Below are 115,343 nucleotides of genomic sequence, written 5' to 3'. Positions count from 1 at the left end.
AAAATCTTGTTTGATGTCGGTTGTTTTAATTTCAAATTTGTTACTGTTCTTTAAATATTCGATTGTCCAATCGGTAACGGTTTCATTGAATTTTCCGCCTGAATGCGCAAAATTTTGGCTTCCGTTGATGATAAAAATTTTCTTCATTTTACTTTTTGTTCTGATGAATCTGGTTTGCGTGAGGGATAGAGGCGGTATCTCCCGATTTAGAAAAACAAGGCTTTTTAGCCGTAGTTTTTGTTAATCGGGAATTTAGCCGAAAGCCCGACCCGGAGGGGCACGCCCAAATTCTAATTATTTAATTTTTTGAGATTTTTTTGAAACACATAGAAACATAGATTTTTCTTTTCTAAAAAAGGTAGTTGAAAGAAACTAGTTTCTCACACATAGTTTTCAAAGTTTGTCATTTCGAGTAATGACAAGATTGTGTAGCCTATGTTTGTTAATGCAAGTGAAACGCCTTTGCCGACAAAGAAAAATCTATGCTTCTATGTGTTTAAATATTATTTCAGTTTCGAAATCGCCTGATTAATGAAGTCAAGTTCTGAAGCTGATAAATCGAAATCCATTGTTTTTGCGTTTGATATTGCTTGTTCGGCATTTCTTGCTCCGGCTAAAACAATTGTAATTCCTTTTTGTAAAGTTGTCCAGCGCAATACCAATTGCGAAATTGAAATGTGTTTTGCATTTGCCAATGAACTTAATTCTTCGACTAATGTTTTTACTTTTTGAAGATCGAATTGGCCGAAATAACCATTTCTATGATCGTTATCTTTTAATTTACTGTCAGTAAAATATTTTCCGGTTAACAAACCTCTTTCCATCGGACTGTAAGCAATAATTCCGATATTTTCCTGAATCGTAAGTGGAACTAAATCGGTTTGAATTGCCTGATTCAGCATGCTAAACGGAACTTGATTTGAAGCTAACTGAATTGTTTTTTGTGCTTCTTTAATTTGTTCTGCATTGTAATTACTTACTCCGGCAGCTCTGATTTTTCCTTGTTGAATAAGGATTTCTAAAGCTTCCATAGTTTCCTGAATTGGAGTAGTGGAGTCTGGCCAGTGAATTTGCAATAAGTCGATATAATCAGTTTGTAGACGTTTTAAGCTTTCTTCAACTTCTTTTATGATGTTGTTTTTTGAGGCGTATTTGTAAATTGCTAATTTTTTTCCGTTATCGTCGGCATCAAAAAAGAAATCTCCTTTTCCATTGTTACTTCCGTCCCAAACCAAACCAAATTTGGTTAACAATTGTACTTTTGTACGATCTTGAGATTTTAAAGCTTCGCCAATCATTTCTTCACTTAAACCAAATCCGTAAAAAGGAGCGGTGTCGATTGTGGTTACGCCATTCGCAATAGAAGCGTGAATGGAGTCGATTGAATCTTTCTTTTCGTTTCCGCCCCACATGTTTCCGCCAATGGCAAATGCACCGTAAGTTATAGTTGATAATTCAAGTTCTGAGTTGCCTAATTTTCTATATTCCATGATGTTAAAATTGATGTCTTAAAATTATTTGACAAAATTATACCATTTTTTTAACTGTTAAATTGTATATATTTGTCTTTTTTAGGTATATTTGCATCCTGAATTAATTGCTGCAGATTATGAAAAAAGAAAATTTATATGAACCGTTTACAGTATCTTTTGAAACATTGGATGAATATCCGGATGTTGGAGATCGTCATAATTTCTTTGAATTGGTTTATATTTTGGGCGGAACTGGAACGCAGTGTATCAACAAAAATATTTTTGAATATGATGCGGGACACATGTTTTTATTAACGCCTGAGGATTGTCATAATTTTACAATTGAAACCGAAACGAAGTTTTTCTTTTTGAGGTTTAATGATATTTATTTGAAGAATTCCAGTCTTCAAAACGAGAATATTCAGCGTTTAGAATATATTTTGCAAAACGCGAATCATCAGCCTGGTTGTATTTTAAAAAATCATGCTGATAAATGTTTGGTAAAAGTTATGGTTGAAGCTATTATTCGTGAACATCAGGATAAAGATGTTTATAATAAAGAGTTGATTCAGCAATTGGTTAATACGTTGATTATTATTGTAGCAAGAAATATTGCGAAGTATTTGCCGGAGCAGGTAAGTATTAATTCTGAAGCCAGAGCAATGGATATTTTACAATATATTCAAACTAATATTTATTATCCTGAGAAGATTAAAGCGGAATCTATTAGTGATTATTTCGGAATTTCGAATACGTATTTAGGGCGTTATTTTAAGAAACATGCCAGCGAAACCATGCAGCAATATATCAGTAATTATAAAACGAAATTGATTGAACATCGTTTACAATTTAGCGATAAGCGTATTAATGAAATTGCGTATGAATTTGGTTTTACGGATGAAAGCCACTTTAATAAATTCTTTAAAAAACAAAGAGGGAATAGTCCTTCAGAGTTTAGAAAGACGATTCGTATTAGTGCGTGATGAATTGGCACACGGATGACGAGGATTCGCAAGCGAAAACACGGATTATTGCGGATTTTTTTATTTGTAGATTTTTCACTCTAAATGTATTGAACTGATTATCTAATTACTGTAGTCTCTGTAAATTTTATGTCTTCTAATTGCGCATTTTTATTATCAAGAAATAGCTGGTTCATTGCGTGAAATTCTGCACTTCTTCCTGCGATTTTTATAATAGTTTCTTTGGATGGATTTTGAAAATATTTTTCAGAAATTTTTAGAATGATTTGATAAGATTTTGTGGTTGCAAATTCTTTTTTGGTTTGTTTTTTATTTGAGTACACTTCATTGTATGTTTCAAGCCAGTTTATTTTAGGATACGCTAATCTAACAAATGCTATAGGAAGAAAAACATATATTTCCTGTGCTTCAAAGTCATTTTTACATATTTCACATAGTTTTTCAAACAAAGTATCTTCATTAAGATCTGTATCTGAAGATTCAATAAAAGAGATTGCTTTTTCAATTGAAATTTCAAAATCAGGACTTATAAAATCTCTTGATTTTTTATCCTTTGTTTTTAATAAAAAATCAAAAAATTTCATGCTTAGTGAGTTGATAAAATTAAATTATTTTCTTAATCACACGAAGATTATGTGTGTGTTTATTAAGTTCAGCATTATAAATTCCTAGATGGTCTAAGCGGTCGATGCGGACTTTTCCACTTCCGTGAATGATGTAATTATTTTCCATTATAATTCCCACGTGAATGATGTTGCCTTCTTCATTGTCAAAAAAAGCCAAATCTCCGGCTTCACTTTCTTCAATAAAACTTAAAGGTTCGCCTTCAAGCGCTTGTTGTGAGGCATCGCGGTGAATTTTGTATCCGTTTAGTTTGTAAACCATTTGCGTAAAACCAGAACAATCGATTCCGAATGGTGTTTTTCCGCCCCATAAATAAGGTGCGTTCAAATACATAAAAGCAGTATTTATAAGTGCGTTTTTTGGTTTTGTACCGCTGGTTTTGGTTCCTTCAAAATCAAAATTTGAAGTGTTGATTTCGCTGTTGTTCAAGAAAGTTAAAGAAGCACCAAGCGGAATTGGCAGTAATAAATTATCGGGTGCAGTGATATAATCGATTAAATCTGCATTTAAAATAATGGCTTCTTTGCTTAATAGATTATAATTTGCCTCAGAAATTACCTGATATTGTTTAGAATCTACCCAGCCTATATAATCATCAAACTGAATTTTTATTCGAGACCATTGATTTTGGCGTTCTAAAATTTCGATGTGTTCGCCAAACAAAAGTTGTGTAACGATTTCACTTCTGTCACTTGGCTCAGATCGAACGGGTACTATGGCTAGATTGCAAATTCCGAACATTTAAGGTAATTTATAAGTTGAAATCAGGAGTTATCTGTTTTCTAAATAACTCCTGATTTATTGTATTATTAAGCTCTTTCGATAACAATTGCAGATGCTCCGCCGCCGCCATTGCAAATTGCAGCAGCTCCGGTTTTTGCATTGTTTTGTTCTAAAACATTTAGTAAAGTTACGATAATACGCGCTCCTGAACAACCAAGAGGATGTCCTAATGAAACTGCACCACCATTTACGTTTACTTTATTGTTATCAAGATTTAAGATTTTTGAATTGGCAAGACCAACAACTGAGAATGCTTCGTTGAATTCGAAATAATCAACATCTCCAATTGCAATTCCTGCTTTGTCTAAGGCTTTTGGTAAAGCTTTTGCCGGACTTGTTGTAAACCATTTTGGTTCCTGTGCAGCATCTGCATATCCTTTTATGAAAGCTAAAGGTTTTAATCCTAATGAAATTGCTTTTTCTTCAGACATTAAAACTAAAGCTGCAGCACCATCGTTGATTGTTGAAGCATTGGCAGCCGTAACGGTTCCGTCTTTTGTGAAAACAGCACTTAATGAAGGAATTTTATCCAATTTTACATTGGTATATTCTTCATCTTTTGAGAATATAATTGGTTCTCCACGTCTTTGTGGCACTTCAACTGGAACAACTTCATTGTCAAATTTTCCGGCATCCCAGGCTTTTGCGCTTCTTTCATAAGATTGAATGGCGAAATTATCCTGTTCTTCACGGCTGATGTTGTATTCAGTTGCACATAAATCAGCGCAAACTCCCATTGCGTTGTTATCGTAAGCATCTGTCAAACCATCTTTTTGCATTCCGTCGAGCATAGTAGCCGGGCCAAATTTGTTTCCGGCACGCATTTGTACGTAGTGCGGAATTAAGCTCATGCTTTCCATTCCACCGGCAACGACGATTTCAGCATCTCCACAAGCAATTGCCTGTGCGGCAAACATTACAGCTTTCATTCCAGAGGCGCAAACTTTGTTTACGGTTGTAGCGACAACTTCTTCAGATAATCCGGCAAAAAGTGCAGCCTGACGAGCCGGAGCTTGTCCAACGCCTGCCTGGATTACGTTCCCCATGAAAACTTCATCAACTAATTTTGGATCTAGGTTAATTTTTGAAAGGGCTCCTTTTATTGCGGCAGCGCCTAATTTTGGTGCGGGTACGGTAGATAACCCTCCCATGAAACTTCCGATAGGTGTTCTAACGGCAGAAACGATAACAACTCTTTTGTTCATTTTCTGTTAATATTAGTTAATCAAGCAAATTTACTCTTTATTTGAATAAATTCAAATTTTGAACCAATTCGATTGAATTTTAAATTTAATATCAATTTTTTGTTAATTCTATTTGTTTGATTGTTAAGCGGTTTAAAAAAAAGATTGAAAAAAGATAAAAAAAAGCACAGAAATAGTTGTGAGAAATATAATGTTGACTTACATTTGCAACCGCAAAACAGGACACGTTCCTTGAGCTTGGAGAGGTGCCAGAGCGGTAATGGAGCAGATTGCTAATCTGTCGACGGGTAACCGTCGCCAGGGTTCGAGTCCCTGTCTCTCCGCTTAGTTTTTGCCTCGGGGTGTAGCGTAGCCCGGTTATCGCGCCTGCTTTGGGAGCAGGAGGCCGCAGGTTCGAATCCTGCCACCCCGACTTTTTTTTAAAGGGTTTTTATTAAAAAACTTATTTTGGTTCCATAGCTCAGCTGGATAGAGCAACGCACTTCTAATGCGTAGGTCGAAGGTTCGAATCCTTCTGGGATCACATCAAAAGCCACTCAATTGAGTGGCTTTTTTGTTTTAGAAGATCGAAGTTTTCCTATACTATCTTAAAAGAAAAACTTAACGATTTAAAGTACTCATGAATTTTTCAGGATATCTGGTTCCTGAAACACTTCCGAGGGGCATGATAGCCTCAATACTCTGTAAGTCTTCGGTAGTAAGATTTACTTTTTCTGCCGCTATATTTAATTCCAGGTTTTTAATTTGTTTAGTCCCGGGAATAGTAATAATATCTTCGCCTTGGGCAAGTACCCAGGCAATGGCTAATTGAGACGGTGTACAACCTTTTTCATTGGCCAATGATTTAATTTTCTCTACCATTTCCAGATTTTTATAAAAATTTTCACCTTGAAATCTCGGTATAAAGGCACGACTGTCTTTAATGTCTTCGGGTTTTTGGTATTCTCCGGTGAGGAAACCTCTGCTTAAAGGAGCATAAGCTACAAGACCAATGCCAAGTTCTCTTATTGTTGGCAGCACTTTCTCTTCAATATCCCGGCTCCAAAGTGAATATTCAATTTGCAGTGCAGTAATAGGATGAACGGTTGCGGCCTTGCGTATGCTTTCTGCAGATGCTTCAGATAAACCTATATTTAAGATTACTCCTTTTTGCACTAAATCTGCCATTGCGCCTATTGTCTCTTCAATAGGAACATCAGGATCAATGCGGGCTAGGGTATAAAGATCTATGTAATCAGTTTTAAGACGCTGAAGACTATACATAACAGCATTGCGAATGTATTCCGGACGACCCGTTACAGGTCCGGGAGCCGTTCCGCCGTTAGGTCCGGGACCGACCAACTGACCTGTTTTAACAGATAGAAATGCCTTCTCTCGTTTTCCTTTAATAGCCTGGCCAATCAATGTTTCGTTATGTCCCGTAAGGTAATAATCAGCAGTATCTAAAAAGCTGTGTTCTAGTTCCAGAGCCCGTTCGATGGTCGCTATCGATTGTTTATCATCAAATTGACCGTAAGCTCCAGACATTCCCATACATCCTAAACCTATTGGTGCCACTAATGGCCCTTTTTTTCCAAGTTGTCTTTTCATAATTTTAAAAATTAATTTTCAAGACAAAATTCGAGGAAAGCAACAGTTTGGTCACTGGACAAAATCCGTTAACTTCAGGACAAATCCTTAAAGAAAGCAGCGACGGTTTTTCCTGTCACTTTTTTAAACAAGCGGGAGAAATAGTCGGGATCGTTAAAGCCAAGTTCAAAGGCGAGTTCTTTTACAGTTGAACTTTCGCCGTAGGATATTCTTCTTCTAGCCTCAATTATAAGACGGTTTGTTACAAACTCTTTGGGAGAAAGGCCTGAGTATTGTTTAACAATTTGGTATAAACTATCTGTACTCAGTGCAAGCTTCTCAGCAATTTCTGTAATACTCGGATGATCAATCAGATTGTCTTCTACAAATATTTGAAAACCAATATATTTTGAAAGTTTTTCATCACTCGGATTTTTCTCTGTTGCAAAATAGGCTAAATTAATTTCTGTTAGCAGACTATTAAGGTGTGCTAAAATAAGTTCAGCATCGGTATCAGGAGTACTTAAAAGGCCTGACAAGATTTCAAATATAGCTTTAAGTCTGGTTGCTGTTCCCGCTGTAACAGTTATTTTTTGTTGGTTTAATGGGTTTACTAAAAAAGTATATTGCTTTGGCAAACGGGAAAGACAGTTTTCATCAAAACCTAATTTAAAATAATCTTTACCATGTCCTGAAGCAGGTAAATGATGAATTTGGTTAGGAAGAACAAATAATACTTGATTACTTTCAATATCAAATTCTTCCATATCGATACTATGCTTTGTAGTGCCGTTGAGCATAAACAGAATAAAATAATAAGGCATTCGCTGTGTAAGCTCAATTTTATCCGTGTCCTCTTTAGTTAAGTGTCCGAAATTAGGAGAAACTATCCTGATAGGCAGTTTATCATTTTGGCTATGATCATCAAGCAGTGATTTTTTATCTTGCATAGACAATGATAATGAAATTAAGAGATATAAAGTTACATCAAAAAGAGTGTCAAAAAATGTGTGTTTTAAGAATCTGACTTTAAAGTTTACGGTATTAAAGTGTTAATCTTCTGTAATTCAATTAAATAAGTAAATATACTTGCGAGTACCTGATTTAATTATAGTAAATTTATTCTTAATAAAATCAGTGCTTTTATAAGAGAGCAATGCTTTTTTAATACAGCTTGGCAAAAAGGAAGAATCATTACCTGTTTTGAGTTGTGGTACAGTGTTCATTTAATACCGTTCCATCGATAAGAGTTCGAAGACCGGGGTGAATATAACATTGTAAACAACTAATATGTGTAACATTATGAAAAAAGAAACTTATGTACAACAAACAAACCTGGCAGAGATTCCATACGATTATCCTTCGACGTGGCCTGCTGACGGACCGATTGATTTAAATATTCATGATCTTCCGCACGATGGGTCGCTAATTGAATGGTGGTATCAAAATTGTCATCTCACTTCTAAAGATGGAAAACGGTTGTCTTTATTTGCTTCTTTTTTTAGAGTGGCAGTAAAAGAAGAGACTACAGGAAATCTTAACTATACTCATTCTGTAATTTGGTCTTTATCAGATATAGCCGAAAAAAAGTATTATAGTGATTCACTTGTAGATCCAAGCACACCAGTCGAAGTTTTGAAAGCTATTAAAAAGAACGAAGAAAAAAATGAAGGAAGCAGATGGATTCGGCGCGCATTAAAAGAAGTATATGAAAAAGGAAATATGCCGCTGCCTGACAGACTTCTTAGACAACCTGCAAAAGTAGGTTTAATGAATCTTTCACTTGAATATGATGAAAACTCTTTTAAAAAAGATCAACAAGGCAACTATCATTTAAAGCTTGAAAATTCACTGAATGGAATTGTGTGCAAGCTTAATTTTATTCCATTAATAGAACCAATACGACATGGAGATGATGGATTTGTAAGCGGTATAAGGAAAGAGGAAATGTTTTATTATTTTATTCCAAAGTGTGATGTGAGCGGAGAAATTCAGATAGGCAATACAGTTTATGAAGTAGAAGGAAGCGGCTGGTATGACCATGAATTTAGCAAACCGGCAGATGAAACTTCAACATTTGAATTTAAGCATGAAATGGACTGGAACTGGATTGCACTTCAGTTAGGCAATGGTTATCAATTATCGGGTTACGATCTTTTTGATAATACGAGGAATGGCGAACATGCCGGCGGCACTATAATTATAATTGATCCTGATGGTAAAAGAACAAATGTAAAACAGTTTTCATTTTTACCTGAACAGTATTGGACAAGTTCGCGAACTTTTATATCCTATCCCATTTCGTGGAGATTAGAAATACCTCACCTTAATATTTTTCTTTCTATTACAGCTGATTTTCCTGAACAGGAGTTTATTACAATTCTTTCTGCACCTGCATTTTGGGAAGGCTGTGTAGGTGCTGCAGGAATGTTTATGGAAACAGAAGTTTCTGGTCAGGGATATATTGAAAGAAATGGATTTAGTACCAAAACAAGTATTGAAAGTTTCTTAAAATTAGTAGGCGATACTACTCAGAAATCCGTTGAATCTTTGCTTCCTTTAAATCCTAGCGATGAGCAGTTTCACAGGTTGGTTGATAGTGCGTTGGGCGTTACTTTTTTTAGTCAAGCAGATAAAGAACAATATGTTTCTTCTGTTATAAAACCCATCAGAGAAATGGTAGACCGAAGTAAAAAAGCCTGGAGATCTTATGTATTTCTTGCTTGTATAGATGGTGTTGGAGGAAACTCTCAGCCATTTATCGATTGGCTCGCAATGCCGGAATTAATTCATACAGGATCATTAATTGTTGATGATGTTCAGGACAGATCAGAAACCCGCAGAGGAAATACGGCCCTGCATCTTTTGTATGGAGAACCGCTTGCTATAAATGCGGGTAATCTTTGCTATTTTATTGGGGAATTGTTTACGCGATCTCCTCAACTTGCGGAACACATCAGATTGAAGGTATATGAACTGTATTTTGAAATGATGCGTGCGGCACATGCAGGACAGGCGATGGATATTAGTGGACTTCATTTTATGATGCCTGATGCGGTAAAAAGTAGAGATAGTTCAGCGCTTGAAAAAAGAATTTATACCATACATCGATTAAAAACAGCAACGCCCGCCTGTACATTGGCCAAAATGGGAGGATTAATAGGTGGCGGAAGTTCAGAGGAAATAGATGCACTAAGTAACTTTCTGGAAGCGATTGGTGTTGCTTATCAAATCGTAGATGATGTTTTGAATTTGCAGGGATATGAAAATAATCTTAAAGATAAAGGGGAAGATATCACAGCCGGAAAAATTACCATGCCTGTTGCAAAAGCAATGAGTTTATTGATTTTAGAACAACGGGAATATGTGTGGAAAACGATTCAGACTTTGCCAACAGATACAGCGGTAATAGGATCTGTAATTCATTTATTGCAAAATTGTGGCGCCATTGATGCCTGTAAGCAAGAAGCAGAAGAACTTGTAGAAACAGCATGGGAAAAGCTGGATAAGGTGCTGCCGGATTCCTTTTATAAAATAAGATTACGGGCTTTTGGCTGGTATGCATTAAAAAAAGAATAATTGGTATGTTGTATTTTAAAACAAAAAGCCTTCAAAACTATTGATTTTGAAGGTTTTTTGTTTAGGATATATCGTCCTGAAAAAGTTGATTATAATTCTATTTTCTGATAACTTCAATCAAGAAATTTTAGTTTTTTATTTTGAGACAGATTCGGATTTAATTGATTTTATTCTTCTTCTTAAAAAAGGCTTCTTCAATTGCAGGCATTTCTTTTTTGTATTTTTCAACATCCCATTTCATATCCAGTTCTGTTAAGTAATCCTGTAAGCTTGGCAGGCCAGCTTCAGCTCTTCGTTTGTCTACATTATCAGGATCTTCGAGAGGAGCAACAAATTTCTCGTTCGTCTGCATGTTCCAGCTAACCTGACTTCCGTAAATTTGCTTTTTTCCTTGTTTTAAAGCTACTCTGTCCTCAAGCAAGGCAAGCGAACCGGCTTTAGCATTTCCTTCTTTTACAGCTGCTCTCATTATTGGCAGGTATTTTATCTGTGTTGGAAGCTCTGCATGTTGTATAACCATAAACAACGTTGTATTGGCCTGACTGCCAATTTTATCGGCGCCAATCCATCCATATCTGTCGATTATCGTTTCTACTTGTATTAGGTTCAGCGAATCTGCTGTTTTCATATTTTTAAACAGTGCTTTTGATTCCTTCGAATTATTTCCAAAGCGGCTAATTGTTTCGTCTATCTGAATTCGATAGCGTTGATCAAGCTCATCTATTGTTAGTAATTGTTGCGTAACATCGCGAAAAGCCAAGTTGTAATCTTGTCCTGAAACAACTAGGCAGAACATAGAAAAAATGGTGAGAAGCTGTAATTTCATTTTCATTTTTATTTTTTTGACCGTTATATATTTTGATGTATCAGCATGGAAAAATTTGAAATATAAAATATAAAGATGGAAGAGATAAGCAAGCTAACGATAATTGGAATAAAGAAAACAATTAATGTATTATTAAACCTTTTGTTTTTTTATTTATCTAAACCTTAACTAAACTACAAAAAATCAATAATAAATGAAAAAGTTATTTTCGATTATAACCGTTTTAATATTTAGTTCTCACATAATGGCTCAACAAGAAATTAAAGATGTAGATGCTATTATTCTTCGGGAAATGCACGAACGAAATATACCTGGGCTGGAAATTGCCGTTGTTCATCATGGAAAAATTGCCTTAAGTAAAAGTTACGGTATTGCTAATATACAGGATAGTATTAAAGTCACCAACCAATCTGTATTTGCCGTTAATTCAATTACAAAAGTTTTTACCGGCGTGTCAATAATGCAGTTGGTAGAAAAAGGGAAATTAGATCTTTCATTGCCCATATCTCACTATTTGGATATATTTCCAAAAAACTGGGATGCGTCAATTACAATTAAACATTTACTTACGCATACTTCAGGACTTCCGGATTTACTCAAAATTCTTGATCCAAATACAGGCGGAATGGGTATGCTGAAAACAGAAGATGCTGTCTGGGAAAAACTCAAAACGATGCCGATGGATTTTATTCCGGGAGAGAAATTTGCCTATAATCAAACCAATGCTTATTTGTTAGGAAAGTTAATAGATAAATTATCAGAAAGACCATTTACCGAAAATTTTACGGATTTGCAGTTTAAACCGGCAAAAATGAAACATACAATTTTTGGAGATTCCCGTGATGTAATTCCGCATTTTGCACCCACTTATTTTTGGAGAAAAAACATAGACGGACGATCATTAGAAAATGCTCAGTTGATTAATAACTATTACGAATTTCCCTATTTTAGAAGAACAGCAGCAGGTTTAAACAGCACTGCAGAAGATATGGCAAATTGGGTGATTGCATTACAAGGAGGTAAACTTTTGCAGCCTGCATCACTTCAAACAATGTGGTCGCCTTCAGTCTTTAACAATGGTAAGGCTACGCCGTGGTGTTTGGGTTGGGGAATGAATAAATTCAGAAAAAAACATCGTGCCGTTGGAATGTCAGGTGGCGGAAGATCTGCATTTTTAATATATCCTGATGATGATCTGGCTGTTATAATCCTGACTAATTTAGGAGGAAGTTATCCTGAAGATTTTTTAGAAGAAATTGCAGGAGTATATAATTCGAGTATACCTAAAGCTGATTTGGTAACAAATCTTCGTACGACGTTAAGGAAAATTGGTTTTGACAACGCCATTTCATTTTCAGAGAAAGAAATTAAAAATAATCCATTGTTTGTTCCTAATGAGTTTGAGCTTAATGAGTGGGCATATCGTATGATGTCGAAAGAACAAAATAAAGAAGCTTTGGAAATTTTTAAATTAAATGCATATTTATTTCCAGATAGCTGGAATACTTTTGATAGTTATGGTGAGATTCTGTTGAAAATCGGCGATAAAAAGAAAGCCATAGAAATGTACAAAAAGTCAATTGAGTTGAATCCAAACAATGAAAACGGAAAAAGAATAGTTAATAGTTTACAATCGAAATAAGCTTGATTCTTCTACATCTCATTATTTTTTAAAAGCCTTCAAATTCATTGATTTTGAAGGCTTTTTGGCTCGGAAAAAACCGTATTTTTAAATTGATTTTTATTGATAATCTTATATTTTTTAAAATTCGAGATTAAATAAAATATTATTAAACACCTTCTGCAATTTCTTTAAGCGAAGAAATAGAAGGCAGAAGAAAATAAGCTGTTCCGCGGGTAATCACAAATTGTGGTAAAGGCCCTTTAATAACAATATCCGGCATATCTGCCATTGGTATAGTGAAATTAAGATCCATATTACTTATAAGAGAACGATTGGCAATTAAGGGATCTTGTGGCGTATTATTTGCCGGATCAAATACATCGCTGAAATTATTCTTGTTAATCCAGCTGTAAAGGGTTTCAAACTGACTGCTCAGATCGCCACAAAGAAATAAACCTATCAAACCTCTGTCTGCATCAGGATCAACTGACATTGGCGGTCCATAAGGCATTCCTCGTCTTATAATACGCGGTACAACACTTGCCGCAGCGTCTACACCTTCATCTCTTGGATTAGCAACTCTTGTATGTGCTGAAAACGGACATTTAAGTCCTTTCATATCATCATTTGCTTTGTATCCAAAATTAGTGCTTTTAGAGGTTTCATGTTCAGGATTTTCAGGTGAGAGTACTAACGGAGAACCATTTCTCCAACGACCGCACATTTTAGCCGCCAGCCATTCTACCGTATATTCTTTTGATTTATTAATTTTTGGAGCTATTAATTCAGCCTGATCTTCTAAAAAGTCGTTAAATGTTTTAACATCCTGATATAAAATTCGAAACGCATTGTAACAGCCATTTTTAGCAAACTTAGCTTCGGGACCAGTAAGAGGGCCGGGTGTGGCATCTTTAAGCGTACTGTACCCTATTAAAAAATTATTAAGATCTTGTTGGTCTTTACCCGCAGGATTATCATTAAGGTCTGGTTCATCAATAGAATCTCTAAATCTGAAATGAACATAATCTGATGGTACTAACAAGTATTGTTCTAATCTGCCTGTTGGTGAATCTAACGGTTTAAGTTCCGTAACCATTCCATTGCTTTTTTCAGCAGCATCGGTTATAATTCCAACTATTCTTTCCTGCGCCGTAGGATTCATTGCATAAGCGTGTACAACACAATGTACATCTTCATTTGCAAACTTTTTATTCCACCAATTTGAAGGATCTCCCGGACTCGGAATGGGACCTGGAATAGTATCGCCTAATGATTGTTGGGCACTACCTCGATTCCAGGGACCTTTTTTAAAAGTTGAAGGAAAGTTTGATTTTTTGACTTTAAGCTCAGGTTTAACAATTCCGATTCCTGTAGCTGTAAGACCAATATTCAACATAATTTCAGGTTTTAAAGGTCCCCAATCTTCAGCACTTTGCAAGTATGGAAGCAAATCTTTAAAAAAAGCTCTTATGTATTTAAGATTAGCATTTTCTGTATTGAATTTAAAAAGCATATGTACTGAACACGGATGTGTATAACCATTAATTATAAGACCTTGTATGTCATGTAATTCTGGTTTTTCAGTTTGAGAAGTTTGTGTGTAAGTCATGAGATTAAATTTTAATTGTAGAAAAAACAGCCGAGTCAGATAAACTCGGCTGTAGTTGTTGTACTATTCTTATTTCTTACGGTTGAGCAAACTTTGCTACAATTTGCTTTACTGATTGTGGATAAGCACAATAAAGATCATCAGAATTATTAAGATTAAGGTCGTTGATAAAATTTTCAAAGACAGTAAAAGTAATATCATCAGGATTAGTTGGAAAATCGGCAGGTTTATTTGCCCACAATGCCATAATACCTATAAATGTAGCCTTAATACTAGGTAAAGTGTTAAAAAACACCTTCAGATATGTATTCATATTATCGTCAAATTCTGTTATTACTAATACTCCGGCTGTTCCAACTCCGTTAGTATTAGGTACAAGAGCAATTCTCGCATAATGAACGATTCCGATGTCATTTAGAGATTTCACAGTTGCTTCATTAATAAAATTTTTATATCCGAATTCAGCAAGAGCTTGTGCCTCTGGAGTTTGGAGAATAGGAACATACATGGTTAATGGATTGACGTTTGCCATAATAATTTGTTTTTTGGGTTTTTGCTTACTCTTTATTCCCGTTTTCAGCATATCGGGTATTAATTTCGATTGTATTCAGGTTTATTTTAGATCGAAATTACTGGAGACAGAAAAGTAATGATGAAAAAATGACACAGGATGAAGATTATTAGACATAAGAGGCATTATATGCTGAATAAGATTTTTTATTGAGTTAACTCTTCTTTTTATTGAGTCAATTAGGTTTATTGAAATAATGGACATTTATAGAAGTAAAAATTATATCAATCCATCCATATAAATGCATTTCAGATACCTATTGGCCTTTTTCATTTTGTTTTCAATCGAAGCAAATTCACAAATTGTCGAAGAAAAGAAAAATTTTCGTGCGGCAGATTCACTTTTAAAAGAACCGAGTTTTTCTGTTCATAAAGACAATTATTTTTTAACCGGAGTACCCTTAAATACTGATATTACCCGAAATACCGCTGATGTAAAATATCAGGTAAGTTTTAAACTGCGATTAAAATCAAAACCTTTGTGGGGAGGTTTTTTTCCGTATTTAATGTACACTCAAAAATCTTTTTGGGATATTTATGCCAACTCAAAGCCATTTTCAGAAATTAATTTTAACCCCGGCGTTGCTATTGTTCGTCCGTTTTATTTAAAAGGCAGTAGATTGACGTATGGAACCATTTCGTTAGAACATGAATCAAATGGGAGGGATTCTATTTATTCGAGAACCTGGAATATGCTTGCATTTTCATTAAAGTCGCAAATTTCTCCTCGATGGATTGTTGGGTTGCGAGGATGGATTCCGCTTGTTGATAAGGAAGATAATCCCGGGCTTACCAAATATGTAGGTTATGGCGAAGCAAGCGCAACGTATCAAATACAGCCGGGACGATGGAGTGCAGATGTTCTTTTTAGAAAAGGAAGCGGTCTTATTGGTTATGGATCTTTGCAGACACAGGTAAACTGGAGACCGTACAAAAGTGAGAATTATTATCTTACACTTCAATGGTTTGTGGGTTATACTGAAAGTTTAATTGATTATCAGGAACATAAAAGTATGATACGTTTAGGATTTACAATTAAACCTGAAAATATGGGGATTTTTTAAATTTAAAAATTCAGATTAAATAAACGAACCGATCTCAAATAAAACACAACTGTATATTTCTACTTTAAAAGAACTCGCATCATAAGATTGATGCGAGTTTTTTTGTTATTAGCCTAATTATTTTTTAGATCTCATTGCTTTAAAAATGTATTTCATCGGATAAATTAAACATTTAATCGATTTTTTATTTGTGTATTTAAAATATTAATACATATATTCGCAGAAAAATAATGATAAAAGTAATTTACACACTTATCATTATTTAGTTATTTGAATGTTCCGGTTGAGAAATGAGATGATCAAAGAAGTGGGAAGTAAATGAGAAAGAGAATTTGAATTATTCGAACAAAGCCGAATAAAGCTATATATGAAATTGAAGTTGTAAGGGCGTAGTTAATTGAAGTTAAAATTAGATTATGATTGAAATTATGATGAAACCCCCAAATCATTTACATACATATGAAAACACTTTTATTACAAGTCGCCCTTTTTCTTTGCAGCTATTTTGCAATGGGACAAAAAACGCTCTTTACACCTACAGAATGGAGCAACCCCAACAATGAGTTTTATAATAACTTATCCAACGCCAGAAAATATGAATCTACAAATTTTGTCCTTTATTGGGGCGATAAAGTGGGTACAGATCCTTCAACGTATTCTGATGCTTCATTGCGATTTACTCCCAAATCCGTTGCAGATACATTAGAAACAAGCTTTAAACGTTATGTAACAGATCTAAAATTTGTTAGTAACGCTCCCACAACAAATATGGGCAAGTACAAAATCATTATTATGATGATGAACACCTGGAACTCTACAGATGGACGTTTGCAGGCGTTTGCACAAGCCAGCTCTTTTAGTAATACTATTGGCGCCATGTTCGTGCATCCTGAAGCAACCAGAGATGGCGGTGCATTATCTCATGAGTTTGCGCACACACTGCAAATGATGATGCACATTCAGGAAAATCCAGGTAACGGAACTGCTTTTTCAGGTTACGACTGGGCAGGTCCGTTTTTTGAAGGTCATGCTAATTTTATGCGCGCTCAGGCTTATTCGCAGTGGGCAGAAATTGACGGAACTTTAACCCGATGGATACAAACGAGAAACTTTATGTGGTCATCTAATCGTCATCATTACACCAATTTTCATTTGATGTATTATGTTCAGGAAAAAGAAGGTTTTGATTTTACGAGAAGAATGTGGGCCGAATCGAAAAATCAGGAACATCCGCTTGAAACTATAAAAAGACTGAAAGGTTTTACCCAGGATCAACTCGACGATTATCTTTGGGGTTATGCACAAAGACAACCGGCATTTGATTATCCAATTCAATGGACTTCTCAAATCAACAATACCAGCAATTTTGGTAAAAAAATTAGAGAAACCTATACGCTTATTAAAAGCAGAATGCCTCGTTATACAAGCAGGCAGTATACATTTTTAACAAAAGTTGCAGGTACAACAGATCAATATTATACTAATAATGACTGGGCGCCACAGGATTACGGAATGAATATAATTCCGTTATATCCAACTTGTACAGGAACTCAAAAACAGATTTCGATTAAATTTAAAGGACATACGGAAGTTAACCCAACGCAGGCCGGATGGCGATATGGTTTTGTTACTACAAAAGCAGATGGTACAATTTCTCGTTACAGCTCAATGTATAAAACAGATGGAGAAGCATCATTTACACTTGATACAGCAACAGAAGCAAATATTTTTCTGGTTGTATTTTCTGCGCCTAAAGTTCATGTAAATTATAATATGGATGAAGGTTATCCGAAACAAAGAAGATATCCTTATGAATTAAAAATTGCCAATGCGAATCCTGAAGGATTTCAACCGGCAGCAGATTTTAGAAAATTTCTTAAAACAAACGGTCGTATCCATACAAATGGCGGCGGATGGATTTCGAATAGTGCCAACGTTGCAGCATCAGTTTATGTTGGACCTTATGCGATTGTAAGAAGCGGAACTATTTCCGGAAATGCCCGTATAGATGGATACGCAATGGTTGAAGGCGGAAATATTAGCGGAAATGCTATTGTAAGAGATAATGCGTGTGTATACAATGCTACTTTATCTAGTAATGCAATAGTTGAAGGAAATGCCTGGATGGAAGGCGGTTCTGTTGCAAATACAGCCAACATAAAAGGAAATGCGATGTTGTTTGCCGGAAACTTTGGCGGTTCGGTTGTTGTTGGTGGCGATGCAGAAATTGGAAGTTGTTCTACAGCGGGTGTTTATTTACAATTTCCGTATTGGAGAAATGGAAGAACAGAATGTGATGGTAAAGGTGCAACCGATGTTTCTAATGTTGATATAAATACTGCTTTTACTAATTTCTCAGCAGCGAGCATGGCATTTAGTGTTACGCCAACGTGTACTGTAGCGACTTTAGGTACGAACAAATCAATTCTGGAATCTGAAGCTGAGGTTGGTTTGAGCATCTTTCCAAATCCAACGGCAGGAAACCTAACGATTTCATTTTTACAAACCGAACAGGAAAAAGTGAATATTACTTTGTTTGATGTTAACGGACGCAAAGTTGATGTTATTACCAATCAAAGTTATGATGCAGGCAGAATCGAAATTCCTTATAACTCAGGAAAATTAATTAAAGGTGTTTATTTGTTGCGTATACAAACAGGAAAAACCGTTGTAAACAAATCATTCATCAAACAATAAGTTTATTTTTTTTATTTTTTTTTACTTTGAACCCTGTCAATCCTTTAGATCCCACAGGGTTTTGTTTTAAAAATACTTTAGCTTATTTCAAAACGGGAATCTTTATAAAGCTGTCCATATACCATTTTATTTGCAAAGGTTCTTTGGCATCTTTAATTGTTTCTTCACTTACTTCTTTACCAGTTCCGTAGTTTAATTGAGAAAATGCATTTTTATTTACGTTTAACACAATAACAATACGACTTCCTTTGCTCAATTGTTTGCTTACCAGATGCGTATTCGAAAAAGAAATGGTTTCAATTGCATTCGGTTCTAGTAGATTTCTCTTTTCAATATCTTTCACATAACTCGCACGGCCAAGAAAATATGACAAATGAAAATACTCGCCATTAGGCATTACTTCATAAACCGTTACGCCCAAATCGACATCTTTTTTATTGATGCTTATTTTTATTTCTCCCATAAAAGATCCGTTTACGATTAGTGGTTCTTTTAATGGTTCACTTATAAAAGTATAGCCACTTGTAGTATCAATTTCTTTTCGAATTATCGGATCCGGATAATAATCGTTAGTACTATTTTCTCTGTCAGCAAAATCAATTTTTTGCAAGAGATATTCCTTTTTATTCGGCTTCTTAGAACTTGCTGAATAGAAATTTCCGGATTTGTTTTTGGTTAAATAAAAAGTTAGAAAATCATTACTCATTTTATCTATTGATGGCGCACTTTTCCATTCATTAGTGCCCATAACCTGATAGTTTATTTTGTCTTTTAAAACTTCAGGTTTAGCTCCGTTTTTCAAAATATAATCAAACCATTGATAGGTTATTTTTTTAATATCAATCAAGGCATTAGCATCAACTTTATAATCATTTATGATAGCTTCGCCACCAATCTGAGTTCCAAAATGGCTGTAAGGGCCAATAATTAAATAAGCATTCGTTTTTGGACTGTATTTTTGAAGTTCCCTCAAATAATATAAACTGGAGTTTTGCGAATCATTATAATAACCGTCAAAAGCTAAAATGGGAATTTTTATTTGGGAAAAATCAGTTTTATAAGGTGCCATTTTTTGCCAGTAAGTATCAAAAGCGGGATGACTTATCCATTTCTGAAACCATCTGTTTGACGCGCCGTCAATACTGTCTAATTTATTGTAAGCAACTCCGGTTTCCCACCATTTAAACTGCATGTTTCGAAAGCGTTTTCTATCATTTCCGGCAACAGTATCAAGGTATTTGTTGTTTCCAACATAAAAAGCCCATTCATAATTAGGGTTCACAAAAATGTTGTTTTCCATAGGTAAACCCATTCCTGGCCTGTTCGCAACATACGGAACAATTGTTTTCAGTGCAGGATGAGGTTTTTTTAAAGAAGCCCATTGCGTAAATCCGTTGTAGCTTCCGCCAAACATACCAATACTTCCGTTGCACCATTTTTGTTTGCTGATCCAATCGATAGCGTCATAAACATCATTACTGTCATTTTCATACGGATTTATTTCATCGGGACTAAAACGTTTTCCTCTCGAATATACAATTACGCCAACATAACCATGATCTGCGGCTTCTTTTAGGCTTTTTAGATCTCGGCCTTTATCTCTTACATAAATCGTAAATTGAAGAATTACCGGTTTAGGATTTTCATCTTCTTTTTTACAAATAATAATTGCAGATAATATCGCGCCATCGTGTGTTTTAATTAATACGCTGTCCTGAATATTATAAGTACTTTTTTCACTTGCTAATTTTGCCGCTTTTGTTTGTTGGGCAGTAATCGAAAATGTAACCAAAAATAAACCTAGAAATAATAACAATAGTTTCTTATTCATAATAAGTAAGTTTTTAAGTTGAAGTAGTTTAATATTATCTCTATATTTACTTTTATAATAGACTTCAATTATAACTTTATGTTACATCTTAAAAAATCACTATTCTCATTTGTATTTCTTTTTTCGATATTGGCTGCAAACGCTCAAAACGAAATGTATTCAAGTCCTGTAAAACAAGAAATTGCCGATACGACTTTTGTTAATTTAAAAGACTACAGCAAAGATTTTATTTACGATATGAAATATGCGACTGATGATAATTTTTTGAAGGCAAAAGTATATGATTGTGCAGAATGCTTTTTGCGTTTAAAAACAATCAGGGCTTTGGTTGCTGCAAATAATGATTTTATAAAAAAAGGCTATAAAATAAAATTGTACGATTGCTACAGGCCTTTGTCTATTCAGAAAAAAATGTTTGAGATTGTACCAAATCCCGTGTATGTAGCAGATCCAAAAAAAGGCTCCATCCATAATAGAGGAGGAGCCGTTGATATTTCTATAGTTGATGCAGCCGGAAAAGAAGTTGATATGGGAACTCCGTTTGATTTCTTTGGAATTCAGGCCGGTCATAATTATACCAAACTTTCAAATGAAGTTCTATCGAATAGAAAATTTCTTAAAAAAGTAATGATTAAAAATGGTTTCAATTCATTTGATTCAGAGTGGTGGCATTATAATTTAAAAACAGGTTTAAAAGATAAAGTTGCCAATCAAAAATGGAATTGCGAATAATTACTCAACACATCTTATGTTTTCCATAAAATAAGTGTTTGGGTGATACACTTTCTTATTCATTTCAGATGTTAATTCAGCTTTTACAATATAATCTTCAGTATCTGTCAAATATTTAATTCTCATAATCGAAACCGGAGATTTTTTCAATTCTTCAAAATTATCTTTCATAAACATAAAAATCCCTGTATTTACTCTGTTATCAAAACCTTTATCGCGAATAAGCGTTCCGCAGTTTTCCTGATTGATATGCATTAAGGTTACAATTTTTCCGTTTTCTAATTGTAAAAACACCTTAGAGTTTTTGTCAAAACAATTCGCTTTTATAAAAGAGTTGCTTTTTTGAATCAATTGCAAGTTTAGCGTTGGCAAACCATCTGTTTGTGCCAAAGCAAAGAAAACATAACTAAATGTTGCACCAAAGTTTTTCTCGCTAATCAGGTATTCGTTTGTTATTTTATAAGTACCAATAGAATCGGTTACATTAGCGCTATATTCGCATGGTTTTTGGGCAAAAGCAGTAAAAGTTAATAAGAAAAAAGTTAAAGTAATTAGTTGTTTCATTTTTAAGTAATTTTTCTGCAAATTAAAACTATTTTGTTATCATTTTTATCTGTTGTAAAAAAACAATAAACATTTCCTCCATTTTTTATTTTCCACTTTTTCCGAATGTTTTCTACTGTGTCCGGAAAATTTCGAGTTGTAACATTTGCCTGTTGATTTAAAAGCGCTGTTTTCATATCATTTTTGCCGTATGAAAGCAGTTTTTCTATTTCAAAAGTTCTTCCCGGAAAATCAATTAATTCGTCAGAAGTATATAAATGAGAGTGTTTATGCAGTTTATTAATATTGAAAGAAGTACTAACTTCATCAAAACCGCCCGATTTCATAATGGCCGAATTAGGTTCGTATAAATATTTTTGAGGTAAATGATATGATGGATAATCTGATTCGCCCAAAACAAATTCGAATGTTTCTGTTTTATCTTTTAATATATTGGCTGTTTTGATCGTTATTTCGCCGCGATATTGATTGTGAATTTCAAAAAGCAATTCCTTCACTTCATTCTCCAAAGCAATAATATGAATGTTTTTTACGAATTTCAATTCAGATAAACCAGCCGAAATATCTAATAAAGGCGCCGTTTTTATCAAAATAGAATCTGATTTTTCAAAGTAAAAATCTAATGATTCCGGAACATTCGGCAAACAGTCTTTCAGCATAAAAACTTTGCCTTTTGCATCATTTCTGCGCGAAGGATCGATATAAATCCAATCCCATTTTTGGTTAGATTCACTTAATACATTTCCAGAATCATCTGCATAAAAAGTACAATTTTCTACTTGAAGCTGCTCAAAATTATGTTTTACGATTGACGACAAATCTTCGTTGATTTCGCAATGCGCAATTGTTTTAAAATTTTTGGAAAAATAATAATCATCAACACCAAAACCGCCCGTTAAGTCTATTAAACTTTTTCCGGAAATTAAAGAAGCTTTGTAAGCAGCTGTTTTTTCTGATGAGGTTTGTTCTACAGAAATTTTGCTGGGATAAATGATGTTTTCGGTTAAAAACCAAGTTGGTAATTTATCTTTTGCTTTTGCTTTAGCTTCAATCTGATTTAAAATCGAAATCCATTCTACTTCAGGAAAAGGGTTTTTCTGAAGTGCTAATTTTGTAATTGAAACACTGCTATTTTTAGTTATAAAATCCTGAATGCTTTTGTTTAAAATAGAAGTGTTCAATGCTAAATTCTTTCGGTTAATACGGAGACAATTTTATTGTCAGGAAAAAATTCCTTTAAAATTACTTTCACCATCGTAAAAACCGGAATTGCGATAATCATTCCAACAATTCCAAAAGTAATTCCGCTAATTAAAGTAATCAGAAATATTTCTAACGGATGCGAATTTACACTTTTTGATGAAATTATTGGCTGGCTGATATTATTATCAATTGCCTGAACAATTAAGAAACCAATAATTACATAAATAGTTCGGGGTAAAATTTCTGATTGAAAGTCGCTTCCAATCATGCTGATCATCGTTAAAAGTCCGGCTAAAATAGTTCCAATAATTGGTCCTATATAAGGTATAACATTTAGTATAGCGCATAAAAAAGCAATAACGAAAGCATTTTTATTTCCAAAAATCATTAAAACAATCAGGTATAAAATAAATACAACCGTTAATTGAAGCAGCAAACCAACAAAATAGCGCGTTAAAAAGTGATTTATTTTAGTGATTGAGTTTAAAATTTTATCCTCATTGCTATCCGGTAAAATCTTTCTTGCCGTAGCTTTAAAAGAATCCTGATCTTTAATGAAGAAAAAAGTAATAAAAAAAACAGAAACCAATCCCATTCCCATATCAGCCATAAAACCTAATATCGAGTTTATAAAACCGGTAAAATAAGTAAAATCAAGCATTGACGTTATTTTTGAATCTTTCAGCATTTTGTTTAGATCAACATGCTGAATATTAAAATAAGCTTCTATACTTTTTTCTGTTTCCATAAACTGAATTTGCAGTTTATTGGTATCTAATAATGATAAATTGTTTGCTTGTGAAATAATCAACGGCACAAACAAAAAGATAAAACCAACCATCATTAAAATGAAAACAATTATGGTAGTTGTCGCCGCCAATGAATTGCCAAACTTTAATTTATTCTTTAAAAACTGTACCAACGGATTTGCGATTAAACACAATATCAAAGAGATACATAAGTATACAATTACGGTTTGTATTTCGTATAAAAAGTATAAAACAATAGCAATTACCAGGATTGTTACTAAAGCCCTTAATATTCCGTTTGATATAATTTTTGATGTAAGCATGATTTAATTTTAGATTATAAATATAGGAAAAAGCTTTTAAAATTTAGAACTAAACAAAAAAAAGCGAGATATAGACTATCTCGCTTTTAAGTTTATGCAATTATATGTTTTTAGATTCCAAAAGCAGCTCTTGGTCCTCCAGAAAGAAAAATTGCAGCCATTCTGCTTTTTTGCCCATTAGAGAACATGTACATTCCTGCATCATCAGTATAATCCATGTAGTTCATTGTCATTTCTACAGGAGTTCCTGAACAAGTACTGTAATGTGGGTAAGCTGGTACACCGTAATTTGCAGTGTTGTGTGTTGGAGTATCAGATACTAAATCGCTTCCGCAAGTTGCATCTCCCCAAATGTGACGTAAATTCATCCAGTGTCCTACTTCGTGCGTACCTGTTCTTCCTAAGTTGTAAGGTGCAGCTGCAGAACCAGATAAACCAAAATATTTTGAATCAATTACAACTCCGTCAGTAGCAGATGCTCCTCCAGGAAATTGTGCATAACCTAAGATTCCTCCACCAATTGTGCAAGACCATAAGTTAAGTTTTGTTGTTGGAGTAGTTGGTGCAAGACCTCCCTGAGCTACTTTTTTAACAGCATCATTTGTTCCCCAAGATGTTTTTGTAGTCGATTTTCTGATAACCTGATCTAATACAAATGAAATTCCTACATTCGCTTTTACACCAGCGAATAAAGCAGGAACGCTGTTGTAATCAGAGTTCAAAGCATTAAAATCTTTGTTCAAAACATCAATTTGTGTTTGAATTTGGGCATTCGAAATATTCTCTGCAGTTGTTCTGTATAGAACGTTTACTACAACCGGAATTTGAACCTTACCATTTACAAGCTTGTGAGTTAATAAGGCATTACTTGTAAAAGCTTCAATTTGGTTCATTCTGATCGCCAACATTGGATCAGCTTTTAATTGAGCTTCTAAAACATCCTGAGAGGCGCATCCTCTGCGGGCAATTGCATTTACACTTGCATCTGTTGATGCTGAATCTGCTTGGTCATTTTGACATGCAAACAGCACTAACGCTGCAAATGCGGATAAAAGAACTTTTTTCATAATAATAGGGGTTTTTTGTTATAATATTGTTGATTAGTTAAACAATGTAACAATTTTATAACAAAAAGTTTACTTAGCAAAATATTCTAAATAAAAATTTGTCAGAATTTTTGCAATCCCTTACAGCGCCTGATTCCTACAAAAAAATAGTTAAATTAATTACGAAGTAAATTCGTACAAAGCTATACTTGTGGCTTGTACAACATTCATAGAACTGTTCTTTCCAAACATGTTTATGTGTACAATTTGGTTTGAAATTTTTAGAAGTTCATCTGAGATTCCATCAATTTCACTTCCTATGATAAGTGCAATTTTTTGATTGTCAGGAATTACAACTTCTTTTAGAGGTTTACTGTTGTTTGCAATTTCGAGAGAAATAATTTCAAAGTTCTCCTCAATTAAGTAGTCAACGAGATCTTTTGCTTCTTCGATAATTTTGTGAGGTACATGAAGATGTGTACTTCTTGAAGTTTTGTTTATTTTTCGTGGCGTTAACGGAATATCTTTTCCTAAAAAAATGATATTTTGAACACCAAAAGCTTCAGCAATTCTAAAAAGAGAACCAATATTTTGCTGAAAATAAATATGGTCGCATACCAAAGTTATCGGGAACGTTTTTCGCTCAAATTGATTTTCTTCGTGAGTAAGCTGCACTTTTTTAATATTAATTGGTAAAAATATAATTGATAATGTTAGCGCCCATTTTTAAGGCTTTATCTCTTGCGGCTGCTGTATCATTATGTACTTCAGGATCTTCCCAGCCATCGCCCAAATCACATTCGTAAGTGTATAATAAAACCAGTTTATTTTCGATAAAAATTCCAAAAGCCTGAGCACGCGTACCATCGTGTTCGTGAATTTTAGGCAATCCGTTTGGAAAAGGAAACGGTTTTTGAAAAATAGGATGATTCGCCGGAATCTCGACTAAATTATTATTTGGAAATATTTTTTTAATCTCTTTTCGGATATACTGGTCCATTCCATAATTATCGTCGATGTGTAAGAAACCGCCAGCCGTTAAATAATTTCTAAGATTACTAACATCAGCATCGCTAAAAACCACATTTCCGTGGCCTGTCATATGCACAAAAGGATACGAAAGCAAATCAGGATTACTTGGTTCAACCGTTGATGGTTTTGCTTTAATTCGGGTATTAATGTTAGCATTACAAAAACGAATCAGATTTGGCAATGATGTTGGGTTTGCATACCAATCGCCACCGCCACTATATTTTAACAAAGCAATTTCTTGTGAAAATGAAGAAACTGAAAAAAGTAATAATAAGTAAAATATTCGTTTCATATAAGTATAAATTATCTTGTAATTTTTTATTCTAAACGCTTTGTTGTGTCATTTCGACCGAAGGGAGAAATGACACAATTGATTCTTTGAAATGAAAAACTAATTCGTTATTTCATTAAAAAAAACAACACTATGGCAAGCAACAACGGCAGCTGTTTCTGTTCGTAAACGCGTGTTTCCTAATGCAACAGGCTGAAAATTATTTTCTAAAGCCAATGCAATTTCCTTGTCTGAAAAATCACCTTCAGGACCAATTAATAAAGTAACACTTTCATTTGGTTTTAAAACTTCTTTTAATGATTTTTTGTCTGTTTCTTCACAATGTGCGATCAATTGTAAACCATCATTTTTTTGTTTGATGAATTCTTTAAATGAAATGGCATCGTTTAGTTTTGGCAGAAAAGTTTCATTTGATTGTTTCATAGCCGAAAGAATGATTTTTTCAAAACGCTCTTTATTAATGACTTTTCGTTCAGATCGATCACAAATGATTGGAGTAATTTCCTGAATACCAATTTCTGTAGCTTTTTCTAAAAACCATTCAAAACGATCGTTCATTTTGGTTGGTGCCACGGCCAAATGCAAACGGAATTTAGGTTCGTCGGCTTTTTTTATCGAAAGCACTTCAACAATACATTTGTTGTCTGATGCCAGCGTAATTTCAGTTTCAAACAATAATCCTAAACCATTTGTAACGTGTAGAATATCTGAATCTTTTTTTCTTAGGACTTTTATAATGTGACGGCTTTCTTCTTTATCAAAAGAAAAAGTTTCTGTAGTTTCGTTTATATCGGGATTGTAAAATAATTGCATAATTAAAATTGAATTCGCGCTTTCGAAACCACAGCTGAAGTTTCAAAACGACTTGATAAATATTTTTGATATCCTACAATTCCTATCATTGCGGCGTTATCTGTTGTGTATTCAAATTTTGGGACAAAAGTTTTCCAGCCATATTTGCCTTCACTTTCTTTCAATCGGGTTCTGATTCCTGAATTTGCAGAAACTCCGCCGCCAATTGCAATTTGTGTAATTCCGGTTTCTTTTACCGCTAATTTTAATTTGTCCATCAAAATTTCGATAATCGTATATTGAATCGAAGCACAAATATCATTTAGGTTTTCCTCGATGAAATTTGGATTTTCTAATTTTTTCTTCTGAATAAAATATAAAATCGCTGTTTTTAATCCCGAAAAACTAAAATCTAATCCGGGAACTTTTGGCTTCGTAAATGCAAAAGCTTTAGGATTTCCTAATTGTGCATATTTATCGATTAAAGGTCCGCCGGGATAAGGAAGTCCGAGTATTTTGGCACTTTTATCAAAAGCTTCACCAACAGCGTCATCGGTAGTTTCTCCGATAATTTCCATATCAAAAAAGCCATTCACTTTTACGATTTGAGTATGTCCGCCGCTAATCGTTAAAGCTAAAAACGGAAACTCAGGTTTGTCAAATCCTTCTTCATCAATAAAATGCGCTAAAATATGTGCATGCATGTGATTTACAGCAATCAACGGAATTTTTAATGCTAATGATAACGATTTACTAAAAGAACTTCCTACCAATAATGAACCCATTAAACCGGGACCTTGCGTAAATGCAATGGCAGTTAACTGTTCTTTTTGTACATTTGCTTTACGAAGCGCAGCATCAATTACAGGTACAATGTTTTGTTGGTGCGCTCTGGAAGCTAATTCCGGTACAACGCCCCCGTATTGGTTATGAATTAGCTGATTGGCCACAACATTTGAGAGTACTTTATCGTTATGTAAAACTGCAGCAGCAGTATCATCGCAGGAACTTTCGATGGCTAGAATAAAAACCTCTGAATTTTGCATATAAAGGCACGAATTTTGAATTATATTTGACAAATCAAATTTTTAAATTTCTTTGATTGTTAAGCAGACGCCAAAATTAAAGAATTTTTACCAAAAACAGTCGTTCTTTGTCTGTTCAAATAAATTAAAAAGAAAAACTAAAATTAAAGCAGCTATCAAAAAAGTAAAGAAAATAATATCAAGAACCCTAATTGGGTTAATCTTACTTTTGCTGGCATTAGCTATAACATTGTCTTTGCCTATTGTGCAAACCAAAATTGCACAATATATTACCAATTCATTAAACGACGATTTTAAAACTGATATTACGATCGATAAAGTCGCGATTAATATTTTTGGTGGCGTAAAACTTAAAAATGTACTCATTCGCGATCATCATAAAAAAACTTTAATCTATTCTGATATTATTAATACTGATATTTTAAGTATTACAAGATTACTCGATGGCGATTTAATTTTTGGAGATATTCGATTAACAGGTTTAATCTTTAATCTGAAAACCTATAAAGGCGAAGACGAAAATAACATCAATAAATTTATTCGATTATTTGATTCTGATAAACCTTCTAAAACCAACAAACACTTTTTATTAACAGCCAAAAACGCCTATATCTCAAAAGGTACTTTTTCTGTTATTGATGAAAATAAAAAAACACCAAAACTGGTTGATTTTAAAAAGCTTAACGCTTATATCAGCGATTTTAAAATTTACGGCCCGGATGTCAATACAACAATTCACAGATTTTCATTTGAGGATCATAGAGGATTGTATGTTTCTAATCTGGCGGCAAAGTTTAGTTATACCAAAAAGCAGATTAAACTTGAAAATCTGACTATAAAAACCAAAAGATCATCGATTTACGGTAAAGCAATCCTGAATTATAAACCAGGCGATTTTCTGGCTTTTACAGATAAAGTTAAGTTTGATGTTGCGCTTGATTCTGCTTCGATTGCTACCAATGATATTCGTTATTTTTATGACGGATTGGGTAAAAACCAGCATTTTAAACTTAAAACAAAGATAAAAGGAACGCTTAATAATTTAAATTTAAAAAGAATTAGGCTTACAGATACCAACGGTTCCAGAATTGTTGGTAATATTAATTTTCATAATCTCTTAGGAAGCAAAGATCAAAAGTTTGCTATGGAAGGAAAGTTTGACAGGCTTGTTTCCAGTTATGATAATTTAGTGGCTTTATTGCCAAATGTTTTGGGCACAAAACTTCCAAAAGAACTTAAGAGAATTGGTAAATTTAATATTGTTGGAAAAACAAAACTTTCGACAACAGAGTTAGAGGCAAAATTTAAGTTAATTACTGAATTAGGAAATGGTGAGGTCGATTTGCATCTGAATAATATGGATTTTATTGATAAAGCCTCTTATTCGGGAAATATTGTCTTGGATAATTTTAATATCGGAGCATTGCTGCAACGCAAAGATCTTGGAAGAACAACTTTAAATTTAGATGTTGACGGTGTTGGTTTTACAGAGAAATATTTAAATACGATTATAAAAGGTGATATCGAAAAACTAGACTATAATAAGTATACCTATAATAATATTGTAGTAAACGGTAATTTTAAGCTACCTTATTATAAAGGACAAATATCTATAAACGACCCTAATTTAACTTTAACCTTTGACGGATTAGTTGATTTAAGTAAGCGAGAAAGCAAATACGATTTCCACATTAATGTTGAAAATGCAGATTTACGAAAACTGAAATTCGTAAACGATTCAATTTCTCATTTTCAAGGAGATGCTGTTGTAGAACTTACCGGAAATTCTATTGAAAACCTTCAGGGAAATGTTTACATTAAAGATGCTGTTTACCAAAATCCAAAATCGACTTATGCATTTGATGAACTTACAGTCAATTCTAGTTTTGATGCTGATAAACTGCGCACGATAACGGTTAATTCTACAGATATTGTAAATGGTAAAATTGTGGGTAAATTTCAGTTTGCTCAATTAGACAAACTGGTTATGAATTCGATTGGAAGTCTTTATACCAATTATAAACCTTATAAAATTAAAAAAGGACAATTTTTGCGTTTCAATTTTCATGTATATGATAAAGTTGTCGAAATGTTGTATCCGGAAATTAATATCGACTCATCAACTGTAGTTCGTGGAAAAATTGATGCTGATTTAGGCGAGTTTAAATTCCGATTTAAATCTCAAAAAATAACTGCAGCAAAAAATACATTCGATAATATCAGAATTAATGTTGATAATAAAAACCCGCTTTATAATGCTTTTATAGAATTAGATAGTATTAAAACGCCATATTATAAAATTCGCGATTTCAATTTAATTAATGTTACCTCAAAAGATACCTTATATGTTCGTTCAGAATTTAAAGGTGGAGATAAAGGCGAGGATTATTATAATCTGAATTTATTTCATACGATAGACAAAAACAAAAATAACGTCGTTGGTATTAAAAAATCTGAAATGAAATTTAAAGACTATTTATGGTACTTAAACGAAAAAGAAAATTCAGATAATCAAATTGTTTTCGATAAAAGCTTTAAGAATTTTAATATCAATAATATTGTGCTTTCGCACGAAGATCAAAAAATTGATTTAAACGGAGTTTTAAAAGGAAGCGATTATAAAGATATAGTGCTGAATTTTGAAGATGTTGATATTAATAAAATTACGCCATTCAATTCAAAATTTGTATTTAATGGTAATTTGAACGGTAACGTGAATTTCAAACAGAATAAAGATGTTTATCAACCCACGGCATCCATTGTTATCGATCATCTTAATTTGAATAAAATAGATTTAGGGACTTTAAACTTTGATATTTCGGGGGATCAGAGTCTGAAAAAGTTTACTATAAATTCTTCCATTCAAAATGGTTTTACGGAATCCTTTAGTGCTAACGGGAATTTTGCAATCGAAAATAAAGAAACGATTCTGGATTTACGATTAAAATTAGATGGCTTTAATATGGCAACTTTAGGAACTGTTGGTGGAGATGTTTTGTCTAATATTAGAGGAAGTGTTTCCGGAAATGCAGCCGTTGTGGGGAATATTAAAAAACCTGAAATTAACGGACGACTTTATGTTGAAAAAGCCGGAATGACAATTCCGTACCTGAATGTCGATTATGCATTAAGCGATCGAACGGTTATTGATCTTACCGATGAGAAGTTTTTGTTTAGAAATAATCAGTTAACAGATACTAAATACGGTACAAAAGGATTGTTGAACGGTAGTATCGAACATCATAATTTTGGGGATTGGAAACTCGATTTAAACATTACTTCGAAACGATTATTGGCACTTGATACAAAAGATAGTGATGATGCAGCGTATTTTGGTACCGCATTTATTAATGGTACGGCAAGTATTAAAGGGCCAACACAAAGTTTATTTATAAAAGTAGATGCTAAATCTGAGAAAGGTACTGAAGTTAAGATACCTATAAATAATGTTCAAAGTGTAGGAGAGAGCAGCTGGATACATTTTGTAACGCCAAAAGAGAAATATAACCAGGCAAATGGTATTGTAGAAAAAACCAGAAATTATAACGGTCTTGAATTAGAATTTGATTTTGATATTACACCAGACGCCGAAGTCGAAGTAATTCTGGATCGAAATTCAGGTCACGGTATGAAAGGAAAAGGTTACGGATCATTATTATTTAAAATTAATACACTCGGTAAATTTAATATGTGGGGAGATTTCCAGGCATACGAAGGAACCTATAATTTTAAATATGGAGGTTTAATTGATAAAAAATTCGCAGTTAAAAAAGGTGGATCGATAATTTGGGAAGGAAACCCGATGAAAGCCCAGCTGAATCTGGAAGCAGTTTACAGAACATCGGCGAATCCGGCTGTATTATTAAATAACTCATCGTTCAATAAAAAAGTACCGGTTGAAGTTGTGATTGGTTTAAGAGGAGATTTAACAAGTCCTGAGCCTAATTTTGATATTCAGTTTCCATCCGTAAGTAATGTTTTAAAATCAGAGATACAATATAAGTTAGACGATAAAGATGTTCGCCAGACGCAAGCGTTGTATTTACTGTCAACAGGATCGTTTATGAGTCCGGACGGTTTTAACCAAAGTGATTTATCAGGAACGTTTGCCGAGACTGCAGCAAGTTTATTAGGCGGAATTATTAAATCTGATAATGATAAGTTTAATATCGATTTGAATTTTATCTCTGCCGATAAAAGAATTGGTCAGGAAGCCGATGGACAATTTGTAGCTAATATTTCGTCGCAGATTAATGAAAAAATATCCATAAACGGAAAATTAGGAGTTCCGGTAGGAGGCGTTAATGAATCTGCCATTGTTGGAGATATTGAAATTCTTTACAGAGTTAACGAAGATGGTTCTATGAATCTGCGTTTGTTTAATAAAGAAAATGATATTAATTATGTTGGACAGGGAATTGGCTACACACAAGGAGTTGGTATTTCGTATGAAGTCGATTTTGATACTTTTACGGAATTAGTCAATAAGATTTTTAAAAATCATAAATTAGAAAGAACCCTGAAAAGTTCTCCAGATGATTTACCGGATTCATATTTACCGGACGATATTACTTTCTCTAATAAAAAACAGGCTGAAAAAGATAAGAAGGCAGCTGAGAAAAAACAAGAAGAAAAAGAAAAGGAAAAGCCTCAGCCAACAAATAATCAGGGTTACATTCCTGATGACAATGATTTCTAAAGTCAATTTGTTGATAAAACGTTAAGTTTATTAAAACCATTTTTATAATGGTTTTTTTATGCTAAATTTATAGATTGATAAGTTTTTGAAAATGAGAGCTTATCAAGATTTTTATAACACTTCATTAATGTATTGTTAATTTTAAGGATTTAATTAAAATATGTGCCTTTTATTATTTTAAATGAATTTTTTTATATCAAAAAACTTATTAACGAAAACGTTTGCATTTAACAGATTTGATTAAATTATTATAATCATAACCCGAAAAGTGCTGAATGTTTGCTAATTTTACACTTTAATACTTAAATAATGCCAAAAACAATAAAAAAAGTTGGTGTTCTAACTTCAGGAGGAGACTCACCAGGAATGAACGCCGCAATACGATCAGTTGTTCGAACATGTGCTTATCATAATATAGAATGCATAGGAATTTATAGAGGGTATCAAGGAATGATCGAAGGAGATTTCAAAGAAATGGGCCCTCGAAGCGTAAATAACATTGTAAACAAAGGAGGAACGATCTTAAAATCGGCTCGTTCTGTTGAGTTTAGAACGCCGGAAGGTAGAAAAAAAGCGCACGAAAACCTTTTAAAAGCCGGAGTTGATGCTTTGGTTGTTATTGGTGGAGACGGAAGTTTTACCGGAGGTTTGATTTTTAATTCAGAATATGATTTTCCTGTAATGGGAATTCCGGGTACAATTGATAATGATATTTTTGGTACAAGTCATACTTTAGGATATGATACAGCCTTAAATACTGTTGTAGATTGTATTGATAAAATTAGAGATACTGCAAGTTCACACAACCGTCTGTTTTTTGTGGAGGTTATGGGTAGAGATGCAGGACATATTGCTCTTAACGCCGGTATTGGTGCAGGAGCAGAAGAAATCCTTATTCCTGAAGAAGATTTAGGTTTAGACAGATTGCTAGACTCACTACAAAAAAGTAAAGCTTCAGGAAAATCATCAAGTATAGTTGTTATTGCTGAGGGAGATAAAATTGGTAAAAACGTTTTCGAATTAAAAGATTATGTTGAAGCTAATTTACCTGAGTACGACGTAAGAGTTTCTGTTTTAGGACATATGCAGCGCGGTGGTTCTCCATCTTGTTTTGATCGTGTGTTAGCAAGCCGTTTAGGTGTAAAAGCAGTAGAATCTTTAATAGAAGGTAAATCAAACTATATGGTTGGTTTGCGTGAAGATAAAGTAGCTTTAACTCCATTAGAACAAGCAATTAAAGGGAAATCTGAAATTGATAGAGAATTATTGAGAGTGTCTGATATAATGTCAACATAAAAATAAAAGTTTAAAATAGAAGAAGTTTATTGTGAGGAAATTAGACTTTAAATTAGTGTAATAAAAACAAAAGCAAAAATTAAGTAAAATGTCAAAAGTAAAATTAGGAATAAACGGATTTGGACGTATTGGAAGAATCGTTTTCAGAGAATCATTCAATAGAGATAATGTAGAAGTAGTAGCAATCAACGATTTATTAGATGTAGATCATTTAGCTTACTTATTAAAATATGATTCAGTTCACGGTCGTTTCAACGGAACTGTTGAAGTAAAAGAAGGAAAACTTTATGTAAACGGAAGAAATATCCGTATCACTGCAGAAAGAAATCCTGCTGATTTAAAATGGAACGAAGTAGATGTTGATGTAGTTGCTGAATGTACTGGTATTTTCACAACTATCGAAACTGCAAATGAGCACATTAAAGGTGGTGCTAAAAAAGTAATTATTTCTGCTCCATCTGCAGATGCTCCAATGTTTGTAATGGGTGTAAACCACGAAACTGCAAAAGCTTCAGATTTAGTTGTTTCTAATGCTTCTTGTACTACAAACTGTTTAGCTCCTTTAGCTAAAGTTATTCACGATAACTTTGGAATTGAAGAAGCTTTAATGACAACTGTTCACGCAACAACTTCAACTCAAATGACAGCTGACGGTCCTTCTAGAAAAGACTGGAGAGGTGGACGTGCTGCTTCAATCAACATCATTCCTTCATCGACTGGTGCTGCAAAAGCGGTTGGAAAAGTAATTCCTTCTTTAAATGGAAAATTAACTGGAATGTCTTTCCGTGTTCCTACTGCTGACGTTTCTGTAGTAGATTTAACTGTAAAAGTTGCTAAAGAAACTACTTACGAAGAAATTTTAGCTGTATTGAAAACTGCATCTGAAACTACAATGAAAGGTATCTTAGGTTATACTGAAGATGCTGTTGTTTCTCAAGATTTTATTTCTGATAAAAGAACTTCAATCGTTGATGCAACTGCAGGAATTGGTTTAAATTCAACTTTCTTCAAATTCGTATCTTGGTACGATAATGAGTATGGATACTCTAGTAAATTAATTGATTTATCTGTGCACATCGCAGGTTTAAAATAATAATATATAAATTTGGCAAATCCCGTTATCTAAAAGTAACGGGATTTTCTTATTTTGTTTCGACTTTAATTAATGTAAAAAACACACTTTTAAATTAATATGAGAAAAAACTAATCCAAAAACTAAAGAAAATGAAATTAATAGTTGATAGTGGGTCTACTAAAGCAGATTGGATTGCGATCGATGATAACGGAAAAGTATTATTCACCACACAAACCCTGGGATTAAACCCTGAAATTCTTGACGGTCCTGAAATTGTTTCAAGATTAAACGATCGTTTTGATATTCTACAAAATAAAAAAAATGCTACTCATTTGTTCTTTTACGGAGCAGGTTGTGGGACAGAGAGAATGCAAACTGCACTTTCTCAAATATTTCAGGAATATTTTAACAATGCTATTGTTGAAGTTCATGAAGATACCTATGCTGCGGTTTATGCAACAACTCCAAAAGGAGAAGAAGCAATCGTAAGTATTTTAGGAACAGGTTCTAACTGTAGTTATTTTGATGGAAAACTATTGCATCAAAAAGTACAGTCATTAGGCTATATTGCTATGGATGATTGCAGTGGAAATGTTTTTGGAAAAGAATTAATCAGAAAGTATTATTTCAATAAAATGCCTAAAGAACTGGCAGTTGAATTTGAAAAAGAATATAATTTAGATGCTGATTTTATCAAAAACAAATTATATAAAGAACCAAATCCAAATGCTTATTTAGCGACATTTGCTAAATTCTTAATCAAACATAAAGATTCAGAATTTTGTAGAAAAATCATTTTCAAAGGAATGAAATCGTTCGTTAAAAACTATATCAAACAATTCGATAATTGTAAAGAAGTTCCGGTACACTTTGTTGGTTCTATTGCTTTTTATTTAAAAGATGAATTAAAAGAAACTTTTGATAAATACGAGCTTCAATTAGGTAATGTGTTAAGAAGACCAATCGACGGATTAATTGCGTACCATGTTGCTAATCAATAGTTCTGGTTTTATGGAGATTGCTATTATTGCGCATGATGGTAAAAAAGCAGATTTAATTGATTTTTTGATTAAAAATACTGAAGTTTTACATCATGAAAAAATAAGCCTTATTGGTACAGGAACAACTGGAGGAAAAGCTGAAGCAGCGGGTTTTAAAACCCTAAGAATGCTTTCCGGACCTTTAGGCGGAGATGCGCAAATTGCTGGCAGAGTGGCAGAAGGAATTACAAAAATGGTCATCTTTTTTAAAGATCCATTATCAAGTCATCCTCACGAAGCTGATATCAATATGTTGATTCGGGTTTGCGATGTGCATAATGTGCCGCTGGCAACAAACGAAGCAACGGCACAATTATTATTAGATGCTATTGCACAGCAATTATAGATATTTCAACATTTACATTTTTTGGCAAACATGCCACTTGAACCGTTTCACGAGCTGGAGCGGTTTTTTCGTTAAAATAAGATCCGTAAACCGTATTTATTGCACCAAAATTATTCATATCCATAATGAATATAGTTGCTTTAACGACATTTTCAAAAGTCATATCGGCTGCTTCTAAAATAGCAGCAATATTTTGCATTACCTGATGCGTTTCGTCATTGATATTTTCTGTAACAAGTTCTCCGGATGCCGGATTTATTGCAATCTGTCCAGAAGCATAAAGTGTATTTCCTGATAATACCGCCTGATTATAAGGCCCGATTGGAGCTGGTGCTTTTTCTGTAAAAATTATTTTTTTCATAGTAATAGATTGTTAAATGCAAAAATAGACTTATTCAATCATTAAGAATTTAATGATCAAAAAGATTTGTATAGCTAAAAATACGATTTTATTATCGATTAGAAGTGCTTCGTTTGTTCCATTTAATGTCACTAAGAACACCTGATTTAATTCCGATAAAGAAATTCCAGTTAGAATTAACACCAAGTGGACTCCAGTTAAATGCCATTCTCCAGCTTAATAAATCTCTTTCGAAACGGAACTGGGTAAAAGTAACCCCTTTTTGTACAAAATCATAACCTGTAGAAACTCCGCCTTTCCATTTTGGAGTTATATCCATATTGGCAGAAATCATGATTGAGTTTCCGCTAATTTTACTTTCCCGATTTACATTAGTATACGTCAACGAATACGCCAATGTCATATCCCAAGGTATTTTTGAATTAAAGAATTCAGTAATAACATCATCCTTATCATCTTTGTCATTCGCGAACTGACTGTTTCGTGGATCATTTAAATCGGTATTGGTACCAAATAAATCATCTTTACGTCCACCATTCCGTTCACTTTGTTTATTCTCCTCTTTTCCGCCTTTGTCTTTATTAGAAAAAGAGTAGTTTAAAGTTAAATTGGCACTTGTCATTCTAAACAAACTTCCGCCATTATCAATATTATAAGTATTCAGTCTTTTTCCTGAATTGTCAATTGCATAAGGATCTAAAGTAGCTCCAAAATTGACATTCATTTTATTGTCAAAAAATTGAGTTCCACCGCTTACAAGTACAGGTTGCCAGGCTAAAGTTTCTTTTCCGTTAGCATTAAAATTATAACTCGTACTGAAGTTTAAATTGTTCAGCAGCATTATTTTTTTAGGTTCTGTTTTTGTACTGTCGCTGTCTCTTACTTTAGCTTCAAAAGTGTTGCTTAAAGCAAATGCAACAATATTAGAATTGTCTTTACTCGGAGCACCGTAAACACCACCTTCAAATCGCGTGTATTCAGTTGTTATTGTTCCCGAAGCATCAACAGCATAAGTATTGTAGTATTTTTCAAAACTTGGCGTGTATGCGTACGTAACTGTAGGTCGCATAACGTGACGAATCGATTGAATTTTTTTATCATCTCCAAAATTAAAAGTACCATAAATAGTAGTTCCTAAATTTGTGCTGAAATTATATGTTCTAAAAGCATCAAAACCATTTATAGTTGAAGTTTCTACTTTGCTTAAATCGGTATTATATTCTTTTTGAATTGTTTTGGTTACCCATGTTTCCTGGTAATTAGTAGAAGCTCCTGCACTAAAATATTTAAATATTTTAAAGTTGGTACTAATTGGAATAGAGTGTTGCATTCCTATTTGTGCATCTCTAAACATTTGAGGTTTAAAGAATAATGAGTCGGTAGTTACAATGTTGTTTTTACCGCTTAAATTATATTGTAAGTTGATGTTTTTGATGAAACCTTTTTTTACGCCATCCTTGCCAACAAACGGATAAACACGATCTATACTTGCCTGCAATGTAGGCAAAGTCATGTTGATTTGTTCTGTTTGGGTATTTTGCGAATGCGTTGCTGTCAACGATATTCTCGCTTGCGGAATCGTATTGAATGTTTTATTATATGAAATAGAAGAACTTAAAGTATTGTTCAAATTAGATCCAACATTGGCCTGATTGATAGACTGCTTAAAATATTTACTACTACCCATATTCACAGAAGCAGAAAATGTTGAATTTGGATTCGATTTAGTGTCTTTAGAGTGCGACCACTGAATGTTGTAGATATTCTGTTTAGAGTAATCAGGATAACCTCTTTCGCTGTTTATTAAATTCTCAAAACGAACATTAATATTACCTCTGTATTTATATCTTGTAGCATAAGCAGATTCAAATCGCATGGCATAACTACCATTTGTATAATAATCAGCTAAAACCGTCAGGTCGTAATTATCCGTTAAGGCAAAATAATACCCTAAGTTTTGCAATGAAAATCCACGGGTATTAGAGTCATTATAACTTGGTATAATAATTCCCGAAACACTTTTTTCCTTAGTCATGGGGAAAAAAGCAAAAGGTAATGCCAGAGGAGTAGGTACATCAGCGATTACCATTTGGGTAACACCAACAACTACTTTTTTGTTCGGTACAAATTTTACCTTGTTCGTTCGGAAATAGTATTCAGGATTATCAATATCTTTTGCAGTGGTAAAACGAGCACCTTTTAAAAAGTAAACAGAATCGTTTTCTTTTTTGGTTACCGCTGCTTTGATCTTAAATTCGCCTTGTTCAGTTCTTGAATTAAAAATTAAAGCCTTTTTTGTCTTAAAGTTAAAACGGATAGAGTCGGGCTGAACTTCGCTTGATCCTTGTTTAAAGTTAGGATATTGCGTCAAAACTCCCGCAGAATCTTTTATTCTACCGGCATAGACTTCATCTTTATCGTAATCAAGTACAATAATACCTGACTTTAACTCAACATCTTTATAGTATAATTCAGCTTCATTATAAAGCGTGATGGTTTTCTTTTTCTGATCTATTTTGGCATAATCCTTCGCGATATATTTTACTTTTCCGTCAAGAAAAGTCTTTTTTGGCCTGACAGTATCCAATTTTATAGTATCATTTGTACTTTTTGTTGGTTTATCTGTTTGTTTTACAGCTGGTAAGGGCTTGTTTTTGTTTTTTATCTCTTGCGAATATAATTTACCACATCCTAGTGTTAGGAAAAATGATATTAAAACGATATTAAATAAGTTTGTATGCAAAGGTTTAAATGCTATTTTTGTAAAAGTATGGCTTGTTTTTTGACATGTCAAACTTACATATAATTTTTTGGCAAAAATAATCAATTATAAAAATTATAGCAGTTGCATTTTATTAAAATTAACTTTTAGATTTATGAATATAATTAACAAAACTAGACTAATCTTTAGTTTTTTTCTAACAATAACTACTTTTTGTGCTTACAGTCAATCAAATGTCTTTAAAGTAACTCTCGACGCCGGACATGGCGATCATGACTTTGGTGCGGTTTATAGTGGAAGAATAGAAAAAAATATTGCCTTGGCAATTGTGTTAAAAGTTGGAAAAATATTAGAAGCTAGTCCTAATATAGATGTTATTTATACTCGTAAAACAGATGTTTTCATAGATCTTGTCGAAAGAGCTAACATTGCGAACAGGGCAAATTCGAATATTTTTGTCTCCATACACTGTAATGCAAATAAAAATACGGCTGCAGACGGAACTGAAACCTATGTTATGGGTTTAAGTAAAGTAGCATCGAATCTTGAAGCCGCTAAAAAAGAGAACTCGGTTATTACTTTAGAAAAAGATTATAAACGTAAATATGAAGGTTACGACCCAAATTCTCCAGAATCATTGGTAGGAATGACTTTGATGCAGGAAGAATATATGGACAACAGTATATCACTTGCGGATAAAATCGAAGCTAATTTTGACAAGCTTGGAAAAAAACTTCGTCAGGGTGGCGTTAAACAAGCACCATTTATGGTACTTCATAAAGCATTTATGCCAAGAGTTTTAGTAGAAACAGGTTTCGTTTCAAACCCAACAGAAGGAAATATTTTAAATTCTGAAAAAGGGCAGGACGATATTGCCAAAGCCATTGCCGAAGCAATCATAAGTTATAAAAGAGAGTATTTTGGTAATGGAAATATAGAGGTAGATACAAGACCGGTAAAAGATACTTCGACTGCAAAACCTAAAGTTACAGAAACACCTACAATAATAAAAAATGCTCCAAAAGGTACCTTCTTTAAAGTGCAGCTTATTGCAAGTATTAAAAAAACAACATTAGAACCTAAAAACTTCAAAGGCCTTAAAAATGTAACAATGTTATTTGAAAATAATATATATAAATATTTTTATCAGGAAACTTCGGATTATGATGATGCAAAAAAATATTTGCAAGAAGCTAAAAATAAAGGATATGGAGCTGCTTTCCTGATAGCTTATAAAGACGGAGAAAAAATCAATATTCAGGACGCAATTAAATAAAAGTAACAAGTTCGAATATTTATATTAATTTTGTAGAAACACTTAGAATTTTGAAACTAACAAGAGAAATCAAAACGGCTATATTAGTCATCGCGTCAATTTTATTATTTATTTGGGGATATAGTTTTCTAAAAGGCAGAGACCTTTTTACAAATTACCAGACATTATATGTTGAATATGATAATGTGGAAGATTTGCCACAATCAGCGCCAGTAACTTTAAACGGACTTGCGATTGGTAAAGTGACTAAAATCACGATCAATGAAAATACAGGAAGATTATTAGTAGAACTACAACTAAAAACCGATTTTCCAATTTCTAAAACCAGTGAAGCATATTTATATTCACCAAGTTTAATTGGTGGAAAACAAATTAAAATTGTTCCTAACCTTAAGGATAAAGAGCCAGTTGTAGACGGTCAAGCGCTACAAGGGAATATTGAATTAGGTTTAACAGAATCCTTAGGAGGTAAAATCGAGCCAATTCAGCAAAAATTAGATTTAATGCTTGCTAATATTAATACTCTTGTAACAGGATTAAACAATGTTCTGGACAGAAAAGGACAAGAAGATATCAAGAAGTCATTGGCAGAATTAAGTCAGACTATGGAGCAATTTCATAGAGCATCTGGAACTCTGAATTCTATTTTAGATACAAATAAAGGTCAGATAAATGGAGTAGTGACTAATTTTAATAAAATGTCAAATAACTTCAATAAAATATCTGATTCTTTAAACAAAGCTGATTTAGGTAAAACAGTTAGAAACCTGAACCAGACATTAGCAAAAGTAGACGGTATAATGAGTAATTTAAACTCAGGAAAAGGAACTGCTGGTAAATTATTAAATGATGACGCCTTGTATAATAACTTAGCTAAAACTTCAAAAGAATTAGAATTGTTATTACAAGATGTACGTTTATACCCAACACGTTATGTAAATGTTTCTCTTTTTGGAAAGAAAAACAAACCTTATGTAGCACCAACAGAAAACGCAAATACAACTACTAAAAAATAATTAGAATGAGTTATTTAGATAATATTTTATTCGCTATACTTCTAATAGTAGGTTTCGGTTTTTTTGCAACGAGCGTAAAAAAGATCATCCGAAACATCAATTTAGGAGTAGATGTAAACCGAAAAGATAATTCTAAAGCACGTTGGAAAAACATGGCATTGATTGCTCTTGGGCAATCAAAAATGGTGAGACGCCCTGTAGCCGGAATACTTCATATTTTTGTATACGTAGGTTTTATAATTATTAATATCGAGTTACTCGAAATTATTATTGACGGATTATTTGGAACGCATAGAATTTTTGCTCCTTATTTAGGTGTAGTTTATGACGTTTTGATTGCTTCGTTTGAAATATTGGCAATACTTGTCATTTTTGCAGTTACCGTTTTCTGGATTAGAAGAAACGTTATCAAATTGAAACGTTTTATAAATCCGGATTTAAATGGTTTTCCTAAAAGTGATGCGAATTACATCTTGTACTTCGAAACAGTTTTGATGCTTTTGTTTTTGTTAATGGATGCTTCTGACTTCCATTTGCAAAATGTTCCGGGAGGATTTTCTCATTTTCACAGAGCCGGAAGTTTTCCAATAAGTCAGTTTATTGCGCCAATCTTCAACGGAATGTCAAATGAATTAGTTTCGTTATTATTCGAAGTTTTTTGGTGGTTACATATTGTGGGTATTTTAGTTTTTATGAACTATTTGTACTTCTCAAAACACTTGCATATTCTTTTAGCTTTCCCGAATACTTATTTTGCAAACCTAAAACCGGAAGGTCAGTTTGATAATCTGGAATCGGTTACAAAAGAAGTTAAATTAATGATGGATCCAAATGCAGATCCGTTTGCTGCTGCACCAGTTGATGAAAATGCTGCTCCAAGTAAATTTGGCGCAAGTGATGTTCAGGATTTAAACTGGGTTCAGTTGTTAAACGCTTATACTTGTACCGAATGTGGTCGTTGTACATCATCATGTCCGGCAAATCAAACCGGTAAAAAATTGTCTCCACGTAAAATTATGATGGATACGAGAGATCGTTTACAAGAAGTAGGAAAAAATATTGATGCCAATAAAGGTGTTTTTGTTCCGGATAATAAAACTTTATTAAACGATTATATTACACCAGAAGAATTGTGGGCTTGTACCTCATGTAATGCTTGTGTAGAAGAATGTCCGGTAAATATCAGTCCATTGTCTATTATTATGGATATGCGCCGTTATTTAGTTATGGAACAAAGTGCTGCTCCAATGTCATTGAACGCGATGATGACTAATATTGAAAATAATGGAGCACCTTGGCAATACAGCCAACAGGACAGACTGAATTGGAAAAACGAGAATTAAAATGGTTTAAGGGGTTATTAACCGTTTAAGCGATAATAAAATATTAAGGTTTTTAGTAAGGTTATGTCAGAGAGAGCGATTAACCAAATAAACGATTAACCGATTTAACAAAATAAGAAGATGTCAGAAAGTTTAGTAGTACCAACAATGGCAGAAATGCTGGCCGAAGGAAAACAACCAGAAGTTTTGTTTTGGGTAGGTTGCGCAGGAAGTTTTGATGATAGAGCAAAGAAAATTACAAAAGCATTTGTACGTATTTTAAATCGTACAGATGTTTCTTTCGCAGTACTTGGTACTGAAGAAAGTTGTACCGGAGATCCGGCAAAAAGAGCTGGAAATGAATTTTTGTTTCAAATGCAGGCCATGATGAATATCGAGGTTTTGAATGCTTATGAAGCAAAAAAAATAGTCACTGCTTGTCCGCATTGTTTTAATACTTTAAAAAATGAATATCCTGAATTAGGAGGTCAATATGATGTAATTCATCATACTGAATTTTTAAAATCATTAATGGATGACGGAAGATTAACAGTAGAAGGTGGTCAGTTTAAAGGTAAAAAAATTACTTTTCACGATCCTTGTTATTTAGGAAGAGCAAATAAAGTTTATGAAGCACCAAGAGATTTAATTGAAAGACTTGATGTTGAATTAGTCGAAATGAAGCGCTCAAAAGCAAACGGTTTATGTTGCGGAGCAGGTGGAGCACAAATGTTTAAAGATGCAGAACCAGGAAACAAGGAAGTAAACGTATTGCGTACAGAAGATGCTTTAGAAGTACAACCGGATATTATTGCAGCGGGTTGTCCGTTTTGTAATACGATGTTAACGGATGGTATTAAAAACAAAGAAAAAGAAGGGCAAGTTAAAGTAATGGATATTGCTGAGTTAATTGCTAATGCGCAAGATCTTTGATCTGAGGTGCAAAGGAACAAAGCAACAAAGGTTCAAAGGTTTTGATTGAAACCTGAAACCTGAAACAAAATAAACAAAAATTAAAATGTATATACCTTTTGAAGATTTACCTGGTGAATCCAGAATCTGGATTTATCAATCAAACAGAAAATTTTCTGAGGAAGAATTTTCTGAAATAGAAACTGACCTGAAAGCTTTTGTAGAAGAATGGGCAGCGCATGGAACAAGTTTAGAAGCTTCGTACCAACTAAAATACAACCGATTCATTATTTTGGCTGTAAATCAGGATGTACAAGCTGCTACAGGATGTTCTATTGATAGTTCGGTAGAATTTATTCAAAGTTTAGAGAAAAAATACAACGTTGATTTGTTAGATAAAATGAACGTAACTTTTAAACTTGGTGAACATATCGCACACAAACCATTAATTGATTTCAAGAAAATGGTGAAAGATAAATCGGTTTCTGAAAACACAATTGTTTTTAATAACCTTGTAAACAATATCGAAGAATACAACGAATCTTGGGAAGTTCCTGCAGCCGATAGCTGGCATAGCAGATTTTTCTAAGAAGAATTTAAAAAATATTAATCAAGGCATGAAATAATCATTTTGTGCCTTTTTTTGTGAATTTCAATAAACTAGATTGTTTGGTTTTTGAAAAAAAAACATAAGCTTCTCAATATAAAATATAAATGAAAATAAAATTTTTAACCTTATTTATAATTTGTTTTTTCTTCAAGCTAAGCGCTCAGAACATTTTCCCTGTTAAATTAGAAAATTGTAAAACAGATAGATTTTGTCTCGATTGCGGAGATATAAAAGCGGCTTATAACGAAGAGAAATTCAGCAAATTAGAATCACGTTTGAATGAATCTTTGAATTTGAATAAAATTAGCGGAGCTGTTAAATTTCAAGTTCTAGTTGATTCTAAAGGCAATGGGTGTGTCTTAAGTCATAATGATACTTCGAATAGTTTTATTACGTCGAAAATTGTAAAAGAATTAAATGATTTTGATGATTGGATTCCTGCAATTTCAAATGATAAAAAAGAAGAGAAGGTTTCGATTACTTTAGTTTTTGTTATTAAAGATGGAAAAATAACTGGCAGAATTGAAAGAGTTGATCTCAAATCTTTTAAAAAATCATTCGACGCTCCTCAAAAACCGGAAATTTATAATACGAGTTATGTTTATAAAAACGATAATCTTAAAAATTATAATATTAAATTTTGGAATAAATCAAATTCTAATTTATCTACGGGATCAAGTGATCATTTAGCTATTAATAAAAATGACAATGTATGGTATGAAGTTAACGAGGAACTTTTTTTTTATGATGGAGTTAAATTTAAAAACTCAGAACAAGATATAATTCCTGTTGGTAAGTATTTTGCTTATTTTGATATGGCAGTTGATAACGAAAATACCTATTGGGTTTCAACAACTAAAGGAATATTAAGTTTTAAAGATGGTAAATGGAAATATCATTTACCTGCTGAAATTGGAATTGATGGATGTTATCATATTATCAATAATCCAAAATCGGGAGAAGTATTCTTTTGTGCGGATGAAGGTTTAATGATTTTAAAAGATGGAAATTGGAAGATTCTCAATCAAAAAAATCTGCCTGAACTTCCTGTGAATGAAGTTTATTATGCTAAAAAAGATTCTAAGAATAGATTATGGATTGGAACTTTTAAAGGAAGTTTACTGATCGATGAAAATGGTAAGGTTACAGAGTTTGAGAAAACGAAATCTATATTAAAAGGAAGATGCATTACAAGTATGACCGAAGATGCTAAAGGCAATTTATATTTTGGACTTTATAAAAATGATAAAGGAACAGAAATGAATTCAGATGAAGGAATTGGGGTTTTGTCTATTAATGGAGTATGGACAAAATATACTACCGAAAATTCGGGTATTCCGGCTAATCATACAAGTAATATGTTGTATGATAATAAGGAGAATATATTATGGATTACTAGTTCAAGTTGTGGTTTGATTAGGTTTGATCCAATTAATAATGTTTGGGAAAACTACAATAACTCAAATTCTAATATTCCAACTTCTTATATTGAGGATATTGATCAGGATTCAAAAGGGAATATCTTTCTTGCAACAAGATATGGAATGGTGAAAATTGAAAAAAAGTAATCCTTTACAGATGTCTGAATATCTTTGTCAAAGTTTAAAACTTTGACAAAGATCGAATTACGTCAAAACCTGTCGGGTTAAAAAAAGTTCTTATAAAAACAAAAACCTCTAATCTAGCCCCGATGGGAGCGATATCCTTTTATGGCTCCCGAAGCTTCGGGATGGCCATAAAAGATATAGCGGACAGCGGGACAAGTGGTTCTTCTGAAAATTATTACTTCTGCTCCTGATAAAAATCATCAATTATAAGTTATGAATTAGGAGTAGTAATTGCTTTAACTCGATTAATATTACAGATATAATCAGATTTTAAAACTCTTAAGATCTAACATTCTAATAATCTGACAAATCTAAGATTCACAAAAATCTAACAATTGAAATACTTAATTAAACGTGAATTTTGAGTACTTTCGTAGTATTAAATTTAATACATGAAAATAGCAATAGTTTGTTATCCGACTTTTGGTGGTAGTGGGGTAGTAGCCACAGAGCTAGGTCTTGAATTAGCCAGACGCGGACACGAAATCCATTTTATTACTTATAGTCAGCCGGTTAGGTTGGCACTTTTAAATCCTAATGTTCATTATCACGAAGTAAACGTTCCTGAATATCCTCTTTTTCATTATCAGCCGTATGAGTTGGCTTTGTCAAGCAAATTGGTCGATATGGTAAAATTATATAAGATTGAAGTTTTACACGTACATTATGCTATTCCACACGCTTATGCGGGTTATATGGCGAAGCAAATGTTGAAGAATGAAGGAATTAATCTTCCGATGATTACGACGCTTCACGGAACTGATATTACTCTGGTAGGAAATCATCCGTTCTATAAACCTGCGGTGACTTTTAGTATCAATAAATCTGATTATGTAACATCTGTTTCGCAGAGTTTGAAAGATGATACTTTGAAATTATTCAAAATCAAGAATAAAATTAAAGTGATTCCGAATTTTATCGAATTGGATAAAGTAAAGAAAGATCCGATGCAGCCTTGCCATCGTTATGTTATGGCAAAGGAAAATGAGCGCATTATTACCCATATCAGTAACTTTAGAAAGGTAAAACGCATTCCGGATATTATTAAAATTTTCTATAATATCCAGAAAGTAATGCCAGCTAAACTGATGATGGTTGGTGATGGCCCTGAAAAAGAAAAAGCAGAGATTTTATGCCAGGAATTAGGAATTCATGACAAGGTAATTTTCTTTGGAAACAGTAATGAAATTGATAAAATTTTACTTTTAACAGATTTGTTTTTACTTCCTTCAGAAACAGAAAGTTTTGGTTTGGCCGCTTTAGAAGCAATGGCTTGCGGAGTTCCTGTAATTTCAAGTAATTCTGGTGGTTTACCGGAAGTTAATTTTGATGGTTATTCAGGATATTTGAGTAATGTTGGGAATGTGGAAGAAATGGCAGCAAATGCAATAAAAATTCTGGAAAATGATGATGTTTTAAATCAGTTTAAAGCAAACGCATTAGAAGTTGCGAAGAAATTTGACATTTTAAACATATTACCTAAATATGAAGCTTTGTATCAGAGAGCGATAGATGATTATAAATATGAGAAACATTAATTTTAAATAAACGCAGATGAAAAAAGTAATTTCGGTATTAATAATTTTTGTTCTGGTTTCTTGTGGAGCGAAAAAAACATCAGACCCAAAAGCATTGTATGAAATTCTAACAGAGCAGTCTGACGGTGGCGGAAATATTAAATTTTTTGAGATTTTGACAGAACCTAATGAAATCAAAATGCTTGAAACAGATCCGCTTTTGGCAGACAAAATGAAGCAGGCTGATATAAGCAATTCGAATTATGTTATCCTGAATATGGGAGAAAAAAACACTGGCGGATATTCTATTGGTGTTGAAAAAGTAGAAGAAACGGATAAAAATATCATTATTACGGTAAAAGAAAATAGCCCTGCAAAAGATGCAATGGTAATGCAGGTAATCACTTATCCTTATACGGTTGTAAAAGTACATTCGAAAAAAGAAATTATTATCAAGTAAAGAGTGTTAGGATTAAATGTCAGGCTGAGCGAAGTCGAAGCTTTACGTTTAGTTTAGTGCTTCGACTTCGCTCAGCCTGACATAAAGAATAAAAAAAACCTGTCGTTATAGCGACAGGTTTCTTTTTTTTACAATTTTTTTTACTTGATATTTAGAATTTGAATTTTACTCCCAAACCTACGTCAAATCCAAAGTTGTCATCGTTATAATATCCTGAACCAATTTCTGGTCTTGCATCTAATGATAATAGAATTGGCACATTATCAAAACCATATTCGATACCAATATCACCGGCTGCAAAAACATAAACACCATTATGGTCATAATTGTTGTTGTTATTGTAATAATGATTATCATCCCACGCAGCTAAACCAGCACCTACACCAGCGTACCAGTTAAGCCCTCCATCAATGTTCCAAACCCATTGATAAAGTCCAACTGCTTTAATAGCATCGACATCATTACTGTTTCTCCATCCTAAATCGAATTCAAGTCTGTTATTTTTTGATAAACCTCTTTGGTACGAAACTTCACCTCCAAATCCGTTGTTATCTCCTAATCTTAATCCTAATGCATTTTTTGCAATTTCTTGTGATTGAGCCGTAAACGCTAAACCAATTAGCATAAGCGCAGATAAAATAATCTTTTTCATAAACATGGTATTAATTTTTTTCAAACTTACAATTACTGTAAAAGTGAAAACGTATAAAATTATTTTAAATTGTTATATAATTCACATTTAAAACCATTCTACAGCGTGTTTAAAAATAGATTTGACTATAAAACACGCATATTTAATACTTTATGAAATTTACTTTTGTTTGATTATTGAAGTGATTAAATGATTAGTGAGGATATCTTCCATTTCAAAAAGATTCTCTTCATCAGTAAAGTTTGTTTGAGAATAGGAGAACAATTTCCAACGTTTTTTATGGTATTCTAAAGCCGTTAAATTTTCAATCCAGTCTCCAGAGTTTAGATATAAAGTAGATCCGTATTTGTTTTCTTTAGTGATAATTTTGGGCTCATGAATATGTCCGCAAATTACATAATCGTAATTTTTTTCTATTGCCAAGTCTGTAGCAGTAGTTTCAAAATCTGAGATAAATTTGACTGCTTTTTTTACGCTCGCTTTTATTTTTTTAGAGAAAGAGTAAGGTTCTCTGCCAAGTTTAGATAAAATCCAATTAATAAAACGGTTCATAAGAATTAGATAATCATATCCTAAACCGCCCAATTTTGCAATCCATTTTGAATGTTGTACAGAAGCATCAAAAACGTCTCCGTGAAAAATCCAGGCTTTTTTACCGTCTAATTCTAAAAGTAATTTATCGACCAAAGCAAAATTCCCCATATTCATATCGCTGAATTTTCTCAGGATTTCGTCATGATTTCCGGTAATATAATAGACTTTTGTTCCCTTAGAAGCCATTCCGATAATTTTTTGAATAACTCTTAAGTGCGCTTTTGGAAAGTATGATTTTCTAAATTGCCAGGCATCAATAATATCACCATTTAAGACTAATGTTTTTGGTTTTATACTTGATAGATAATTGTTTAGCTCTTTAGCGTGGCTGCCGTAAGTACCTAAATGGACATCTGAAATAATGACCAATTCGACGTTTCTTTTTTTCAATTTTTCTTATTTTGAAGTTTAACAAATAAAAGAAATTTGGCTTGGTTTTATTTTATCAAAAGGTTACCAATTCGATTGCAATTTTAATAAATTATGATTTTAAACAGTTGAATGTTTGCTTAATAATACCAATTTTAAATTTTTTAATTTAATTCATAAAACTTACATTTGCTCAAAACAAATTATAATGGCAGGAAATAGCTACGGCACACTATATAAAGTTACTACATTTGGAGAATCGCATGGAGAAGCTTTAGGCGGAATCATAGACGGTTGTCCATCAGGAATTCAACTTGATTTAGACGCAATTGAATTTGAAATGTCAAGGAGAAAACCAGGACAATCAGCAATTGTAACCCAACGTAAAGAACCAGATGCAGTTCAGTTTTTATCAGGAATATTTGAAGGAAAAACCACAGGAACTCCAATAGGTTTTATTATTCCGAATACCAATCAAAAATCAGATGATTATTCTCATATAAAAGACAATTACAGACCAAGCCACGCTGATTATGTGTACGATCAAAAATATGGTTTTCGTGATTATCGCGGAGGCGGAAGAAGTTCTGCACGTGAAACAGCAAGCAGAGTAGTTGCCGGTGCAATTGCAAAGCAAATGTTGCCAGAAATTAAAATTAACGCATACGTTTCATCTGTTGGTCCAATACATTTAGATACACCATATCAGGATTTGGATTTTTCTAAAATAGAAAGTAATCCTGTTCGTTGCCCTGATGAAAAATCAGCAGCAATTATGGAAGAATATATTCGTGACATCCGCAAACAGGGAGATACTGTTGGTGGAGTTGTTTCATGTGTTATTCAAAATGTTCCGGTTGGTTTAGGAGAACCTGTATTTGATAAATTACATGCTGAATTAGGAAAAGCAATGCTTTCTATTAACGCTGTAAAAGGGTTTGAATACGGTAGCGGTTTTTCAGGATCTGAAATGAAAGGAAGCGAACACAACGATTTATACAATCCTGACGGAACTACAAAAACAAATCTTTCAGGTGGAATTCAGGGTGGAATCAGCAACGGAATGGATATCTATTTCAGAGTAGCTTTTAAACCTGTTGCAACCATTATGCAAACTCAGGATTCATTGGATAATAAAGGAAATATTACACCAATGACTGGAAAAGGACGCCATGACCCATGTGTAGTACCTCGCGCAGTGCCAATTGTAGAAGCAATGGCCGCGATTGTTTTGGCAGATTTTTACTTAATCAACAAAACATATTAATAAAAGTTAAGACAGTGAGGGTCTTAATATTTTAATCTAAAACAAATAAATTAATGCAAGAAGTTACAGAAACCAAAAAAAAATCATTTCTTTCAGGATTAACAGGGCAAATTATAATTGCAATGGTGCTTGGAGCAGTTCTGGGAATTATTATTCATAATTCAATTTCACAGGAAGCCGCAGTATCATTTAGTAATAAAATAAAAATGCTTGCGACTATTTTTATTCGATTAGTGCAAATGATTATTGCTCCTCTTGTTTTTACCACTTTAGTAGTAGGAATTGCAAAATTAGGAGATATAAAAACAGTTGGAAGAATTGGAGGAAAAGCACTTGGATGGTTTTTTACTGCTTCTTTTATATCCTTATTAATAGGGATGTTTTATGTAAATATCTTAGAGCCGGGAGTAGGTTTGAAATTAGAGCATGTTGATATGAACACGGCTTCTGAGGTTACGGCTAAAACTAAAATATTATCTGTTGAGAATTTTGTTGAGCATATTGTTCCTAAAAGTATTTTTGAAGCAATGGCAACCAATGAAATTTTACAGATTGTAATATTTTCTATCTTTTTTGGATTAGCAGCAGCTTCATTAGGAAGTACGGTAAAACCGGTTATAAATGCGTTTGATAAAGCTTCGCATATTATTCTGAAAATGGTAAATTACGTAATGAACTTTGCTCCAATTGGAGTTTTTGGGGCGATTGCAGGAGTATTTGCGATAAGAGATGCAGAAGAATTAATAATTACCTATTTTAAATTTTTCGGATCATTTTTAGTCGGAATCAGTACTTTATGGGTTGTTTTGATTGCAGTAGGTTATATTTTCTTAAAAGGAAGAATGACCGAATTATTGAAACGTATTATTGGGCCATTAGCTATTGCTTTCGGGACAACAAGCAGTGAAGCAGTTTTTCCTAAACTAACAGAAGAATTAGAAGATTTTGGTGTTAAAGACAAAATTGTAGCCTTTATGCTGCCGCTTGGGTATTCGTTTAACCTTGACGGAAGTATGATGTATATGACTTTTGCCAGTATCTTTATCGCTCAGTTTTACGGCGTGCATTTAGATTTGGGAACACAAATGGCAATGCTTTTGGTTTTAATGTTAACCAGTAAAGGTATTGCGGGTGTACCAAGAGCAAGTCTGGTTATCGTTGCAGCTACTTGCGGTATGTTTAAAATTCCAATCGAAGGAATTGCATTGATTTTACCAATTGATCATTTTTGCGATATGTTTAGAAGCGCAACCAATGTATTAGGAAACGCTTTGGCAACTTCTGTAGTTGGACAGTGGGAAAATGATAAAGAAGCATCAGATATTGTTGCTGAAAAATAATATTTAAAGAAAAAAACTTTATAAAAAAAGCCGTAATGATATTCATTACGGCTTTTTAGTTATGTATTGTTCAGGTTTTTTTAGAGTTTAAATTGAACTTAAAAACAACCTTATAAATTAAACTATGCAACTTTTCCTTTTCTGTCATCTTCTGGAGGTGGAGCATTTGTATCACCACCACTAATAGTTTTTTGCTGTGCCTTAGTCAATTTTTCTGCTTCTTCAAATTTTAAAAAGTTTTCTAACATGGTTTTTGGTTTTTTAATGCTCCAATCTTTTAAAAACACTTGGGGCTTGTGTCTCTTTAATTTTGTTAAAGTTAAATTTTATTTTCTTTCATTTTCATGAAATTTTAATTATTTTGTTAAAAAAGTGTTTGTATCTTACAAATATGTTGTTTTTTGAAAATGTTTAAAGTTTACCTTTGCTTGTTTTTTTGAAATTAGAAGTGAGTGCACTGTAGAGGTTATTATCTTAAAATTAGTTCAGAATTTCTTGTAGAACAGACAGTTGTTTAAAATTAAAAATGATTAAAATATAGATTATTCAATGCTTACATTATACTCTTGCATATTGTTTTGTATTATAAAGATGTATATTTGAATAAACATACTCCAAATTATGCCCTGTAATAGATTTTGTTTTTTAATTTTTATTTTTCTAAATATATTTTGTCCTGAGCTGACAGCCCAGACCAATAATGTAACAGTTGTAAAAATTGAAGCCTTAACCAAACAAGCCTGTGATTATTTAGATGAAACTAATTACGAAAAATCCTTAGAGAAATCCGGAATTGCCCTTCAATATGCATTTGATATAAAAAATGACACCTTGATTTCCCGAAACTACAATATAATCGGGATCAACTTTCATGATTTAGGCGAAATTGATAAGGCCGTTTTTTTTTACAGGAAAGCATTATTCTACGCAGAACGATCGAATGTTGTTAGTTTAAGAATGATGATAACAAGTAATTTAGGCAACTTATATTTTTTTGAAAAAAAAATGTACAGTAAAGGAATTGCTTATTATAAAGAATCCTTAAAATTTGGCAAACAGGAAAAATACCTCAAAGAAGTTGCCATAACAAACCTGAATATAGTTTGGTCGTATTTTAAGATTGGAAACTATAGTGAAGGATTGCCTTATCTGGAATATATCAATAAACATCAAAATGATTTAAAAGGAAAATCAAATGATATTGCTTTGAATTTTTTAAACGGAATGTATTGGTCCAGTAAAAATGAAAATGGTAAGGCAAATGAATATTTTCTAAAAGCGGTTTCTTATGACGAGTCAAAAGATGAAAAACCGGATTTGTCTTATGCACATTTAGAATATTCAAAATTCCTGACAAAAATTGGAGATCATAAAGAAGCCTACATTCATCTCGAAGCTTATAATAAAATAACAGAACAAATCTACAATGACGAAAAGCTTAAAAAAGCAAGTAATGCTGGTTTTAATCTTGAATTAGATGAATACAAAAGGCAAATTGAAAAAATTGAAAACGAAAAAATTTCTCAATACCAAAGTTTAAAAAAATCCAGGATTATTGTTATTCTCTTTATCATAATTTCCTTTATTCTGCTTTTGTTAATTATTACTTTGATAAAGAATATCAGATTTAAGAAAAAACTCAATTTAGAGCTTCTACAAGCGAAAGAAATCGCAGAGGAAGCCTCATTATTAAAAACTCAGTTTATCTCGACTATAAGCCACGAATTGCGTACGCCTTTGTACGGCGTTGTAGGTATAACTAACATGCTACTGGAAGAACACAAAGAATTATCAAATAGCCAACATTTGAGTTCCTTAAAGTTTTCTGCCAGATATTTATTGTCTTTGGTAAACGATATTTTACAAATCAATAAAATAGAAGAAAATAAAGTCGTCCTTGAAAATTTAACATTCAATATTTCTGATGAAATTTCAATGATAAAAAATTCACTTTCCTTTTTATCACAAAAGAACAATAATGTAATCACCATTTTTATCGATCCGAATATTCCCGAATATTTAATTGGAGATAAACTAAGACTCGCTCAGATTCTTATGAATTTAGTTAGTAATGCGTTGAAATTTACCAAAAATGGTCAAGTCGAAATTATTGTGAATCTTGATAATATTAAAGGGAAATTTCATTACTTAGAATTTCAGGTAAAAGATAATGGTGTTGGAATTGCAACTGTTGACCAAAGTAAAATTTTTGAAAAATTTGTTCAGGTCGGACGAAAAGATGAAGATTATCAGGGTACAGGATTAGGTTTAAGTATTGTAAAAAGATTATTAGGACTGTTTGGAACAAATATACTTTTGCAAAGTAATATTGGCGAAGGAACATGTTTTTCATTTACCATTCCTTTTGAATGTGATCTGGCAAAAACAAAAATAATTATTGATGAAATTCAGGTTGATCTGACTTCTACTGAAGTATATAAAATTTTAATTGTAGAAGATAATGTCATTAATCAATTAGTTACCAGAAAAATAATCGAAAAAAACAACTATATCTGTAAAGTGGTCGATGATGGTTTTGGAGCGATACAAATACTCGAGAAAGAAGATTTTGACCTTATTTTAATGGATATTAATATGCCTTTAATGAATGGATTTGAAACGACGAAAAGAATCCGTCAATTGGGTATAAAAACGCCTATTGTGGCTTTAACTGCTTTTGATAAAGATGAAATTACAGATGAAGCCATTTCATCAGGAATGAATGATATTATTATAAAACCTTTCGAGCCTGTAAAATTATTTAAGATTATAAATTACTTAATATACGAAACAAAAAACGTTGGTTAATACCAACGTTTTTTATTTTGCTTAGAAGCATTTGATTTTCTCGATTTATGAGCGCCACCGCTTCGGTTAGAATTTTTTGGTTTTTCTGCCGTTGCTTCCGGACTGCCCGCATGCCATTGATACGGATGATCTGTAATTGTTTTTACATCAACCTTTATCAATTTCTGAATATCTTTCCAATACGGATGTTCGTCTTTACTACAAAATGAAATTGCAATTCCGCCATTTCCTGCACGACCCGTTCTACCAATTCGGTGAACATAAGTTTCAGGAATATTTGGTAAATCAAAATTAATAACAAAAGGTAATTGATCAATATCAATTCCTCTTGCAGCAATATCTGTTGCTACAAGAACACCAACTTCTTTATTTTTAAAAGCATCTAAAACGCGTTGTCTTGCGTTTTGAGATTTATCTCCGTGAATAGCTTCTGCAGGAATATCTTTTTTGCGTAACGCTTTAACAACATTATCAGCTCCGTGTTTAGTTCTTGAAAAAACCAAAACATTTGATAAATCTTCGTTTTTTATCAAGTGATAAAGCAAGTTTCTTTTTTCTGTTTTCTCTACAAAATATACACGTTGCTCAACATTTTCAGCAGTTGATGAAACCGGAGAAACTTCTACTTTTTCAGGATCCTGCAAAAACATTTCAGCCAATTCACGAATTGCAATTGGCATTGTTGCTGAGAATAATAAAGTCTGACGGTTTTTAGGCGTTAATTTTACGATCTTTTTTACATCGTTAATAAAACCCATATCCAACATCTGATCTGCTTCATCCAGAACCAAAGTATGTAAATGATCCAGATCAAGAAAACCTTGTTTTTGCAAATCAAGTAATCTTCCCGGAGTCGCTACCAAAATATCAACACCTTTTTTTAAGGTATCAACTTGCGGGTTTTGAGAAACTCCACCAAAAATAGTCAATTGTGTTAAATTGGTATATTTAGCATAAGTATCAAAACTTTGTCCAATCTGAACCGCTAATTCACGTGTTGGGGTAACGATAAGGGCACGAATTTGTTTGGCTTTTTTAGATGAACCTACAATTCTGTGTAATTGATGTATAATTGGAATGGCAAATGCTGCCGTTTTTCCTGTTCCTGTTTGTGCGCAACCAATAAGGTCTCTTCCGGCCAAAACGATCGGAATAGATTTTTCCTGAATAGGTGTAGGGTTTAGGTAGCCTTCTTCAAATACGGCTTTTTGTATACTTTTTGAAAGTGATAAATCTTCGAATAACATATCTTATGTATTAAGAAATTTAGTTTTAAGCACTAAAATTCTGTGCAAAGATAGGTTTATTCAGCCAATCGTTTATTTTAATCGGGTTTTATTTGGTAAATGATATGTTATTAGGGAGTTACGATTTAAGCAAATTATATTTTTTCATTGTTTGCCTTGATGAAATCCGTTATTAAATAGCCAATTAATTTTCCAATTAAATGATTGTTTGGCGATTGGTCTAAATCTGGCGCGCCTTCGCAAATATGCAAATAAGCGGCATTTCTATGTTCACCAAAAAAGGATACAAACTGGCGCAATTGCTCAATCGAAAATCCGCTGATGGTCATGGCGCTACTCGCGATGTTAGGAATAGCATCCAGATCGATTTCAATACCAAAAGAATCCGTTTTTATAAATTCTAAAGCCAAAGCCATTTCATTATCAAAATCTTTTTCTTTACGAATATTGACACTATCATAAGTATTAAAGCGAACGCGATCTTCTAATTTTTTAATAATATCCAGTACGCTTTTTGAAGTATAATTTTCATGTAACCCAAAAATGAAATATTTTTTAAGGAAACCTTCTTCATAAGCATAAGAAAATCCGTTTCCGCTATGACGGCCTTCAAGAATCCTAAAATCAGAATGCGCATCAAAATTAATGGCATTTACCGGTTTTCCTTTGGCTAAAGCCGAACCTTTAATATTTCCATAAGCATTATTATGGCCTCCGCCGATAATAATTGGCGTTTTTCCGGCTTTGATAATAGTAAAAATAATATGAGAAACTTCCTTGTCAATTTTTTCAACCAACTGACTTAGTTTAGATCGGTCATCAATGTCGTTAAAATCAAGATTTTCTACGTCTCGCATTTCTTCAGAAACATTAATATGTCCTAAAACAATAATCTGGCTTCCTTTAGAAAAACGATTATGCTGTATGTTGGCAATGCTTTTTATGGCACTTTCCCAAGCCGATGCTGTTCCGGGCCTGCCGTAATTAGCGCGCACGCCAATATCTTCCGGAATTCCCAGCAATACATACTTAGCTTCGCTCTCTTTCAAAAATTCGACTTTATCAACTCCCTTGGGAATAATAATCATTTTTTCGCCAAATTTTATTTCACCACTTCGATGATTTGTGACTTTTGCTAAATCATTTATAGTAAAAGGAATTAATTTCTCCATAAAAAAAAAATATTGTCCAAAAATAATATAATTACACTAAGTAACGTTATAACGATATATTAATTCTTAAATTTGTTTTTAAAGAAAATTATTAAATATGGAAAACCCAAAGAACAACAACTCAAGTCTAAAGGCGGTAATCGCAGTTTTAGCAGTCCTACTAATTGGTAGTTTAGTGTATATTTTTAAATTATCATCTGATACAGATGTAGTTAAAACCGAGCTGACTACGACTCTAACAGAAAAGGAATCTGTTATGAAAGATTTGCAAGAATTAAAAGCAACTTATGATGCTGCAATTGCAGAAAATACTTCAATGTCTGATGAATTAATTCAGGAGAGAGACAAAGTAGTAGCTTTGATGGATGATTTAAATAAATCTAAAGGAGATGTATCTAAATACAGAAATCAAGTGCAAGGAATGCAAGCTAAAATGAAAACTCTAGTTGCTGAAAACGATGAATTGAAAAAACAAAATGGTGTTTTAACAGTTCAGAGAGATAGTACTATTGTGGTTTTAGGAGAATCTAAAAAATTCAACGAAGTATTAGTTGGTCAAAATGAAGAGTTAGCTAAAACTGTTGAAAAAGGTTCTAAATTATCAGTTTTAAATACAAAAACTGCTGCTTACAAATTGAAAAGCTCAGGAAAACAAGTTGAAACTGATAAAGCAAGCCGTGCAGACATATTGAAAATTAGCTTTACAATTGCTGAAAATTCAATTGCTAAATCTGGTGATAAAACGTATTACGTACAAGTTATCGATGCTAAAAATAATGTTTTAGGAGACAAAAAAACAGAGAATTTTGGTGAAAACGCTTTAACTTACAGCTTCAAAACAACTGTTCAGTATGAAAACAAAACAGTAAATGTTTCTGAAGATTTACCAGGTAAAGATTTCGTAAAAGGAACTTACTTCATTAATGTTTTTGACAATGATGAGTTAGTTTCTAAAACTAGTTTTTCTTTAAGATAATAAGAAGAGACATCAAAAATACCACAAAAAAAGAGGAGCTTAAAACTCCTCTTTTTTATGCTAAAATTTTACCTTCAACAAAAACACTTTCAATCAAATTACTTCCAAAAGCGTAAGGAATCTGATAATAAGATGAAATAGGTTTTGTCAGGATTAAATTTGCCTTTTTTCCTTTTGTAATACTTCCGTGGGTTTCTGAAATTCCCATCGCATAAGCGCCATTTATTGTTGCTGCATTAATAGCTTCTTCCGGCGTCATTTTCATTTTAATACAAGCCGTTGCAACAACAAAATTCATATTTCCGGATGGAGTAGAGCCAGGGTTAAAATCTGTTGCTAATGCCAGTGGCAAACCTGCTTTTATCATTTCTCGGGCCGGCGTATACGGAATACTTAAAAAATAAGAACAAGATGGTAAAGCTACAGGCATCGTTTCAGTATCTTTTAAAGCTTCAATATCTTCAGGGTTCATAATTTCAAGATGATCGACAGAAAGGGCTTTAAATTTGATTCCTGCCTGAATTCCTCCAATAGAATTAAATTGATTCACATGAATTTTTGGCTTTAACCCAAATTGAATTCCGGCTTCCATAATTTTTTCTGTTTCTTCCACAGAAAAATAACCGGTTTCGCAAAACACATCAATATAATCAGCCAGTTTATTTTGGGCAATTTCAGGAAGCATTTTCGTTATAATTTCTTCGATATAACCCGCTTTATTTTCTTTGTAATGTAAAGGAAAAGCATGAGCGCCCAAAAAAGTAGCTTTTATTGAAATTGGATAATTGTCTGCTAGTTTTTTAATAACACGAAGCATCTTTAATTCACCTTCAATTGTAAGTCCGTAACCTGATTTTATTTCTACAGCTCCGGTTCCTAAATGCATTACTTCTTCCAATCGAAGTTTCGATTGCTCGTAGATTTCTTCTTCGGAAGTTTCGTTGAGTTTTTTAGCCGAATTTAAAATTCCGCCACCACGATTAGCAATTTCCTCATACGAAAATCCGTTGATTCTGTCTACAAATTCCTGTTCGCGATTACCCGCATAAACAATATGTGTGTGACTGTCGCACCAGGAAGGTAAAACGATTCGATCAGTGGCATCAATAATTGTATCAGCGTTAATTTCAGGTAGATTTTCCATCGAACCAAAATCTGCAATTAAGTTGTTTTCAAGAATTAAAAAAGCATTTTTAATAGTAGGCAAAACAGCCATTTCAGCTCCTGAAACTTTAGCAATTGAAGTTTCACGAACCTGAAGCAGTTCTTTTATATTTTTAATTAAAGTAATCATTATGTAGATTTTATTATAAAACACAAATTTCACAAATTATCACTAATCAATTCGTGAAAATTTGTGAAATTCGTGTTTAAATTTACTCAGTATATCTTATTCTGAAACGGTTATTTCGAACATTTTTTCCCAATATTTACCCGTAACAAAAATAGTTTTGGTTTTTGGGTTGTAAGCAATTCCGTTTAAAACTTCAGCTTCAGGATGTTTTATAAATTTACGTAAACCAGACATGTTTAAAATTCCTTCTACAGCTCCAGAAGTTGGATTTATAACTGCAATAGCATCTTTTTGCCAAACATTCGCATAAATTTTCCCGTTAATGTATTCCAATTCATTAAGAACTTTAATTTTAGAAGTTCCGGAATAAACATTAATATAATCGATCAATTTTTGTGTGTCCGGTTCCATTTTCCAGATTTTTTCAGTTCCGTCAGAACGATAAATATATTTACCATCATTTGTCATTCCCCAACCTTCAATTTCCTTATCGTATTTAAACGTTTTTTCTAGTTTAAAAGTAGTGGCATCATAGATAAAACCTGTTTTTTCCTGCCATGACAATTGATATAATTTTCCGTTGATAAAAGTAATTCCTTCACCAAAATATTCTTTACCAAGGTCAACTTGTTTAATTACTTTTCCGGTTTTATAATCTACAGATCTAAAATAAGAATCTCCTTTTTGTCCTGTACTTTCGAATAAAACATCATCATGAAATTCTAAACCTTCTGTAAAAGCTTTTGTATCGTGCGGATATGTATTTACAATTTTGTAGCTCAATAATTTTGGCTCAACGTTCGAAACTAATTCAATTCTTTTAGTTGCGTCAGATGAATCACTTCCAAAATAAACAGTCGCTTTTAGATATTGATAGCCTAATTTTTGATCTTTCAATTCAAATTTAAATTTTTCAGCTCCTTTTTTGCTTCCCACTTTTTTATCGTTTACGAAGTAGGCAATACTATCAACTTCTTTCGAATTTGGGTTTAAAATACCAATAGAAACTGCTTCCTGAGACAAAAAATGTGCAGGAAAAGCCGAATCATCGATAGTAAACAAAGAATTTTCACCTTTTTTTGTACCCTTACATCCAATTAATGTGATTCCTAATAAAATGAAAGTTAGGAAGTTATATTTTTTCATAGTTAAAAATTTGAATAAGCCAATATACGACGATATTTTTATAGCAACAAAGCTCTTGCAAAAATATAAAAAGATTGTATATTTGCACCGGCAAGTCCTACACGACCAGCTCCTGCAGACTCCCCCAGGATGGGAACATAGCAAGGGTACGTGGTTGAGCGGTGCGATGTAGGTCGCTTGCCATTTTTTTTATTTTATATGTCCTGAAATGTTTCAGGATTTTTTTTTAGAATTAATTTAAAAGTAGTCTTCCTTCTGGAGGATTTTTTTATTTTTGGAACTTCGTAAAGTTAAAGGTTATTAATTAGAGGTTTAAAGTTTACCTCAATGAAGCAATCTCATAACTTATAACTCAAAACCCATAACTTCAAAATGAACAAAGTCGTTTTAATTACCGGAGGATCTTCAGGAATCGGAAAATCTATTGGAGAATTTTTGCATCAAAAAGGTTTCGTAGTGTACGGAACAAGCCGAAATCCTGAAAAAGTATTAAATTCTATTTTTCCACTTGTGGCTTTAGATGTTCGAAATGCTGAATCTATTCGATTGGCTGTGGCAAAAATTATTGAAACCTCAGGACGATTAGATGTTGTAATTAATAATGCCGGAGTTGGAATTACTGGACCTTTGGAGGAAATTCCTATGGAAGAAATTAAAAACAATTTTGAAACTAATTTTTTTGGACCAATTGAAGTTATGAAAGCAGTTTTGCCACAAATGCGTGAGCAAAAATTAGGCTTGATTATCAATATTACTTCGATTGCCGGTTATATGGGATTGCCTTACAGAAGTGTTTATTCTGCTTCAAAAGGAGCTTTAGAATTAATTACTGAAGCTTTAAGAATGGAAGTGAAATCATTTGGAATTGAAATTACAAATGTTGCTCCGGGCGATTTTGCTACTAATATTGCTGCAGGACGTTATCATGCACCGGTTCTTCAGGGATCTGCTTATGAAAAAGTTTATGGAGGTGTACTGTCAACAATGAATGAGCATGTTGATGCAGGCAGTAATCCAAACGAAATGGCTGAAGCGGTTTATAAAATTATGCAGCAAAAAAGTCCAAAAGTGCATTATAAAGTTGGCGTTTTTATGCAGAAATTTTCAATTGTTTTAAAACGCGCGCTTCCGGATAAGATGTATGAAAAAATGTTAATGAACCATTATAAATTATAGATATGCAGCAAATTATTGATTTATGGCCAACTATTTTTTGTGTTTTAATTTTAGTCGTTATTTGGTATGTTGTTCGAAAAATATTGAATTCAGTAAGCAATAAGATAAACAACGCTGAACTTTATAAAGAAGATATTTTGAATGTTCTTGAGGAAATTAGAAATGAATTGAAAGAATTGAACAGAAACAATTCAATTAAATAGTTTTTGCATAAAAATTGAGAGAGCAATTTTTGAAAATTTTCCTGTTGGAATAAATCAAATTTTCCTCCTTTATTTTTCAAAACAAAATATATTTATAGGTTTTTTTTTGGTTTTTTATTTTCGATTGTTTGTTCTACCAGATTTAAATGAAAAGAAATTAACTCCGAAAACAAATTAAACATTTCACGAACCTTGAATGTTTTTAAACTATTTGGTTTTGGATCTATAGCGCATAAAGTACCAAAAAAAGTTCCGTCCTGATGCATAATCGGTACAGAAATATAACTTTGAAATTGATATATTGCTGGCGTGTGATGATTTCTGAACTCATCATCTTCATTGACATTATCGATTATTACCGATCTTGAATTTTTGCGGATATCATCACAAATTGTTGTTTTTATCTGTAATTCATCTGTTGGTTTTAAACCAAATTCTACGTTATCCAAAACACTGCAAGTTATCCATCTGTCTTCAGTAACTCTTGCTACTGCAACAAAACCCATTCCGGTAGTTTGTGATATTACATCAAGTAATTTTGGAAGAATTGATATATTTTGAATATTGATTACGTCTTGTTGAAAATTTTGTTCTAACACTTTGGGGAAATTTTATTTTTTAAAAATACAATTTTTTTAATGAAAGCTTTAATGAATTTGGAATTGAAAGTTATAATTATTTTTCACATTTTAATTTTAAAAAAATTATAAGTTGTAATTTTGCACCAAAATTTAGGTGAACGACTGTTCTTCTCAGATTTTGTTTTTAAAATGAACACAATTAAATAGATATAAATATGAAATTTTTTATTGACACAGCTAATTTAGCTCAGATTAAAGAAGCACAGGCTTTAGGTGTTTTAGATGGTGTAACGACTAATCCGTCTTTGATGGCAAAAGAAGGTATTACCGGAAAAAACAATATCTTAAAGCATTATGTGGACATTTGCGACCTTGTTGAAGGTGATGTAAGTGCTGAAGTAAATGCGCTGGATTATGATGGGATGATCAAGGAAGGTGAGGAATTGGCTGAATTGCATGATCAAATCGTAGTAAAATTGCCAATGACAAAAGAAGGTGTTATGGCGGCAAAATATTTCTCTGATAAAGGAATTAAAACAAACGTTACACTTGTGTTTTCTGTAGGTCAGGCACTTTTGGCTGCAAAAGCAGGAGCTACTTATGTTTCTCCGTTTATTGGCCGTTTAGATGATGTTTCTACTGATGGTTTAAACTTAATTCAGGAAATTAGAGAAGTTTATGATAACTACGGTTACGAAACTCAAATTTTAGCAGCTTCAGTACGTCATACAATGCATATTGTAAACTGTGCTAAAATTGGTGCTGATGTTATGACAGGACCTCTTTCTGCAATTTACGGATTGTTGAAACACCCTTTAACTGATATCGGATTGGCTCAGTTTGTTGCTGATTTCGAAAAAGGAAATAAGTAAAATACTTAAACACAATATATTAAATCGCTATTTTCATCAGAAAATGGCGATTTTTTTTTACTTTTATAAGTCTCAAAAAGAACGACTTATGAAAAATATAATAGTAATACTGGTTTTTTTAATGGCTGGCTTAAATGCAAATGCTCAGGCCAAAGTTTTGAAAAGTGTTAATGAAACTGGTGATGTAGCCACTTTTGAGTTAGACTGTACCGTAAAATTTCAGACGCTGGCAAAAGGTTTACGCTATAACTTTACACGTCATGAATTTAAAGGTCCTGAAATGAGAAATTCCTACCGATTATTATTGGTTATGGATGGCTTTTATTCTAAAACATTAAATGAAAGCATGACGATTTCGGCAGTTTTAGATGATGGAACTGTTATCGAGGCAAAAAAAATTATAGAAGATGATGGTTATTTTGATGGTGCATGTACATTGAGAATAAAAAACCCGAAAGTACTTTTAGATGCCAATATTAATAAGATAATCGTGCATGCTGATAAAGATGTTGTTTATACAATATCTGCTCAAAATAAAGCTATTTTTAAGAAGAACATAAATGCAGTTTTGACTGCGAAGTAAAAATTAGGAAGCAATAAAAAATCCCAAATTTCAATCTGTAATTGAAACTTGGGATTTTTTTTATTTTTTATTCAGTTTTAGTGACCTCCTGAAAGTTTTTTGTCGAAATTAATTCCTTGTTTTTTAAGGATTCCGCTAACACTCCAAGCATAAAATGCAAGGTAAGAAAAACATAAAATTCCAACAATATAACTAGCTTGAATACCAATGAATTCAGATACAAAACCTTGTAACCAGCTGATAACTCCACCACCCATAATCATCATGATTAAGAAGCTACTACCCTGGCTAGTGTTTTTTCCTAATCCGCTTACAGCTAATGTAAAGATACATGGCCAAAGTGTACTACAGAATAAACCAACACTTGTAAAAGCGTAAACACTTACCATACCACTAGTTGTGATTCCGATAGTTAAAGCAATAATTCCTAATACAGAAAATATAAGTAACATTCTTGCCGGATTTCCTTTACTTGCGATATCAGCAGCAATAAGTACCAAAATGATTAATCCGTAGATATAGAAAGGAGTTAAATCGTGTTTCGCAATTGCGTTTACTGCTAAGAAAACTCCAAAAGCTAAATAAGGTGCAACGAAACGTAATATTTGTTGTAAACTGGCTTTGTCTGTAAAAGCTTCGATAGCTCCTGTCCAACGACCAATCATTAAACTTGCCCAATATAATGAGATATAAGGTGCAACTTCCTGAGTTAAAAAGCCTAATTTGCTTTCCATGTAAGCAGGTAAATTACTTGCTGTAGAAACTTCAACACCAACGTAAAGGAAGATAGCGATCATTCCCATTACTAATTGTGGATATTGTAATGCAGATTTTTTTGCAGTTGATCCGTCGTGAATAATTTCTTCTTCAATTAATGCAGGTCTGTCTGGCAATGAAGAGAATTTTAATAAAATAGCAACTAATAAAAATGCTAATCCTAATATTAAATAAGGAATTTTTACACTTTCGATGCTTAAAGTAGAAGAACCTGTGCTTGATCCAAAAATTGCAAAACTCACAATAAGCGGTCCAATTGTAGTTCCTAAATTGTTGATTCCACCTGCTAAAGTTAAACGTTGAGATCCTGTTGTAATAGGTCCAAGCGCAATAGCCAAAGGATTAGCAACTGTTTGTTGCAATGAAAAACCTAGTGCTACGATGAATAATCCTGATAACATTAAAGGAAATGAACCTGTATTTGCAGCAGGATAAAATAATAATGTTCCAAGTGCAGAAATAAGTAAACCTAATGAAAGACCATTTTTGTATCCTATTTTATTAACTAAATCTTCTTTAATTAAAACGGAAATACCCATGTATATTAGCGATCCTACTGTATAAGCAATATAAAAGGCTAATGATACTAATTGGCTTTCTCCTTGAGATAAATTAAATGCTGTTTTAAAAACAGGAATTAAAATATCATTACTGGCAGCAACAAATCCCCAAAAGAAGAATACTACGACAAGGGGAATGAACTGCCCCCATTTGGTTTGTACATTTTCTGAACTCATAATTTTAATAAGGTTAATTTTTTAATTTTATTGTTTTTTGAAGACCGTAAATATATTTGTTAACTATATTAAAAAAAAATAAAAAGGCACAAATAATGTTAAAATTAAACCAACGGCATCATTTTTTCAACAATGTGTTAATTTTTACCTAGTTAGAAAACGAAAAATGGAAATGTATTTTATTCAAGAATTTTGTTTTTTACATCTTTACTGTAATTTCGACCAATAGGAATGGTGTAAGATTGTATTTGAATTCGGTTTCCTTCTATAGATTTTACTTTATTGAGCGCAATAACGTAAGATTTATGAATTCTCAGGAAACGATCTGCAGGTAATTCTTCAGATAAAGAAGTTAAAGATTTGTGGGTAATATAGGTTTTATCGGGCGTTACGACTTTAATATATTCCTTCATTCCTTCAACAAATAAAATTTCTTCAATATTAATTTTCATCATTTTTTTATCGACTTTGATGAAAATATGAGAATCGCCTTTTGTCGTTTCTACTTTAATATTGTTTTTTAAATTGTATTCGGTTGTGATTTTATTAATGCATTTTATAAATCGTGGCAACGGAATAGGTTTTACTAAATAATCTAATACATCAAGATCATAACTTTCTGCAGCAAACTCTCTAAAAGCAGTAGTAATAATAACTTTGGTTTTATTTTCGATTAAGCTAATCAATTCAAATCCCGTCATCATAGGCATGTTGATGTCTAAAAAGACAGCGTCAACAGGCGTACTGTTTATAAAATCAAGTGCTTCAAGAGAATTATTGAACGTAGCAATAACTTCAAAATCTGTAAAATTGTTAAAATAATTTTGCAAGACTTTGATAGCTAATGGCTCATCATCAATCAATACGCATTTAATTTTCATTATGAATAGGTATTTGCAAACGGATTATATAGTAATTTAATTTGGTTTTGTGTTTTAGGCTGAAATTATTTTTATAGATTAATTTCAATCTCTTTTTAGTATTGACTAAACCAATACCGCTTTTTGGATTAAGATTTTGTGAAATTACAAAATTATTTAGGATTTCAAAATCTAACAATTTATTATCAATAACCTTACAATTGATTTTGATTTTTAGATTAGGGTTGTTCAAACATCCATGTTTAAAGGCATTTTCAACCAATGAAATAAAAATTAATGGAGGAACAACAACATCTTCAATATCAGATTCAAGGTTAACAGTAACTTCGACATTTTCAAAGCGCAATTTCTCGATTTCAATGTAATTCTGAATATAATCGATCTCTTTTATCAGAGGCACAAATTTGGTTCCTTTTACATCATATAAAACGTATTCCATCAAATTCGACAATTTGATAATTACATCAGGAACTTTATTTGAAGATTCTAATGATAAAGCATACAAATTGTTTAAAGTATTGAAGAAAAAATGTGGCTGAATCTGATTTTCAAGATATTTCAGCTTGATCTTAAATTGATTTTCTCGTAACGATCTGTTTCTTTCGCGTTCTCTCAGCCAGGTCAAAGTAAGATAAACCGATGAAGCCATTGCTAAAACGTAAAGTTCTCCAATACAAACCGCTACAATATGATTAATCTCAAAAGGATGATATTCACGATTGGCTTCCGGCCAAATATTTTCAGAAATGATATAATAAGTAAGTGCGGTTTTTAATAAATAGATTCCAAATAAACTCAATAGCAAAGCAAATGTGTATTGAATGTATTTCTGTTTTAAAACAAATTTCGGAACAAGAACAAAAAGGTTAAAATAGACTAATGGAATGTGTAATGAAAATTCAATCAAATTCGATTTAAAAGAATAAGGATAATCATTAAAATATGCGCCCCAACGTAAAAAATTAAGAGTAAAATATCCTCCCCAAAACCAAATGTGATTTTGAAGTTTTATGTCAAATTTTAATTTTTGAATTTCGTTCAATTTTAGATAATGGGGTTTATTATTATTTAGGCGTAAACATAAATATTCTGCAACTTTAAACAATTACTTGGTAAAACGCAATTTCTTTTGAATAAAATTTTGAAAAAAAAAGCGATATGTTGGTTTATTTTTAGAAGAGAACGTTTTCGTAAAACGTAATGTTGATTGTTTTAAGTCGTTTGTTTAAGTATTTAAGTAGTTTGTTTAAAATATTTTATTTATGTTAATTTTAACAATAAATTTATCGCTTAACAACCAAAACCATGACTAAAATGAAAAAAATTATGTTAATTTTTATTGTTTTTATGACGCATCTCACGTTTGCGCAAGTAAAAGCAATAAAAGGTTTAGTAAGCGATCAAAACGGATTGCCACTACCAGGCGTAACTGTTCTTATCCAGGGAACAGCTACAGCTACACAAACAGATTATGACGGAAAATACACAATTCAGGCATCCAAAGGAAATGTTTTGATATTTTCCTACATTGGTATTAAAACCAAAACAGTACTAGTTTCAGACGAAACTCAAATAAGTGTTACTTTAACCGAAGATGCACAAAATTTAAGTGAAGTTGTTGTTACTGCATTAGGTATTAAGAGACAAAAGAAAGAATTGGGTTATGCTGTTCAGGACATTAAAGGTGACCAATTGAACAAGGTAATAACAACCAATGTGGCTTCAGCACTTTCAGGCAAAATTGCCGGTGTTGATATTTCTATGCCTGCTACAGGTGCAGGAGGAAGTGCGAGAGTTATTATTAGAGGTATTTCAAGTATAGGCGAGAATAATCAACCGCTTTATGTTGTAGATGGAGTTCCTATTGATAATACAGGTTTATCTAATGATAGTGCCGCATCAAGTAAATGGTTCGACGGAAGAGATAACGGTGACGGATTATCTAGTATTAATCCAAACGATATTGAAAGTCTGAGTGTATTAAAAGGAGCGGCAGCATCTGCTTTGTATGGTTCGAGAGCATTAAATGGGGTAATTTTAATTACAACTAAAAAAGGAAGTAAAGGAAAACTACAGGTAGAATTAAACAGTGGTGTTAGTTTTGACAGGGTAAATGCTAAATACGACCATTTTCAAAGTGAATATGGTACGGGAGGTCACGGAATTTTGCCGGATCCATCAAAAGCACCTTCAGAAATTTATGGATATACGACTAGTTCATGGGGACCAAAATTCTCTGAAACAGTTGGGCAGGAAGTCAAAATATTCGATGGTTCTATGAGACCTTATGCTAAAGTTGATAATAATATTCAGGGCTTTTTCAAGACTGGAGTTACAACAACAAACGGAGTTTCGGTTTCTGGCGGAAACGAAAGTGCTTATGTTCGTTTTGGATTTAATAATCTAAAAAATGATGATGTTGTTCCGGGTTCAGGTTTAGAAAGAAATAATGCTACTTTAAACGCCACATTAAAATCAGAAAAATTTACTTTGGATGCCAACGTGAATTACATGGTTGAAAATGCAGAAAACAGACCTGGTTTAGGAGATTCACCAAATAATGTTGGTTATTCTTTAAGCGGTCTGGCACCAAATATTGATCAGGCGTGGTTGAAAAATTATGGAAATGCTGAGACAGGAGAAATCTATAAATGGAATAATAATATTTATCAATTGAATCCTTATTTTACGGTTGATGCAAACCACAACTCCTCTAAGAAAAATCGTTTTACAGGAAATGTTGCCGGAACATATCAGCTTCAAAAATGGGTAGGATTAACTTTTAGAACCGGTTTAGACACTTATGTTTTTGGCTCTAAAGATTTTATGGCGGCCGGAAGTACTTGGCCGGGAAGAGATACGGGTTATCTTGGATTGAATGATATCACGGTTTCTGAAATGAATACGGATGCGATTGCTACTTTTAACGATATTAAGCTAGCTACTGATTTCACTTTCTCAGGGATTTTAGGAACAAGCAGAAGAGATTTTAGAAGACAGGAAAATTCTAGTCAGGGAACAAATATTATTCAGGCAGGAACAGAATATATTAGTAATTTTTCTACTCAGACCATAAATGCGCCAACAGAAACAAAAACAAGAACAAATTCTGTTTACGGTTCTGCGAAATTTGATTATAAAGGCTATTTATATGCTGAATTTACAGGAAGAAATGACTGGTTTAGTGTTATTACCAAAGATGCTTTCTATCCGGCGGCTTCATTAGGTTTTGTATTCTCAGATGCCTTTGGTATTCAGAGCGATACTTTTTCTTATGGAAAACTTAGAGGATCCTGGGCAAAAGTTTCTAATGCACCGGGAGCGTATAAAAATTCATTAAACTATACTACTTATTCTTCTTATGATGGACAAAGTGTTGTAAATATTAAAAATACATCGGCACCAAATGCTAACCTGACTTTTCAATCAAAAACAGGAATTGAGTTTGGATTGGAAACTTCTTTCTTTAAAAACAGATTAAAAGCAGATATAACCGTTTATCGTGAAGATACGGCAGATCAAACCCTTGATTTAGCATCTTCTGCAACATCAGGATATGAATATCTTTCTGTAAATGCGGGGAAATTGCGTAACGAAGGTATTGAGATATTTTTATCAGGTACGCCAATTAAAACTAAGGATTTTGAATGGGGAATTGATTTGAACTTTTCTAAGAATAAAAACTCAATCCTTTCTTTGCATCCGGATATCAATACATACACAGTTTCTGAGGCTCGTTGGGCCGGAGCTGCAATTGTAGCGCAAGTTGGGGGTCAATACGGAACTATTATTGGAAAAGATTTTCAAAGAACGCCTTCAGGAGAAATGATAGTAGGTGCTAACGGACTTCCTTTATATACAGATACTAAAGTTGCTTTAGGAAAAGGGCTTCCGGATTGGGCAGCTGGTTTGACAAATAAGTTTTCTTATAAAGGAATCACGCTTCAATTTTTATTAGACATGAAGTTTGGTATGGATGTATATTCTATGACAAACTCTGTTGCAGCAGGAAAAGGTTTATTGGATGTTACTACAGACGGAAGAGATGCTTATAATGCAGCAAGAGCAGTGGCATCTGCAAATAATCCTGCTTTCGATCCAACAACTTGGGTTCCTACAGGTGGTTATGTAGCAAATGCAGTTGTAAATGCAGGAACTCCAGAAAATCCAAATTATGTAAAAAATACAACTCCGGTAGATCCTCAGACTTATTGGACGAGCGTTTCTGAAAATACACCGGCACCATTTATTTATGATGCATCTTACGTTAAATTAAGAGAAGTAAGTTTAGGCTATACAATACCAAAAAGTGTTTTTGGCGGAGCAAAAATAAGCTCAATTTATATTTCTGCATTTGCACGTAACTTATTGACTTTTAATAAAGATTTACCAAACATAGATCCTGAGTCAATGTATACTTCAGGAAACGGACAAGGTTTTGAATACGGTTCATTACCATCAAGAAAATCGTATGGTTTTAATATTAAAGTTACATTCTAAAAAAGTAAATTATGAAAATTAAATATATAATAGCCATACTTACAGTGTTTACAGTAGTTGGCTGTACAGAAAATTTTGATGAACTGATAAAAGATCCGGTAGCATTATCTCCAAACCCGGCGGGTCAGCTTACATTTACCCAATTGTGTATGTCCGGAGATGGATTTTATCAACATAGAACAAACCTGATCTATTCTGGTGGTTTTGTGCAGCATTATTCAGGTTCGTGGGCAGTAACCGAATACGGTGGTAAATTCAAGAAAAATGATGAATACGCAACAGCCTTATGGAGAAATGCGTATGCCAACGAAATAAAGAGTATTGTAGATATTCTTGATAAAACCAGTGCAGATCCTGCAACTGCAAATATGAATGCTGTTGCCAAAATTATGAGAGTGATGATCGCACAGCGTTTAACTGATATTTATGGAGATGTACCTTATTCACAGGCAGGTCTAGGCTATTCTCAAGGAATTGTAACGCCAAAATATGACAAGCAACAAGATATTTATGCTTCTTTTTTCACAGATCTACAAGATGCTTATGCTCAGTTAAATGCCGGAGGAGGAGGTACAGTAAAGGGAGATTTGTTTTATAATGGAGATATTTCAAAGTGGAAAAAATTAGCAAATACCATGCGTTTGCGTCTGGCTATGAGAATTTCTGAAGTAAGTCCTGCCGAAGCTGAAAAGCAAGCAAAAGCGGCGATGCAAAATGGAGTTTTTGAAAGCAATGACGACAATTGTATTATGCACCATTTAGATTTTCCTTTTAATGATAATCCGGCTACACTAGATTTTAGAGGAAACGGATTGTCTTACGGTTTTATTTCAGATGAGCACGGAGATCATTTTAGTTCTTTATTAATAGATTATTTGAGAGATAATGGAGATCCAAGATTAACGATGATTGCAACTCCTAAAACTAGCAGCAGTGTCGTTTATTGGTCACCAATACAGCCGGGAGAAACATTATATGAAGGTGTAAAACCAGGAGTTTTTAGATGGGAACTTCCTGGAGGATCAAATTCAGCCTCAGGAATTCAGCCTTATTTAAAACTAAGAACAACACCTTTTTTGCATGTTAGTTATTCAGAATCACAATTGTTATTAGCAGAAGCTGCGTTTAGAGGCTGGATTTCAGGTGCGGCAGCAGATTATTATAAAAAAGGAGTTGAAGCTGGCATAAAACAATTAGAAATTTATGGAGCAACTCCTGCAACTCAGGCAAATATTGATGCTTATGTAAATGCTCATCCTTTAGCGGCAGGAACAGAAAAAGAACAAATTGGGACACAAATTTGGGTTACATATTTATTTAATAGTATCGAAGCATATTCAAACTGGAGAAGAACAGGTTATCCGCATTTAGTGCCAATAACAAGCCCGGAATCTCAAACAGGAGGTGTAGTACCTACACGTTTATATTATCCAAATGATGAAATGCAGAAAAATGAGAAAAATTATTTAGAAGCGTTATCAAGAATGGGAGGAAAGAATGATTGGACGGGTAAAGTTTGGTGGGATGTAAACTAAACAACTCAAACATAAATCTATGCCTAATAGGGTATTATTTTAATTCTAATTTAAAAATTCAAAATTATGATACAAAATAAAGCCTTATTAGGCATTGTTTTTTTTATTTGTTCGCTATTTTCTGCCTACAGCTTTTCTGTACAAAAAGAAAATGAATCTAAAGATTTGAAAACTAAAAAAGCAAGAGTAGTCGGTTATTTATCTTCGGATAATTTCGATAAAATGAATTCGATTCAGTTTTGCAAATTGACACACCTTAATTTAGCATTTGCAAATCCGGATAAAAATGGCAATCTGAATTTTAATGGAGATATTGATGCTTTGGTTCAATATGTAAAATCAGTAAATCCAAATATTAAAATCAGCATTTCGTTGGCAGGCGGAGTTTTATCTCCGGAAGTTGCGGCTAATTGGTCATTTCTTATTGATAAACCCGAGAACAGGCCTAATTTAATTCAAAACATAATAAACTTTACAGAACTCCACAAATTAGACGGAGTAGATGTAGACCTCGAATGGGATGCTGTAACTACAGGATATAGCGGTTTTGTGATTGAATTAAAAAAAGAAATAGTAAAAAAGGATAAGATACTAACGGCAGCTTTGCCTAATAATTCCCGATTCGAAAATATAAATCAGGAAGCCTTAAATGCCTTTGATTTTTTAAACATCATGTCATATGATAGCACAGGACCGTGGACACCTAACAATCCCGGACAGCACAGTTCTTTTGAAAATGCCAAAATGGGAATTGAATTTTGGAACAAACTTCAGCATATCTCATCTGATAAATTAACACTCGGTGTACCTTTTTACGGTTATAATTTTATTTATCAGGAAGTAACAAGTTCTACTTACAGCCAAATTGTGGCTGCAGGAACTCAATTTGCTGATCAGGACGAATTAGGTAAAATATACTATAACGGAAGACCAACTATTGAACAGAAAGTAATTTATGCTTCTCAAAATGCAGGCGGAATCATGATTTGGGAAATTGCACAAGATTCTTTTGATGCTTATTCTTTATTAAATGTAATTCATAAAAAATACACCAGCTTAAAAGTGAAAACTACAGGTTTGTGTGGAAATTAAAATACTTCTAAAGTTCAAAAATTAACAGACTTAAAATAGATTATTTTTTGTTTTACTTAACAGTATAACAGCTAATTAATGCGAATTTTATAGTAAATGCCATATTATTGGGTTTTTGCTGTAAATGATAATTTTTTAATGATTTAGCTGATTCCTTGAACAAAACACTGGTAAAATTGTAAAATGCACTAATATTTTAATTAGAAAACGTTTTCGCAAAACGCATTATTGAATGTTTTATGTCGTTGGTTTAAAAAACAAAGCCGTTTGTATAATTTATTTTTTTTAACAATCCCTTAAGAATAAATTTACGTCATAACTAACAAAATAAATAAACATGAAAAAAATTTTCTTAATCTTTATGATTGTTTTTACGGCGCAAGTTTCGCTTGCTCAGGTAAAGAATATCAAAGGTGTGATTACAGATTCTGATGGGATGCCGTTACCAGGGGCATCTGTTGCTGTACAAGGAGGTCAAAAAGGTGCTACAACCGATTTTGATGGTCTGTACACAATTGACGCACAAAAGGGACAGACTTTAGTTTTTACTTACGTAGGTCTTGAAACACAAAACATCGTTGTTGGAGATGCCGCAACAATTAATGTTAAAATGGTACAAGCAGCATCAAATGCACTTAATGAAGTCGTAGTAACTTCATTAGGTATTAAGAAAACAAGAAAATCTTTAACTTATGCAGCTCAGGAATTAAAAGGCGAAGAGCTAACACGTGTAAAAGATGCTAACGTTATTAATACGATTGCAGGTAAAATTGCCGGTGTTGCTGTAACTAAAAGTGCTGGTGGTACAGGTGGATCTACTAAAGTGGTTATTCGTGGAAATTCTTCTGTAACAAATAATCAACCTTTATATGTTATTGATGGTATTCCAATGCTAAATCAAGGTTCAGGTCAGCCTAATGATACATTTGGTAGTTTAGCAGGAGGTAACCGTGATGGAGGAGATGTAATTTCTCTTGTAAATCCAGATGATTATGAAGGAATGACAGTTCTTAAAGGAGCTGCGGCTTCTGTATTATACGGTTCTCAAGGAGCAAATGGTGTAATTTTACTTTCTTCTAAAAAAGCTAAAGAAGGGAAATCAACCCTTATGGCTTCTTCAGTAACAACTTTTGAAACAGCTGCTTATTTGCCAAAATTCCAAAATGATTACATTGCTAATGCAGGTGAGGACGAAACTTGGGGAGATAAACAAAAGACACCAGATCATGTTAAGGATTTCTTTAATACAGGAACTACTCAAATTACCTCTTTAGGATATTCTACTGCGTCAGCAAATTCTTCTACTGCGTTGTCTTATGCAAATACTTCAGGAACAGGAATTATTCCGGGAAATAGTATTAAGAAAAATAACTTTGGTATTCGTCAGTCTGCTAAATTCTTTGATAATAAATTAACGGTTGGTGTAAATGCAAATTATACGTCACAATCAATTGCTAATAAACCTGTTAACGGTCTTTATTTTAACCCTTTGACAGGAGTTTATTTAATGCCAAGAGGATATGATTTCAATGAATATAAAAATAATTACGAAGTTTTCGATCCAAACAGAAATTTAATGGCTCAAAACTGGATGACTAACAGAGATATTATGCAAAACCCATATTGGGCAATTAACAGAAATAAATCTGAGGATACAAATAATTTCTTTACTGGTTCAATAACGGCTTCATACAGAGCTAATAATTGGTTAACAATTGCTTCAAGATATAGCTACAATAGAGTTGATAGTGATTTTAGTAAAGAAATATTTGCTACAACTCAAGGAACACTTTCTCATAAAAATGGTAGATTTTATGCTGAGAATGCCTTAAGTACTCAGCGTTATGGAGATTTAATTGCTACAATTAATACTAAATTTAGTGAAGATTTTACATTTAACGCTAATATTGGTACTAGTATCACCAATACACTTTCAAACCAAAAAACAATTTTAGATTCTGGAATGAGCGGTGGTTTGATACTTACTAACTGGTTTACACTTCATAATTTCAAAAATAATGAAGGGAATTATCAGACAACTGATGGTAAAAGAGAAGTACAATCGGTTTTTGCAACTACTACTTTTGGATATAAAGACATGTTGTTTTTAGATATTGCTGCCAGAAATGATTGGTCTTCTACATTAGTTAATACTGATACTGGATCTTATTTTTATCCATCCGTAGGTTTAACAGGTATTCTTAGCGAAATGTTTACAATGCCTGAGTTTATTAACTTTGGTAAAGTTCGCGCAACTTATGCTGAAGTTGGTAATGACGTTTCTCCTTTTGTTACTACACCTGTAAATTCATATGTTCCAGGAATTTCAGGGACTCAACCTCAGGTTGGTGTACAAAGAGGTACTACTTTAAAGCCAGAATTAAAGTCAGAGTTTGAATTTGGAACAGAATGGAGAATGTTCAATAACAGATTTGGTATTGAGGTTTCTTATTACAGTTCAGAAACAAAAAATCAATATTTACAAGCTATTGCTCCAACAGGAAATCCAGAAGGAGTTAAGTTTTATGGATTTAATGCAGGAAGTATTGAAAACAAAGGTTTTGAAATTGTATTGAATGCTGGTATTGTTAAAAATGATAAATTCTCATGGGATTCATCTGTGAACTTTTCACAAAATAAAAATAAGGTAAAAGAACTTCCAGCTTCACCAGACGGAGGAACACCTATAGTTAACTTGACTAATCCTGGAAATAATAATTATCAATATTCATTAATTGAAGGAAGACCATTTGGGGTAATTATGGGTAGAACTATCTTAAAAGATGATCAAGGAAGAATTTTATTAGATGACAAGGGGAACATTCAAAAAACGCCTGGTTTTGTTGAGGTAGGAAATTCAAATCCTGATTTCATGTTAGGATTCTCTAACTCTTTCAAGTTAGGTGCTTTCTTCGCAAATGTTTTAATTGATGGCCGTTTTGGAGGTAATGTAATGAGTATGACTGAAGCTCAAAATGATTATTTTGGGGTATCTAAAGCTACAGGTGATGCAAGAAATGCAGGTGGAGTTGCTATAAATGCGATTAAACCGGATAACACAGTAGTAACTACTATGGATGCAGAACAATATTATAAAGCAGTTGGAGCTAGAGACGGAATTACAGGAGAATATGTTTACAAAGCTACAAACGTAAGTGTAAGAGAAGTTTCTATCGGTTATACTTTTAACCCTAAAAAGCTTCCTGTTTTTCAAACAGCTAGCATTTCATTAATTGCCAGAAACTTATTCTTTATTTATAAAGACGCTCCATTTGATCCAAATATTGGATTAAGTACAGGAGAAGGATTGCAAGGTGTTGATATCTACGGTTTACCATCTACTAGAAGTATCGGTCTTAACTTAAATGTAACTTTCTAAATTTAAAAAAATGAAACTAAATAACATAAAAAAAACAGCTATCTGTATATCATTGCTTGCTGTGGTAGGCTGTACAGATAATTTTGATGATATTAATACAAATCCAAATGGTTTTAGTCAGGATCAATTGCAACAAGATTTTAATCATATTAAGGAAGGATTTAAGACGATGTTTTATAACATTCAGGTTATTGGTAGCGGACGTGAACCAGATTACCAACTTCAACAGAACCTAAATGCTGATATCTGGTCTGGCTACATGGCTACACCAACAGGATTTAGAGGAGGAGTTAACAATACTACTTATGATCTTGTTGATGGGTGGAATGATGCTATATGGACTAATGCTTATCCTAATGTCATGTTTAATGCATGGGATATTGCAAATAAAGCAAAAGGAAAATACGATCAGTTTTATGCACTTTCTCTTATTCTGAAAGTAGAAGGGATGCACAGAGTTACGGATATTTTTGGGCCAATTATATATTCTCAATTTGGTAAAGAAGCACCAATAGGATATGATTCTCAGGAAGAAGTTTATACTCAAATGTTTGCTGATCTTGATTTTGCTGTTGATGAATTGACGGAAAGAGTTGACGCATCAGAACCTACAGCGTTTGATGAAACAGATTTATCAGGCTATAAAGGAGATTATAAGCAATGGGTAAAATTTGCAAATACTTTGCGTCTTAGATTAGCAATGCGTATCGTAAAAATTAAACCTGCATTGGCAAAAACTCAGGCGGAAAAAGCAGTAGCGCAAAAATTTGGAGTTATGACTACAAATGATGATGCGTTTAGAATTGTATCTCCAACTTTTGTTAATCCTATTGCTACAATTAGCGGATCTTGGTTAGACATTCGTATGTCTGCAGATATGGAATCTATTTTAAAAGGTTATAGTGATCCTAGATTAGGTATTTATTTTGATACATCTGCTCAATTTCCTGGTCAATACAAAGGAGTTCGTACAGGTATTAATATTGGAGGAAAAGGAGATCACCAGGATTTTTCGGGTATTGGAAAAGCTGTTGTACAAACAAATGTAATTTATTTAATGACAACTGCTGAAGCTTATTTCTTAAGAGCAGAAGGAGCTTTAAGAGGCTGGAATATGGATGGTGATGCCGAAACATTATACAAAGCAGGTATTCAGGCTTCATTTGACCAAAGAGGAGCGGCGGGTGCAGCAGCTTATATGGTTGATAATGTAAAATTACCAGTAGCTTACACAGATCCTAATTTTCCTGAAAATAATGCTGCTCCGGTAAATAATGTAACTATTGCATGGGATGCAGCTGCAACTAATGAATTGAAATTGCAAAAAATTATCACTCAAAAATGGATCGCTGGATTTCCTGAAGGACAAGAAGCTTGGTCTGATTACAGAAGAACAGGTTACCCAAAATTGTTTCCTGTAGTTGTAAATAACAGTGGAGGGAAAATTTCTACAGCTCTTGGTGTAAGAAGAATCAACTTTGTACAGTCTGAGATAGCTAATAATAAAGGCGGTGTTGATACCGGTTTAGCTAAATTAGGTGGCCTTGACAACGGAGGAACAAGACTTTGGTGGGATACTACAGCTCCAAATTTCTAAAAAATAATATCAAAGATTATAAGACTTTAAGTTTGGTTAGTAAATGGTATAAGCAATGCAAATTGCTTATACCATTTCAAAAACCAAAATTGTAAATAGCAAAAAAGAAAAAAATGAAAAGTGCTTTAGAAATAAAACCTGATATCAGCTACAAAAGTGCAGGGAAATTTGAAGAAACTAGATTTGAGAAAATCCACAATGAAATCTTCAAAAGTTCTGCAGAAGCTTCAATAATTGTTGCGCAGGAAATTGCACAATTAATTAGAACCAAACAAGAGAAAGGTAAATCTTGCGTGTTAGGTTTAGCAACAGGTTCTTCTCCTATAAAAGTTTATGAGGAACTTGTTAGGATGCACAGAGAAGAAGGCCTAAGTTTTAGCAATGTAATCACTTTTAATCTGGATGAATATTATCCAATGACAAGAGAGAATAATCAGAGCTACCATTATTTCATGCATCAGCATCTTTTTAATCATATTGATATTAAACCTGAAAACGTTAATATTCCGGATGGTAATGTATCTATTGATGAATTAAATCAATATTGTATAGATTACGAAATGAATATTAAAAGTGTTGGAGGTCTTGATTTTCAATTATTAGGTATCGGTCGTACAGGTCATGTAGGTTTCAACGAACCTGGATCTCACATAAACTCCGGAACCAGAATTATCACATTGGATCATATTACAAGAGTAGACGCTTCATCTGACTTTAATGGTATAGACAACGTTCCGAAAAGAGCGATTACCATGGGAGTTTCTACCATTATGAGATCAAAAAGAATCGTATTAATGGCTTGGGGACAAAACAAAGCCGATATCATCAAAAGAACCATTCAGGGTGATATTAGTCCGGAAGTTCCTGCTACATTTTTACAAAATCATGCCAATGCAACTTTCGTATTGGATCAGTCTGCAGCTTCAGAATTAACCCGTTTTAAAACGCCTTGGTTAGTAGGAGAATGCATTTGGACACAAGAATTAAAAAGCAAAGCGATTGTTTGGTTATGCCAAAAAACAAAACAATCTATATTAAAATTAACAGACAGAGATTATAACAATAACGGAATGTCTGATTTATTGGCACAAGAAGGTTCTGCTTATGATTTGAACATCAATATGTTCAACGTATTGCAGCATACCATCACAGGATGGCCGGGTGGAAAACCAAATACAGACGATTCACATCGTCCGGAAAGAGCCAATCCTGCAAAAAAACGAGTGATTCTTTTTAGTCCACATCCAGATGATGATGTGATATCTATGGGAGGAACTTTTTCAAAATTGATAAAACAAGGTCATGATGTACATGTAGTATATCAAACCTCCGGAAATATAGCTGTTACAGACGATGAAGCATTAAAATTTGCTGAAGTTGCTAAAGATTTTGTTGGTGATGCTGCCATCGGAATCAACTTTAAATCTGTAATTGATTTTTTAAATAACAAATCAGAAAATCAAATCGATTCTCTGGAAGTCCGTAAATTAAAAGGACTTATCAGAAGAAGAGAATCGTATGCAGCAACAAGATACATTGGTTTAAAAGATGAGAACACACACTTTTTAGATCTTCCATTTTATGAAACAGGACAAGTTAAGAAAAATCCGTTAGGACCTGAAGATATTGCAATTGTAAAAGATATTATTGCTAAAATAAAACCACACCAGGTATTTGCAGCTGGAGATTTAGCAGATCCGCACGGAACACATGAAGTTTGTCTGAACGCTATTTTTGCAGCTATGAAACAATTAAAACCAGAAAAATACATGGATGATTGTTGGTTATGGCTTTACAGAGGCGCATGGCAAGAATGGGACATTAATGAAATTGATATGGCCGTTCCGCTTTCTCCATCAGAAGTATTATTGAAACGTCACGCAATTTTGTACCATCAATCTCAAAAAGACAGAGTAATGTTTCAAGGAAACGACTCAAGAGAATTTTGGGTTAGAGCAGAAGACCGTAATAAAAATACAGCCATCTTATATGATGAACTAGGTTTGGCTGAATATGAAGCAATTGAAGCGTTTAAACGTTTTGATTACTAGGAGTTGTTTTTAAAACCGATTCGGGTGAGAGCGAATCAAAACTACAAAATTCAGAATGATCTTATTGCGATTAGTGAGGTTCAATAGAAATCATTCTGAGTTTGTTTTATCCATTATTAATGTTGTCTGAGGGCAACATCTTTCAAAAAAAATCAAATGAAATATTTATTAGTCCTACTATTAGCGGGTTTAACTTCTAGTGCTCAAATTCAAAAAGAGCAACTAAATCTTATGCCCTGGCCTCAGAGTGTTGTATTAAACGACGGAAATTTTGCTTTAACTAAAAATTTTAAAGTAAACATAACCGGAAATCCAGACCAAAGAATTTTTGGTGGAGTAACTCGTTTTTTACGTCGCTTAGATGGTAGAACCGGTATTTTTTTCGAACAAAGTTATATTCAGAAATTAAACGAAGTACCAACAGCAGAACTTCAAATAAATTGTACTAAAAGTGGTAAAATCGGATTGTATGAAGATGAAAGTTATCATTTAGATATCAAACAAAATCAAATCACAATAAATGCAACAAGCGATTTAGGAGCTTTACACGGCCTTGAAACGTTATTGCAAATGTTGCAGAATAACAGCACTTCATTTTATTTTCCGAACTCACAAATTTCAGATTTTCCAAGATTTACATGGAGAGGTTTAATGATTGATGCTGCAAGACATTTTCAGCCTGTCGATGTTATTAAAAGAAACATTGATGCATTGGCTGCGATGAAAATGAATGTTTTTCACTGGCATTTAGTAGACGATCAGGGTTGGAGAATCGAAATGAAAAAACATACAAAACTAATAGAATTAGCTTCAGATGGAGAATATTACACACAAGAGGAAATTAAAAATATCGTAAAATATGCTGATGCACGCGGTATTTTAATTGTTCCGGAAATTGATGTTCCCGGTCACGGATCTGCAATACTTACCGCTTACCCGGAAATAGGAAGTAAAGTGATGACAATAAACGGAGGAACTCAGGAAAAAAACATTCAGGGAACCGCAATTGCGACCTATGGAATTGAAAGAAATGCAGGTATTTTTTCGCCAACATTAGATCCTTCAAATCCTAAAACATATCAATTACTTAGTGAAATATTCGATGAAGTGTGCCCATTATTTCCCGGGTCTTATTTTCATATCGGGGGAGATGAAAACGAAGGGAAAGATTGGGACGCAAATCCTAAAATTCAGGAATTTAAAAAGAAAAATAAGTTAGCCACAAACCATGAATTGCAAACTTATTTTACCATGCAATTGGTTCCGATGCTTAAAAAACACGGAAAACAATTGATGGGATGGGAAGAAATTTTGACAAAAAATATGTCAAAAGAAGCTATTATTCATTCGTGGAGAGGTCCAAATGAAGGAGTTGTTGCCGGACAATCATTAGTAGATGCAGTTAAAAAAGGTTATAAAACAGTTTTATCAAATGGATTTTATATTGATTTAATGTATCCAATTGAAAGTCATTATTTAAACGATCCAATGCCAAAAGGAGCTGATTTATCTGCAGAAGAAAAAGCAAGAATTTTAGGCGGTGAAGCTACAATGTGGACAGAACTTGCAACGCCAACAACAATAGATTCAAGGCTTTGGCCAAGAACGGCAGCAATTGCAGAAAGACTTTGGTCTGCAGAAGATGTTAAAGATGTAGCCAGCATGCGCAAACGCCTTGAAAACGTTTCTTTTAGATTAGAAGAATTGGGATTAACACACATTCGCAACAGAGCTGTTATTTTAAGAAATATTGCCAATAACCAAAATATAAAATCACTAAACGAATTTTCTAACGTTTGTGAGCCATTAAAAGGATATACACGTAATAAAGGAGGAACTGAATATCAAATGTATTCTCCATTTACACTTTTTGCAGATGCATGTACGCCCGATGCTAAAGATGCACTAGCTTTTGATGACGCTGTAACACAATATTTAACCAATAAAACAGCGGAAAATAAAACAAAAGTTACAGGGTTTTTCAATAAATGGATTGCAGTAAATAAAGGCTTAAATGAGTTAAGCGCAAACGCACCATTAGTACAGGCACTTTTACCATTATCAAAAAAATTAACTGATGCATCGCAGGAATTATTACTTGTTTTAGATAATAAATCGACTTTGAAATCAGAAGATTTGAAGAAATTAATCGAGCAATGTAATACAAAAGATCATGGAGATGTTGAGCTGGCAGTTTACAACAGCTTAAAGAAATTAATATAAAAGTTTGGTTTGAATTAGTATAGAAGTTTAAGTTACCATGATTGTTTTAGTGTTTTAATTATCTCTATCAGGAACTCTGGTAGAGGTAATTATAAAACTTCGTAAAATCTTTTTCAGCCTTTAAAATAATAACCAAAAACCATAAAAAATAACCATCAAGGAGTATTAACATTTAAAACCAAATAACAGAATAAAAAACATGACAATTAAAGTATTTAGATTGATGAGTTCTCCAAATTTATCATTTTATGTTCCACAACTAATTTTTGAAAGTATATAAATAGCAAGCTTACTATTTACTAATGATTATGGTAGAATCAGTAATAGTAATATTTATTTATAGAAATAATATGAATTAATTCCCAATGAGTTGCGATGTTTTCTATTCGCAAATTATTGAACCCCGATTGTTCTATTTTATATGTCTTGTTGGCATGTAATGTATTGTAATTGGACTATTTATTTTCTATTAACCAATATTAATTAATTATGAAACATTATTACAGATTGCTTTTATTGTTACTGTTTCCCTTACTCGCGTTGGCCCAACCGGCTCACGGCAAAAAGGTAGTAGGGTATTATGCGCAATGGTCTATTTATGCCAGGGATTTTAACGTTCCTAAGATAGATGGAAGTAAATTGACGCATTTGAATTATTCTTTTTATGGGACAACTTATGATCCTGCCCATCCGGAGAATACCAAATTAAAATGTTTGGATACCTATGCTGATTTTGAGCATATGGAAGGCGGAATCCCTTGGGATGCACCGGTAAAAGGAAACTTTTATGACTTGAAAAAGTTAAAAGAAAAGTATCCTCATTTAAAAGTCTTAATTTCTGTTGGAGGATGGACAAAAGGTCAGGATCTTTCTCCAATTGCTGCAAGTCCTGTAGCAAGAGCTGCTTTGGCTGCAGACATGGCAAACTTTATTGTAACGTATCCTTTTATTGATGGATTTGACATCGATTGGGAATATCCTCTTTCCGGAGGAACAGACGGTACAGAAGTGATTAACGGAGCCCCAATTCCTCCACAAAAATACAGCCCTGATGACAACAAAAATTTAGTTTATTTATTGAAAGCAATGCGTCAGGCAATGCCAAATAAATTAATTACAATTGCAGCAGGAAACAATGTTAGAAAAGTGGCACAACAATATTTAGGGCCATCTAACAGATCACAATATGGAATGACAGAAGACATTTCGACTTATTGCGATTACATCACTTATTTTGGATATGATTTTGGTGGAAACTGGTATGATAAAACATGCTACAATGCTCCTTTATACGCAAGTGGAAACACAAACGATCCGCTTTATGGTGCAACACAATCAGAATCATTAGACGAGTTAACAAATCAATATTTGAATGTAGTTGGTTTTCCTGCGAATAAATTAATCATGGGATTACCTTTCTACGGAAAAAAATTCGATCATGTTGCCAATAACGGAACCAATCCTAATTTACCAGGATTATTCGTTTCAGCTCCTAGAGATGTCGTTTCAGGTTGTACAAATCCACAAAATCCAACAGGAACTTGGGATGGTCCCGCAGCTTGCGAAAAATCAGGAAGTATCGAAATTTGCGATTTAGTCGGAAATCCGGTTACCAATTCACACGCTTATTTAGATCCAAATACCATGCAGGTTACACCAAGTGCAGCTTCTGCAGGATGGGTTAGGTATTTTGATAATACAACAAAAGTCCCTTACTTATATAATGCTACTTTAAAACAGTTTATCTCTTATGAAGATAAACAATCAATGGATTTAAAAGTACAATATATCAAATCAAGAAACCTTGCAGGAGGTATGGTTTGGGAATTATCTCAGGATACAAGAGGTTCAATTCCTAATTCATTATTAACTCAGGTTGATACTTCATTCGGAAGTGTTGTTCCGGGAACAGTAAGCATTTCGGGTTCTGTAAAAAACGGATCAGCTTTAGTTCCAGATGTTACTGTTGAATTGAGAAATGCAAGCAATGTAGTATTACAAACTGTAGTTTCTACAGGAGGTAATTTTACATTCAGCAACTTAACTTCTGGACAAAATTATATACTTACGGCTTTAAAAGCGACGTATACATTTACTCCGGTTACTTTAACAAACGTTACGGTAAATCAAACCGCAGTTGTAATTAACGGAACACAGCCAACTTATACAGTTAGCGGAACAGTTCTTAACGGATCAACTCCAGTTTCTGGTGTAACAGTTTCTGCAGTTTCAGGAAGTACAACACTAACAGCGGTTTCTAATGCTAGCGGAGTTTACAGCGTTGCAGGTTTAACAGCTGGATTAAATTATACCGTTACAGCTGCAAAATCAGGATTCTCATACACGCCGGCTTCAACAGTTTATAATGCAATTGATGCAAACAAAACGTTGAATTTTGCTCAGGGAGCAGCAGTTGTAAATTACACCGTGAGCGGAACAGTTCTTAACGGAACAACTCCGGTTTCTGGCGTAACAGTTACTGCTTCTTTCACAGGAGGAAGTTATGCAGCCGTTACAAATGCAAGTGGTACATATTCACTTAGTTTGCCTTCTGGCGGAAATTATACAATAACAGCAGCCTTAACAGGACAAACGTATACTCCGGCTTCAACAGTTTATACTAATTTAACAGCGAACAAAACATTAAACTTATCACAAGATGTTATTGTAGTTCCTACAAGTAAAATTAGCGGAACCGTTAAAAACGGAACAAATCCGGTTGCTGGTGCAAAAGTAGAAATCGTTTTACCTTGGACAGATAACACACACAACTGGAAAAGCGTTATTGCTATAACAGATGCGCAAGGAAAATACAGTTTTGATAATTCAGTTGTAGCAGGATATACAACAGTTACAAGTTTAAAATTAAACTCTTGGGAGAATGGAGAAGTAGCTTATTTTCCAAATAACCTGGCCAACTTTGCAGTTCCTGCAAACCCAACAGTTTACAATTTTAATACAAGCTCTACAGCAAAATCAGCTTTGGCAGCTGCTGTAAATTTAATTAGCGGAAGCGTTAAAAACGGAACAGTTGCAGTAGCAGGAGCAAAAGTAGAAATCGTTTTACCTTGGACAGATAATACACATAACTGGAAAAGTGTTTTGGCAACAACAGATGCATCAGGAAATTATACTTTCGATAATTCAGTTGTAGCAGGTTATACACAAATTTTAAGTTTGAAATTAAACACATGGGAAAATGGTGAAGTAACTTATTATCCAAATAACTTAGCCAACTTTGCAGTTCCAACAACGCCAACGGTTTATAATTTTAATAGACAAGCGGTGGTTGCGACTAAGCCAGTGGTTGCCATTACAGCGCCAACAGCTTCAACAATTGCTATAAATTTAGGATCATCAATTAATTTTGTTGCAAGTGTTGGATTAAGTGCTGCTGATGCCACTACAATCTCATCTGTTGTATTTAGTTTAGACGGACAAAGCCTAAGCGCTACCAATTCTTCGGGAACTTATACATCGGTTTGGACACCAGTAGCAAATCAGTTTTCGCTTAGTCATACTTTAACAGTTACGGCTACTGCATCAAATGGAACAACAGATTCAAAAACATATAGTTTTACATTAACTTGTTCAGGTGCAAACTGCCCAAATTCATTACCTGTAATTACTTGGAATTCGCCATCGAATACTACTGTAAACCAAAGTTCTTTCCAGGTTGTGCCAATTTCAGTTACAGCTGTTGATAGTAACGGATCAGTTTCAGGTGTTACTATTACAATAAATGGAGGTACATTTAACATGACAGCAGGTACAAATAATACTTATACGTATAATTTTACACCATCTGCTTATCAGGATTATCCAGTTGTAATTAAAGCAACCGATAATCAATCTGGTGTAACTACATTAAACAATACAATTAAAATTGCTCCAGTGAGCACAAATAGATTCATTCCGCTTCCATCTAAAATTATTTTAGGATACGCACATTCTTGGGAAAATGCTGGTGCTCCATTTTTATATTTTTCTCAAATGGTGGGAAGTAAGTTTAACGTAGTTGATTATTCTTTCGTAGAAACAGTTAATCGTGATGGTTATACACCAGTATTAACTACAAATGACAATAGATATCTGACCAATGGTGTTTTCAATAAGCAATTGTTGAAAAATGATATAAAATCTTTAAGAGATAGCGGTGTTCCAGTTATTGTCTCTATCGGAGGTCAAAACGGTCATGTTGTTTTAGACAATGTAAGTCAAAAAAATATTTTTGTTAATGGTCTGAAAGCAATTATTGACGAGTATCAATTTGATGGAGTTGATTTGGATTTTGAAGGCGGATCAATGAATTTTAATGCAGGAGGTTTAAGAGATATTTCTTATGCGGGTATTTCTGCTTATCCAAGATTAAAAAACATAGTAGATGCCTGTAAAGAATTAAAAGCTTACTATGGCACAGGATTCTTATTAACAGCAGCTCCGGAAACACAATACGTACAAGGAGGATATTCTACCTATACAGATACTTTTGGTTCATTCCTGCCAATCATTCAAAACTTACGTAATGAATTAGATTTGTTAGCCGTACAATTGTATAATACAGGAGGAGAAAACGGATTAGATGGTCAATATTATGGTTCAGCTAAAAAAGCAAACATGGTAACAGCCTTAACCGATATGGTAATAAAAGGATATAATATTGCTACAACAGGAATGCATTTTGATGGTTTACCAGCCTCAAAAGTTCTTATTGCATTACCAGCTTGTCCAAGTGCAGCAGGTAGCGGATATTTAACGCCGGCAGAAGGAATTAGTGCTATGAATTATTTAAGAACAGGAACCACTTTTTCTGGAAGAACATATACTATGCAACCAGGCGGACCATATCCTTCTTTAAGAGGTTTAATGACTTGGTCTGTAAACTGGGATGCATCTTCTTGTGGTAATTCATCTGAATTATCTAAAGCGTATGCCGCTTATTTCGCTTCGCAATCGGCAGCAAAAACATTAGCTCTTGATGATATTTCAGCTAAAAGCAATGCAACAATAGCATATTTTAGAAACAATGCACTATCTGTTTCAAATGAAAGTGAAGATATCGCTCAGGTTGATGTATTCAACTTATTGGGACAAAATTTAGTAAGTCACAGTAATGTTCAGAACAATAAAGAAGTACTGCTTCAAAACCAAAGTTTCTCAACAAAACAAATGTTTATAGTTGTAGTAACAGATAAAGCAGGAAACAAAAAATCATTCAAAGTAATCAACTTTTTAAATTAGAATTACAATGAATGAAAAATCTAGAGATAAAAAATGGGACGGGTTAAAATTGAGTTTGGTTATTTATTTTTTAATCTAATTTTTATTTCGAATAAATGCATTGAATTCCGGTGATTTGTTATTTGGTTTTCACCTGAAGGAGAGCATTATGAACCTGGCAATTTTATTGCCAGGTTTTTTTGTTAATGCATACCGTTCAATGAAAAATTGGCAGAACAAGTTCCAAAACCAATAACAAAAGCTATTACGGAATACAAAATAATTTTCAAAGATTTTTTTTTATCGTCAGATATAAAAATCAAACGTAAAATGCCAAATAAAAAAGTAAAAACGCTTATCAAAGTGGTTATACCGCCAAATAAAACTAAAAATCCTCCCATATCTTATTTTTATTTCATTTTTAAATCAAAAATTATAGATTGCTTATAATTACTACGCAAGTTCCAAATCCTATAACAGCAATAATTATAGGAATCAACAAAAGTCTTAAATATAATTTTTTGTTGTCTTGTGCAAAAATTAAACCACCAAGACCAATTAAAAACATCATTACCAAAATGAATCCAAAAAAGATTAAAAGCTCCATATATCTTAATAAGTTAGTAAATTAAACATTTAGTTTTTCTCTTATTTGATCAATTTTATTATCTCTGTAAAACAAATTCATGGTTTCAAAAGGAATAATTTTCATTTTATCACTTACAATATGCACACATGATTTTTTAACAGCTCTTACATCAAAATCGTGAGCATCCATAAAATTCATAATCAGGATTCGAAATAAGTTATTGTAGTTTAAGGTGTCTGATTGAACTCTTGGCAAACAACACATTAGTTCATTAAATTCACCTTCTGCACAATCAACAGAAATACCTGTACTAAATAAATTCAGCATATGGTTTTTTAGTTTTTCGTCATGCTCAAAAACTATAGTGTTTTTAGAGTTATTTAATAAATCTTCCGGATTTATCAAATGCGTCATCGGAAAAACTTCTCCATCAATTTTCAATGCATAAGCCATGCATAAAGCATCGGGATTACAAGGAACCGGAATCAAATCTTCCGGAGTAAAAACAGGATATTGTTCGTAAATTTTTCTGCGTACTTCTGTCAATGTTATTCTTCCGGAAATATCATCGTAATTGTCATTTCTTCCGGCAACCTGAGTAGGCTGAAAAGTAACGCCACGCACGCATTTTTGCTGTAGCGCGTATTCAATTATCTGACCAATTTCATCATCATTTTGTCCTTTTTGAAGCGTGATTACCAATGTGGTCGAAATATTAAATTGATTCAAATTTTCGATAGCTTTTTTACGTACTTCAGTTAAATCTTCACCTCGTAATTTTTCCAGTACTTCAGGCTTAAAACTGTCAAATTGCAGGTAAATTTCAAAATCAGGCATATAACTAGCCAGCGTTTCTACAAATTTAATGTCTTTTGCAATTCGGATACCATTGGTATTGACCATTAAATGTTTGATAGGTTTGCTTTTGGCAATATCTAAAATTTTAAAAAATTCCGGATGCACGGTTGGTTCTCCACCGGAAATCTGAACGACATCTGGCTCGCCTTCGTTTGCTACAACGGTATCAAACATTTTTTCAATTTCTTCTAAAGTCCGGTGTCTTCCGTAATTTGGAGCTGAACTGGCATAACAAGTAGGGCAGGCGAGATTGCAACGGTCTGTAACTTCTACAATTGTTAAACACGAATGCTGTTCATGGTCTGTACATAATCCGCAGTCATAAGGACAGCCATAATGCACTTTTGTGTTGAATTTTAATGGCATTTCAGACTGTTTATTGTAATTACGCAATTGCTTGTAATAATTAACGTCATCAGCAATCATCGACTTTAATTCGCCATGCGTTTTACAATATTTATGCATCCATACCTTATCATCCTGAAATACGATTTTGGTATCTACAAGTGCTAAACAATGGTGACATAAACTTTTAGTATAATCGTAAAAAATATAATCGCGCGTTTTCATTAGAAATTTTTTAAGGTGTAAAGTAAACTTTTATTTATTTTTATAAGCGGTTATTCTGCAAAGAAACTTCCAGTAGTATATGAAGATGAAGAGCGAACTCCATTGTATACTGCTTAAATTCAGGAATAATGGTTTGTAAGGTTTTAGGAATTCGACTAAAAATCGGAACAGGAAATATAAAACCATAAAAAGCTTAAATCGATCACCATTAATCATAGATTTATTTTTTATGCTTTGAAAAAAGATAAAAAACACAATCATAAATACCATTTCATATAATGCTACAGGATGTCTTTGTAACCCGTCGCCTAAATTCATTCCTGTAATAAAAGTAGTTTCGTTGCCAAATGTAGGTTCAGCAATTCCCATAGAAAAACAGCCAATTCTGCCAACAAAGAGCGCTACTATAATTGGAATTACATATAAGTCTCCTGAAGCTATTTTTATACCAATAACTTTTTTAATAATTTCAACACCAAATAATCCGCCCAGAAAACCTCCCGCAACAGTTTTATTTTGATAAAAGGTTAGAAAAGTTTGACTGCTAATTGCAGCAGGATCTTCTAATAAAGCGATTATTCTCGACCCTAATAATGCGCCAATCATGGCACCAATCATAATAATTAAACGATTAGTATCGGAGATTGAATCTGTAGTTCTTTTTCTAAGAAAATAATAAGCTCGAATCCCAATAAAAAATGCTAATGTTTCAAATAAAGCATGCCAGTAGAAGGTTTTTTGAAAGATTTCAAATTGAAAAGGAAACGTCATTTTTTAATCAGAATTTTTTGCTAATATAGAAAAATCGTTGAAACTATTTTAATCTATTTTCACAGATTAAAAAATCCGTAAAAGATCTAATTTATCTCATAAATCGAAAAATACAATTAATTTAATTTTTAAGTACTTTTGAATCCAGTAACAGTATTCTAAATGCATGAAAAAATTAATTATCATAATAACCACATTTCTAATTTTTACTTCTTGCAATGGTCAAACCAAATACGGAAATCCGGAAGTAAATCCCATTCAAATACAAAATAAATACAGCGATTGGTGGAATTATCAAAGCAAAAATATTATGCTTTCGAGAGATTTTGTGGCGCTCGATCTTCTTTCAAAAGAAATCTCAAAAGAGCAGTTTTTAAATGAACTTGTAAACGGAAATTATATTCCAATCCGATTAAAATCAGAAGATTCAATATATTATTACAAGTTGTTCAAAATTCAGCCAAAATCAGATACCAGCATAAAAGCAACAATCAATCAGGAAGCTTTTGATGCAGTAAAGAATTTCGAAATGGAAGGAAAACCTTTTCCTAAATTTTCTTTTAAAGATTTAGACGGAAATTTAGTTTCTAACGAATCCATGAAAGGAAAAATCATCGTTATAAAATGTTGGTATATTCATTGTGCCGCCTGCATCAAAGAATTTCCAGAAGTAAATCAATTAGTAGAAAAATACAAAAACCGAAAAGATATTGTTTTTTTAAGCTTAGCCGAAGACACTCCAGAACAATTAAAAACATTCTTAGCAAGAAAACCACTTTCATATTCCGTAATTCCAAATATGAAAATTTATATGAATGAAACCTTACAATTAAATGCTTTTCCAACACATTTTATTCTTAATAAAGAAGGTATGATTGCTAAAGTTTTACCTAATTTTAGAAGTTTGGAAGTTGCTTTAGAGAAAGAAAGCAAACTGTAAATTTTTGAAACCATATAAGTTCATATTAGAGATTATAAGTTTGATTTAAATGAACTTATATCACTTATGTGGTGGAAATCAATTGCAGAGAATTGTAACTTTAACTTTGATAAACTTATATCACTTATATGGTGAGAAAAATTAAACCTTTTTCCGTACTTTTGCACCAAATTAATTAAAAAGACATTCATGTTAACAGTCAATAATTTATCAGTTCAATTTGGCAAACGAATTTTGTTTGACGAAGTAAATACCACATTCACTCACGGAAATATTTACGGCGTTATTGGAGCCAATGGTGCTGGAAAATCTACATTTCTTAAAATTATTTCAGGCGATATCGACCCAACTTCGGGACACATTCATTTAGAACCGGGAAAACGTATGTCGGTTTTGAACCAAAATCACAACATGTTCGACGAACATACGGTTTTGGAAACTGTTTTGATGGGAAATAAAGTTTTGTACGCTGTTAAAAAAGAAATGGATGAACTTTATTTAGACTACAACGATAAAAACGCAGACAGAATTGGAGAACTTCAGGTTCAGTTTGAAGAAATGAACGGTTGGAATGCAGATTCTGATGCCGCTGCAATGTTGTCTAACTTAGGAATCAACGAAGAACATCATTATACATTAATGGGCGATTTGGAGGGAAAAATTAAAGTTCGTGTCCTTTTGGCACAAGCACTTTTTGGAAACCCTGATTTGCTTATTATGGATGAACCTACCAACGATTTGGATTTTGAAACAATCGCCTGGTTAGAAAATTTCTTAGCAAATTATGAAAATACAGTAATCGTAGTATCTCACGACCGTCACTTTTTAGATGCCGTTTGTACACATATTTCTGATATCGATTTTGGAAAAATCAATCACTATTCAGGAAACTATACTTTCTGGTACGAGTCTAGCCAATTAGCGGCAAAACAACGTGCACAACAAAACAAAAAAGCAGAAGAAAAGAAACAGGAATTAGAAGAATTTATTCGTCGTTTTAGTGCGAACGTTGCAAAATCGAAACAAGCAACATCGCGTAAAAAAATGATTTCTAAATTGAATATTTCTGAAATCAAACCTTCAAGCCGTCGTTATCCTGCGATTATTTTCGATCAGGACCGTGAAGCAGGAGATCAGATTTTGAATGTAGAAGGTTTAGCAGCTTCTGTAGAAGGAGATCTTTTGTTTAAAGATGTAGATTTGAATATGGCAAAAGGCGATAAAATCGTGCTTTTCTCTAAAGATTCACGTGCTACAACAGCTTTCTACGAAATTTTAAACAACCAACAAAAAGCAGACGCTGGAACTTTTGATTGGGGAATTACAACAAACCAGGCTTATTTACCGGCAGAAAATCATTCTTTCTTCGAAAATGATTTGACTTTGGTAGACTGGTTACGTCAATATGCAAAAACAGAAGAAGAGCGTGATGAGGTTTTTATTAGAGGATTTTTAGGGAAAATGATTTTCTCCGGAGAGGAAGCTTTAAAAACAAGCCGAGTATTATCAGGAGGAGAAAAAGTACGTTGTATGCTTTCTAGAATGATGATGGAACGTGCGAATATCCTAATGTTAGACGAACCAACGAATCACTTAGATTTGGAGTCTATTACAGCTTTTAATAACTCATTGAAAAACTTTAAAGGATCTGTAATTTTTACAACACATGACCACGAATTTGCACAAACCGTTGGTAATAGAGTAGTAGAGTTAACACCAAACGGAGCTATAGATCGCTACATGACATTTGATGAATATCTTGATGATGAAAAAATTCAGGAATTGAGAAAGAAAATGTACAATCTATAAGATATATAAAATTAAAAAATCCCGATCGCTACAGTGATCGGGATTTTTTTTTATGTTTATTTCTTGCCAAAGATCTTAGCGAATATAAAGATGATTATTGCAATAATAAAGATTACAATAAAAATCCCGAATCCCATTCCGGCTTTAAAAATGTCTCCAATAACTTCGCAACTTGTAAATGAAAATAGTATTACGAATACCATTAACAAACGTGTAATGTTCTTTTGCATGATTTTGCTTTTTTAATTGTTTTAAAAAGAATTTAGTATTCTAATTATCGTTAATTAAAATTACTTCATACATCAAAAAAAGGCCTTATATAATTTTGCGAAAAAGTTCTAAGATTTAGTGATTACTTTCGGTTAGAAAGAATTTTGTAATTTTGAATAACATCTTTATTAAATTAAAAAGTATCAATATCTACTTTATTTCATAAACTTCAAATATGCATCAGGAATTTGAACCACCTCAGGAATTGCGTGATATCATAAAATGCTTTTGGTATGACCGAATTGAGTTTGGAGAAGAAGAATCTGGTTTTGAAGTAATTCCTGATGGTTATGCTGAAATTATTTTTCATTTCGGAAATACCTGCAGCATTTTTCATAACGGAACTTTACAAGCATTGCCATCGCCATTTATGATAGGATTGCTAAATCAGCCCGTTAATTTTTTCTCTAAAAACAATTTAGAAATTATTGGAATTCGTTGTTTTCCGTGGACAGTTTTCGATTTACTCGGACTAGAATCCGGTAAAAGCGGAGTTCAGGTATTTGAACATTCTGTTACAAAACTTCAACCAACGTTGCGAAATTTGATTCAATCCCGAAATATTGAGCAGGCAATTGATGAGGTAAAACAGTATTTTCTAAAAGCACATTCGCAGATTCCTGATAAAAGTATCTTATTCAAAGCTGGAAGTGCGATGCGAGAGAAAAACGGCTCAATGCCAGTAAGTGAAGTTGCAGATGCCGCTCACGCAACAATTCGTACACTCGAAAGAAAATTTAAACAATCCTCCGGATATACAGTTAAAGATGTTTCTGCCTTAATACGCTTTGAGCAAGTACGAAACCAACTATTGATAAATCCGGATACAAATCTCGCGGCCTTAGCGCATGATTTAGGATATACAGATCAATCGCATCTTAGTAAAGAATTTAAACGCTACAGCGGAACAACTCCAGCGGCATTTGCAAGAAATGCAAAGAAATAATAAAATAAAGAATGAGTAAAAAAAGAGAATCAATTCCTGTAAATGCAATGACCGACAATTTCGACGGAGATATTTCTATAGAAAGAATTTGTATTGATGATTTACTCGCTTTAGACAAATCAAACTTACCTTCTGTTAATGAAGCAACAGGTACGCATCGTCATGACAGTCATTCTTTTTTTCTCCTTGAAAACGGAACAGTTCAGCTCGATATTGATTTTCAAAAATATATAATCAAAGCTCCGTCGATTATTTATATTCATCCGGATCAGGTACATCGCACAATAGCATCTGAAAATGTAATAGTGAGCAGTTGGTCGATTAGTAATGAAAGTATAAATGCTGAATATCTCAAATTGTTACTGGAAATTACACCGGCAAAACCATTGGGATTAACAAACGAAATGTTTTTGATGTTTTCAGAAGCTGTTTCACTTTTTATAAAATTTTCTGAACGAAAAGACGATAAACTAAATCATTCCATATTGAAGGAAAGTTGCAATGCGTTGGTTGCTTTGGTTATCTCACAATATCTCGAACAATCGAAACCTACAGATAAACCTTCAAGATTTGAAACAATTACAAAAGCTTTCAGGCAATTATTAGAAAGTAATTATGCCACAATAAAGCGTCCAGCAGAATATGCCCAAAAATTGCATTTGTCTACGCCGTACTTAAACGAATGCATTAAAAACACAACAGGTTTTTCGGTTTCCTATCACATACAACAGCGCGTTATTTTAGAAGCAAAACGTTTGCTTTATCATTCTGATAAATCGGTAAAAGAAATTGCATCAGATTTAGGGTACGACGATTATCCTTATTTTTCGAGACTGTTTACAAAAGTAACAGGAATGACTGCTTTAACCTTTCGAAGTAAAAACCTCGATTAGTCCAATACTTACTTTGTATTGTTATTTTTTGCCCACGCTATACGTTGTTCATTTGCAGAAACAAATAACTCGTATACAATGGAATCATTTAAAAATAAAAAAGTACTTATTTCCGGTGCAAGTATAGCCGGACTTTCAACCGCATATTGGATGAACAGATTAGGTTATCAGGTAACGGTTGTTGAAATGGCAAGCGAACCCCGAACTGCCGGCGCTGCTGTTGATTTGCGTGGGATTACCGTAGATATTGCTAAACGTATGGGGATTTTTGAGCAATTAAAAGCAGACCGATTACAGGTAGAAATGGTAGAATTTAAAAATGCCGAAGATATTAGCGAAGGTTCAATATCGCTTGCAAATGATGAATCTGAACTTCCCGAAGATGAAATAGAAATAGAACGTGATAAATTTATTCCATTTTTATTTAACGATCTAAAAAATGAGGTTGAATTTATTTTCAATAATAGTATTACTGCGTTAAATGAAACAGAAGATAATATAGAAGTTACTTTTAAAGATAGATCGCAAAAAGCTTTTCATTTAGTATTTGGTTGCGACGGAATGCATTCAGGTGTGAGGAAAATTTGGTTTGGAGATGAAACCGAATATGCACATTTTCTTAACGCCTATTTTTCACTCACTATTGTAAACAAATTGCTGGTAAAACAAAAAACAATGCAAATGTATAATGTGCCGGACAAAGCCATTACGCTTAATGCCTATAACAACAAAACCGATATTATTTTTTGTTTTTATTCCGAAAAAGAAATTCCATACGATTATCGAGATATTGAACAACAAAGAAAAATTATTACAGAACAGTTTTCAGGACAAAGCTGGAGAACTTCAGAATTGTTGGAAGAAGTAGAACAATCGAAAAACTTTTACTTCGATAAATTTTGTCAGATAAAAATGCCGTCATGGACAAAAGGCAGAGTTGCGTTAGTAGGTGATGCAGGTTATTGTGCTTCACCGGCTGCCGGAATGGGTGCGTCATTATCAATGAATGGAGCTGCTGCATTAGCAGATGCCTTAGAGAAACACAACGGAAATTTTAATCTGGCATTTGAAGATTACAACAAAAACCTGCGTCCGTTTATTGAAGAAGTTCAGGCTACAGCCGAATCAAATGTAAAAGAAAATTTTATTCCAAGAACCGAAGAAGAGATTCGAAAAAGAAACGCTCAGACAGCACCTTTTTAAATTTATTCAATCGAAAAGAATGCGACAAAAGTATTTAAAAATAGATTTTGTCGCATTTATACAATCCTAAAACAAGAGCAAAGCTGAATTTTGTGCCTGATAATTAAACACAGATTCATGTTATTACAAAATAAAAAAATAGCCATTATTGGTGCAGGACCAGTTGGTCTGACAATGGCAAGATTACTACAGCAAAAAGGAATTGAAGTTACCGTTTACGAAAGAGATAAAACGCCACAAACAAGAATTTCCGGAGGTACGCTCGACTTGCATAAAGGTTCAGGACAAGATGCTTTAAAAGAAGCCAGATTGTTAGAAGACTATTTCGCAATGGCAATACCAATGGGAAGAACCATAGCCGATAAAAATGGTAAAATATTATTTTCTAAACAGCCAACGCCCGAAAACCAATACGAGAATCCTGAAATAAACCGAAATGATTTAAGGAAATTACTTTTGGAGAGTTTAAAAACCGATACAGTAGTTTGGGATAGAAAATTTACCGAACTTAAAGAAGATAACGGAAAATGGCTTTTGCAATTTGAAAACGGAATTACCGCAACCGCAGATTTAGTGATTGGCGCAAATGGCGGAATGTCTAAAGCAAGACAATACGTTACAGATGCAGCAATCGAATACTCAGGAACAATTATGATTCAAGGTGAAGTTCACGAAGCGGAAACGAAATGTGAAGCTTTTTACCAACTTTGCAATGATACTATTTTAATGATTGCAGGAGAAGGAAATTTACTGGTTGCAAATCCTAAAAATGGCAATGTATTAAGCTACAACGTAATCTTTAAAAATCCCGATGAAACCGAATTGAATCTTGAAGATAATAAAAGTATTATTGAATTCCTTTCCACCAGATTTTCGCATTGGTATAAATCGTATCAGGAATTATTTCACTCAACAACTGCTTTTGTTGTATTAAAAACCAGAAAAATACCGTTAGATAAAACATGGAAAAACAATCGTCCTTTGCCTATAACACTCATTGGAGATGCCGCGCACATAATGCCGCCTTTCGCAGGTCAAGGCGTAAATACGGGATTGAAAGATGCTTTAATTTTATCTGAGAATTTAACTAATGGTAAGTTCGAAACGATAGAAGTGGCAATCAAAGATTATGAACAACAAATGTTTGTTTATGCAACCGAAGCTCAAAATGAAACGAGTAAGAATGAATTGGAAATGTGGAAGGTTGATTTTTCTTTTGGGAGGTTTTATGAATAGGTTATAGAATGTTTTCTAAATTAGAATTAGAATTTTACTTTTGATTTTTTTTAAAGTTATTCTGAATTTCTGTAAAAATATTTGCGTTTCTTCCATGTGCATAAAGTATGTTAGTTTGGATAGAATTCATATCATTTCTTTCGAATTTATAAAATAGTTTTTTAAATAGATTAATATCACTGTAAAACCGCTCATTATCTTTTAGGTCAAAAACTACAAAAGGTGCTTTACCATTATGTAAAGAAATCCTATTTATATCAGTCCAATAAATACAAAATCCGTTTAGATTATCAATATATTTTTCATTGGTAAATTCAATCATTGGTTTACCAATTAAAATATGAATAAAAGCTTTACAGATTCGAAAATAGAAGTAACCATTAAGAATTAGTAAGATTAGTGAAAACATTATAAGTATAGGTTGTTTTGATGCTGCCAAGAGTAACAAAATTATTGGCGGAATAAAAAAAACACCTCCAACTACGAAGTGTGAAAACACATTAAATTTATGGTAGATTATTTTATTCATTGCATTATGAAAGTTTTTTTATGACGATTACTTGATGGATGTGCTGTGCGAAGTCTCCCGATTTCGTATCTATTGAATTCTTCGGTGCAAATTTCCTTTTTAAATAGGCTCTTAGAATATATTCCCTTTAAATTATCGCTTTTTGGAGCGGGTACGAAGTCGGGAGACTTCGCACAGCTATCTATCATAATAATTTAGAATACTTCGTAGAGCTGAACTGCTTTTACAAATTAAAAGAATTAAAATCAAAAGGTTTTTTTGATTTAATGAATTTTAGACAATGTTGTTATTATTTTATAAACTTCCCGTTTACGTATTTGCATTCTGTTTTTTCTCCTTTGTCATTTATTGAAAATAATATTCCGTTTTTTTTATTGTTAAGATATTCGCACCTGTATACTACCACACCATTTTTAAAATCTTCTTCTAACGTTTTTTCTTTTTTATCATTATAATAGGTTATCCATTTAAAATCAATTCCATAATCGTATCTAATTCTTTTTTCTTTTAAACCATTATTGTCATAAAAGACTTCTTCACAAATTTTCCTTTTTTTGCCATTAAAATAGATGGTATATTTTTTTAATTGACCATCTACGAAAGTTTCTTCAGATACTAAATGGTTTTTGTGTTTGTAGCTTTGCCTTTTTCCAGTAAACAATGTCTCGGTTTCAACTTTGTAGTATAATCCTTTTTCAAAATAAACCTGATTAACTCTTAAACTATCTTGAGAATAAGTTTTAAAAGATATTAATAAAATTAAAAGTAATAGTTTTTTCATTTGTAAATGTTTAAAGGTTATATACTTTGCAGGCACGAAACGAATTTCTGAAGTAACGTTATACGAGCAATCGGTTTTTGAATTGATTATGCTGTTTTCTTGGCAATTATTATAGTATGAATTTCTACATTTTCACCTTTTGGATAATTTATGTTGAATAGTTTAATAACTTCAAAATTATTTATAAAAAGTTGATTATTTATATCTTCTAAAGTGTGATAGTAAAAATAGGTACGGTCTCCAGTGCTTCCTGAAATAAAACCTGACTCAGAAAGACTTCCTTGAACAAAACTTAAGTATAAGATTCCATTGTTGAAAAGTATTTTTGCTGAATCGACTATAAGTTTAAAACAATCAATATCTGATAAATAAGGCAAACAAAAGCCACACATAATTGCATCAAATTTTTTGTTTAATGTACCAAGCTCTCTTGTGTCCATTACTTCAAAGTTGGCAGAAGGATTGTTTGCTTTTGCCAATTCAATCATTTTTGGAGCAACATCAATACCTTTAATTATTAGGTTTGGCTTTTTTGACAATAAATATTTTGTAATATTTCCTGGTCCGCAGCCAATCTCAAATATGTTTATTTGTTCTGCTTTTAGCGCTTCACAAAAAAAATCATACGTTTCGTCATACAAACTTAAATTCATAAACTTATCTTGATAGAGACTGGCAATTTTATTCCAGGTTTCGAAAGTTTCTTTGTATTTATCCATAAATTTTATTCAATATCAATTATTATTCGTTCAGATTCAGAGATAACACTAACACAATCATTTATACCCAAAATTAAATATTCATTATGACTAGTTTCATTATTCTGAGCTAGGAAACCAGAGCGGGAAGGTTGATTTTTCTTTTGGGAGGTTTTATGAGTAGTTAAAACAACTTTTGTAAAGGATTATTTTACATTTATTGGAAAAGACTAAATTACTACATTTTTAAAATTTATTTAATTGTCCATATCTTATTGTCGGAAGTAGTAATTGATGTAATCAAATATCCTTTTAATATCACTTTTTTGACAATGCTATTACTAGAGTCACAATCTGATTCTCTTTCAAAAGTGTAATATTTATTTTGTAATAATTCTTTTTGGATGATTTTTTTCTCACTTGGAAATTTAGTACAATTGCCAAATGCAAAAACATCAAGTTCCAACGAATCTGGAACATTCTTCCGAACAGAGACTAATATTTTTTCGCCTTTAAAATCTAATTCATAAGATTTGTAGTGTTCACATCTACGAATCTTTGTTGGACTTTTAAATGAAGTTTTTTCGTAATAATCATACTTATCCGTAATTTTTGCATTAACTGTATCATTCTTGGAATGAAATAAATAATATTGTTTTAGATCTTCTAATTGAAAAATATTAGTTGGAATAGGGGACAATTTACATTCCCTTTCACATGATAATAAGAGAACAAGTGATATTAGCAATGATGTCTTTTTTATCATATAAAATAATTTTCGCATATGAGATTTCAAATTATTGTTATGCTATTTTGTTCAGGATTAAGTAGTCTAGATAAAATATCTTTAAGGATATAAATTTTGCATTCAGCTAAAGTATAATTTTAAACTAAATCTATTTTAAAAAGTAATTTTATTTCTTTAAAATAACAATTTAGTAAACTCCCAAATTTCCCACCAAATCAAAAAAAAATATTTACAACCCAAACACCCCAACAAATAAATTCTGATTTCGTATATTTGCCGAACCAAACATTACAACTAATTATGAGCCAAAAAGTATTACTTAATTCAAAAGAAGTTACTATCATACTCCATCGTTTGGCTTGTCAATTGATTGAAAAACACCTTGATTTTTCGGATACTATTTTAGTCGGAATTCAGCCAAGAGGCGTTTTTTTAGCGGAACGATTAAAACAAATATTAGAAAGCGAATATCAAACACCTGAAATTCAGTTAGGATATTTGGATATTACTTTTTTCAGAGATGACTTTCGCCGCACTGATAAACCGCTTGAAGCCAATAAAACACAAATAAATTTTATAGTCGAAAACAAAAAAGTCATTTTTATAGATGACGTTTTGTTTACCGGACGAAGTATTCGTTCTGCCTTAACCGCAATTCAATCTTTTGGAAGACCTTCAGAAATCGAATTGTTAGTGTTAATCGACAGACGTTTTAGCCGCAATTTGCCTATTCAGCCCGATTATCGAGGTCGTCAGGTAGATGCCATAAATAATGAAAAAGTAAAAGTGAGCTGGAAAGAAAATGAAGGTGAAGATGTCGTTTATTTAGTAACAAATTAGTTTAATCGGTTAACCGGTTATTTGTTTAATCGGACAAAACGATTAAACAATATTAACAAATCAACGATTAAACAATTAAAACGAATAAACATTAAACCATGTCAGAGAACGAAGCTTTTATTTATGAATCAATTTTTAATCAGGTTAGAATGGGATTTCTTTCTCTTGATGAGATTCAGGAAAATATTATAGAAGAGATTCAAGATAACGAATTTGAAGATGAAATCTCAGAAGAATGGGCTTTTGATAAAATAAGAGAAGAATACCAAAAGTTACTTGCAGAAAGTAAACAATGGGAAAGCCCGACTGATACTGAAAGACTAATAAAAGCGTTTGATGAGTTATGTGAAGAGAACATAATTGCACTTCATAATGCGGGTTACACGACAACTGACGGTGAATATGAAATTGTTGAGGTTGAAAGAGAACTTCAGGAAAATGAAGTAGAATCTGATGGTTATTGTTTTTATCACGAACAAGATCTAGCAAGAGCAATCGATATTGAAAATCCAGGTCTGTATATCGCTTTTCAAAAAGTAGATAATTCGAATGATACAATTACAATAGAAGTAGGAAAACGAGTTGCCGAAGTTTTAATAAATAACGATTTTAAAATAAAATGGGACGGCTCTGCAAGAACTAAAATTGAAATTCCGGGTTTCAGATGGCAAAAGATTTTTGATGAAGACGCAAGAGATCTGCAGGATTACAGTGAAGTTGTAGACAGGATGGTTCAATAGAGTAGCTGCTCTTAAAAGAAGCATTGAAGAACTGAATATTTTCAGAAATTCAGAATTTGACAAATAATATTAAAGAAATAAAAATGAAAGAATTAAGCGTAAATCATTTATTAGGAATTAAATACATCAACGAGAATGATATTAACCTGATTTTTGAAACTGCCGATCATTTTAAAGAAGTCATTAACAGACCCATTAAAAAAGTTCCTTCATTACGAGATATTACCATTGCCAATATATTTTTCGAAAACAGTACCAGAACAAAACTTTCATTCGAATTAGCGCAGAAACGTTTATCTGCAGATGTTATCAGTTTTTCGGCAGCACAGTCATCTGTTAAAAAAGGAGAAACACTAATCGATACTGTAAACAATATCCTTTCCATGAAAGTCGATATGGTTGTAATGCGCCACTCTAATCCCGGAGCGGCTTATTTTTTATCTAAAAATGTCAAAGCAAGTATCGTAAATGCCGGAGACGGAGCGCACGAACATCCAACTCAGGCTTTATTAGACAGTTATTCGATCAGAGAAAAACTGGGCGATGTAGCCGGAAAAAAAGTAGTTATTGTGGGCGATATTCTGCATTCGAGAGTTGCTTTATCAAATATATATGCTTTGCAGATGCAAGGCGCTGAAGTTAAAGTTTGCGGACCAAAAACATTGATTCCGAGATATATTGAATCTCTTGGAGTTACGGTTGAACCGAATTTAAGAAAAGCATTAGAATGGTGTGATGTTGCCAATATGCTTCGTGTTCAGAACGAACGTATGGATGTTAACTTTTTTCCTTCAACAAGAGAATATGCACAACAATACGGGGTTGATAAACCGCTTTTGGATTCGCTGGGAAAAGAAATCGTAATCATGCACCCGGGACCAATCAATAGAGGAGTAGAGATTACATCTGAAGTTGCTGACTCAGATCATTCCGTGATTTTGAATCAGGTAGAAAACGGAGTTGCAATTAGAATGGCCGTGATTTATTTATTGGCCTCTAAGATTCAGTAGATTTTAGTTTTTTTAGTTTCAAGTTTCAGGTTTCAAGTTTGCTAATCTGAACGTTCCAAAACTTGAAACAAATAAAACTGGAAACCTTAAACCACAAAAAACTTCGTACCTTAGCTCTTGAAATTATTATTTTTATATTACCCCCATACATTATAAAATGAAAGTAGATCAAAAAGGACATACCGTTATCATTAAAAATACTCAAGGAGATGTAAATTCTTTTTTGGAGAAGGTAACGCAGCAGTTCAAAACCTTTGAAAAACAAAATATTATAATCGATTTATCTTCAGATTCTAATTTGTCTGAAAGTGATCTGAAACTTTTTTTACCACTTTCGAAGCAACAAAAAAAGGCAAAAAAATCATTTGTAATTGTGGTTTCAGAGCTTGATTTTAATGCTATTTCTGATAAATTAACTGTGGTTCCTTCTCTTTTGGAAGCAAATGATATTATCGAAATGGAAGAAATTGAGCGCGATTTAGGATTTTAGATTTTAGAGTTCAGATTTTAGATTTCTGATTTTTTAATATTGAATAAATCTGAAATTTAAGTTCCTTAATCTAAAATCAACAATCTAAAATCTAAAATGAAATTAACTATACTTGGCTGTTACGCCGCAACTCCCAGAACGATTACCAACCCGACCTCGCAGGTTCTAGAGATTAAAAACAGATTGTTTTTAATAGATTGCGGCGAAGGAACTCAGGTTCAATTGCGTAAAAACAAGATTAAATTCTCAAAAATTAATCACATTTTTATTTCGCATTTGCATGGAGATCACTTTTTTGGCTTAATTGGTACTATTTCGACTTTTGCACTTTTAGGACGCACAGCAGATCTTCATATTTATGGACCAAAAGGCGTAAAAGAAATCATTACATTACAGCTGAGACTATCGAATTCCTGGACAACTTATGATTTGTTTTTCCACGAATTAGAATCAACTGAAAGTGAAGTTATTTTTGAAGATAACAAAGTAATTGTAAAAACGATTCCGCTAAAACATCGCGTTTATACCAACGGATTTTTATTTCAGGAAAAACCGGGAGAACGAAAACTGAATGTTGAGGCTGTTCAAAAATATAACATTCACACTGCTTATTATCAAAAAATAAAAAACGGGGGAAATGTTACGCTTGATGACGGAACTGTAATCGAAAACGAAAAATTATCGTTTGATCCAATACCGGCAATGAGTTATGCGTTTTGCTCTGATACCGTTTACCACGAAGCCATAATTCCGATAATAGAAAACGTAGATGTTTTATATCACGAATCTACCTTTTTACAATCTGAACAAGCTTTGGCATTAAAAACATTGCATTCAACTGCCAAAGAAGCTGCAACAATTGCACTTAAAGCAAATGTAAAACAACTTGTTTTAGGCCATTATTCAACAAGATATGATGGCATAGAAACTTTTAAAACAGAAGCAGAAACCGTTTTTCCAAATGTACTTTTGGGTGATGATGGAGTTTCTTTTGAGTTTTAAATAAAGGTACTATCCCGAGGCTTCGGGACTGAGATGCTAAGGTTCTAAGTTTTTTTCTTTCAAAAAATCTAAGAAGTCTAAAAATCCAATAATCTAAAATCAACAATCTAAAATTTAAAATCATGAACGATTTAAGTAATTATAGAAAATCTTACGAGAAAAGCGAATTATTAGAAACCAATATACCTGAAGATCCAATTAATTTGTTTAACAGATGGTTTCATGAAGTAGAAGATTTCGGCGCAAGCGGAGAAGTTAATGCTATGACTGTTTCTACGATTGGTTTAGATGGTTTTCCGAAATCGAGAGTGGTGTTGTTAAAGAAATTCTCTGAAGAAGGATTTATTTTTTATACCAATTATAATTCAGAAAAAGGGAAAGCTATTGCAGCAAACCCACATGTTTGTTTGTCTTTTTTTTGGCAGGAAATGGAGCGTCAGGTTATCATAAAAGGAATTGCACAGAAAACTTCAGAAAATATATCTGATAACTATTTCGATTCCCGTCCGGATGGAAGTAAGTTAGGCGCGATTGTTTCTAATCAAAGTGAAGTAATACCGTCAAGAACTTTTTTAGAAGAAAACTTAAAAAAACTCGAAGCTGCCTTTGAAGGAAAACCAATTCCAAGACCAGATAATTGGGGAGGCTTTTTAGTAACTCCATTAGAAGTCGAATTTTGGCAGGGAAGACCAAATAGATTACACGACAGAATTCGCTACTCAAGCCAATCTGATTTTTCATGGAAGATCGACCGATTATCTTCTTAATTGTAAGAAAATTATATTGCATTATAAAATTATGATGTAGTTCATCGATAAAATTTGTAGTTTAACGGCATATTGAATATGTTTGACCCAAGAAATAAACAATTATTCAAAATATAAAAATTTAAAGAATTTGCCCCAACATTTACTTTAAACATTAAAATGCTAATGACTATGAAAAAGATAATGCGCGTCATGATGTTCGTTGTAATGCTTATTACAATGAACTCATGTTCTGCAGATACTGCTGAGGGCACTAAAGATACAAGTGCAATAGAAACTCCAAATACAAACTACAGTTATAATGATTCGGAGTTAGAAACCATGAAACTGATCAATGAGTATCGAGTAAGTATTGGTTTAAATGCTTTACAACAAATAAATTATATTTCTTATAAATGCGAAGAACATAATAAAGAAATGATTGCTGATAAAGCAATTAGTCATAATGGTTTTGTTTCTCGTTCTGAAGATATTATGAAATCGCTTAATGCAAAGAAAATTGGCGAAAACGTTGCCTATAATTATAAAACAGCGCAAGCAGCTTTAACCGCGTGGTTAAACAGTGCGGGACATAAAGAAAATATCGAAGGAGATTATACTCATTTTGGTTTGTCCATAACTACAGATGCTTCCGGAAAAAAATATTACACAAATATATTTGTAAAACTTTAAAGAATTATTGGACTGGTTTTTTAGTTAGTCGTTGTAACTCTTTGGAGTTACAACGATTGTTTTGAATGTAGAAAAGCTGTCTTTCATTAGACAGCTTTACTATTTTTAAACGGGATTATTACAGTGCCGTAATAATAAATTCACTTCGTCTGTTGGCCTGATGTTGCTGCTCTGTACATGGTACATCATCAGCACATTCATTAACAAGTTGCGTTTCTCCATAACCTTTGCCGGTTAATCTATTTGGGTTTACACCATTTTTAATTAACCATTTTATGGTCGATTGAGCTCTTCGGTCAGACAAAGCTTCGTTGTATTTAAAGGTTTGTCTACTGTCAGTATGCGAACGAATATCAAGTTTCATGGTTGGATTATCGTTTAAAACATCCAGTATTTTTTCGAGATCAAGCGCTGCTTCTGTTCGAATGTTTGATTTATCCAAATCGAAATAAATCATTTTTATACCGAAACATTTTCCTAAATCATCACCAACAGTGACTTTGCAAATTGCTTTGTCTAAAGCAATCGGTAAATCTGTTTTTCCGCTTGTTGTTGCAATTATAACGCTAACTTCTTTGGTTGTATAAGCTGTTTTTTCTGCCCTGACATTGTATTTTTTTCCACAATTAACAGTGAAACTATAGATACCCATTGCATCAGCAATAGCAATACTTTTTACGTTTTGTCCTTCATAAATAGTGACTTTTGTTTCAGGCAGGATTTGACCTGTTTCGGCATCTGTAATGACACCGCTTAATTCCTGAATGCATTGTAGTTTTTTGGTTTCGAGAAATTTGTAAATATCATCAGAACCTTTTCCTCCGGCTTTGTTAGAACTAAAATAACCTCTTCGGGAAACCGGATCAATCATATAAGCAAAATCATCCCGGGGAGAGTTGATGTCCTGACCAAGATTCTGAATATTGCTAACAGTTCCGTTTTCTTCAAGCTTTCCCACAAAAACATCTAAACCGCCAAGTCCGGGATAACCATCAGATGCAAAGTATATTTCATTTTCACTGGTGACATACGGAAATGTTTCTTTGCCTTCGGTATTTATTGTATTTCCTAAATTTTGAGGAACACCATAAGTTCCGTCACTATTGATGCTGACTTTAAAAATATCAGAATCTCCAAACGTTCCGGGCATATCAGAAGAAAAATATAAGGTTTTTTCATCGGGGCTCAGTGCGGGATGCGCCGTAATATAATTATCACTATCAAACGGGAGTGTTTTTATATTCGTCCATTTGTCATTTTCTAGTGTTGCTTTGTATATTTTTATCAAAGTAAATTTGTTCTCATTTTTTCCTCTTTTTCCATTAAGATAATTATTTCTTGTAAAATAAACGGTCTTTCCATCTTTTGTAAAAACTGGTGCGGTTTCATGAAATTTAGAATTTAAGACGCTTTTTAATCTTCTTACTTTAGCAGAATCAATATCTGCAACATATAAATTTGTAAAATATTTACCTGTCCAGGTATGTTTGCGCTTCGAAAAATTTCCGGTATCTCTTGCTGATGCGAAGTATAGTTTCTTATTATAAACAGAAGATCCATAGTCTGAATATTGAGAGTTTATACCGGCATCTTCAATAGTATAACGTCCTGAATTTGCTTTAATCTGATCGAGATAATTTACATTTTGTTTGTAGAGTATTCCTCTGGTATCATCTTTAAACTTAACATTAAACTCGTCCATCAATTTGTTTGCTTTTGCAGTTTCTCCAATTGATTTTAGGCATTGTGCATATCTGTAATAATATTCAGATTCGACAGATGTATTCATATCAAATAATTCGCCGTACCATTTTGCGGCACTTTCAAATTCTGAATTGAAGTAATAAGAATTGCCAAGCTTCTTAAATAAATCTTCAGACTTGTATCCTTTAAGGGCTACTTTTTCGTATGTTTTTATAGCATTTATATAAGCGTAGCCATCGTACTTTTTATCGGCATTATTCATTTTTGATTGCTGGGAATAGCTGTTAAATGTGATAATACTAACAATTGTTATGCAAAAGAGTATATGATTTTTCATAATAATTATTTTTAGAAGAAACGTGGATTTGACAATTTTTTATTGTTTTGAAAAAATTCATAACGTAGAAATATCTCATGCGATCCTGAATTATAGTTGTTTAGGTTTGTGGTTTCACGATCATAGCCATATCCTAAATAAAGACCGTCTGTGATTTGAAATCCTACCATTGCACTTAATGAAGCGCTCCATCTGTAAGCAACACCCACTACAAATTTATCGATGAACATAAAATTCGCAGAAACATCGACTTGTAATGGCGCACCTTCTACCATTTTGACTAAAGCGGCAGGTTTAAATTTTATATATTGATATTTATCCAGATCGAATACATAACCGGCCATGAAATAATAATTGATTTTATCTTTAAAAATGGCAATATCATTATCATCATAACGATTGCTTTCGATAAAATTGGGTATCGATAAACCGATGTATGCTTTATCTGAATGCCAATAAACTCCGGCTCCGACATTGGGAGAAAATTTATTGTCAAGATCCTGAAATTGTGGATCTCCCTGAAATTCCGGATTCAGTTTATCAATATCAAGATTGAATAAATTTGCTGTTCCTTTAATACCAAAAGATAATTTAAAGGTGGCCGATGTCTGAACGGTATAAGACAGGTCTACAGAAAAAGTATTCTCGTTTGTTGGGCCAATTTTATCATTGATTAATGAAACTCCAATTCCGACATTGCTGTTATTTATGGGCGTATTGACAGAGAAACTGCTGGTTTCCGGTGCTCCGTCGAGCCCAACCCATTGTGTACGGTATAAGCCAAAAACACTTAAGGCTCCACGAGAACCTGCATAAGCAGGATTTATGTTTATAGTGTTGTACATGTATTGCGTAAATTGTGCATCTTGTTGTGCAAAACCTGCAATGGTTACCAACATTATGGCGAAGGAAAATAATTTTGTTCTCATAGTATTATTATTTCAAATTATTACTAATGATTTTTTCAGAAATGAAAATCCTAAACAATAAGCGGCGTAATTACTTATTCCAAATCAGGGATTTTCGGTAATTTTTATATAATTCATTTTATTGTTTCGATTTACAATAAATTATATTTCGTAAAGCTTATTTTGATAAATACAAGTAGCCCTCTTTTTTATTCATTTGAACGGCATTGTTACCATCTAAAGACTGGTAATTGATAATATAAAAGTAAGTTCCTGTTGGTAACCCGTCAGATTGTTTTATAGTCGTTCTGCCTCTTGAAGTTCCGTCGAAAGCATTCGTTGTATTGTTGTAATTAACAGCATCAAATACCAATATTCCCCAGCGATTATAAATTTCAACCGTATTTCCCGGATAACAGGTTAGCTCGTCGATATTATCAATTTTGAAAACATCATTTATTCCATCTCCATTTGGAGAGAAAGCATTGTGTATAACAACATTTCCACAGGCCAATACTTTGCAATCATCATTAATTTCCATAGTAAGGATGATGCTTCTTGGACAATTTTCATCATCAATTTTATATTCAAATGAATAACTGCCTAAAGCAAGACCAAACGGATTCAGCGTATTTCCTTGCAATGCATTTGATTGATTTGTATCAATCCAATTTCCGTTTGTTGGTGTATTGACTGGTAATAAAGTAAGAAGATTAATAAGACTTGAATCTTCGGCGCAAGCCTCACTGGCAATATTGGTTACACCATTTGGAAGAACAGTAATTGTAATTGTTCCCGTATCACAATTTGTTGGATTTAATTTTTCGCAAATTTGATAGGTGTAAGTATAAATTCCGGCAGGAGTTAAACTGGAAACTGTTACATTTCCCGAAGCATCAATTGATATATTTTCATCTGTTTTCTCCGTATTATTATTTTCGCTAAATAATGTGAAGTTTACCAATTGCAATGTTGCAGGTGTTTGGTTTAAAGTATCATTGCTTAAAACATTTCCAACCAATCCAAAGGTGTTGCAGCCAATGTTATTATAAGTATCATCATTAGCAACAATTGTAGAAGAAGATACAGTAACGTTTACAGTTGCCTGATCACAGTTTCCGAAATCAGCATTTTCACAAATCTGATACGTTAATGTGTAAGTTCCCGCAGGTGTATTTGGCGCAACATTTATAGAACCGTCAGGATTTAATGTTAAAGTTCCTGTTGGATCTGTTGTAACTGTCGTTAATGTTACATCATCCGGATTTATGGCTGTATTATTTAAAGTATCATTATTATAAACATTCAATACATTGGTTCCTCCCGAAACTCCATTTATTGGACCCGCTGTATCATCGTTTGCAACGATAGCAAAAGTTGGTCTGGCAGTACAATAAGGATCTGAAGGCGGATAATTTACTGTAATAGTTTCACTTGGATTAACAGATAATGTAATATTCGCTGTCGGACGTAAAGTTTCAAATCCGTCTGCACCCTGAACCCATTTATTATTTTGAAACAACCATCCCGGCCAGTCAATACCTTTACCATTTTCGTCAACAACAGCTCCCGGCCACAACACTCTTCCGCTAAGTGGTAAATTTGTCATTGTGGTTACAGTATTGTTATTACTGTCTGCCCATGCAATTGTTACACCATTTATAGGCGTAAAATTTGTAGGCGTAACGACATAATCAAGGTATGAAACATCGTTTACACAAATAGGAGTTGCTGTAACAGTCATAACCGGAGCTTCAATCGTAACGGTAACTGTTGCAGTATCGCAATTTGAAGTTTGATCAGCCTCACAAATTTGATATACTAAAGTTAAAGTTCCCACCGGCGCGTTTGATAATACATCTACAGATCCGTCAGGATTTAGTTGTAAAAATTCGTTTGGAGTTACTGTAGTTATAATAACATCTGAAGCAGTTACAACAACGCCTTCAATTGTGTCGTTTGGCAAAACGTTTAATACATTTGTTGTAGTATGATTCACTCCCGCAATTGGTCCTGCATTATCATCATTAGCGACAATATCGGCAAATACCTTGCAGTTTACACCAAAGTCAGCATCCAGATGAACTAAATCCTCAGATGTAACTGTTACAATATATTGAGTACCAGTTGTGGTTTGGCAAACCGTATGTACTTGTGCTTTATTTGTTTTAGCCGTAATTTTTTTGTCAGCAATTGAAGGAAGAACTTTTACTAAATTGGTCGCTCCTAATGCTGCTGCGATACCATCGAAATTAGCATCTCTTACCAATTTTATAGTATAATCTCCATACGGATTTGCAGTTTCCGGTCTGTCTCTCCAGTATCCTTCAATACCCACAATTACATCCGCATGATATCCGTTTGGACCATCAATAATAACATTGGCACTAGAAGCATTTCCGAAACCACCGGCATTTAATTCACCAACGTTTAATGGACCGGAATAACTTCCATCTCCATTTAAATCAATCCATTCCCATTGACTAAAATCAACAGCTCCTTCGCTGTCCGGAATATTTTTGGTAACAACTCCATCATTATTGGCATCATACCATTCATCCTGAACTCCGTTACCATTTGTATCATACCAAACATAATCGCCCAAAACGGGTAGAGTAGATGTTCCGTATTCAAAATTGTGAACCTGTAAAACACATTCTTCAAGAGTAGTAAATAACAAACTTGAATTGACAGGATATAATTGATAAACACTATTTAAATTGGCATCCTGAACCTGAACTAAATAATTTCCGGTAGGAACACCTTCGAAATTATACATTCCGTCAGAACCTGTTATACGTAATAGAATCGGACCAGTTGTAGTTCCTTGTGGTATCAATGTTACTGGTACATTTGCTATTGGCGTATGAGTATCAACATTGATGATTTGTCCTGATATTTTTACTTTATAAGTTGGCTGTGTTATAATAACTGTTGCCGTTGCTGTGCAGGTAGCGTCATTATTTATTGAAGATGTTGCAGTAAGCGTATAAGTTCCGGCTGGTAAATTTGTATTTCCAACAACAGTATTATTTTCATTAGTAATAACAACTGTTGAACCAGGACTGTTTGTTACTAAAATCGAACCGTCATTTCCCTCAAAACAAGTTACATTTGAAGCAATACCAGATACAGAAACTTTATTTTCGATAGTAAAAGTTTGCACTAAATCTGTTTTATTGCCGGCACAATCCGCCAAAGTATACGTGCGGGTCAATATATATGCATTTCCTTCGCAACCGCTGGCGCCATTATTAGAGTCACTAACAGTAATATTTACATTCGAACTGCAATTATCTGCTGCATCTGTAATGTCTTGTGGGTTTGCAACCGGAATATTAACTATGCTTTCTAAACCTGAAACATCTGCAGGAGCTGTTCCTGTTGGTGGAGTAGTATCTTTTACGGTTACAATTTGAGTATAAGATGCTGTATTGCTGCTACAATCACTAGTAGTCCATGTTCGTGTTAAAGTATAATTTGTAGCACATTCGTTTTGAATATTGCTTTTAACTTCAGAGAATACGATTGGTAAATTTCCGCTACAATTATCAGAAACTTCTAAAACCGCTGGTTCAGGAACAGCATCACAAGAAACTGTAATATCTGTTGGTAAATCTCCAATGAATATTGGTTTTGTTGTGTCTTCAATTGTAATCACTTGCGTGAAAGAATCAGATATATTTCCGCAATCGTCAGAAACAGTCCAAACATTTGTATAAGTTCCTGCATTTGAACAAGACGAAGAAGCAACAAACTGACCACTCGTTTTTACAATATTAGTAACATCAGCATCACACAAATCAGAAGCAGTTGGAAATAATGCCTGAGCAGCAATTAATCCTTGTGTATCGCTGCATTGAAGTGTTAGATTCAAATCTGCTGCAGCTGTTGTCCAGGTTGGTTTTGTATTATCTTCAATTGTAATCACTTGCGTGAAAGAATCAGATATATTTCCGCAATCGTCAGAAACAGTCCAAACATTCGTATAAGTTCCTGCATTCGAACAAGACGAAGAAGCAACAAACTGACCGCTTGTTTTTACAATATTAGTTACATCAGCATCACACAAATCAGAAGCAGCAGGAAATAATGCCTGAGCAGCAATTAATCCTTGTGCATCACTGCATTCTAATGTTACATTCAAATCAGTTGCAGTTGTTGACCAGGTTGGTTTTGTATTGTCTTCAATCGTAATTACTTGTGTAAAAGTTGAAGAAGTATTTAAACACACATCTTTCGCAATCCACGTATTGGTATAAGTTCCAGAATTGGCGCAAGAACCAGCAACAAAAATTCCGCTTGTTTTGGTATAGATTACCGTTCCTCCACAATTATCGGTTGCAATTGGTGCTTGATTTTGAGCTGCTGAAAGTCCTGAAGTATCACTGCATTGTAAAGTTACATTCAAATCTGTTGCAGCTGTTGTCCAGCTTGGCGCAGAAGTATCTTCAATCGTAATCACTTGTGTAAAAGTTGAAGAAGTATTCAAACACACATCTTTCGCAATCCACGTATTGGTGTATGTTCCTGAATTAGCACAAGAACCAGCAACAAAAATTCCGCTTGTTTTGGTATACGTTACCGTTCCTCCGCAATTATCAGTTGCAATTGGTGCTAGGTTTTGAGCTGCTGAAAGTCCTGAAGTATCACTACATTGAAGTGTTACATTTAAATCAGTTGCAGCTGTTGTCCAGCTTGGCGCAGAAGTATCTTCAATCGTGATCACTTGTGTGAAAGTTGCAGAAATATTTAAACATACATCTTTCGCAATCCACGTATTAGTATAAGTTCCTGAATTAGCACAAGAACCTGCAATAAAAGTTCCGCTTGTTTTAGTATAGGTTACCGTTCCTCCGCAATTATCAGTAGCAATTGGAGCTTGATTTTGAGCAGTTGAAAGTCCTGCAGTATCACTACATTGTAAAGTTACGTTTAAAGAATTTGCAGTCGTTGTCCATGTTGGCGCACTTGTATCCTGAATAGTTATCACTTGTGTGAAAGAAGTAGAAGTATTCAAACAGACATCTTTCGCAATCCACGTATTGGTATACGTTCCGGAATTGGCACAAGAACCTGCAACAAATATTCCACTGGTTTTAGTATAAGTTACTGTTCCTCCGCAATTATCAGTAGCAACTGGCGCTTGATTTTGAGCAGTTGAAAGTCCTGAAGTATCACTACATTGTAGAGTTGTGTTTAGAGAATTTGCAGTCGTTGTCCATGTTGGCGCACTTGTATCCTGAATAGTTATTACTTGTGTGAAAGAAGTAGAAGTATTCAAAC

Annotated in this window: 91 protein-coding genes, 3 tRNA genes and 1 other RNA gene (2 of these 95 cut by a window edge); 53 read left to right on the top strand and 42 right to left on the bottom strand. The window is 33.2% G+C overall.

Annotation, left to right across the window (positions count from 1 at the left end; genetic code table 11):
- Window positions 1-147: the 5' portion of an NAD(P)H-dependent oxidoreductase gene (locus tag GKZ86_RS16885; RefSeq protein ID WP_154784240.1), read on the bottom strand. It extends 459 nt beyond the left edge of the window; the window shows 147 of its 606 coding nt (coding positions 1-147); it begins with the start codon at window positions 145-147; the stop codon falls past the left edge of the window.
- Window positions 148-503: 356 nt separating this feature from the next.
- The gene (locus tag GKZ86_RS16880) at window positions 504-1,490 is read right to left on the bottom strand and encodes an aldo/keto reductase (RefSeq protein WP_154784239.1); all 987 of its coding nucleotides are present in this window, start codon (window positions 1,488-1,490) and stop codon (window positions 504-506) included.
- A gap of 119 nt (window positions 1,491-1,609) precedes the next feature.
- Between GKZ86_RS16880 and GKZ86_RS16875 the strand changes: the two genes are divergently transcribed.
- Window positions 1,610-2,455 (top strand): AraC family transcriptional regulator, encoded by an 846-nt coding sequence (locus tag GKZ86_RS16875; RefSeq protein ID WP_154784238.1) that lies wholly within the window; start codon window positions 1,610-1,612, stop codon window positions 2,453-2,455.
- 98 nt (window positions 2,456-2,553) lie between these two features.
- On the opposite strand, the gene GKZ86_RS16870 is transcribed toward GKZ86_RS16875, so the two are convergent.
- The 3 genes from GKZ86_RS16870 to GKZ86_RS16860 form a co-directional block, all read right to left on the bottom strand.
- A complete protein-coding gene (locus tag GKZ86_RS16870; protein WP_154784237.1) occupies window positions 2,554-3,039 on the bottom strand; it encodes a hypothetical protein in 486 nt (161 codons plus the stop codon).
- 19 nt (window positions 3,040-3,058) lie between these two features.
- Complete coding sequence (locus GKZ86_RS16865) at window positions 3,059-3,820, bottom strand: C40 family peptidase (RefSeq protein WP_154784236.1); 762 nt, start codon at window positions 3,818-3,820, stop codon at window positions 3,059-3,061.
- Window positions 3,821-3,888: 68 nt separating this feature from the next.
- Window positions 3,889-5,067 (bottom strand): acetyl-CoA C-acyltransferase, encoded by a 1,179-nt coding sequence (locus GKZ86_RS16860; protein WP_154784235.1) that lies wholly within the window; start codon window positions 5,065-5,067, stop codon window positions 3,889-3,891.
- 239 nt (window positions 5,068-5,306) lie between these two features.
- Between GKZ86_RS16860 and GKZ86_RS16855 the strand changes: the two genes are divergently transcribed.
- The 3 genes from GKZ86_RS16855 to GKZ86_RS16845 all read left to right on the top strand — a co-directional run bounded on the left by GKZ86_RS16855 (window position 5,307) and on the right by GKZ86_RS16845 (window position 5,590).
- Window positions 5,307-5,390 (top strand) — tRNA-Ser (locus GKZ86_RS16855).
- 14 nt (window positions 5,391-5,404) lie between these two features.
- Window positions 5,405-5,479 (top strand) — tRNA-Pro (locus tag GKZ86_RS16850).
- 37 nt (window positions 5,480-5,516) lie between these two features.
- Window positions 5,517-5,590, top strand: a tRNA-Arg gene (locus GKZ86_RS16845).
- A gap of 77 nt (window positions 5,591-5,667) precedes the next feature.
- Here the strand turns inward: GKZ86_RS16845 and GKZ86_RS16840 are convergent.
- Window positions 5,668-6,657, bottom strand: coding sequence for an aldo/keto reductase (locus tag GKZ86_RS16840; RefSeq protein ID WP_154784234.1), 990 nt, complete (start codon window positions 6,655-6,657; stop codon window positions 5,668-5,670).
- Between the two features lie 74 nt (window positions 6,658-6,731).
- Window positions 6,732-7,586 (bottom strand): helix-turn-helix domain-containing protein, encoded by an 855-nt coding sequence (locus GKZ86_RS16835; RefSeq protein ID WP_154784233.1) that lies wholly within the window; start codon window positions 7,584-7,586, stop codon window positions 6,732-6,734.
- A gap of 352 nt (window positions 7,587-7,938) precedes the next feature.
- On the opposite strand from GKZ86_RS16835, the gene GKZ86_RS16830 reads away from it, so the two are divergent.
- A complete protein-coding gene (locus tag GKZ86_RS16830) occupies window positions 7,939-10,215 on the top strand; it encodes a polyprenyl synthetase family protein (RefSeq protein ID WP_194632562.1) in 2,277 nt (758 codons plus the stop codon).
- A gap of 157 nt (window positions 10,216-10,372) precedes the next feature.
- Here the strand turns inward: GKZ86_RS16830 and GKZ86_RS16825 are convergent, their stop codons facing one another.
- A complete protein-coding gene (locus GKZ86_RS16825) occupies window positions 10,373-11,047 on the bottom strand; it encodes a DUF6624 domain-containing protein (protein ID WP_154784231.1) in 675 nt (224 codons plus the stop codon).
- A gap of 187 nt (window positions 11,048-11,234) precedes the next feature.
- On the opposite strand from GKZ86_RS16825, the gene GKZ86_RS16820 reads away from it, so the two are divergent.
- Window positions 11,235-12,683 carry a serine hydrolase gene (locus GKZ86_RS16820; RefSeq protein ID WP_154784230.1) on the top strand — a complete coding sequence of 483 codons (1,449 nt, stop codon included), beginning with the start codon at window positions 11,235-11,237 and terminating at the stop codon, window positions 12,681-12,683.
- A 148-nt stretch (window positions 12,684-12,831) separates the two neighbouring features.
- Here the strand turns inward: GKZ86_RS16820 and GKZ86_RS16815 are convergent, their stop codons facing one another.
- Both GKZ86_RS16815 and GKZ86_RS16810 read right to left on the bottom strand, forming a co-directional pair.
- Window positions 12,832-14,274, bottom strand: coding sequence for a hypothetical protein (locus tag GKZ86_RS16815; RefSeq protein WP_154784229.1), 1,443 nt, complete (start codon window positions 14,272-14,274; stop codon window positions 12,832-12,834).
- A gap of 76 nt (window positions 14,275-14,350) precedes the next feature.
- Window positions 14,351-14,806, bottom strand: a complete 456-nt coding sequence (locus tag GKZ86_RS16810; RefSeq protein ID WP_154784228.1) for a hypothetical protein — start codon at window positions 14,804-14,806, stop codon at window positions 14,351-14,353.
- A 280-nt stretch (window positions 14,807-15,086) separates the two neighbouring features.
- Here GKZ86_RS16810 and GKZ86_RS16805 point away from each other — a divergent pair, with 280 nt between their 5' ends.
- Window positions 15,087-15,908, top strand: a complete 822-nt coding sequence (locus GKZ86_RS16805; protein WP_154784227.1) for a phospholipase A — start codon at window positions 15,087-15,089, stop codon at window positions 15,906-15,908.
- A 459-nt stretch (window positions 15,909-16,367) separates the two neighbouring features.
- Window positions 16,368-18,605, top strand: coding sequence for a DUF6055 domain-containing protein (locus GKZ86_RS16800; RefSeq protein ID WP_154784226.1), 2,238 nt, complete (start codon window positions 16,368-16,370; stop codon window positions 18,603-18,605).
- An 82-nt stretch (window positions 18,606-18,687) separates the two neighbouring features.
- Here the strand turns inward: GKZ86_RS16800 and GKZ86_RS16795 are convergent, their stop codons facing one another.
- Window positions 18,688-20,436: a CocE/NonD family hydrolase gene (locus tag GKZ86_RS16795; RefSeq protein ID WP_154784225.1), complete on the bottom strand. Its 1,749-nt coding sequence runs from the start codon at window positions 20,434-20,436 to the stop codon at window positions 18,688-18,690.
- A gap of 78 nt (window positions 20,437-20,514) precedes the next feature.
- Between GKZ86_RS16795 and GKZ86_RS16790 the strand changes: the two genes are divergently transcribed.
- Complete coding sequence (locus GKZ86_RS16790) at window positions 20,515-21,168, top strand: M15 family metallopeptidase (RefSeq protein ID WP_154784224.1); 654 nt, start codon at window positions 20,515-20,517, stop codon at window positions 21,166-21,168.
- Here GKZ86_RS16790 and GKZ86_RS16785 read toward each other — a convergent pair whose 3' ends face one another.
- From GKZ86_RS16785 to tsaD, 8 genes are all read right to left on the bottom strand, one after another.
- Window positions 21,169-21,732 carry a hypothetical protein gene (locus GKZ86_RS16785; RefSeq protein WP_154784223.1) on the bottom strand — a complete coding sequence of 188 codons (564 nt, stop codon included), beginning with the start codon at window positions 21,730-21,732 and terminating at the stop codon, window positions 21,169-21,171.
- A 2-nt stretch (window positions 21,733-21,734) separates the two neighbouring features.
- On the bottom strand, window positions 21,735-22,913 hold the full coding sequence (locus GKZ86_RS16780; protein ID WP_154784222.1) for a class I SAM-dependent methyltransferase: 1,179 nt from the start codon (window positions 22,911-22,913) through the stop codon (window positions 21,735-21,737).
- A 2-nt stretch (window positions 22,914-22,915) separates the two neighbouring features.
- On the bottom strand, window positions 22,916-24,007 hold the full coding sequence (locus tag GKZ86_RS16775; RefSeq protein WP_154784221.1) for an AI-2E family transporter: 1,092 nt from the start codon (window positions 24,005-24,007) through the stop codon (window positions 22,916-22,918).
- Between the two features lie 110 nt (window positions 24,008-24,117).
- The gene (locus tag GKZ86_RS16770; protein WP_154784220.1) at window positions 24,118-25,074 is read right to left on the bottom strand and encodes a zinc metalloprotease; all 957 of its coding nucleotides are present in this window, start codon (window positions 25,072-25,074) and stop codon (window positions 24,118-24,120) included.
- A gap of 159 nt (window positions 25,075-25,233) precedes the next feature.
- Window positions 25,234-25,728 carry a TrmH family RNA methyltransferase gene (locus tag GKZ86_RS16765; RefSeq protein ID WP_194632563.1) on the bottom strand — a complete coding sequence of 165 codons (495 nt, stop codon included), beginning with the start codon at window positions 25,726-25,728 and terminating at the stop codon, window positions 25,234-25,236.
- A gap of 10 nt (window positions 25,729-25,738) precedes the next feature.
- A complete protein-coding gene (locus GKZ86_RS16760; RefSeq protein WP_154784219.1) occupies window positions 25,739-26,377 on the bottom strand; it encodes a DUF4159 domain-containing protein in 639 nt (212 codons plus the stop codon).
- A gap of 99 nt (window positions 26,378-26,476) precedes the next feature.
- A complete protein-coding gene (locus tag GKZ86_RS16755; RefSeq protein WP_154784218.1) occupies window positions 26,477-27,190 on the bottom strand; it encodes a 16S rRNA (uracil(1498)-N(3))-methyltransferase in 714 nt (237 codons plus the stop codon).
- Between the two features lie 2 nt (window positions 27,191-27,192).
- Window positions 27,193-28,215, bottom strand: a complete 1,023-nt coding sequence (gene tsaD, locus GKZ86_RS16750; protein ID WP_059115092.1) for a tRNA (adenosine(37)-N6)-threonylcarbamoyltransferase complex transferase subunit TsaD — start codon at window positions 28,213-28,215, stop codon at window positions 27,193-27,195.
- Between the two features lie 229 nt (window positions 28,216-28,444).
- On the opposite strand from tsaD, the gene GKZ86_RS16745 reads away from it, so the two are divergent.
- From GKZ86_RS16745 to GKZ86_RS16725, 5 genes are all read left to right on the top strand, one after another.
- Window positions 28,445-32,914 (top strand): translocation/assembly module TamB domain-containing protein, encoded by a 4,470-nt coding sequence (locus GKZ86_RS16745; protein WP_154784364.1) that lies wholly within the window; start codon window positions 28,445-28,447, stop codon window positions 32,912-32,914.
- A gap of 309 nt (window positions 32,915-33,223) precedes the next feature.
- Complete coding sequence (gene pfkA / locus GKZ86_RS16740) at window positions 33,224-34,210, top strand: 6-phosphofructokinase (protein ID WP_154784217.1); 987 nt, start codon at window positions 33,224-33,226, stop codon at window positions 34,208-34,210.
- A gap of 88 nt (window positions 34,211-34,298) precedes the next feature.
- Window positions 34,299-35,303 (top strand): type I glyceraldehyde-3-phosphate dehydrogenase, encoded by a 1,005-nt coding sequence (gap, locus tag GKZ86_RS16735; RefSeq protein ID WP_154784216.1) that lies wholly within the window; start codon window positions 34,299-34,301, stop codon window positions 35,301-35,303.
- A 131-nt stretch (window positions 35,304-35,434) separates the two neighbouring features.
- Entirely contained in the window at window positions 35,435-36,286 is an 852-nt protein-coding gene (locus GKZ86_RS16730; protein ID WP_154784215.1) for an N-acetylglucosamine kinase, read from the top strand.
- Window positions 36,287-36,296: 10 nt separating this feature from the next.
- The gene (locus tag GKZ86_RS16725) at window positions 36,297-36,671 is read left to right on the top strand and encodes a methylglyoxal synthase (RefSeq protein WP_154784363.1); all 375 of its coding nucleotides are present in this window, start codon (window positions 36,297-36,299) and stop codon (window positions 36,669-36,671) included.
- Here GKZ86_RS16725 and GKZ86_RS16720 read toward each other — a convergent pair.
- Complete coding sequence (locus tag GKZ86_RS16720; protein WP_154784214.1) at window positions 36,652-37,032, bottom strand: RidA family protein; 381 nt, start codon at window positions 37,030-37,032, stop codon at window positions 36,652-36,654. The genes GKZ86_RS16725 and GKZ86_RS16720 overlap by 20 nt on opposite strands.
- Before the next feature lie 91 nt (window positions 37,033-37,123).
- Window positions 37,124-39,826, bottom strand: coding sequence for a putative LPS assembly protein LptD (locus tag GKZ86_RS16715; RefSeq protein ID WP_194632564.1), 2,703 nt, complete (start codon window positions 39,824-39,826; stop codon window positions 37,124-37,126).
- An 82-nt stretch (window positions 39,827-39,908) separates the two neighbouring features.
- Between GKZ86_RS16715 and GKZ86_RS16710 the strand changes: the two genes are divergently transcribed.
- The 8 genes from GKZ86_RS16710 to GKZ86_RS16675 all read left to right on the top strand — a co-directional run bounded on the left by GKZ86_RS16710 (window position 39,909) and on the right by GKZ86_RS16675 (window position 48,474).
- Window positions 39,909-41,030 (top strand): N-acetylmuramoyl-L-alanine amidase, encoded by a 1,122-nt coding sequence (locus GKZ86_RS16710; protein ID WP_154784212.1) that lies wholly within the window; start codon window positions 39,909-39,911, stop codon window positions 41,028-41,030.
- Between the two features lie 50 nt (window positions 41,031-41,080).
- Window positions 41,081-42,046 carry an MlaD family protein gene (locus GKZ86_RS16705; RefSeq protein ID WP_154784211.1) on the top strand — a complete coding sequence of 322 codons (966 nt, stop codon included), beginning with the start codon at window positions 41,081-41,083 and terminating at the stop codon, window positions 42,044-42,046.
- Between the two features lie 5 nt (window positions 42,047-42,051).
- A complete protein-coding gene (locus GKZ86_RS16700; RefSeq protein WP_154784210.1) occupies window positions 42,052-43,389 on the top strand; it encodes a (Fe-S)-binding protein in 1,338 nt (445 codons plus the stop codon).
- Window positions 43,390-43,509: 120 nt separating this feature from the next.
- A complete protein-coding gene (locus GKZ86_RS16695) occupies window positions 43,510-44,301 on the top strand; it encodes a (Fe-S)-binding protein (RefSeq protein ID WP_154784209.1) in 792 nt (263 codons plus the stop codon).
- A gap of 85 nt (window positions 44,302-44,386) precedes the next feature.
- Window positions 44,387-44,869, top strand: a complete 483-nt coding sequence (locus GKZ86_RS16690; RefSeq protein ID WP_133508092.1) for an ABC transporter ATPase — start codon at window positions 44,387-44,389, stop codon at window positions 44,867-44,869.
- Window positions 44,870-44,994: 125 nt separating this feature from the next.
- Complete coding sequence (locus tag GKZ86_RS25260) at window positions 44,995-46,458, top strand: two-component regulator propeller domain-containing protein (RefSeq protein WP_194632565.1); 1,464 nt, start codon at window positions 44,995-44,997, stop codon at window positions 46,456-46,458.
- A 431-nt stretch (window positions 46,459-46,889) separates the two neighbouring features.
- Window positions 46,890-48,035, top strand: a complete 1,146-nt coding sequence (bshA, locus tag GKZ86_RS16680) for an N-acetyl-alpha-D-glucosaminyl L-malate synthase BshA (RefSeq protein WP_154784208.1) — start codon at window positions 46,890-46,892, stop codon at window positions 48,033-48,035.
- A 16-nt stretch (window positions 48,036-48,051) separates the two neighbouring features.
- On the top strand, window positions 48,052-48,474 hold the full coding sequence (locus tag GKZ86_RS16675; RefSeq protein WP_154784207.1) for a protease complex subunit PrcB family protein: 423 nt from the start codon (window positions 48,052-48,054) through the stop codon (window positions 48,472-48,474).
- Between the two features lie 151 nt (window positions 48,475-48,625).
- On the opposite strand, the gene GKZ86_RS16670 is transcribed toward GKZ86_RS16675, so the two are convergent.
- The gene (locus GKZ86_RS16670; RefSeq protein ID WP_154784206.1) at window positions 48,626-49,126 is read right to left on the bottom strand and encodes a hypothetical protein; all 501 of its coding nucleotides are present in this window, start codon (window positions 49,124-49,126) and stop codon (window positions 48,626-48,628) included.
- A gap of 159 nt (window positions 49,127-49,285) precedes the next feature.
- A complete protein-coding gene (locus GKZ86_RS16665; RefSeq protein ID WP_154784205.1) occupies window positions 49,286-50,110 on the bottom strand; it encodes a UDP-2,3-diacylglucosamine diphosphatase in 825 nt (274 codons plus the stop codon).
- A 187-nt stretch (window positions 50,111-50,297) separates the two neighbouring features.
- Here GKZ86_RS16665 and aroC point away from each other — a divergent pair, with 187 nt between their 5' ends.
- Window positions 50,298-51,356 carry a chorismate synthase gene (gene aroC / locus GKZ86_RS16660; protein ID WP_154784204.1) on the top strand — a complete coding sequence of 353 codons (1,059 nt, stop codon included), beginning with the start codon at window positions 50,298-50,300 and terminating at the stop codon, window positions 51,354-51,356.
- A 53-nt stretch (window positions 51,357-51,409) separates the two neighbouring features.
- Window positions 51,410-52,696 (top strand): dicarboxylate/amino acid:cation symporter, encoded by a 1,287-nt coding sequence (locus GKZ86_RS16655; protein ID WP_154784203.1) that lies wholly within the window; start codon window positions 51,410-51,412, stop codon window positions 52,694-52,696.
- A 122-nt stretch (window positions 52,697-52,818) separates the two neighbouring features.
- Here GKZ86_RS16655 and GKZ86_RS25575 read toward each other — a convergent pair whose 3' ends face one another.
- On the bottom strand, window positions 52,819-52,944 hold the full coding sequence (locus GKZ86_RS25575) for a hypothetical protein (protein WP_255460115.1): 126 nt from the start codon (window positions 52,942-52,944) through the stop codon (window positions 52,819-52,821).
- Between the two features lie 373 nt (window positions 52,945-53,317).
- On the opposite strand from GKZ86_RS25575, the gene GKZ86_RS16650 reads away from it, so the two are divergent.
- The gene (locus GKZ86_RS16650) at window positions 53,318-55,504 is read left to right on the top strand and encodes a response regulator (RefSeq protein ID WP_154784202.1); all 2,187 of its coding nucleotides are present in this window, start codon (window positions 53,318-53,320) and stop codon (window positions 55,502-55,504) included.
- Here the strand turns inward: GKZ86_RS16650 and GKZ86_RS16645 are convergent.
- Both GKZ86_RS16645 and GKZ86_RS16640 read right to left on the bottom strand, forming a co-directional pair.
- Window positions 55,501-56,751, bottom strand: a complete 1,251-nt coding sequence (locus tag GKZ86_RS16645; RefSeq protein WP_154784201.1) for a DEAD/DEAH box helicase — start codon at window positions 56,749-56,751, stop codon at window positions 55,501-55,503. The two genes, GKZ86_RS16650 and GKZ86_RS16645, sit on opposite strands and share 4 nt — an antisense overlap.
- Before the next feature lie 134 nt (window positions 56,752-56,885).
- Entirely contained in the window at window positions 56,886-57,923 is a 1,038-nt protein-coding gene (locus tag GKZ86_RS16640; RefSeq protein ID WP_154784200.1) for a formimidoylglutamase, read from the bottom strand.
- A gap of 97 nt (window positions 57,924-58,020) precedes the next feature.
- Between GKZ86_RS16640 and GKZ86_RS16635 the strand changes: the two genes are divergently transcribed.
- On the top strand, window positions 58,021-58,899 hold the full coding sequence (locus GKZ86_RS16635) for a hypothetical protein (protein ID WP_154784199.1): 879 nt from the start codon (window positions 58,021-58,023) through the stop codon (window positions 58,897-58,899).
- A 55-nt stretch (window positions 58,900-58,954) separates the two neighbouring features.
- On the opposite strand, the gene hutI is transcribed toward GKZ86_RS16635, so the two are convergent.
- Window positions 58,955-60,193 (bottom strand): imidazolonepropionase, encoded by a 1,239-nt coding sequence (gene hutI, locus GKZ86_RS16630; protein ID WP_154784198.1) that lies wholly within the window; start codon window positions 60,191-60,193, stop codon window positions 58,955-58,957.
- A 96-nt stretch (window positions 60,194-60,289) separates the two neighbouring features.
- On the bottom strand, window positions 60,290-61,339 hold the full coding sequence (locus GKZ86_RS16625; protein ID WP_154784197.1) for a glutaminyl-peptide cyclotransferase: 1,050 nt from the start codon (window positions 61,337-61,339) through the stop codon (window positions 60,290-60,292).
- Window positions 61,340-61,427: 88 nt separating this feature from the next.
- Between GKZ86_RS16625 and ffs the strand changes: the two genes are divergently transcribed.
- The 3 genes from ffs (at window position 61,428) to GKZ86_RS16610 (ending at window position 62,718) form a co-directional block, all read left to right on the top strand.
- An RNA gene (gene ffs, locus GKZ86_RS16620) (signal recognition particle sRNA small type) lies at window positions 61,428-61,525 on the top strand.
- Between the two features lie 186 nt (window positions 61,526-61,711).
- Window positions 61,712-62,515 carry an SDR family oxidoreductase gene (locus GKZ86_RS16615; RefSeq protein ID WP_154784196.1) on the top strand — a complete coding sequence of 268 codons (804 nt, stop codon included), beginning with the start codon at window positions 61,712-61,714 and terminating at the stop codon, window positions 62,513-62,515.
- A 2-nt stretch (window positions 62,516-62,517) separates the two neighbouring features.
- The gene (locus GKZ86_RS16610; RefSeq protein ID WP_154784195.1) at window positions 62,518-62,718 is read left to right on the top strand and encodes a hypothetical protein; all 201 of its coding nucleotides are present in this window, start codon (window positions 62,518-62,520) and stop codon (window positions 62,716-62,718) included.
- 92 nt (window positions 62,719-62,810) lie between these two features.
- On the opposite strand, the gene GKZ86_RS16605 is transcribed toward GKZ86_RS16610, so the two are convergent.
- Window positions 62,811-63,317 (bottom strand): GAF domain-containing protein, encoded by a 507-nt coding sequence (locus GKZ86_RS16605; protein ID WP_317173631.1) that lies wholly within the window; start codon window positions 63,315-63,317, stop codon window positions 62,811-62,813.
- A 197-nt stretch (window positions 63,318-63,514) separates the two neighbouring features.
- On the opposite strand from GKZ86_RS16605, the gene fsa reads away from it, so the two are divergent.
- Both fsa and GKZ86_RS16595 read left to right on the top strand, forming a co-directional pair.
- Window positions 63,515-64,171 carry a fructose-6-phosphate aldolase gene (gene fsa / locus GKZ86_RS16600; RefSeq protein WP_154784194.1) on the top strand — a complete coding sequence of 219 codons (657 nt, stop codon included), beginning with the start codon at window positions 63,515-63,517 and terminating at the stop codon, window positions 64,169-64,171.
- An 88-nt stretch (window positions 64,172-64,259) separates the two neighbouring features.
- Complete coding sequence (locus GKZ86_RS16595; RefSeq protein ID WP_154784193.1) at window positions 64,260-64,754, top strand: hypothetical protein; 495 nt, start codon at window positions 64,260-64,262, stop codon at window positions 64,752-64,754.
- 77 nt (window positions 64,755-64,831) lie between these two features.
- Here the strand turns inward: GKZ86_RS16595 and GKZ86_RS16590 are convergent, their stop codons facing one another.
- From GKZ86_RS16590 to GKZ86_RS16580, 3 genes are all read right to left on the bottom strand, one after another.
- Window positions 64,832-66,268, bottom strand: a complete 1,437-nt coding sequence (locus GKZ86_RS16590; protein ID WP_154784192.1) for an MFS transporter — start codon at window positions 66,266-66,268, stop codon at window positions 64,832-64,834.
- A 179-nt stretch (window positions 66,269-66,447) separates the two neighbouring features.
- Window positions 66,448-67,149, bottom strand: coding sequence for a LytTR family DNA-binding domain-containing protein (locus GKZ86_RS16585; RefSeq protein WP_154784191.1), 702 nt, complete (start codon window positions 67,147-67,149; stop codon window positions 66,448-66,450).
- Window positions 67,139-68,191: a sensor histidine kinase gene (locus tag GKZ86_RS16580; RefSeq protein WP_154784190.1), complete on the bottom strand. Its 1,053-nt coding sequence runs from the start codon at window positions 68,189-68,191 to the stop codon at window positions 67,139-67,141. Before GKZ86_RS16580 ends, GKZ86_RS16585 begins: the two co-directional genes overlap by 11 nt.
- Window positions 68,192-68,463: 272 nt before the next feature.
- Between GKZ86_RS16580 and GKZ86_RS16575 the strand changes: the two genes are divergently transcribed.
- The 9 genes from GKZ86_RS16575 to GKZ86_RS25470 all read left to right on the top strand — a co-directional run bounded on the left by GKZ86_RS16575 (window position 68,464) and on the right by GKZ86_RS25470 (window position 89,196).
- Window positions 68,464-71,649 carry a SusC/RagA family TonB-linked outer membrane protein gene (locus GKZ86_RS16575; RefSeq protein WP_194632566.1) on the top strand — a complete coding sequence of 1,062 codons (3,186 nt, stop codon included), beginning with the start codon at window positions 68,464-68,466 and terminating at the stop codon, window positions 71,647-71,649.
- Window positions 71,650-71,660: 11 nt separating this feature from the next.
- Window positions 71,661-73,184: a SusD/RagB family nutrient-binding outer membrane lipoprotein gene (locus GKZ86_RS16570; RefSeq protein ID WP_154784188.1), complete on the top strand. Its 1,524-nt coding sequence runs from the start codon at window positions 71,661-71,663 to the stop codon at window positions 73,182-73,184.
- Window positions 73,185-73,250: 66 nt separating this feature from the next.
- Entirely contained in the window at window positions 73,251-74,276 is a 1,026-nt protein-coding gene (locus GKZ86_RS16565) for a glycosyl hydrolase family 18 protein (RefSeq protein WP_154784187.1), read from the top strand.
- Between the two features lie 337 nt (window positions 74,277-74,613).
- The gene (locus GKZ86_RS16560) at window positions 74,614-77,655 is read left to right on the top strand and encodes a SusC/RagA family TonB-linked outer membrane protein (RefSeq protein ID WP_154784186.1); all 3,042 of its coding nucleotides are present in this window, start codon (window positions 74,614-74,616) and stop codon (window positions 77,653-77,655) included.
- 10 nt (window positions 77,656-77,665) lie between these two features.
- The gene (locus GKZ86_RS16555) at window positions 77,666-79,252 is read left to right on the top strand and encodes a RagB/SusD family nutrient uptake outer membrane protein (protein ID WP_154784185.1); all 1,587 of its coding nucleotides are present in this window, start codon (window positions 77,666-77,668) and stop codon (window positions 79,250-79,252) included.
- A gap of 113 nt (window positions 79,253-79,365) precedes the next feature.
- Window positions 79,366-81,303, top strand: coding sequence for a glucosamine-6-phosphate deaminase (gene nagB, locus GKZ86_RS16550; protein ID WP_154784184.1), 1,938 nt, complete (start codon window positions 79,366-79,368; stop codon window positions 81,301-81,303).
- A 156-nt stretch (window positions 81,304-81,459) separates the two neighbouring features.
- Window positions 81,460-83,526 (top strand): beta-N-acetylhexosaminidase, encoded by a 2,067-nt coding sequence (locus tag GKZ86_RS16545; RefSeq protein ID WP_154784183.1) that lies wholly within the window; start codon window positions 81,460-81,462, stop codon window positions 83,524-83,526.
- Window positions 83,527-84,015: 489 nt separating this feature from the next.
- Window positions 84,016-88,767: a T9SS-translocated chitinase ChiA gene (gene chiA / locus GKZ86_RS16540; RefSeq protein ID WP_154784182.1), complete on the top strand. Its 4,752-nt coding sequence runs from the start codon at window positions 84,016-84,018 to the stop codon at window positions 88,765-88,767.
- Between the two features lie 207 nt (window positions 88,768-88,974).
- Window positions 88,975-89,196 carry a hypothetical protein gene (locus tag GKZ86_RS25470; protein WP_194632567.1) on the top strand — a complete coding sequence of 74 codons (222 nt, stop codon included), beginning with the start codon at window positions 88,975-88,977 and terminating at the stop codon, window positions 89,194-89,196.
- Window positions 89,197-89,374: 178 nt separating this feature from the next.
- Here the strand turns inward: GKZ86_RS25470 and GKZ86_RS16535 are convergent, their stop codons facing one another.
- Entirely contained in the window at window positions 89,375-90,763 is a 1,389-nt protein-coding gene (locus GKZ86_RS16535; RefSeq protein ID WP_154784181.1) for a radical SAM protein, read from the bottom strand.
- A gap of 30 nt (window positions 90,764-90,793) precedes the next feature.
- Entirely contained in the window at window positions 90,794-91,534 is a 741-nt protein-coding gene (locus GKZ86_RS16530) for a prolipoprotein diacylglyceryl transferase family protein (RefSeq protein ID WP_154784180.1), read from the bottom strand.
- A gap of 166 nt (window positions 91,535-91,700) precedes the next feature.
- On the opposite strand from GKZ86_RS16530, the gene GKZ86_RS16525 reads away from it, so the two are divergent.
- Both GKZ86_RS16525 and GKZ86_RS16520 read left to right on the top strand, forming a co-directional pair.
- Entirely contained in the window at window positions 91,701-92,474 is a 774-nt protein-coding gene (locus GKZ86_RS16525) for a TlpA disulfide reductase family protein (protein WP_154784179.1), read from the top strand.
- A 189-nt stretch (window positions 92,475-92,663) separates the two neighbouring features.
- Window positions 92,664-94,283, top strand: coding sequence for an ABC-F family ATP-binding cassette domain-containing protein (locus tag GKZ86_RS16520; protein WP_072971983.1), 1,620 nt, complete (start codon window positions 92,664-92,666; stop codon window positions 94,281-94,283).
- A gap of 56 nt (window positions 94,284-94,339) precedes the next feature.
- Here GKZ86_RS16520 and GKZ86_RS25255 read toward each other — a convergent pair whose 3' ends face one another.
- Complete coding sequence (locus GKZ86_RS25255; RefSeq protein ID WP_194632568.1) at window positions 94,340-94,513, bottom strand: hypothetical protein; 174 nt, start codon at window positions 94,511-94,513, stop codon at window positions 94,340-94,342.
- 215 nt (window positions 94,514-94,728) lie between these two features.
- On the opposite strand from GKZ86_RS25255, the gene GKZ86_RS16515 reads away from it, so the two are divergent.
- From GKZ86_RS16515 to GKZ86_RS16500, 4 genes are all read left to right on the top strand, one after another.
- Window positions 94,729-95,499: an AraC family transcriptional regulator gene (locus tag GKZ86_RS16515; protein ID WP_154784178.1), complete on the top strand. Its 771-nt coding sequence runs from the start codon at window positions 94,729-94,731 to the stop codon at window positions 95,497-95,499.
- Window positions 95,500-95,510: 11 nt separating this feature from the next.
- A complete protein-coding gene (locus GKZ86_RS16510) occupies window positions 95,511-96,392 on the top strand; it encodes an AraC family transcriptional regulator (protein ID WP_154784177.1) in 882 nt (293 codons plus the stop codon).
- Between the two features lie 78 nt (window positions 96,393-96,470).
- Window positions 96,471-97,595 carry an FAD-dependent monooxygenase gene (locus tag GKZ86_RS16505; RefSeq protein WP_154784176.1) on the top strand — a complete coding sequence of 375 codons (1,125 nt, stop codon included), beginning with the start codon at window positions 96,471-96,473 and terminating at the stop codon, window positions 97,593-97,595.
- 117 nt (window positions 97,596-97,712) lie between these two features.
- The gene (locus GKZ86_RS16500; protein WP_154784175.1) at window positions 97,713-98,831 is read left to right on the top strand and encodes an NAD(P)/FAD-dependent oxidoreductase; all 1,119 of its coding nucleotides are present in this window, start codon (window positions 97,713-97,715) and stop codon (window positions 98,829-98,831) included.
- A gap of 34 nt (window positions 98,832-98,865) precedes the next feature.
- On the opposite strand, the gene GKZ86_RS16495 is transcribed toward GKZ86_RS16500, so the two are convergent.
- The 4 genes from GKZ86_RS16495 to GKZ86_RS16480 all read right to left on the bottom strand — a co-directional run bounded on the left by GKZ86_RS16495 (window position 98,866) and on the right by GKZ86_RS16480 (window position 101,605).
- On the bottom strand, window positions 98,866-99,153 hold the full coding sequence (locus tag GKZ86_RS16495; RefSeq protein ID WP_154784174.1) for a hypothetical protein: 288 nt from the start codon (window positions 99,151-99,153) through the stop codon (window positions 98,866-98,868).
- 496 nt (window positions 99,154-99,649) lie between these two features.
- Window positions 99,650-100,141, bottom strand: a complete 492-nt coding sequence (locus tag GKZ86_RS16490; protein WP_154784173.1) for a hypothetical protein — start codon at window positions 100,139-100,141, stop codon at window positions 99,650-99,652.
- An 86-nt stretch (window positions 100,142-100,227) separates the two neighbouring features.
- Window positions 100,228-100,860: a class I SAM-dependent methyltransferase gene (locus tag GKZ86_RS16485; RefSeq protein WP_154784172.1), complete on the bottom strand. Its 633-nt coding sequence runs from the start codon at window positions 100,858-100,860 to the stop codon at window positions 100,228-100,230.
- 232 nt (window positions 100,861-101,092) lie between these two features.
- Entirely contained in the window at window positions 101,093-101,605 is a 513-nt protein-coding gene (locus tag GKZ86_RS16480; RefSeq protein WP_154784171.1) for a hypothetical protein, read from the bottom strand.
- Window positions 101,606-101,887: 282 nt separating this feature from the next.
- Here GKZ86_RS16480 and pyrR point away from each other — a divergent pair, with 282 nt between their 5' ends.
- The 7 genes from pyrR (at window position 101,888) to GKZ86_RS16445 (ending at window position 107,108) form a co-directional block, all read left to right on the top strand.
- Window positions 101,888-102,427, top strand: a complete 540-nt coding sequence (pyrR, locus tag GKZ86_RS16475) for a bifunctional pyr operon transcriptional regulator/uracil phosphoribosyltransferase PyrR (RefSeq protein ID WP_154784170.1) — start codon at window positions 101,888-101,890, stop codon at window positions 102,425-102,427.
- Window positions 102,428-102,525: 98 nt separating this feature from the next.
- Window positions 102,526-103,167: a hypothetical protein gene (locus GKZ86_RS16470; protein WP_154784169.1), complete on the top strand. Its 642-nt coding sequence runs from the start codon at window positions 102,526-102,528 to the stop codon at window positions 103,165-103,167.
- 83 nt (window positions 103,168-103,250) lie between these two features.
- Window positions 103,251-104,177: an aspartate carbamoyltransferase catalytic subunit gene (locus tag GKZ86_RS16465; protein WP_029273654.1), complete on the top strand. Its 927-nt coding sequence runs from the start codon at window positions 103,251-103,253 to the stop codon at window positions 104,175-104,177.
- Window positions 104,178-104,334: 157 nt separating this feature from the next.
- On the top strand, window positions 104,335-104,667 hold the full coding sequence (locus GKZ86_RS16460; protein WP_154784168.1) for a ribonuclease Z: 333 nt from the start codon (window positions 104,335-104,337) through the stop codon (window positions 104,665-104,667).
- 96 nt (window positions 104,668-104,763) lie between these two features.
- A complete protein-coding gene (locus GKZ86_RS16455; RefSeq protein ID WP_154784167.1) occupies window positions 104,764-105,669 on the top strand; it encodes a ribonuclease Z in 906 nt (301 codons plus the stop codon).
- Between the two features lie 122 nt (window positions 105,670-105,791).
- Entirely contained in the window at window positions 105,792-106,436 is a 645-nt protein-coding gene (pdxH, locus tag GKZ86_RS16450) for a pyridoxamine 5'-phosphate oxidase (protein ID WP_154784166.1), read from the top strand.
- A gap of 171 nt (window positions 106,437-106,607) precedes the next feature.
- The gene (locus GKZ86_RS16445; protein ID WP_154784165.1) at window positions 106,608-107,108 is read left to right on the top strand and encodes a CAP domain-containing protein; all 501 of its coding nucleotides are present in this window, start codon (window positions 106,608-106,610) and stop codon (window positions 107,106-107,108) included.
- A 118-nt stretch (window positions 107,109-107,226) separates the two neighbouring features.
- On the opposite strand, the gene GKZ86_RS16440 is transcribed toward GKZ86_RS16445, so the two are convergent.
- The 3 genes from GKZ86_RS16440 to GKZ86_RS16430 all read right to left on the bottom strand — a co-directional run.
- Window positions 107,227-109,149, bottom strand: coding sequence for an OmpA family protein (locus GKZ86_RS16440; protein ID WP_154784164.1), 1,923 nt, complete (start codon window positions 109,147-109,149; stop codon window positions 107,227-107,229).
- Window positions 109,150-109,160: 11 nt separating this feature from the next.
- A complete protein-coding gene (locus GKZ86_RS16435; protein ID WP_154784163.1) occupies window positions 109,161-110,078 on the bottom strand; it encodes a type IX secretion system membrane protein PorP/SprF in 918 nt (305 codons plus the stop codon).
- A gap of 157 nt (window positions 110,079-110,235) precedes the next feature.
- Window positions 110,236-115,343 carry the 3' portion of a gliding motility-associated C-terminal domain-containing protein gene (locus GKZ86_RS16430; protein ID WP_154784162.1) on the bottom strand. The gene runs 2,134 nt beyond the window's last position, so 5,108 of the gene's 7,242 nt are visible here — the last part of the coding sequence; its start codon lies off the right edge, out of view — the gene reads right to left on this strand; the stop codon is at window positions 110,236-110,238.

Source organism: Flavobacterium sp. LC2016-13, from assembly GCF_009707955.1.
Taxonomy (GTDB): Bacteria; Bacteroidota; Bacteroidia; order Flavobacteriales; family Flavobacteriaceae; genus Flavobacterium.
This window is presented reverse-complemented; position numbering and strand designations above follow the sequence as displayed.

What these genes read in the sequence shown, in the direction of transcription:
- GKZ86_RS16880 (WP_154784239.1), bottom strand. Translation starts at nt 1,490, where the DNA reads ATGGAATATAGAAAATTAGGCAACTCAGAACTTGAATTATCAACTATA.
- GKZ86_RS16875 (WP_154784238.1), top strand. Translation starts at nt 1,610, where the DNA reads ATGAAAAAAGAAAATTTATATGAACCGTTTACAGTATCTTTTGAAACA.
- GKZ86_RS16870 (WP_154784237.1), bottom strand. Translation starts at nt 3,039, where the DNA reads ATGAAATTTTTTGATTTTTTATTAAAAACAAAGGATAAAAAATCAAGA.
- GKZ86_RS16865 (WP_154784236.1), bottom strand. Translation starts at nt 3,820, where the DNA reads ATGTTCGGAATTTGCAATCTAGCCATAGTACCCGTTCGATCTGAGCCA.
- GKZ86_RS16860 (WP_154784235.1), bottom strand. Translation starts at nt 5,067, where the DNA reads ATGAACAAAAGAGTTGTTATCGTTTCTGCCGTTAGAACACCTATCGGA.
- GKZ86_RS16840 (WP_154784234.1), bottom strand. Translation starts at nt 6,657, where the DNA reads ATGAAAAGACAACTTGGAAAAAAAGGGCCATTAGTGGCACCAATAGGT.
- GKZ86_RS16835 (WP_154784233.1), bottom strand. Translation starts at nt 7,586, where the DNA reads ATGCAAGATAAAAAATCACTGCTTGATGATCATAGCCAAAATGATAAA.
- GKZ86_RS16830 (WP_194632562.1), top strand. Translation starts at nt 7,939, where the DNA reads ATGAAAAAAGAAACTTATGTACAACAAACAAACCTGGCAGAGATTCCA.
- GKZ86_RS16825 (WP_154784231.1), bottom strand. Translation starts at nt 11,047, where the DNA reads ATGAAAATGAAATTACAGCTTCTCACCATTTTTTCTATGTTCTGCCTA.
- GKZ86_RS16820 (WP_154784230.1), top strand. Translation starts at nt 11,235, where the DNA reads ATGAAAAAGTTATTTTCGATTATAACCGTTTTAATATTTAGTTCTCAC.
- GKZ86_RS16815 (WP_154784229.1), bottom strand. Translation starts at nt 14,274, where the DNA reads ATGACTTACACACAAACTTCTCAAACTGAAAAACCAGAATTACATGAC.
- GKZ86_RS16810 (WP_154784228.1), bottom strand. Translation starts at nt 14,806, where the DNA reads ATGGCAAACGTCAATCCATTAACCATGTATGTTCCTATTCTCCAAACT.
- GKZ86_RS16805 (WP_154784227.1), top strand. Translation starts at nt 15,087, where the DNA reads ATGCATTTCAGATACCTATTGGCCTTTTTCATTTTGTTTTCAATCGAA.
- GKZ86_RS16800 (WP_154784226.1), top strand. Translation starts at nt 16,368, where the DNA reads ATGAAAACACTTTTATTACAAGTCGCCCTTTTTCTTTGCAGCTATTTT.
- GKZ86_RS16795 (WP_154784225.1), bottom strand. Translation starts at nt 20,436, where the DNA reads ATGAATAAGAAACTATTGTTATTATTTCTAGGTTTATTTTTGGTTACA.
- GKZ86_RS16790 (WP_154784224.1), top strand. Translation starts at nt 20,515, where the DNA reads ATGTTACATCTTAAAAAATCACTATTCTCATTTGTATTTCTTTTTTCG.
- GKZ86_RS16785 (WP_154784223.1), bottom strand. Translation starts at nt 21,732, where the DNA reads ATGAAACAACTAATTACTTTAACTTTTTTCTTATTAACTTTTACTGCT.
- GKZ86_RS16775 (WP_154784221.1), bottom strand. Translation starts at nt 24,007, where the DNA reads ATGCTTACATCAAAAATTATATCAAACGGAATATTAAGGGCTTTAGTA.
- GKZ86_RS16770 (WP_154784220.1), bottom strand. Translation starts at nt 25,074, where the DNA reads ATGAAAAAAGTTCTTTTATCCGCATTTGCAGCGTTAGTGCTGTTTGCA.
- GKZ86_RS16760 (WP_154784219.1), bottom strand. Translation starts at nt 26,377, where the DNA reads ATGAAACGAATATTTTACTTATTATTACTTTTTTCAGTTTCTTCATTT.
- GKZ86_RS16755 (WP_154784218.1), bottom strand. Translation starts at nt 27,190, where the DNA reads ATGCAATTATTTTACAATCCCGATATAAACGAAACTACAGAAACTTTT.
- tsaD (WP_059115092.1), bottom strand. Translation starts at nt 28,215, where the DNA reads ATGCAAAATTCAGAGGTTTTTATTCTAGCCATCGAAAGTTCCTGCGAT.
- pfkA (WP_154784217.1), top strand. Translation starts at nt 33,224, where the DNA reads ATGCCAAAAACAATAAAAAAAGTTGGTGTTCTAACTTCAGGAGGAGAC.
- gap (WP_154784216.1), top strand. Translation starts at nt 34,299, where the DNA reads ATGTCAAAAGTAAAATTAGGAATAAACGGATTTGGACGTATTGGAAGA.
- GKZ86_RS16730 (WP_154784215.1), top strand. Translation starts at nt 35,435, where the DNA reads ATGAAATTAATAGTTGATAGTGGGTCTACTAAAGCAGATTGGATTGCG.
- GKZ86_RS16725 (WP_154784363.1), top strand. Translation starts at nt 36,297, where the DNA reads ATGGAGATTGCTATTATTGCGCATGATGGTAAAAAAGCAGATTTAATT.
- GKZ86_RS16720 (WP_154784214.1), bottom strand. Translation starts at nt 37,032, where the DNA reads ATGAAAAAAATAATTTTTACAGAAAAAGCACCAGCTCCAATCGGGCCT.
- GKZ86_RS16710 (WP_154784212.1), top strand. Translation starts at nt 39,909, where the DNA reads ATGAATATAATTAACAAAACTAGACTAATCTTTAGTTTTTTTCTAACA.
- GKZ86_RS16700 (WP_154784210.1), top strand. Translation starts at nt 42,052, where the DNA reads ATGAGTTATTTAGATAATATTTTATTCGCTATACTTCTAATAGTAGGT.
- GKZ86_RS16695 (WP_154784209.1), top strand. Translation starts at nt 43,510, where the DNA reads ATGTCAGAAAGTTTAGTAGTACCAACAATGGCAGAAATGCTGGCCGAA.
- GKZ86_RS16690 (WP_133508092.1), top strand. Translation starts at nt 44,387, where the DNA reads ATGTATATACCTTTTGAAGATTTACCTGGTGAATCCAGAATCTGGATT.
- GKZ86_RS25260 (WP_194632565.1), top strand. Translation starts at nt 44,995, where the DNA reads ATGAAAATAAAATTTTTAACCTTATTTATAATTTGTTTTTTCTTCAAG.
- bshA (WP_154784208.1), top strand. Translation starts at nt 46,890, where the DNA reads ATGAAAATAGCAATAGTTTGTTATCCGACTTTTGGTGGTAGTGGGGTA.
- GKZ86_RS16675 (WP_154784207.1), top strand. Translation starts at nt 48,052, where the DNA reads ATGAAAAAAGTAATTTCGGTATTAATAATTTTTGTTCTGGTTTCTTGT.
- GKZ86_RS16670 (WP_154784206.1), bottom strand. Translation starts at nt 49,126, where the DNA reads ATGAAAAAGATTATTTTATCTGCGCTTATGCTAATTGGTTTAGCGTTT.
- aroC (WP_154784204.1), top strand. Translation starts at nt 50,298, where the DNA reads ATGGCAGGAAATAGCTACGGCACACTATATAAAGTTACTACATTTGGA.
- GKZ86_RS16655 (WP_154784203.1), top strand. Translation starts at nt 51,410, where the DNA reads ATGCAAGAAGTTACAGAAACCAAAAAAAAATCATTTCTTTCAGGATTA.
- GKZ86_RS25575 (WP_255460115.1), bottom strand. Translation starts at nt 52,944, where the DNA reads ATGTTAGAAAACTTTTTAAAATTTGAAGAAGCAGAAAAATTGACTAAG.
- GKZ86_RS16650 (WP_154784202.1), top strand. Translation starts at nt 53,318, where the DNA reads ATGCCCTGTAATAGATTTTGTTTTTTAATTTTTATTTTTCTAAATATA.
- GKZ86_RS16645 (WP_154784201.1), bottom strand. Translation starts at nt 56,751, where the DNA reads ATGTTATTCGAAGATTTATCACTTTCAAAAAGTATACAAAAAGCCGTA.
- GKZ86_RS16640 (WP_154784200.1), bottom strand. Translation starts at nt 57,923, where the DNA reads ATGGAGAAATTAATTCCTTTTACTATAAATGATTTAGCAAAAGTCACA.
- GKZ86_RS16635 (WP_154784199.1), top strand. Translation starts at nt 58,021, where the DNA reads ATGGAAAACCCAAAGAACAACAACTCAAGTCTAAAGGCGGTAATCGCA.
- hutI (WP_154784198.1), bottom strand. Translation starts at nt 60,193, where the DNA reads ATGATTACTTTAATTAAAAATATAAAAGAACTGCTTCAGGTTCGTGAA.
- GKZ86_RS16625 (WP_154784197.1), bottom strand. Translation starts at nt 61,339, where the DNA reads ATGAAAAAATATAACTTCCTAACTTTCATTTTATTAGGAATCACATTA.
- GKZ86_RS16615 (WP_154784196.1), top strand. Translation starts at nt 61,712, where the DNA reads ATGAACAAAGTCGTTTTAATTACCGGAGGATCTTCAGGAATCGGAAAA.
- GKZ86_RS16610 (WP_154784195.1), top strand. Translation starts at nt 62,518, where the DNA reads ATGCAGCAAATTATTGATTTATGGCCAACTATTTTTTGTGTTTTAATT.
- fsa (WP_154784194.1), top strand. Translation starts at nt 63,515, where the DNA reads ATGAAATTTTTTATTGACACAGCTAATTTAGCTCAGATTAAAGAAGCA.
- GKZ86_RS16595 (WP_154784193.1), top strand. Translation starts at nt 64,260, where the DNA reads ATGAAAAATATAATAGTAATACTGGTTTTTTTAATGGCTGGCTTAAAT.
- GKZ86_RS16590 (WP_154784192.1), bottom strand. Translation starts at nt 66,268, where the DNA reads ATGAGTTCAGAAAATGTACAAACCAAATGGGGGCAGTTCATTCCCCTT.
- GKZ86_RS16585 (WP_154784191.1), bottom strand. Translation starts at nt 67,149, where the DNA reads ATGAAAATTAAATGCGTATTGATTGATGATGAGCCATTAGCTATCAAA.
- GKZ86_RS16575 (WP_194632566.1), top strand. Translation starts at nt 68,464, where the DNA reads ATGAAAAAAATTATGTTAATTTTTATTGTTTTTATGACGCATCTCACG.
- GKZ86_RS16570 (WP_154784188.1), top strand. Translation starts at nt 71,661, where the DNA reads ATGAAAATTAAATATATAATAGCCATACTTACAGTGTTTACAGTAGTT.
- GKZ86_RS16565 (WP_154784187.1), top strand. Translation starts at nt 73,251, where the DNA reads ATGATACAAAATAAAGCCTTATTAGGCATTGTTTTTTTTATTTGTTCG.
- GKZ86_RS16560 (WP_154784186.1), top strand. Translation starts at nt 74,614, where the DNA reads ATGAAAAAAATTTTCTTAATCTTTATGATTGTTTTTACGGCGCAAGTT.
- GKZ86_RS16555 (WP_154784185.1), top strand. Translation starts at nt 77,666, where the DNA reads ATGAAACTAAATAACATAAAAAAAACAGCTATCTGTATATCATTGCTT.
- nagB (WP_154784184.1), top strand. Translation starts at nt 79,366, where the DNA reads ATGAAAAGTGCTTTAGAAATAAAACCTGATATCAGCTACAAAAGTGCA.
- GKZ86_RS16545 (WP_154784183.1), top strand. Translation starts at nt 81,460, where the DNA reads ATGAAATATTTATTAGTCCTACTATTAGCGGGTTTAACTTCTAGTGCT.
- chiA (WP_154784182.1), top strand. Translation starts at nt 84,016, where the DNA reads ATGAAACATTATTACAGATTGCTTTTATTGTTACTGTTTCCCTTACTC.
- GKZ86_RS16535 (WP_154784181.1), bottom strand. Translation starts at nt 90,763, where the DNA reads ATGAAAACGCGCGATTATATTTTTTACGATTATACTAAAAGTTTATGT.
- GKZ86_RS16530 (WP_154784180.1), bottom strand. Translation starts at nt 91,534, where the DNA reads ATGACGTTTCCTTTTCAATTTGAAATCTTTCAAAAAACCTTCTACTGG.
- GKZ86_RS16525 (WP_154784179.1), top strand. Translation starts at nt 91,701, where the DNA reads ATGAAAAAATTAATTATCATAATAACCACATTTCTAATTTTTACTTCT.
- GKZ86_RS16520 (WP_072971983.1), top strand. Translation starts at nt 92,664, where the DNA reads ATGTTAACAGTCAATAATTTATCAGTTCAATTTGGCAAACGAATTTTG.
- GKZ86_RS25255 (WP_194632568.1), bottom strand. Translation starts at nt 94,513, where the DNA reads ATGCAAAAGAACATTACACGTTTGTTAATGGTATTCGTAATACTATTT.
- GKZ86_RS16515 (WP_154784178.1), top strand. Translation starts at nt 94,729, where the DNA reads ATGCATCAGGAATTTGAACCACCTCAGGAATTGCGTGATATCATAAAA.
- GKZ86_RS16510 (WP_154784177.1), top strand. Translation starts at nt 95,511, where the DNA reads ATGAGTAAAAAAAGAGAATCAATTCCTGTAAATGCAATGACCGACAAT.
- GKZ86_RS16505 (WP_154784176.1), top strand. Translation starts at nt 96,471, where the DNA reads ATGGAATCATTTAAAAATAAAAAAGTACTTATTTCCGGTGCAAGTATA.
- GKZ86_RS16500 (WP_154784175.1), top strand. Translation starts at nt 97,713, where the DNA reads ATGTTATTACAAAATAAAAAAATAGCCATTATTGGTGCAGGACCAGTT.
- GKZ86_RS16495 (WP_154784174.1), bottom strand. Translation starts at nt 99,153, where the DNA reads ATGATTGAATTTACCAATGAAAAATATATTGATAATCTAAACGGATTT.
- GKZ86_RS16490 (WP_154784173.1), bottom strand. Translation starts at nt 100,141, where the DNA reads ATGAAAAAACTATTACTTTTAATTTTATTAATATCTTTTAAAACTTAT.
- GKZ86_RS16485 (WP_154784172.1), bottom strand. Translation starts at nt 100,860, where the DNA reads ATGGATAAATACAAAGAAACTTTCGAAACCTGGAATAAAATTGCCAGT.
- GKZ86_RS16480 (WP_154784171.1), bottom strand. Translation starts at nt 101,605, where the DNA reads ATGATAAAAAAGACATCATTGCTAATATCACTTGTTCTCTTATTATCA.
- pyrR (WP_154784170.1), top strand. Translation starts at nt 101,888, where the DNA reads ATGAGCCAAAAAGTATTACTTAATTCAAAAGAAGTTACTATCATACTC.
- GKZ86_RS16470 (WP_154784169.1), top strand. Translation starts at nt 102,526, where the DNA reads ATGTCAGAGAACGAAGCTTTTATTTATGAATCAATTTTTAATCAGGTT.
- GKZ86_RS16465 (WP_029273654.1), top strand. Translation starts at nt 103,251, where the DNA reads ATGAAAGAATTAAGCGTAAATCATTTATTAGGAATTAAATACATCAAC.
- GKZ86_RS16460 (WP_154784168.1), top strand. Translation starts at nt 104,335, where the DNA reads ATGAAAGTAGATCAAAAAGGACATACCGTTATCATTAAAAATACTCAA.
- GKZ86_RS16455 (WP_154784167.1), top strand. Translation starts at nt 104,764, where the DNA reads ATGAAATTAACTATACTTGGCTGTTACGCCGCAACTCCCAGAACGATT.
- pdxH (WP_154784166.1), top strand. Translation starts at nt 105,792, where the DNA reads ATGAACGATTTAAGTAATTATAGAAAATCTTACGAGAAAAGCGAATTA.
- GKZ86_RS16445 (WP_154784165.1), top strand. Translation starts at nt 106,608, where the DNA reads ATGAAAAAGATAATGCGCGTCATGATGTTCGTTGTAATGCTTATTACA.
- GKZ86_RS16440 (WP_154784164.1), bottom strand. Translation starts at nt 109,149, where the DNA reads ATGAAAAATCATATACTCTTTTGCATAACAATTGTTAGTATTATCACA.
- GKZ86_RS16435 (WP_154784163.1), bottom strand. Translation starts at nt 110,078, where the DNA reads ATGAGAACAAAATTATTTTCCTTCGCCATAATGTTGGTAACCATTGCA.